This window comes from Luteimonas sp. gir (assembly GCF_037198055.1).
GTDB classification, from domain to species: domain Bacteria; phylum Pseudomonadota; class Gammaproteobacteria; order Xanthomonadales; family Xanthomonadaceae; genus Luteimonas; species Luteimonas citri_A.
Map to the genome: position 1 here is coordinate 55,596 of NZ_JBBAXQ010000010.1, position 97,051 is coordinate 152,646.

A 97,051-nucleotide genomic window follows, 5' to 3' on the forward strand; every position below is an offset into this window, starting at 1 on the left:
CCAGCGCGAACTGCTGCTGGCGCACCGCGCCCATATCCTGGCGATCGCCGATGCCGGCATCGCGATCGGCATGCAGGGGGCGCGGCTCGGTGCGGACGCCGCCAAGGGCGCCATCACCAGCGTGCTATCGGGCAAGTCCGATGCCTTCGAGGCGCGCATGGAGGCAGAAGGCGCACGCATCGAGGCCGAGGCGCGCAAGCTCTGCGATCTGCTGCCGCCGTTGCTCCAATCCCAGCAGACGCTGGCGAGCGCCCTGCCGGCGTTCCAGCCCTACGCCACGATGACCGCCGCCGACATCGACGACTGCCGCAAGGACGTCGAAGACCACCACGGCGCGGCGGTGGAGGCCGCAGCCGGCGAGACGACCCCGTAGTAGTTGTGGTTCGGGTCACCGAGCCGATCCAAGGAAGGCGCGTCCCATGCATCCCGATATCCACCACCGCCTCGATGCGATCGAGCATCGCCATCGTCTCGCCGTACTCGGGCTGGGTGCCGTCTGCCTGCTGCTGGCGAGTGCCTGCATCGCCCTCTGGCTGCGGTCATCGACAACCGAGTTTCCGGACCGCTTGCGGCTGCGCGAACTGGTGGTCGTCGATCCGACGGGCGTCGAGCGCGTGCGCGTGTCCGGCGACCTGCCCGACGCCCTGATCGACGGCAAGCGCGTCGATCGCGGTAGCGCCGCGGCCGGCGTCATGCTTTACGACCGCAGCGGCCAGGAACGCGGCGGGTATGTGACCTGGGACGACGGCGATAATGTCGGCCTGACGCTCGACGGCCGCCAACGCCAGAGCGCACTGTTCGTTGCGGGGCCCGACGGCGCCGCCGCGCTACAGATCTGGCACGACGGCCGGATGCTGGACCTGCGCGCGGATGCCGACGGCGCGCGCTTGAGCCAGTCGGTCGATGGGCGGGTGCAGTTGCAACTGCCGGAGGTCGCTGCATTGTCGGCATCGACCTGCACGCTGTTTCGCGGCGGCCTGGCCGAGGAAGTGCCCGGCGGCCTGCCGCCGGAGCAGGTGCGCGGCATTTGCGAGAGCCGTTTCAGCGAGACGGCCTGCACCGCGTGTCTGGGGCGCGACGACGCCCCCAGGTAGCGCGAACCGCCCCATTGGAAGGCGCGTCTACGACGCGGCCGTGCCCCCACCCGACGCGCTGCACGCGTCGACCTCCCCCGCGTTGCGGGGGAGGTGATCGCCTCCGCGACGGAGGCGATCGCCGCCTGCGGGCGAGTGATCGCTGACCGTGCCGGACTACCCGCCGCCGCCCGCGCCCTCGTGGATGCCGCCTCGGGTCAGCGCGGCCGGATCGAGCAAGGCCCGCAGGTCGGTGGCCGACAGCCCGCTGTCCTCCAGCGCGACATCGAGCACCGGCCGTTCTTCCCTGTAGGCGCGCTTGGCGATCGCCGCCGCTTTCTCGTAGCCGATGATCGGATTGAGCGCGGTCACCAGGATCGGGTTGCGCGCCAGCGCGGCATCGACATTGTCGCGGCGGACCTTGAGGCCGGCGATCGCCTGGTCGGCCAGCAGCCGCGACACGTTGGCCAACAACTGGATGGACTCGAGCAGGTTGGCCGCGATCAGCGGCAGCGCGACGTTGAGCTGGAAGTTGCCGGTCTGCCCGGCCACCGTGATCGCGGTGTGGTGACCCATGACCTGGGCGGCGGCCATGACCGTCGCCTCGGGGATCACCGGATTCACCTTGCCCGGCATGATCGAACTGCCCGGCTGCAGCGCCGGCAGCTCGATCTCGCCCAGGCCGCCGAGCGGGCCGGAATTCATCCAGCGCAGGTCGTTGGCGATCTTGATCAGGGCGACGGCCAGCGCATTGAGCTGACCCGACAGTTCCACCGCATCGTCCTGGGCGGCGATGCCCTCGAACTTGTCGTCGGCCGATTCGAACCGGGTCCGGGTCAGGGTCGACAGCGCGCGCGCGACCTTGCGACCGAACTGCGGATGGGCGTTGATGCCGGTGCCGATCGCGGTGCCGCCGATCGGCAGCCGACGCAACCGCTTGAGGGTGTCGTCGAGCCGCGCCTGGGCGGAGGCCAGCTGCGAGGCCCAGGCGCCGAACTCCTGGCCGAAGGTCAGCGGCATCGCATCCATCAGGTGCGTGCGCCCGGTTTTGACCACCGTCCGCAGCGACTTGGCGCGGCGCTCGATCGTGCGCCGCAGGTGCTTGAGCGCCGGCTGCAGATCTTCGACCACCGCCAGTTGCGCCGAGACCCGGATCGCGGTCGGCACCACATCATTGGAACTCTGGCCGAGGTTGACGTGGTCGTTGGGATGCACCGGACGACCGGCCCGCGAGGCCAGCGTCGCGATGACCTCATTGGCATTCATGTTCGACGAAGTGCCCGACCCGGTCTGGTAGACATCGATCGGGAAGTGCGCGTCGTGCGCCCCGTCGGCGACCTCGAGCGCGGCGGCGCGGATCGCTTTGCCCAGCCGGCCCGGCAGCAGATCCAGGCCGGTGTTGACGTCGGCGGCGGCGGCCTTGATCAAGCCCAGCGCGCGGATGAAGCCGCGCGGCATCGGCCAGCCCGAGACCGGGAAGTTCTGCACCGCGCGCTGGGTCTGGGCGCCCCACAGGGCGTCGGCGGGGACCTGCAGGTCGCCCATGCTGTCGTGTTCGATCCGGAACGCCGGGGCGTTCGCTGACGTGCTCATTCGTTCGGCTCCTTGGAGGGGAAGGGTCCGGCTGGCGTGGTCGCTGGCGGATGGGACGGTCCTGCGCAGGATACGCGAGCGCCATGCAGGCTAAAATGACGGCTCGTCCCGCCGCGCCCCCGCCCAATGACCGACTCCCGCACCGCCGACGCCGCCCTGCTCGCCCTGTCCCCGCTCGATGGCCGCTATGCCGGCAAGGTCGATGCGTTGCGGCCGATCTTCTCCGAGTACGGCCTGATCCGGGCGCGCGTGCGGGTCGAGATCGAGTGGCTGATCGCGCTGGGCGACGAGCCGGGCATCGCCGAGCTGCCGGCGTTCGACGCCGGCGCGCGCGCGACGCTGCACGCGCTGGCCGAGGACTTCTCGGTGGCCGATGCCGCACGCGTGAAGGAGATCGAGCGCACCACCAACCACGACGTCAAGGCGGTGGAGTACTTCATCAAGGAGCGGCTCAAGGACGATGCGGCGCTGGCGCCGGCACTGGAGTTCGTGCATTTCGCCTGCACCAGCGAGGACATCAACAACCTCGCCTACGCGCTGATGCTCAGCAAGGCACGTCAGCACGTGCTGCTGCCCACACTCGACCGGCTGATCGCGACGCTGCGTGACATGGCGCATGCGCACGCGGCGCTGCCGCTGCTCTCGCGCACCCACGGCCAGACCGCCTCGCCAAGCACCGTCGGCAAGGAACTGGCGAACGTCGTCGCCCGGCTGCAGCGCCAAGGCGAGCAGCTCGCGGCGGTGCCGCTGACCGGCAAGATCAACGGCGCGGTCGGCAACTACAACGCGCACGTCGCCGCCTATCCGGAAATCGACTGGCCGGCGTTCTCGCGTCGCTTCGTCGAGTCCCTGGGGCTCGAGTTCAACCCCTACACCACCCAGATCGAGCCGCACGACTGCATCGCCGAGATCGCCGACGCGAGCCGCCGCATGGGTACGATCGGCATCGACCTGTGCCGCGACGTATGGGGTTACATTTCGCTGGGCTATTTCAAGCAGGCGCTCAAGGACGGTGAGATCGGCAGCTCGACGATGCCGCACAAGGTCAACCCGATCGACTTCGAGAACGCCGAGGGCAATTTCGGCATCGCCAATGCGCTGTTCGAGCATTTTGCCGCGAAGCTGCCGATCAGCCGCTGGCAGCGCGACCTCACCGATTCGACCGTGCTGCGCGCGCTGGGCACCGCATTCGGCCACACCCAGATCGCGCTCGACGCCCTGCTGCGCGGATTGGGCAAGCTCAGCGCCAATCCCGAGCGCCTGGCGCAGGACCTGGACGCGGCGTGGGAAGTGCTGGCCGAGGCCGTGCAGACGGTCATGCGCCGTCACGGCCTGCCCAACCCCTACGAACAGCTCAAGGCGCTGACCCGCGGCCAGGGCATCACCGCCGCGTCGATGCGCGCCTTCGTCGACGGCCTCGACCTGCCCGAAGCCGACAAGGCCCGGTTGCGCGCGCTGACGCCCGGCGCCTACACCGGCCTGGCCGAGCACCTCGCCCGCGCGATCTGACCTTGCGCGCGGCGCGCGCCTGGCGGCGCGACGCCACCTGCACGCACCGCAGCGCAGGCTGCGGTCATCCAGCCCCTACCCAGGCTTTCCTATGCGCCGCTCCGTGCCCCGCCCGGCCGCCATCCTCGTCCTCCCGATCGTCGCCGCGGCCCTGGTCGCCTGTGGCGGCCCTGCCGACGAGGCGCCTTCGGGAACAGTCGAGGACGCGCCGACGGCCGCGTCGGGAACCTTGCGCAATCCGGCCAGCGGTGCCATGTGCGGCGGGCAGGACGTGCAGGTGAGCCGCGACGACTTCGAGATCGTGCTCGACGGGGCCTGCGGCAACGTCGTGGTGACTGCCTCCCGGGGCGCGATCAATGTCGACCATGCGACCTCGATCCGGGTCGAGGGCGACCATGTCACCGTGCTCAATCGCCACGTCGGCGATGTCGTGGTGACCGGCAGCGACAACACGCTCAACCTCACCGAGGCCGGCAACGTGCAGATCGGCGGCGACCGCAACACCGTACTCGCACGCAATGTCGCCTCGGTCGAATTCGAGGGCGCCGGCAATACCGTCAACCCGAGCAACACCCCCGACGTGCACGACGACGGCCAGGACAACCGCGTGCTGTAGCTGCTGCGCGCCGCGCGGGCCCAGCATCGGCACGCCGCTGTCTGCCCGAAAGTGCCCGCCGCGTCCATGCGCGCACGCAATGCGCGGCCCCGGCCGATCACGTACGCTTGCGCGCATGAAAGCCCTCCCCTTCGAGATCGATGCCGGCCGCCACGGCCCGCTCGGCATGCCCCCTGCCCGCTTCCTGCGCGACTACTGGCACAAGCGCCCGTTGCTGATCCGCAACGCCTTCCCCGGATTCGAATCCCCGCTGCAGCCCGAGGACCTGGCCGGGCTGGCCTGCGAGGAACTGGCGCTGTCGCGCCTGATCCGCCACGACCGTGCTAACGACGGCTGGCAGGTCGAGACCGGCCCGTTCGACGAGGCGATCTTCCCGGGCCTGGGCGACCGCGACTGGACGCTGCTGGTCCAGGACGTGGACAAGTGGGACGCCGATGTCGCCGCACTGCTGCCGCACTTCTCGTTTCTGCCGCGCTGGCGCATCGACGACATCATGGTCAGCTTCGCCGCGACCGGCGGCTCGGTCGGCGCGCACGTCGACCACTACGACGTGTTCCTGCTGCAGGGCCTGGGCCATCGCCGCTGGATGATCGACGCCTCGTACGCGCTTGGCCGCGGGCTGCCGTCGCAGGACTTCCGCGACGATGTCGAACTGAAGCTGCTGCGCGAGTTCACACCGACCCACGACTGGGTGCTCGGCCCCGGCGACATGCTCTACCTGCCGCCGATGGTGCCGCATCACGGCGTGGCCGAGGACGCCTGCCTGACGCTGTCGGTGGGCATGCGAGCACCGTCGGCCGCCGAACTGATGGGCGACTACATCGACACACTGGCCGCCGAGGCCGACGACGCGGTGCGCTACCACGACGAGACGCTGACGCTACCCAAGGACCCCAACGAGATCGACGCGGCGACGATGGTCCGCGTGGTCGAGGCGCTTAACGCCATCCGTATGCGCGATCCCGACCAGTTGGGCGACTGGTTCGGCCGCTTCATGACCGGCTACCGCAACGCCCACCAGGTGGTCGCTGGGCAAGCGCCGCCGCCGTCCGACGAGGTCGACGCGCTGCTTGCCGGTGGCCGGGCGGTGCTGCTGCGCAATCCGTTCTCGCGCGCCGCCTGGCGCCGTGCCGCGCGCGGTGCGCGACTGTTCGTCTCGGGCAGCGAGTTCGCGTTGCCGGTCCGTGACGCACAGCGTCTGGCCGCTGCGACCCGCCTCGATGCCGCCGGTCACGCGGCCTTGTCGCCGGCGGGACGCGCCGCGGTCTATGCCCTGCTCGAGCAGGGCCACTACACGCTGGCCCGTCCCGAGGACGTGTGAGCGTGCCGGCGTCGTTCCAGGTCTTCCCGATCGCGAACGACGCCGACAGGGCCGCCGCGCAGGCGCTACGCGAGCAGGTCTTCGTGCGGGAACAAGGTGTGCCGGCCGCGCTGGAGCGCGATGCGCTCGATGCGCAGTGCTGGCACGTGCTGGCGGTCGACCCTGATGGCACGGCGGTGGGCACTGGGCGGCTGACCCCGGACGGCCGGATCGGCCGGCTGGCGGTGCGCGCCGACCGACGCGGCCGCGGCATCGGCGATGCCCTGCTGCGGACGCTGCTGGAGATGGCGCAGGCCGAGGGGCTGACCCGCACCCATCTGCATGCCCAGTTGCACGCGATGGACCTGTACGCGCGTCATGGGTTTGTCGCCGACGGGCCGCCGGTATTCGAGGCGGGCATCGAACATCGTAAGATGCATCGGCACGCGCAGGCCGCCTTCGCGATCGAGGACCTGGCGACCGCGGTCGCCGCCAGCGTGACGGTGGTCCTGTCCGCACGTCGCGGCCTGTGGCTGCGCAGCCACGATCTCGATCCCGGCCTCTATGACCACCCCGAGGTGCTGCGCGCGCTGCAGCGGTTTGCGACCGCTGGCCGTGGCGGCATCGCGCGCATCCTGCTGCAGGATGCAGCCGCGCTGCGGACCGGTCCTCCGCCTCTGGTCGCGCTGGCGCAGCGACTGCCCAGCGCGTTCGCGATCCGCGAGGTCGACACCGCGCCGGACCGCAGCTTCGCCGGTGCCTGGCTGGTCAACGACGCCGGCGGCTTCGTCGTCCGTCCACTTGCGCACCGAATCCAGGGGGAAGCGGCGACCACGCTGCCTGGCCGCGCGCGTCGACTGGTCCAAGCATTCGAGACGGTGTGGGAGCGTTCACGTCCGGCGACCGAGTTGCGCGCGCTCGGCCTCTGATCCCGGACCCACCGCGCAGGTACGCAGCGCACGATGCCCACGCAAGGCGCGATCGCGCGTTGGCGCCCGGCGCTCGCGGCCGCGCGGGGTGCATCGCACCGGAGGACACGCGTATACTGTCGTGACCTCCCTGGCCGCCAGATTCCGGCTTTTTCCGGCATTCCGGCACGCCGCACCCCCCTCCCCAAAGAGTCCGAATCGCCAGACGTGGACAGTCTCCTGAAGCAGTTTGCGCAGTCGTCGCAGTTCGGCGCCAATGCCGCCTATATCGAAGACCTGTACGAGCAGTATCTCGTGGACCCCGACAGCGTCGGGACGGACTGGAAACGGTGGTTCGACACGTTCAAGGGCCGCGAGGCCGGCGACGTGCCGCACTCGGCGGTGCTGTCGGCCGTCGCCGACGCTGGCCGACAGGCTGCGCGCGGCGTTGTCCAGACCCAGGCCTCGGGCGCCGGTGACGAGCGCGAACGCCATGTCGGCCGGCTGATCACGGCCTATCGCTCGCGCGGCCATCTGGGCGCCCGGCTCGACCCGCTGGACATGACCCCGCCGGTCAATCCGCCGGACCTGGGGCTGCCGTTCCACCAGCTCACCGAAGCCGACCTCGACGACGAGTTCAGCACCGGTGGCGTGGGCGGCCAGCCGCGCATGAAGCTGCGCGACCTGCTGGCGCTGCTCAAGGCGACCTATGCCGGTCCGATCGGCGCCGAGTTCATGCACATCCCGGACTTCGAGCAGCGCAACTGGCTCTACACCCGGCTCGAGAACGCCGGCGGCCGGTTCGCGCGCAGCCCCGAAGAGAAGAAGCGCATCCTCGAGCGGCTGACCGCGGCCGAGGGCCTGGAACGCTATCTGCATACCAAGTACGTCGGCCAGAAGCGCTTCTCGCTCGAAGGCGGCGACGCCCTGATCCCGCTGCTCGACAACGTGATCCAGCGCGCGGGCAAGGACGGCGTCAAGGACATCGTGATCGGCATGGCCCACCGCGGCCGCCTCAACGTCCTGGTCAACACGCTCGGCAAGAACCCGCGCCGGCTGTTCGACGAATTCGAGGGCAAGTTCGAGCACCACGACGACGATCGCGCCCACACTGGCGACGTGAAGTACCACATGGGCTTCTCGGCCGACCTGGCCACGCCCGGCGGTGCCGTCCACTTGGCGCTCGCGTTCAACCCCTCGCACCTGGAAATCGTCAACCCGGTGGTCGCCGGGAGCGTGCGTTCGCGCCAGCACCGCCGCCGCGACACCGAGCGCAAGGTCGTGCTGCCGGTGCTGCTGCACGGCGATGCGGCGTTCGCCGGCCAGGGCGTGAACATGGAACTGTTCCAGATGTCGCAGGCCCGCGGTTTCGCGGTCGGCGGCACGGTGCACGTGGTCATCAACAACCAGGTCGGCTTCACCACCAGCGACCGCCAGGACGCGCGCTCCACGCTGTACTGCACCGATGTCGCCAAGATGGTCGGCGCGCCGGTGCTGCATGTGAACGCGGACGATCCCGAGGCCGTGGTGTTCTGCGCCGAGCTGGCCTACGACTTCCGCCAGACCTTCGGCAAGGACGTGGTCATCGACCTGGTGTGCTACCGCCGCCACGGCCACAACGAGGCCGACGAGCCGGCGGCGACCCAGCCGCTGATGTACCAGGTGATCCGCAAGCACAAGACGCCGCGCGAGCTCTACGCCGCGCGGCTGGTCGCCGAGGGCGTGCTCGCCGAGGCCGACGCCAAGGCGATCGTCGACCGCTATCGCGACAAGCTCGATGCCGGTGAGGTCACCGTGGAACTGGCCGATGCTAAGCCGTCGGACTACGAGCTGACGATCGATTGGGATCCCTATCTCGCCGGCCGGCTCAGCGACACGCTCGACACCCGGGTGTCGGTCGACAAGCTCAAGGCGCTGGCCAAGACGATCACCACCCTGCCCGAGTCGGTGCACCTGCACCCGCGCGTAGCCAAGATCTACGAGGACCGTCGCAAGATGGCCGCCGGCGAGCTGCCCGGCGACTGGGGCTTTGCCGAGAACCTCGCCTACGCGACCCTGCTCGATGCCGGCAACCGGCTGCGGCTGGTCGGCCAGGACAGCGGCCGCGGCACGTTCTTCCACCGCCATGCGGTGCTCCACGACCAGCAGGATGGCGAGGACTACATCCCGCTGCGCCAGCTGGTGAAGAACCCCGAGGACGCCACGATCATCGACTCGCTGCTCAGCGAGGAAGCGGTCATGGCGTTCGAGTACGGCTACGCCTCGTCCGAGCCGGGCACGCTGTGCATCTGGGAAGGCCAGTTCGGCGACTTCGCCAACGGCGCCCAGGTCGTCATCGACCAGTTCCTGTCCTCGGGCGAGGCCAAGTGGCAGCGCCTGTGCGGCCTGGCGCTGTTCCTGCCGCACGGTTACGAAGGCCAGGGCCCCGAGCACAGCTCGGCCCGCCTGGAACGCTTCCTGCAGCTGTGCGCACTCGACAACATGATGGTCTGCGTGCCGACCACGCCGGCGCAGGCGTTCCACATGATCCGCCGCCAGCTGTGCATGACCACCCGCAAGCCACTGGTGGTGATGACGCCCAAGTCGCTGCTGCGCCACAAGCTGGCGGTGTCGACCCTCGACGAGCTCGCCAACGGCGAGTTCCAGCACCTGATCCCGGACCACGACGCCGATCCGGCCAAGGTCACGCGCGTGGTCGTGTGCTCGGGCAAGGTCTATTACGACCTGCTCGAGGAAGCCCGCAAGCAGTCGCTGGACAACGTCGCACTGGTCCGCGTCGAGCAGCTCTATCCGTTCCCGCGCAAGTTGCTCACCGCCGAGCTCGAACGCTTCTCCAAGGCCACCGAGGTGGTCTGGTGCCAGGAAGAGCCGCAGAACCAGGGCGCGTGGTACCAGATCAAGCACCATCTCGAGTTCTGCTCGGGGCCCAAGCAGTCGCTGCACTACGCCGGCCGCGCACGCTCGCCCTCCCCGGCCGTCGGTCACTTCAACGACCACGTCGCCGAGCAGCAGCAGCTCATTGCCGACGCGCTGGTCAACGACCTCGCCGGCAAGGTCCTGTCCGAATAATCTCCGCTCGCATTCCCACATTCCACGCTTTTCCCAGGAAGCCACATGGCCACTGAAATCAAAGTCCCGGTCCTGCCCGAATCCGTGTCCGACGCCACCATCGCCACCTGGCACAAGAAGGCCGGCGATGCGGTCAGCCGCGACGAGAACATCGTCGACCTGGAGACCGACAAGGTCGTGCTCGAAGTGCCCTCGACGGTCGATGGCGTGATCAAGGAGATCAAGTTCGAGGAAGGCGCGACGGTCAACAGCCAGCAGGTCATCGCGATCATCGAGGAAGGCGCCGCCGCGGCCGCACCGCCGGCTGCCGAGTCGGGCAACCAGGACAAGGAAGCGCCGGCCGCCGGCGCCGAGGAAGTGCAGTCCAAGTCGCAGGCCAAGCAGGCCGACGACAAGGCGCCCTCCTCGACCAAGCCGCAGTCGGTGGCCGGCGGCAAGACCGCCGACCTGCCGCCTGGCGCGCGCTTCACCGCCGAATCCAAGGGCATCGACCCCTCGCAGGTCGAAGGCACCGGCCGTCGCGGCGCGGTGACCAAGGAAGACCTGCTCAACTACGCCGCCGGCAAGACCCCCGGCGTGTCGGGCGGCGCCCGCCCCGAAGAGCGCGTGCCGATGACCCGCATCCGCAAGCGCATCGCCGAGCGCCTGATGCAGTCCAAGGAATCGATCGCGATGCTGACCTCGTTCAACGAGGTCAACCTGGGCAAGGTGATGGCGCTGCGCAAGGAACTGGGCGAGCAGTTCCAGAAGGAACACGGCATCAAGCTCGGCTTCATGAGCTTCTTCGCCAAGGCCGTGGCCAATGCGCTGCAGCGTTACCCGATCATCAACGCCTCGGTCGATGGCGACGACATCATCTACCACGGCTACGCCGACATCTCGATTGCGGTCTCGACCGACAAGGGTCTGGTCACGCCGGTGCTGCGCAATGTCGAGCGCATGGGCTTTGCCGAGATCGAACAGGGCATCGCCGACTACGCCAAGAAGGCGCGCGACGGCAAGCTCGGCCTGGACGACCTGCAGGGCGGCACGTTCACGATCACCAACGGCGGCACCTTCGGCTCGCTGATGTCCACGCCGATCGTCAACCCGCCGCAGTCGGCGATCCTGGGCATGCACGCGATCAAGGAACGCGCGATCGTCGAGAACGGCCAGGTCGTCGCCGCCCCGATGATGTACATCGCGATCTCCTACGACCACCGCATCATCGACGGCAAGGACGCGGTGCTGTTCCTGGTCGATATCAAGAACCAGCTGGAAAATCCGCATCGCATGCTGCTCGGGCTCTAAGCCCGCGCATGCGATGCCGCGATTGGGGATGCGTGCGGCGTGATGCCGGCCGGCGGTCGTTCAAGGCCGGGGCCAGGATCACCGCACGCATCGGGCCCGCGCCTCTTCCCATCGCGAATCCCCCATCACGTGAGCGAATGAAATGAGCGAACAGCAGAAATTCGATGTGGTCGTCATCGGCGCCGGCCCGGCCGGCTACCATGCCGCCATCCGCGCCGCGCAGCTGGGCATGAAGGTCGCGTGCATCGACGCCGCGCTCGGCAAGGACGGCAAGCCGGCGCTCGGCGGCACGTGCCTGCGCGTGGGCTGCATCCCGTCGAAGGCGCTGCTCGATTCCTCGCGCCAGTTCTGGAACATGGGCCACATCTTTGGCGACCACGGCATCAGCTTCAAGGATGCCAAGATCGACGTCGGCGCGATGGTTGGTCGCAAGGACAAGATCGTCAAGCAGTTCACCGGCGGCATCGCGATGCTGTTCAAGGCCAACAAGGTCACGCCGTTCTACGGCTTTGCGACGCTGCACCCCGAGCGCGTGGTCAAGGTCAAGCAGCACGACGGCGCGGAAATCGAGCTGACCGGCACGAACGTCATCATTGCCGCAGGCTCGGATTCGATCGAACTGCCGTTCGCGAAGTTCGACGGCGACACCATCGTCGACAACGTCGGCGCACTCGACTTCACCGAGGTGCCCAAGCGCCTGGCGGTGATCGGGGCCGGCGTCATCGGCCTGGAGCTTGGCAGTGTGTGGAAGCGCCTGGGCAGCGAGGTCACGATCCTCGAAGCACTGCCCGACTTCCTCGCCGCCGCCGATGCCGAAGTCGGCAAGGCCGCACTCAAGGAGTTCAAGAAGCAAGGCCTGGACATCAAGCTCGGCGCGAAGGTCTCCAAGACCGAAGTGACCGGCAAGGGCAAGAAGAAGGAAGTCGTCGTCAGCTACGCCGACAAGGACGGCGAGCAGTCGATCACCGTCGACAAGCTGCTGGTCGCCGTCGGCCGCAAGGCCGCCAGCCAGGGCCTGCTGGCCGAAGGCACCGGCGTGAAGCTGACCGATCGCGGCCAGATCGAGGTCGACGACCATTGCCATACCGGCGTCGATGGCATCTGGGCGATCGGCGACTGCGTGCGCGGCCCGATGCTGGCGCACAAGGGCTTCGAGGAAGGCATCGCCGTGGCCGAGCTGATCGCCGGCCTGCCCGGCCACGTCAACTTCGACACGATCCCGTGGGTCATCTACACCGAGCCCGAGCTGGCCTGGGTCGGCAAGACCGAACAGCAGCTCAAGGCCGAGGGCATCCCGTACAAGGCCGGCAGCTTCCCGTTCGCCGCCAATGGCCGTGCGGTCGCGATGGTCGAGCCGGCCGGCTTCGTCAAGGTGCTCGCGCACGCCGAGACCGATCGCGTGCTGGGCATGCACCTGGTCGGTGCCAATGTCTCCGAACTCGTGCACGAAGGCGTGCTGACGATGGAGTTCAAGGGCTCGGCCGACGACCTGGCGCGGATCTGCCATGCGCATCCGTCGCTGTCGGAGGTCGTCCACGACGCCGCGATGGCCGTCGACAAGCGGGCGATCCACAAGGCGAACTGAGCGTCCTCGCCTTGACCTCAAGAAGGCTCCGCTTCGGCGGAGCCTTCTGCTTTCCGGCCCGGCCATTCGCATCCGCAGCCCGGGCGATCATCTGCAAGAGGACACCCCCCACATGAAATCGATCTGCGTCTATTGCGGCTCCAATGCCGGCAGCAAGCCCATCTACGCCGAACGCGCAATGGCGCTGGGCGACCGCATCGCCCGCGACGGGCTGCAACTGGTCTACGGCGGCGGCAATGTCGGCCTGATGGGTACTGTGGCCAATGCGGTGCTCGAGGCCGGCGGCTCGGTCACCGGCGTCATCCCCAAGCAGCTTGCCGATTGGGAAGTCGCGCACCGCGGCCTCACGCAACTGGAGATCGTCGACTCGATGCACGCGCGCAAGATGCGCATGTTCGAGCTGTCGGACGCCTTCGTCGCCCTGCCCGGCGGCTTCGGCACGATGGAGGAGATCTTCGAGATGCTGACCTGGCGGCAGTTGGGCATCGGCAACAAGCCCTGCGCGTTCCTCGATATCGACGGCTTCTACGCACCGCTGATCGGCATGATCGACCGGATGGTCGAGGAGCGGTTCCTGCATCCCGATCAGCGCGCCGACCTGTGGTACGGCGATGACATCGACGCGATGCTGGCGTGGATGCGGGGGTATACGCCGGCGCGGGCGGAGAAGTGGATCGACGAGAAGCGTCGAAGCGCTATGAAGTAAGAGCATCGCTTGACGCGGTATTGTCATGACGCGTGGCGACGCGCCAAACGGACAGGCGCCCTGAGGTTCGCCTGGCGCGGATCGATGAGAAGCGTCGGAGTGCGTTGAAGTAAAAAAAGCATCGCCTGATGCGGCAGCGTCATGGCGCGTGGCGACGCGCCAAACGGACAGGCGCCCTGAGATTGGCCTGGCGCGGATCGATGAGAAGCGTCGAAGTGCGTTGAAGTAGCTGAAGTCAAAAGGCGTCGCTTGATGCGGCGACGTCATGGCGCGTGGCGACGCGCCAAACGAACAGGCGCCCTGAGGTTCGCCTGGCGCGGTTCGCCTGGCCCGGCGCCCTCGGCGTCAGCCTGTCGCGAACGCGTCCCGCAGTGCTTCGTAGGCGGCCGTCTGCGCCGCGGTGCGCGGCGGCGGTGCCTGGATCTCGAGCTCGACGAGTTGATCGCCCGCAGGCGCGCCGCCGGCGCCCGGCAGGCCGCGGCCACGCAGCCGCAGCTTGCGGCCGGCTTCCGACCCCGCCGGGATCTTCAGCTCGACCCGCCCGCCCAGAGTCGCCACGCTCAGAGTCGCGCCGAGTGCGGCGTCCCACGGGGCGATCGGCAGCGAATGGATGATGTTGCGGCCATCGACCTCGAAGTCGGGATGGGCCGCGTACTCGATCTCCAGCAGCAGATCCCCGCCCTGCTGGCCTTGCCTGGGCAGCCGCACGACCTGCCCGGGACGGATGCCTTTGGGGATGCGCACATCGAAGGTCTTGCCGAGCACCGGTACGCGGACGCTGTCGCCGCGATAGACCGTCTCCAACGGCACCGCCAGGCGCGCGCGCGTATCGCCACGCGGCGCGGGCCCGCGGGCACCGGGACCGCCATGGCCGCCGACGCCGCCGGCACGCCGGCCGAACAGTTCTTCAAAGAAGTCGCTGAAGCCGCCGCCCGCGCCGCCACCGGCGAAGATCTCGTCGAAATCGACGCCGCCCGCACCTGCGCCGCCGAAGCCGCCGGGGGGGGGCCGGACTTCGTCGCCGGGACGATAGCCACGCGCGCGCAACTGATCGTAGGCCTTGCGCTTCTCCGGGTCGCGCAGCGCCTCATAGGCCTCGTTGATCGCCTTGAACGTCTCTTCGGCGCCGGCCTCCTTGCTGACGTCGGGATGGTACTTGCGCGCCTTGCGGCGATAGGCGGTCTTGATCTCCGCATCGCCGGCATTGGGCTCGACGCCGAGAATCTCGTAGTAATCCTTGAACTGCATGTGGGGAGTTCCGATGCGGCGCGCCACGCGCCGTGACAATGGAAATCATCGAATCCAAGGGGTGGATGCGACAGCGGCCCGCAGAATACCTGCAGGCCGCCGTCTCCGTCTTCATCGCACCACGTCTACGCGCGGTGCGATCCCAGCGCCTGCTCAGGCCTGCGTCGTCACGGCCTGGGTTCCGGTGTCCTGCGCCGCGCCGACCTGGATCCGTCGCGGCGTGGTCTCGGGACGCTTGGGAATGCTGATCTCCAGCACGCCGTTCTGTCCGCTTGCGGTGATCGCATTGGCATCGGCGCTGTCGGGCAGCGAGAAGCGGCGGTGGAACTGTCCGGTCGCTCGCTCGATGCGCGAGAACCGCAGCTCGTTCCGACCGCCTTCGCCATCCTCGGTCGGCTCGCTGCTGGCATGGGTCCGGCGCTCGCCCTTCAGGCTCAGAATGCCCTTGTCCATCCAGATCTCGACATCCTGCGGATCGATGCCCGGCAGGTCGGCCAGGATCACGAACCGGTCGCGCTCTTCGTGGATGTCCACGCGCGGGACCCATTGGCTGGTGACCACCGACGATTCGTCCTGGGCGTCGCCGCCCTGCACGAACTGGTCGAAGAACCGCCGCATTTCATCCTGGAACGTCGCACGCCCGGCGAGGGCCGGCTGGCGGGCGACAGCACGATAGGCTTCATGTCGCATGGAGTGGCTCCGTGTTGAAAAGCGGCCCCGTCGGCCGCGATGCCGGGAATTTGGGAACGGGCGTGTGGGTTTCAAGAGCGCTCGCATCGACGCCACACGCGAACGGATAGACTGCGTTCACCCTGTTGCGAGCGACTCCCCCATGACCATCCAGATCGGCGACGCCATCCCCGAAGTCACCCTCAAGCACATCCAAGACGGCGTCCGCGTCATCGACACGCCGACCGTGTTCTCCGGCAAGCGCGTGGTGCTGTTCGCCGTCCCCGGCGCGTTCACGCCGACCTGCTCCGAACGCCATCTGCCCGGCTTCGTCGAGCACTTCGAGACGTTCCGCAGCCGCGGCATCGACGTGGTCTGTATCGCCGTCAACGACCCGTTCGTGATGCAGGCCTGGGGCGACAGCGTCGGGGTGCCGGACGGGCTGCAGATGCTGTCGGACGGCAATGCCGACTTCGTGCGCGCGCTCGGCCTGGAGATGGACGCCACCGCCTACGGCATGGGCACGCGCGCCAAGCGTTTCGCGTTGTACGCCGACGACGGCGTGGTGCGGCAGCTGTTCGTCGAGGCCCCGGGCGAGTTCAAGGTGTCTTCGGCCGAGCACGTGCTCGCGCACCTGGACTGACGCACCCGATGCCGTAGCGCGCGAGTTCCGACCGGCGCTACGGCGCCACATGGAAGGCGACGCTGCGCCAGGCGCCGTCGTCGGCCAGCGCGGTCAGCTCGCGGCGGCCGGGCGTCTCGAATTCGGTGCGCAACCAGCGCGCGCCCTGGGTCTCGCCGATCCAGCGCCCGTCGAGCAGCCACTGCACGCGCGACGCGGTGCCCAGCGCGCGCACCTGCAGCCGCACGCCGTGTGTGCTGCCCGGCGGCCGGACCAGGGTCACGCCCGGCTCCAGGCCCTCGATATGCAGGGCGGCGGCCGTCTCGCGGCCGTCAGGCCGGCAGTCCTGCGCCAGCGCAGGCAATTGCGCCGCACGCCGCGTGGCCGCGGGCAACCACGGCGAGACCAGCGCCGGCCAGCGCGCGATCTCGCGCGATGCGCGCGGATGTGGGGCGTCGCAATCGGCCGATAGCCGCTGCCCGCTGCGCGGGTCGATCTCGAAGCGCACACGCCCCGCGCTCCAACGCCCCGCATCACGCTCGGCGAAGGTCGGCGGCACATTGCCATCGAGGGTCCAGGCGGTCAGCCGGCGCTGGCACAGCGGCGCGGCCTGCGCATCGGCCGCGATGCCCAGCGGCCAGCAGATATCGACCTCCCGCACATTGCGCGGCGGCGGCGCGCGCAGCGCATCGTCCCGCCCGCGCGGCAGGCTGTCGACCGTCTCGAGCAGCAGCGGCAGCGCGGTAATTGCGCCGTACTGCCCCGGCAGCGGCGTGCCATCGGGACGGCCGACCCACACCCCGACCGTGTAGCGGTGGGTACCGCCGATCGCCCAGGCATCGCGATAGCCGTAGCTGGTCCCGGTCTTCCACGACACCCGCGGCCGGTCGCCGGTGTCGAAGGTGTCGGCGCGCTCGCCCGGCCGGTCGGCCGCTTCGAGGATCTCGCGCACGATCCAGGCCGCCCCCGGCGACAGCAGTCGGCGGTCGCGCAAAGCCGCGCCCGGGGTGTAGCGCACGCGCCCGGCGATCCCGCCCCGATGCAACGCGGCATGGGTGCCGACCAGTTGCTCGAGCGTCGCGCCGGTGCCGCCCAGGATCAGCGACAGGTTCGGCACTGCGCCGCGCGGGAAGCGCAGCGTGACCCCGGCATTGTCGAGCCGCGCGGCGAAGCGCGCCGGTCCGACCCGGTCGAGCAGGTCCACCGCCGGCACGTTCAACGACAGGCGCAGCGCATCGGCGGCTGCGACCGGCCCGTTGAACGCCGCATCGAAATTGCCCGGGCGATAGCCGCCGAACGACTGCGGGGCATCGACCAGCAGGCTGGCCGAGTGGATCAGCCCATCGTCGAGCGCCATGCCGTAGAGAAACGGCTTGAGCGTCGAGCCGGGCGAGCGCCAGGCGCGCACCATGTCGACGTGGCCCAGCCGCGCACGATCGCCGAAGGCGACCGAACCCACATAGGCCAAGGCCTCCAGGTTGCGATTGTCGACCACCAGCAGCGCCGCCGAGGTGCGCTCGGGCAACTGCGAGAAGTAGCTGGCGACCCGCTGCTCGAGCATGCGCTGCAGGCCGATTTCGATCGTCGAGACGATCCGCGCCTGCCCCGGATTGGCCGCCCGCAGGCGCTGGGCGAGCAGCGCGGCATGCAACGGCGGCCGCAGACTGCGCGCCACGACCGGCTCGATCTTCGCATCGTCGACCTCCGCGCGCGTCCACACGTCCAGCGCGACCATGCGCTCGAGCACTTTGTCGCGCGCCGCACGCGCCGCCTCGGGCGCGCGATCGGGGCGCAACCGGCTCGGCGCCTGCGGCAACACCGCCAGCAGCGCCGCCTCCGCCCGCGACAGCCGGGCCGCCGGCTTGCCCAGGTACGCCCAGCTCGCCGCCTCGACGCCCTCGATGGTGCCGCCGAACGGCGCGCGCGTGAGGTACAGGGTCAGGATCTCGTCCTTGGACAGATGCGCCTCGAGCTGCAGCGCCCGCAGCAGTTGCACCAGCTTGCCGCCCAGCGTGCGCCCGCGCGCAGGCTGCGGGTCGAGAATGCGCGCGACCTGCATCGTCAGCGTCGAGCCACCCGACACGATCCGCCCGCCCCGCGCCCACTGCCAGGCCGCACGCGCCATCGCCAGTGGATTGACGCCCGGATGGTGCCGGAACCAGCGATCCTCGTAGCCAAGCAGCGCCTGCAGGTAGTACGGCGACACGCTCGCCGGCGTGGCCGGGTGCCGCCAGACACCATCGGCATCGGCGAACGCGCGCAACGGCGTGCCGTCGCGCGCGACCACCAGCACGCTGGTGTCATCGCGCGTGGGCAACTGCGGCGGGAACGCGAGATCGAGCGCGAGCAGCGACAGCAGCAGCGCGACCGTCCCCCAGCTCAGGGCGGGCAACAGCCGACGCAACCGACGCAGCCGACATCGTCGATGCTCAGACACAGACATCACGGCGGGACACCCGGACAATCCCGCTTCCGCGTCGAATCGCTGCCCAGGTGCTCGACGCCGGCCCGTCCGCCCCGGCCCCCGGCGCATGCGCCGCACACGCCCTGGCCATCCGGAATCGAGCCGGCAGGAAGCAGGAGGCGAGATCTGCGATGGGCATGGCGCATAGTTTAGTCGGGCGCGTGCGGCCGCGACCCGTCGCGCGCCCGATCCCGCAGCCATGCAGCGAGGAAGTCCGCCAGCACCCGCACCCGCAACGGCATGTGGCGATTGCTCGGGTGGATCAGCGAGAACGGCCGCGAGGCGCCGCCGTAGGCCTGCATCACTTCGACCAGTCCGCCGCGTGCGAGCGCCTGCTCCACGGTGAAACGATAGACCTGCGCCAGTCCCGCGCCCGCTTGGGCCAGCGTGACCACGCCCAGGATGTCGTCGGTACAGGTGCATCCCCCGGTGGTGGCCACGTCCCGCTCGACACCGCCGACACGCAGCCGCCATGGCACACGCTGCCCGGAGCTGGGCAGGATGAACTGGATACAGTCGTGCCGCTGCAGATCGTCCACCGTCTCCGGTTCGCCATGCCGGCGGAGGTAGTCGGGCGTGGCGACGATCACCAGTTCCGCGTCCAGCAGCCGGCGGGCGATAAGGCCCGAATCCGCCTGCTCGCGGCCGCGCACGGCCAGATCGAAGCCATCGGCGGTGAAGTCGATATTGCGATTGCTCAACTGCACATCCACGCGGACCTGCGGGTAACGCGCGCGGAACGCCGGCAGCGCGGGCAACAGGCAATGGTGGCCGAACGTGGTGGGTGCACTGATGCGCACCAGACCCGCGGGCTCGACCTGATGGCCGGAGAGTTGCCGTTCCGCTTCGGCCAGTTGGCCCAGCGCCTGCTGGCACTGCACGTGATACGCACGACCTGCCTCGGTGAGTCGGACGCGCCGTGTGGTGCGCACGAACAAGCGCACCTGCAGCCGGTCTTCAAGACGGCCGATCGCGCGACTGACGGCCGCCGGCGTGAGTGCCGCCTGGTGCGCGGCTGCGGTGAAGCTCTCCAACTCGGCCGCCAGACAGAACAGTTCGAGGCTCGCCAGGGACACATCCTGGAAATCGCGCGGCATTGATGACTCGAGCTCACTGGTGATGTTCCAGATTATCCGTTTATCAACCCATTGGCGCCTCATAGCATTCCGGCACCCCGTCCCCTACCCCGAGGCACCGCATGTCCCCCCGTACGAGCATCGTCTTCCACAGCAGCCACGGTCACACCCGCCGCCTGGCACTGGCCATTGCGGCCGCATCGGACACCGCCCTCGTCGAGATCGACGCGCAAGGCCAACTCTCGGCCGAGGACTGGGCGCGCCTGGATGCGTCCGACGTCCTGATCTTCGGGTCACCGACCTGCATGGGCAATGTGAGTTGGCAGTTCAAGCGCTTCCAGGACGCCACCGCCACGCTGTGGACGGCGCAGCGCTGGCGCGACAAGCTGGCCGCGGGATTCACCCACTCGGCGGGCATCAATGGCGACAAGCTCGCGACCCTGGGGGCGCTGTTCACCTTCTCCCAGCAGCACGGCATGGTCTGGACCGGCACCGGCCTGATGCCGGCAAACGTCCGCAGCTCCGGACGCGACGATGTGAACTATCTCGCAGCGTTCAGCGGCCTGATGGCGGCCACGCCCGCGGACGTGTCGCACGAGGGCATGACGGCAGGCGACCTGGAGACCGCACGGCTGTTCGGCGAGCGCGTGCGCGCGGTCGCGCGGCGTCGGCACTGACAGGAGTCCATCATGCCCTACGTCCACATCCGGATCACCCGCGAAGGCACCACTGCCCCCCAGAAGGCGGCATTGATCGCAGGCGTGACCGAACTGCTGCAGCGCGTGCTGGCCAAGGACCCCGCCCTCACCCACGTGATCATCGACGAGGTCGAGCTCGACAATTGGGGCGTGCATGGCCGGCCGGTCACGGCCCTTCGTGCGGAGCGCCGGACATGAGCGCCGGCATCGCGTTCGCACGCGAAGCGGAGGCCGTCGCCGACGCCCTGGCGCGCTACTTCGACGGCCTGCACCACAGCGACGTGTCGCTGCTCGCGCAGGTGTTCCACCCCCAGGCGCACTACTTCAGCGCCAGCGACGGCCACCTGCTACACCTGGACATGACGCAGTACTTTCCCATCGTCGCCGCGCGCCCCTCGCCTGCCAGCCAGGGCCATGCACGCACCGACCGCATCGTCTCGCTGGAACTGGCCGGCCCGGTGACGGCATTGGCCAAGGTGACGTGCTCGATACCGCCGAAGGCCTTCATCGATCTCCTCACCCTGGTGAAACTCGACGGGCAGTGGCGGATCGTGAGCAAGGTGTTCCACCATCAGCCGATGGGCGCGACATGATGCTGGCCCCGCGCCGCGATGCCATCGCGGCGCGGGCAAGGATCACGGCTCGATCACCGTGATCTGCTCGGGGACCGATCGACCGACGCCGCGCAGCTGCGGCCGGTACATGTCCTCGACCAGCGGCGGCGGCACGGTGTAGGTGCCGGGGCTGACCGCGCGGACCAGGTAGAACACCCGCGCGGTACGGCCGCTGTCGAGCTTGAGCGCGGCGACGAAGCGGTCGTCGCGGTACTCCTCGTGCTGCACCGTCGCCTGGCTGCCGCGTTCGGTGATCCGGATGCCGTCGACCACGACATCGGCCCACTGCTTGCCATCGCCCAGGTTGAAGTTTTCCACCTCCAGGCCCGCCGGCAGCAGGTCGGTCAATAGCGCATCGGGCATGTCGCGGTCGGCGACCACCGACACCGCGACGATCAGCGCTTCGCCCTCGGCCAGCGGACGCGGCGTCCACGGCTGGCCGTCGGTGCCGTAGAGCTTGCGCTCGACCTTGAGCGCACTGGCATCGGCGGCCGGCGCCTGCAGCGGCACACCGGCGACGTCGATGCTGGCGTACATCGGTGGTTCGCCCTTGGGCACCAATCGCACCCCGCGACGCAGCCCGGCCTCGTCGAAGGCACGTCCGATGATCGCCGCCGGGGCGATCGCCTCTTCGACCTCGCCCTCTTGCAGCGTGCCCGACACCCGACGGCTCTGGTCGGCCATCAGGGCCCGGCCCAGGCGCGCGATCGCAATCTGCTCCTGGGTACTCAGGTACATCCAACTGCGCTGCCGACGGGCGTCGATCTCACGACCGATGTCGACCGCACGGGCGTCGTACGTGGCCTTGGCCACGTCGCGCTCATGGGTCAGCGCGATCATCAGCGAGGCATCGCGCAACGGCGAGCCGTAGTCCCACAGATAACTCGGCCGGTCACCCTTGAACGCGAACCCGGCCTCGATCGCACGCTCGCCGCGGGCCTTATCGCCCTGCAGCGACAGCGCCAGGCCCAGATGCACCAGCGGCAGGCCGGTCCGTGCCTTCGCGCGCTCGTTGTCATAGAGCCCGCGCAGCGTGCCCAGCGGCGCACGGTTGACCCGCGCGAGCACGTAGCCGGCGTAGGCCTGATAGGCGAAACGCAGGTGGTCACGCTCGTTCTTGCCGTAGAAGCCGTCGCCGCCCGACAACAGGTCCTCGGACAAGCGCTCGAGCGCCTTCTGCAGCACGCCTTCCGGCACCGCGAAACCGGCGTCACGCGCATCGAGCAGGAACTCGACGATGTACGGCGTGAGCATCGGATTGACGTCGCCGTCGCCGCCCCACATCGAGAAGTGCCCGTTGCCGACCTGCATCGCCGCCAGCCGGCCGAACGCGGCCTCGACCACCCGGCGCCGCTTGCCGGCGTCGATGTCGCGGATGCCCAGCATCGAGACGGTCGCATCGTCGAGTTGCAGCGCCGCGTAACCGCGACTGGTGGTCTGCTCGGCGCAGCCATAGGGATAGTGCAACGCACCGTCGATCGCGGCGGCGAATGGAATCGGCGGCAGCGCGCTGACCGAGACCCGCGCCGTGACCGAGCCGGGCATCAGCCCGGACATGGCGCCGGTGTCGAGGGTCAGTGGCGTGGTGCCGTCGAGCACCCGCGTGCTCGAGTGCAACACCGCCGGCCACGCCGGCCGCACCGGCAGGTCGTAGCTGCGATCGACGCGGTGGCCGTTGCCGTCGACGCGCACGCGGACCTTGGCGACGGTATAGCCGGACTGCGCGGTCAGCGGGAAGCGCAGCGTGGTCTTGTCGCCAGCGGCCAGCGACACCCGGCGACTGCCCTCGCCGATCGCCAGCGGCCCGACGCCGTCGACGCGGACGTCGAACTCGCCTGCCCGCCCACTGAAATTGGTCAGGTCCAGGGTCACCGTGCTGCGGTCGCCAGGCGCGAGCACCCGCGGCATGCTGGCCTCGGCAACGACCGGCGCGCGCACCAGGGTCTCGACATCGCGACTGCCGTAGCGGTCGGCCGAGAACACCAGCGCCGAGACCCGCAGCGTGCCGTTGAAGTCGGGCAGTTGCAGCGGCACGCGCGCATTGCCGCGAGCGTCGAGCTTCACCGGGCCTGCGAACAGATCGGCGGTCTGCACGCGTGCGGTGGGGCGACGCGCCTGCGGCAGCGAGGCCAGTGGCGCGTCGCCGCCGAAGCGCAGCTTCGCCGTGCCGCCCTCGTAGCTTTCGATGATCCGCCCATAGAGATCGTAGGCATCGACGCCGAACCGGCGCTGCGCGAAGAAATGTCGCCAGGCATCGGGCACCGGGAAACGGGTGATGTTGAGGATGCCCACATCGACCGCCGAGACCGTGACCCAGGCCGACTGGCCGGCCAGTTGCGGTGCGCTCACGGTGACCTGCATCGGGCCCTCGGGGCGGACCTGCTCCGGCGCCCGCAGCCCGACCGCGACCCGGCGATCGCGCCGCTGCATCGGCACATGCGCGATGCCGACCGCACGCGCCGGCGTGACCGCACTCGCGGCACTGCCACCGCGAAACACCAGCGCGGTGACGTAGACGTCGTGACGTTCCCACTCCTCGGTGACCGGGATCTCGAACGTGCTGCCCGGCTTGGCATCGATCTCGTGCAGATAGAGCATGCGGTCGCTTTCGACCATCAGCAGGCCCTTGCCCGGATGCGGCGGCGTGACCGTGACGCGCATCGTGTCGCCGGCGCGATAGCCGGTCTTGTCCAGCGCGACCTTGACCTTGTCGGGCCGCGCGTCGAGCCCGCGGTTGTCGTCGTCCCAGCCCCAGCCGGCACGGAAGGGATAGCGCGAGACCAGCTTGGTCTGCGGGTCCTCGACATCGATGCGGTACTCGCCCCACTCCACCGGCACATCGAAGCGTGCGGCGGCAGTGCCGGCATCGACGCTGCGCGTGTCCACCGTCTCGAAGCGCTGCGTGTACTCGTAGCGCCAGCCATCGTTGTCGTTGCGCCAGTGGTAGTCGCGATGCTCGCGCACCAGCGACACCTTCAGGCCCTGCAGCGGCCGCGGCTTGCCGTCCTGACCCACACGCACCAGCTCGAAGCGTGCCGTGCCATTGGCATCGGCGCCGTCGTCGGGGTCGAACAGCGGGCGCACCCCGACCAGGGCGTCGGCTGGCCACAGCACCCGCTTGAGTGTGCGATTGACGCTGCGCCCGCCGGTTTCGAACAGGCTGCCGGAGACGATCGCCGCGATCGGCGTGACCGGTCTGGCCTCGTCGGGCAGCGCGATATCGGCCTGCAGGCGACCCTGCGCATCGAGCGCCTCATCGACGACATCCTTGGCCTCGCGCGGCAGATCCACAGTCGGGTCGCCGAAGACGAAGCCCGGCAGCCCCTCGACCGGTGTGCGCTCGACGGCCACCGCGAGGCGCGCGGTGAAGCGATTGCCCGCCGCCGGCGCACCATAAAGATAGGCCCCGGTCGCCTGCAGCCGCAGCGGCTGCCCCGGGCGCAGCGTCGCCTGCGCGGCGTCGAGGTCGAGCTTCATCCGCTCGGGCAGGAACTCCTCGATCCGCAAGGTCATGCCCTGCACCGCCTCGCGGCTCGCCGGATCGGTGCGGAACTCCACGCGCCAGCTGCCGGTCGGCGCGTCGACCGGGATCTCCTGCTCGAACCGGACGTAGCCGCCCTCGCCCGGCTCGATGCGGCGTTCGAGGAAGGTCTTGCCGTCGGGCTGGCGCAGGCGCGCAAACAACGTCTGCGCACGGCCGTCCTTCGCCTGCACCGGACGTCCATCCTGGTCGCGCAGCAGCGCCGAAACGCGGACTGTCTCTCCGGGGCGGTAAAGATCGCGTCCCGACCAGGCGAACACATCGAACCAGGCCTGCTCGCGGCCGCCGACCGCGAACTCCGATAGGTCCAGCGCCGGCTGGTTGAACGGCAGCATCGACACATCGCCGCCCCGCGTGGCGACCAGCACGTGCGCCGCATCGAGCGTGTAGTCGAGCATCGCATTGCCGCGCGCGTCGGTCTTGGCGCGGAAGACCGTCTCGCCCTTGCCGTCGAGCACCTTGAGCTCGGCATTGCCGATCGGCGCGCCGTCCTGCAGCGACGCCGTATGCACGAACATCCGCTCGCGGTAGGCGCGCGCGTGCAGGCCGATGTCGCTGACGGTGAAGAACGCGGTCTCGAACTGGTCGGTGAACGCGCCGGTGCGCTTCATCACCGCAAAGTACAGCCCGGGCTGCTGCAGTTCCTTGATGCCCTGCAGCGGCAGATAGGTCAGCACGCGCTCGTTGCGCGCGCCGTCGATCGAAAACCGGTTGACGTACACCGGCTTGGCCAATTGCGACAGCGGCATGCGGCCGCTGTAGCCGTAGTGGTCGTCGAGATCCCAGCTGCCGCGCCGGCCGCCGCGCTGGTACTGAGTGAAGAACGCAGGCAACGAGGCGTCGTCAACGCGCAGGAACTCTACATCGACTTCGTCGACATTGATCGAGACGATCGGCAGGCCGCGCGATTCCTTCGCCGGCAGCACGCTGCCCTGCGAGGCGAAGCCGACAACCGGATCGAGCTCGCCGGTGAACACCTTGCGCTCGAGATCCTGGCCCAGCGTGTCGCCGTCGGCTGCGGTCAGCTTGCCGGAAATGCGCACCGTGTAGTCGCGGTTGGCCTCGACATGCGGGAAACGCAGCACCTTGCCGTCGTCGTCGAGCGTCCAGCTGCCGTCACGACCGGCATTGTCGGCCAGGGTCACCAGCGCATCGAAATCCTGCGTGCCGACCAGCGGCTGCGAGAACTCGAGGGCCAGCGACAGCGCACCATCATGCTGGTCGGGAAATGCCCGTACCAGGCCGAAGCCCTCGACCTGCGCGCGCTCGGTGCGGATCGCCTCGCCGCCCGCGGTGGGCACCTGACCGCCGGCATCACGCCGGCAGCCGGCCACGAACATGACCGCCAGTACGAGCACCAGCACCGCGCCGCAACGGGCTCCAACGCGCCCCCACCCTCTGATCGACATCCCAATTCCCCGCCTGGCAACCGGCGCAGTATAGGAACGCCAAGCCCTCAACGCGCACTTTTCAAAACCGGGGTCAGAGTGCATTTCCCCAATGCGGCAGGAATGCGAAAGGTCAGAATCGAAGTGACGGCGCCCAAAAGCGACGGGGCCAACAGGCAAGGCGCCCAAAAAGCGAAGGGGTCAGAGTGTCTTTTCCTTGGAAAAGGCACTCTGACCCCGGTTTTGGATCCGGATTTTAAGCGGCGTCAGGCATCGGGGCTCGGGACATCCACGGCGCTGGCCGGGGCGTCGCCCGCCGGCGGCGGTGCGATCGGGTCGACGGTTTCGTCTTCGATCGCGCCGTCGACGCGCTCGATGCCCTGCAGGCGCTCGTCCTTGGACAGGCGCATCAGGGTCACGCCCTGGGTGTTGCGGCCGACCCGGGCGATCTCCGAGGCGCGGGTCCGCACCAGGGTGCCGCCGTTGGAGATCAGCAGCACCTCGTCGGCATTGCGCAGCAGCACCGCGCCGACCAGGCGACCATTGCGCTCGGTGGTCTGGATGCCGATCACGCCGCGCGTGCCGCGGCCCTTGCACGGGTACTCCGACAGCGGCGTGCGCTTGCCGTAGCCGTTCTCGGTCGCGGTGAGGATGTAGCCGATGTCCTCGCCCGCGCCGGTTTCGACCACCACGGCCTCGCCGTTGCTCTCAGCGCTCGCCTCGGGCGCCGCGTCCTCGACCGTCTCCTCGAAGGTCTCGTCCTCGATCCCGCCCGCGCTCTCGGCGACGATCAGACTCACGACGTGCTCGCCGGCATCGAGTCGAATACCGCGCACGCCACCGGCGGTCCGGCCCATCGAACGCACACGGTTCTCGCTGAAGCGCACCGTCTTGCCATTAGAGGCGAACAGCAGCACATCGCGGTCGCCATCGGTCAGCGCGACACCGATCAGCGCATCGCCCTCGTCGAGACGGATCGCGATCTTGCCGCGCGCCAGCCGATAGGCGAACTCGGTCAGCGGGGTCTTCTTGACCGTGCCGCTGCGGGTGGCGAAGAACACATACTGGCCCTCGACGTACTCGCGCACCGGCACCACGGCCTGCACCTTTTCGTCGGCCTCGAGCGGAATCCAGTTGATGATCGGACGGCCGCGCGCATTCGGGCCGGCGTCGGGCAGCTGGTGCACCGGCAGCCAGAACACGCGGCCGGCACTGGTGAAGGTCAGCAGTGTGTCGTGGGTGTTGACCAGCCACAGCTGTTCGATGAAATCCTCGTCCTTGGTCGACGCCGCGTTGCGGCCGCGGCCGCCGCGCTTCTGCGCGCGATAGGCGCTGACCGGCTGGCGCTTGGCGTAGCCGGCATGCGACAGCGTGACCACCACGTCCTCGGGTGCGATCAGGTCGAGGATGTCCAGATCCTCTTCGCTGGCGCGGATCTCGCTGCGGCGTTCGTCGCCGAACTCGGCCTTGACGTTGCGCAGTTCGGTGCGGATCACTTCCAGCAGCACGTCGGGATCTTCGAGGATCTCGATCAGGCCGCGGATGGTCTCCAGCAGTTGCTTGTACTCGTCGGTCAGGCGGTCCTGCTCCAGCCCGGTCAGGCGGTGCAGGCGCATCTCCAGGATCTGCTGCGCCTGGGCCTCGGTCAGCTGGTAGCTGCCGTCGATCAGGCCCACGCCGTCGGGCAGATCCTCGGGGCGCGAGGCCTCGGCACCACTGGCGGCCAGCAGTGCGCCGACCAGCCCGGCGTCCCAGCGCCTGCCGAGCATCCGCTCGCGGGCGACGTTGGGATTCTCCGAGGTCTTGATCAGCTCGATCATCTCGTCGATGTTGGCCAGCGCGACCGTCAGGCCTTCGAGGATGTGCGCGCGGTTGCGGGCGCGACGCAGCTCGAAGATCGTCCGGCGGGTGACCACCTCGCGGCGGTGGCGGACGAACGCCTCGAGGATCTGGCGCAGGTTCAGCAGCTGCGGGCGGCCGTCGACCAGCGCCACCATGTTGATGCCGAACACCGATTCCATCTGCGTCTGCGAGTAGAGGTTGTTGAGCACGACCTCGGCCGACTCGCCGCGCTTGACCTCGATGTAGATGCGCATGCCGTCCTTGTCGGACTCATCGCGCAGTTCGCTGATGCCTTCGAGCTTCTTTTCCTTGACCAGCTCGGCGATCTTCTCGATCAGCCGCGCCTTGTTCACCTGGTAGGGAATCTCGGTGACGATGATCGACTCGCGGCCGTTGTCGGCCACTTCGACCTCCGCCTTGGCGCGCATGCGCACGCGGCCGCGACCTGTGCGGTAGGCCAGGTGGATGCCGCCCACGCCGTTGATGATGCCCGCGGTCGGGAAATCGGGACCGGGGATGTATTCCATCAACCCGTCGATGTCGATCTCGGGGTTGTCGATCAACGCGATCAGCGCGTCGACGACCTCACCCAGGTTGTGCGGCGGGATATTGGTCGCCATGCCGACCGCGATACCGGCCGAGCCGTTGACCAGCAGGTTCGGGAAGCGCGTCGGCATCACCGACGGCTCGAGTTCCTTCTCGTCGTAGTTGGGCTGGAAATCGACCGTTTCCTTGTCGATGTCGGCCATCAGCTCGTGCGTCAGGCGCGACATGCGCGCCTCGGTGTAACGCATCGCCGCCGCCGAGTCGCCGTCGACCGAACCGAAGTTGCCCTGCCCGTCGACCAGCAGGTAGCGCAGCGAGAACGGCTGGGCCATGCGCACCAGCGTGTCGTAGACCGACTGGTCGCCGTGCGGGTGGTACTTACCGATGACGTCACCGACGATACGCGCCGACTTGTAGTAGGGCTTGTTGCTATGCGCGCCAAGCTCGTTCATCGCGAACAGCACGCGGCGGTGAACCGGCTTGAGGCCGTCGCGGACGTCGGGGAGCGCGCGGCCCACGATCACGCTCATCGCGTAATCGAGGTAACTGCGGCGCATCTCGTCTTCGAGATTGACGGGAATGATTTCTTTCGCGGAATCGACCATCTAGAGGGCTTGCATCCTGTCTGCGCGGCCCGGTTTTTTCGGCATCGGCGCAAGGCGCCGACACTGCGCGTACCGGCCGCCGGCGACGCGATCAAAACGACAGGAAATCATAGCACAAACGTCATGCCCGCCCCAGGGTTTCCGACGTAAAAACAAGCACTTGGCGCGATACGATGCGGCATTTCCGGGCCCTGCCCCGCTTTCCGGCCAGCCGGCCGCACGATCGGGCACCATCACCTCCGATCTCGCAGGCGGGCCGACCTCAGCCAAACAGGGCGCGCATCGCCTCGGTCGTGGGGCGTTCGACCACGCCGCGCTCGGTCACGATCGCGTCGATCAGCGCGCCTGGCGTCACATCGAACACCGGATTCCAGGCCTGGATGCCGTCAGCGACCGTGCGACTGCCGCCCACACCGAACAGCTCGCCCGGATCGCGCTGCTCGATCTCGATCATCTCGCCCGACGGCGTGTCCATGTCGACGGTCGAGGACGGCGCGACGACCATGAACTTCACGCCGTGGTGGCGGGCGGCGATCGCCAGCTGGTAGGTGCCGATCTTGTTGGCGGTGTCGCCGTTGGCGCAGATGCGATCGGCACCGACGACCACCCATTGCACGAAGCCGCCCTTCATCAGGTGCGACGCAGCCGAGTCGGCGATCAGGGTCGCGTCGATGCCATCCTGCTGCAGTTCCCACACCGTCAGCCGTGCGCCCTGCAGCCAGGGCCGTGTTTCCCCGGCGAAGACCTTGGCGATGCGGCCCTGCGCCATGCCGGCGCGAATCACGCCCAGCGCGGTGCCGAAGCCGGCGGTCGCCAGCGAGCCGGTGTTGCAATGGGTCAGCACCCCGCTGCCTGGTGCGATCAGCGCCGCGCCGAGCGCGCCCATGTGCCGGTTCGCGGCGAGATCCTCGTCGGCGATCGCCTGCGCCTCGCGCGCCAGCACCTCGCGCCAGTCGCGGCCCGCGGTCGCCAGCACCCGGCGCATGCGCGCCAAGGCCCAGGCCAGGTTCACCGCGGTCGGACGCGCGGCATTCAGGCGCTGGAGCGCCGGCTCGAGCTTGGCCAATGCAGCCGTGCCATCGTCGGCTTCGATATCGCGTGTGCCCAGCACTGCGCCCCAGGCCGCAGCGATCCCGATCGCCGGCGCGCCGCGCACGGTCAGCGCATGGATCGCCTGGGCGACCTCGTCGCTGGTCGTGCAGGTCGCATGCTCGACCACGAACGGCAATTTGCGCTGGTCGAGCAGTTCGAGCGTGTCGCCGGTCCACAGGATCGGGCGGATGTGGTCGTAGCGGTCGAAATCGAGGGGGGATGCGTTCATGGCGCCATTGTAGTTCGAGGGTGTTGGATTGCCGTTGGGCAGGCTCGGGGAGCGGTTCGCTTGCCCCTGCCCGCCTCGCCAGACGTCAGCGCTCTGGTTCGGCTCTGGCTCTGGCTCTGGCTCTGGCTCTGGCTTTGGCTTTGGCTTTGAGCTTTTGATGTATCGAGCCGTAAAGCGAGCCGAGCATCGCAGGACGACGGGGTCGAAGAGCAGCCCTTGTCTGAGCGCAGCGAGTTTGGGCTGCGTGCCCCGTCGTCCGAGAAGCACAGGGGACCGCCGCGGCTGTATCGCGGCGGATCGCGTCCGGCGAAAGGACCTTTTGGTTTCTTTTGGGTCCCTCCAAAAGAAACTCGCCCGCGCAGCGGGCGAAAGCCGTGCACCTGCCTTGGCATTGACTTGAGCTTCGCCTATTTCAGAAAAGGCAGGAAGCAAGATCAAGTCCACAGCTTCCGCGCGCGACGCGCGCGGCTTACTTTTGTCTTGGCAAAAGTAAGCAAAACCGCCGTCGCCGGACGCGATCCGCCGCATGAAGCCGCGGCGGTGCCCTTCGCGCCTCGCCTGGCGCGGCACGCAGCCCAAACTCGCTGCGCTCAGACAAGGGCTGCTCTTCGGCCGCGCCAGGCTCCGGTGCTCGGCTCGCTTTACGGCTCGATGGAAAAGCCACAGCAAAGGCAACAGCAGAGCACCGGCAAAGCGAAGGGCTACGCCCTCGCAAAATCGAACGCGATCACCTCCGCGATCCGCGACGTCTCCAGCATCGCCATCATCAACCGATCCACACCCAACGCGACCCCGGCGCAGTCGGGGAAACCGGCATCAAGCGCATCGAGTAGCGCCTCGTCGATCGCCGGCAGTGCCGCGCCGCGTGCGGTGCGCACCGCGTGGTCGCGCTCGAAGCGTGCCCGCTGCTCGGCGCCGTCGGCCAGTTCGTGATAGCCATTGGCCAGCTCCAGCGGCCCCAGGTACAGCTCGAAACGCTCGGCCACCGGCACACCGTCACGCGAGGCAATCCGCGCGAGCATGCATTGCGAGGCCGGATAGTCGTGCACGACGAGGATGCGGTCGGCGGGGTTGGCCGGTTGCAGACGATGGGTCATCAGCAGGTCGAGCCAGTCGTCGCGACCCAGGCCGTCTGGATCGATCCGCACATCGCCCAGCGCGGCCCGCAGCGCCGCCTCGGGCGCCGTCATCGGGTCGATGCCCAACTGCTCGTAGTACAGCGTGCGGTAGTCGGTCTCCACGACGTCCACCCGACGCCCGACCAATGCCAGCGCGGCCTGCACCAGCGCGACGGTCTCGGCGGCGAGGCGACGATGGTCCCAGCCGACGCGGTACCACTCGAGCATCGTGAACTCGGGGTTGTGGCGCCCGCCCGCCTCGCCGTCGCGGAACACCCGGCCCAGTTCGTAGCAGTCCCCAAACCCCGCCGCGAGCAGCCGCTTGAGCGGGAACTCCGGCGATGTGCGCATCCAGCGCAGCGGCGGCCCGGCATCGATGTGGCCGCCGAAGCGTGTGGCGAAGCTGGCGACGTTGGGATCGGTATTGCCGGCGCGCGAGAGCACCGGCGTCTCGACCTCGACCACGTCGCGCTCGGCGAAGAAGCCGCGCAACACGGCATTGAGCCGCGCGCGCAGGCGCAGCGCCGCGAAGGATGCACTCGGCCCGCTCGGCACGCTCACGCCTGCGCCTCGAGGAAGGCCAGCAGCGCGGCCTCGTCCCAGATCTCCACGCCCAGTGCCTGGGCCTTGTCGAGCTTGGAGCCTGCGGCTTCGCCGGCCACCACCAGCGACGTCTTCTTTGACACGCTGCCGACGATCTTCGCGCCCAGCGCTTCGAGCTTCTCGCCGGCCTCATCGCGGGTCATCGACGCCAGCGTGCCCGTCAGCACCACGCTCTTGCCGTCGAGCGGGCCGCTGCTGCGCACAGCACGTGCGGGGGCTGCGGCGAGCAGGCGTTGCATGGCCGCGTCGGCGTCGATGAGCGCTTGGCGCGCACGGTCGTCGGCCAGGTACGCCGCGAGATTCGCCGCGCCCGCGCTAGACGCGCCAGCGCCGACCCAGCCGCTCTCGTTCGCACGCAGCAAGGCCGCGAGCGTGCCGTAGGTCTGCGCCAGGCGCTCGGCGCTCTTGCCGCCGAGCTTGTCGACCGGCAACGTCGTCAGCAGATGCGTCAGATCCAGCCGATCGCGCAGCTCGGCCGACGGCGCCGTCTCATCGGAGAAGCGCACCCCGGCCGCGAGCAGCGCATCGACCACTGCGACATTGCCGGGTTGCTCGAAGAACGTCGCGATCGAGCGCGCCACCTCGCCACCGATATCCGGCAGCGCCTGCAGCAGCACCGCGGGCGTGCTGCGGATGAACTCGAGCGTGCCCAGCCATTGCGCCAACGACTTGGCCGTCGTTTCGCCCAGGTGCGGGATGCCGAGCGCGAACAGGAAGCGCGCCAGTGTGGTGTGGCGGCTGGCGTCGATGCCCGCAACGAGGTTCTCGGCCCACTTGGTGGCGAGTTTGCCGCCGGTCTCGACGGTCAGGTGCGCGCGCAGGAACGCGGCGTCCTTCCAGACCGGCGCCTCCTCCGCCAGAACGGCCGCACCTTCGGCATCGAGCACCAGCCCCCCCTTGCTGTCGGCGATCGCCTGCTGGACGTCGGCGGCGGTCGCGGCGTCGAGGGCGGTCTTCATCCGCACCAGGTCGGCGACGGTCAGCGCGTACAGATCGGCCGGCGAATGCACGAAACCGAACTCGACCAGGGCTTCGGCCTGCTTGTCGCCCAGGCCCTCGATGTCGAGCGCGCGACGCGAAGCGAAGTGCCGCACGGCCTCCTTGCGCTGCGCCGGACACGTGAGCCCGCCGCTGCAACGCCAGGCGATCGCGCCCTCCTCGCGCACCAGGTCGGAGCCGCAGACCGGACACGCGGCCGGCATCGTCCAGGGCAGCGCATCGGCGGGGCGCCGGTCTTCGATCACGCGCACGATCTCGGGGATCACGTCGCCGGCGCGGCGCACGATCACCGTGTCGCCCTCGCGCGCGTCGAGCCGCGCGATCTGGTCGGCGTTGTGCAGCGTGGCGTTGGTCACCGTGACCCCGGCGACCTGGACCGGCTCGAGTCGTGCGACCGGCGTGACCGCACCGGTCCGGCCGATCTGCACCTCGATCGCGCGCAGCACCGTCGACTGCTCCTGGGCCGGGAACTTGTGCGCCAGCGCCCAGCGCGGCGAGCGCGACACGAACCCCATCGCGCGTTGCTGGTCGTAGTCGTCGAGCTTGTAGACCACCCCGTCGATGTCGTACGGCAGCGCGTCGCGCTGTGCCCCGATGCGGCGGAAATAGCCGATCAGGCCTTCGAAGCCGGTGGCGGTGTCGACCTCGGGCGCGACCGGAAATCCGAATCCGCGCAGCAACGCCAGGGTCTGCGAATGGGTCTCAGGCAGTTCCATGCCGCGGACCTCGCCGACCGAATAGGCGAAGAACGCCAGCGGCCGGCGACGTGTGACCGCCGGGTCGAGCTGGCGCAGCGAGCCGGCCGCGCCGTTGCGGGGATTGGCCAGCAGCTTCTCGTTGTTGTCCAGCGCCTTCGCATTCCAGTCGGCGAACGCCTTGCGCGGCATGTAGATCTCGCCGCGCACCTCCAGCACCGCCGGCGCAGGCGCGCCGTCGAGGCGGAGCCGGAGCGGCACCGCGCGCACCTGGCGCAGGTTCGCGGTGACGTTCTCGCCCGTGGTGCCGTCGCCGCGCGTCGCGCCCTGCACGAACACGCCGTTCTCGTAGCGCAGGCTGATTGCCAGGCCGTCGAGCTTGGGCTCGACCGAGAACATGGGGGCTGCGATGTCGAGCTTCTGCTCGATCCGACGCTCGAAGTCGGCAACCTCGGAAAACCGCGTGCGGTCGTCGGCGTCGTCGGGCACGCCTGCGGTCTCGAACGCGTTGGCCAGCGACAGCATCGGGATCGCGTGCTGGACCTCGGGAAAGCCGCCATCGGGGCGCGCACCGACCGTGCGCGTGGGCGAATCCTCGCTGGCGAGCTCGGGGTGCGCCGTCTCAAGCGCCTCGAGCTCGCGCATCAACGCGTCGTAATCGGCGTCCGGGATCGACGGATCGTCGAGCACGTAGTAGCGGTGGTTGGCATCTTCGATGCGTGCACGCAGCTCGGCGACGCGCTCGGCGGGAGAGGACTTGGGCATGCCCCGAATTGTAGGACGACCGGGTTAGCGCGCGCGTCGCGATCGACCCCGCTGAACGGAAAAGCCTTCCCCCGTGAACGGCGGAAGGCGCTGGTCTGCGCGCCGTCGAATCGATGGATCACCGCCCCGTCAGGGCGTCGGCTCGGACGCCAGCCGATACGTGCTTAGCCGCGCATCCAGTGCCCCCTGTGTGCAACTCGACGAGATGATGGTCGACGTCGTAGACATACCGCGCCGAAGCTCGCCATCCGCGCGCGGTTACCAGCGCGGGCTGCGGGTCACCGGCGGCGCGTCGCGTTCGCGGTCCCAGGCGCGCAGTTCGTCGCGCAGACCCGCAATGCGCTGCCGGCCCAGCGCGTTGCGTTGCTCGTCGAGCAACACGCCGTCGAGCAGTTCGGCCATGCGCTCGGCGGTCGGCAGCATCGTATCCCAGGCATCGAGCGCACGGACCGGCGCCGGCAGGGTCAGGAAGAAGGCGATCGCCGGCGTTTCCAGGGTCTGGATCTCGGCCATCTCGAAACTGCCGGGGCTGCGGATGTTGGCGACGCTGAAGATCGGGCCGCGCTCGGGGTGACCGTCGACGAGGCGGTGGAACACGTTCATGTGGCCGTAGGTCAAGCCGGTCTTCTCGGCCGCGACCACGATGTCCGGCCCGCGCAGCACATTGCCCGCACGCGCGGCGATGTACAGCGTAACGATCTTGTCGAAGTCGTCGGTGTTGCGCTTACCCAGCTCGCTGTTGGGCGAGACCGTGCCGACGGTGCGGTCGAGCAGATCCATCTCCGCCTGCACCGCGTCGCCGTCGCCCGGCGCCTGCGCCGGTTCGCCCTCGCCCAGTTCGCGTTCGAGCTGCGCGCCGAGCGTCGGCTCGCGTCGTGCGTCCTCGGCAGGCGCGATGCGCCGTCCCTGTCCGCCACGCGGGCGCGTCCCGAAGTACCAGATCGCCGCCATCAGCAGCGCGCCGGCGACGATGATTCCGATACGCAGCATCCACTCATCGGTCATTGGCGGTGTTCTCCTAGGCGGCGCCGGCCAGTCGCGTGGCTTCGGCAAGATCGACAGACACCAGGCGGCTGACGCCCGGCTCGCGCATGGTAACGCCACTGAGTTGGGATGCGGCTTCCATCGTCGCCTTGTTGTGGCTGACAAACAGGAACTGCACCTGCTCGCTCATCTCGCGCACCATCGCGGTGAAGCGGCCGACATTGGCCTCGTCGAGCGGCGCGTCGACCTCGTCGAGCAAGCAGAACGGCGCCGGATTGAGCTGGAAGATCGAGAACACCAGGGCCACGGCGGTCATCGCCTTCTCGCCGCCCGACAACAGCGAGATGTTGGACACGCGCTTGCCGGGCGGTCGGGCCATGATCGCCACGCCGGTGTCGAGCAGGTCGTCGCCGGTCAGCTCCAGGTAAGCGTGACCACCGCCGAACAGGCGCGGATACAGCGCCTGCACGCCGGCATTGACCCGGTCGAAGGTGTCCTTGAAGCGGCCGCGGGTTTCGCGGTCGATCTTGCGAATCGCCTCCTCCAGCGTTTCGAGCGCGGCGGTGAGGTCGGCGTCCTGGGCGTCGAGGTATTCCTTGCGCTGCGCGGCCTCGGCATGCTCGGCGATCGCCGCCAGGTTGACCGGCTCCAGGCGCCGCAGGCGCGCATCGAAGTCGGCGACCATCTTTTCCCAGTCCTTGGCGTTGGCCGCATCGTCGAGGCCGTTGAGCAGGTCGTCGACGACGAAGCCCGCCTCCACGACCTGGGCGGCGAGTTGGTCGGCAGCGATGACCAGCGCCTGCTGGTCGAGCCGGCGCTGGCCGATCGCCTCACGCTGAGTCAGCGCCTGCGCATCGCGCTGCTGGCGGACTTGCTCGTAGGTGCGCAGTTCGTTGTCGATGCCTTCGACCGCCGAGCGCGCCTGCGCCAGTGCCTGCTCGGTGCGCACGCGTTCCTCCAGCGCGACCTGGCGCTGGTCCTCAAGCGCCTCGACCGGCGAGTCGCCGCCGGCCAGCTGCGCCGACAGTTCGCCCAGGCGGTTGTCGAGCTGGCCGCGCTGGCCGCCCATGCGCGCCAGCGCCTGGGTCAGCGAGGCGACCTGCGCGCGCTGCGACTCGAGCGTCAGCGCGAGCGCATGCGCGGTATCGCGGGATTCGCGCGCCGCCGCGCGGGCGGCGTCGCGGGCATCGGTCAGGCTGCGACGCTCGGCTTCGAGCGCGGCGCGCACGGTCTCCAGATCGCCCATGCTGCCGACCGCATCCTCGAGCCGGGCGCGGGCCTCGCGCGCCTGCTGCGCGGCCTGGGCCAGGGTCTCGTCGAGCTGCGCGAGCTCGGCATCGATGCGGGCGATGCGGGTACGCGCGGCCTCGACCCGGCCCTGCTGGCTCTGCACCTGGCCGGCGAGTTCGGACACGCCACGGTGGGCCAGGTACAGCGCGCGCTGCGCCTCCTCGCGCTGCTGCTCGGCGGCGAGCAGGCGGTCGCGGCCGCTGGCAATCCCGCGCTCCAGCTCGTGTTCCTGGTCCTGCAGCGCGGCGATCTCCTCACGCAGCGCTTGGATCTCGCGCTCACGCAGCAGCGCGCCCTGCTTGGCCGCGCCCGAGCGCGACACCCGCACCCAGCCCGCGCCCAAACGCTCGCCGCTGCGGGTGATGACCGAATCGTGCTCGCCCAGCCCGGCCTGCAGCGCGCGTGCCTGGTCCAGGGTGTCGGCGACATGCAGACGCGCGAGCAGCCGCCGGATCGCCAGCGGGCCCTGCACCCGGGCCGCGAGCGAGGTCGGCGCGAACTGCGCCGACGCCTCGTCGGCAGCAACCAGCGCCAGCCGGCTCTCGCCCAGTTCGCCGAGCGCGTCGACCAGTTCGGCGGGCACGCCGTCGCCATCGACCAGCACGCCCTCGATCAGCTGGCCCAGCGCGCTCTCGACCGCGAACTCCCAGCCGGCCTCCACGCGCAGCCGCTCGCCCACGCGCGCGGCCGAATCGAGCCCGCGCTGGCGCAGCCACTCGACCGCCGCGCCCTGCTCCTGGCCGAGCGCCGCATGCTGCAGCGTTTCCAGCGACGCCAGTCGGCCGCGGGCTTCCTGCGCGCGCTTGCGCACGCCCGACAGTTCCTCCTGCGCGACGCGCTGGGCGTCCTGCAGTTCGACCGCCGCCTCCTTGCGCGCCTCCAGCGACTCGCCCAGCGCGTCGAGGGCGGCCTTCTGGTCTTCGTGGCGGAGCTGGATGTCCTCGAAAGCCTCATTCAGCGCATCGAGGTCGAGGCCGTCGCGCTCGGCCTGCAATTGCTCGCGCCGGCGCCCGGCTTCCAGCGCCTGGCGGTCGAGATAGTCGACACGCGTGCGTTCCACATCGCCGGCACGCGCGGCCTCGCCCTGCTCGCGGTTGTGCGCCTCCCAACGGGCCTGCCAGTCGGCGAGTGCGGTCTCGGCATCGCGCAGCGCGTCCTGCCGGATTGCGTCCTCGTCCTGCAGTTGCGCCAGCTGCGGCTCGGCCTCGGCGATGTGCTCGTGCAGGGTGTCGAGCCGCAACTGGTCTTGATCGATATGCGCGCCGATCTCGGCCAACTGCGCTTGGGCCTCGTCGCGGGCCTTGAGCAGGCGCGCCGACAGTTCGCGCTGGTGCTGGATCTGCTGTTCGATCCGCGCGAGCGCGCCGCTGACTTCGTAGCTCTCGGCCTGGGCGCGGTTGAGCGCCTCGGCCGCCTCGTGGCGCCGCTCGCGCCCGGTCTCGAGCTCGCGCTCGGCTTCGCGCTGCTCGGCGATCAATTGCTCGAGCCGGGTTTCCTCCTGCGCCAGGCCCTCGCGCAACGCGCGCAGGCGCGAATCGAGCGTGCGCCATTCCAGCGCCTTCCACTCGGCATCACGGATCCTGCGCTCGGCCTGGATCGCGGTGTATTGCTCGGCCTGGCGGGCCTGACGGGCCAGGTGCTGCAACTGCTTGCCGACCTCCTCGCGCAGGTCGCCCAGCCGCTCGAGGTTCTCGCGGGTATGCCGGATCCGGGTCTCGGTCTCCTTGCGGCGCTCCTTGTACTTGGAGATACCGGCCGCTTCCTCGAGATAGATGCGCAGGTCCTCGGGCTTGGCGTCGATGACCTGGCTGATCATGCCCTGCTCGATGATCGAGTAACTGCGCGGGCCCAGGCCCGTGCCCAGGAACAGATCGGTGATGTCGCGGCGGCGGCACTTGGTGCCGTTGAGGTAGTAGCCGCTCTGGCCGTCGCGGCTGACGGTGCGCTTGACCGAGATCTCGTTGAACGCGGCGAACTCGCCGCTGATGGTGTGGTCGCTGTTGTCGAAGATCAGCTCGACCATCGCCTGGGACACCGGCTTGCGCGCGGTCGACCCGGCAAAGATCACATCGGTCAGCGAGTCGCCACGCAGGCGGCTGGCCGAGGACTCGCCCATGACCCAGCGCACCGCGTCGATGATGTTGGACTTGCCGCACCCGTTCGGCCCGACGACGCCGGTCATGTTCGTCGGCAGGTGCAGCGTGGTCGGGTCGACGAAGGACTTGAAACCGGCGAGCTTGATCGTGGACAGGCGCATGCGGGCGTCGGGGGCCTCGTGGCGCCGGCGGGCCGGCGCCGGGTCATGGAACGGCGGGGACGCACGCGACACGCAGGCCCGGCGATGCTGACGCACGGCGGGCCGCGCGCCGCGCGCGCACAAGCAGCCAGTATAGCCAGCGCCCCGGGATCGCGCCGCCGACCCGGCGCCGCGCTTGGGGCCCCGTTGGGCCGCGGGGCGCCGCGCTAGGGCACCAGGCGGGCGCCGGTCTCCACGTCGAAGGCGTGCACGCGCCCGGCCGGGATCGCCAGCGGCAGGGTCTCGCCCGGCACGGGCACCCGGTCGGGCGGCAGCCGAGCGATCAGCGGGCGGTCGCCCAGGCGCAGGTTCACGAAGACCTCGCTGCCCACCGCCTCGACCACCTCCACCACCGGCGCCAAGCCGGCCTGGGCGGCGTCGGCCGGCACCAGATGCTCGGGTCGGATGCCCAGATCGACCTCGCGGCCGGCCCAGGCCGGCGGCAACCCGGCCGCGCCCAGCGCCAGCACCGTGCCGTCGCCCAGCGCCAGCCTCCAGCCGGCCTCGCCGTGCTGCAAATGGCCGCGCAGCACATTCATCGCCGGACTGCCGAGGAAGGTCGCCACGAACAGGTTGGCGGGCTTTTCGTACAGGGCCATCGGGGTGTCGATCTGTTGGATCTGCCCGTCCTTGAGCACCACGATGCGTTGGCCCAGCGTCATCGCCTCGATCTGGTCGTGGGTGACGTAGATCATGGTGGTGCCCAGCGCGCGGTGCAGCCGCGCGATCTCCACGCGCATGCCGGCACGCAGCTTGGCGTCGAGGTTGGACAACGGCTCGTCGAGCAGGAATACCTGTGGCTGGCGCACCAGCGCCCGGCCCAGCGCGACGCGCTGGCGCTGGCCGCCCGACAGTTGCCCCGGCTTGCGATCGAGCACCTTGTCGAGCTCCAGCACACGCGCGGCCTCGGCCACGCGCGCGGCGATGTCGGCCTTGTCCTGGCCGCGCAGCTTCAGCCCGAAGGCGAGGTTCTCGGCCACGCTCATATGCGGGTACAGGGCGTAGCTCTGGAACACCATCGCGATGTCGCGATCCTTGGGTGCGATGTCGTTGACCACCCGATCGCCGATGGTCAGCGTGCCGCTGCTGATCGCCTCCAGGCCGGCGACCATCCGCAGCAAGGTGGACTTGCCGCAGCCAGACGGGCCCACCAGCACCAGCAGCTCGCCGTCGGCGACCTCGAAACTGGCGCCCGCCACACCCACGTACCCGTTGGGATAGACCTTGCGTACCGCGTCGAACCGCACCTTCGCCATGGCGTCTCCCACTGTCGGATGGATCGTGATTGGAAGCGCGTGAACGATGCCCCGGCCGGGCCGTGCATCGAGGACGCAATACGCTATTCTGGCATGTAATCGTTTACACGCCAGCCGGCGATCGCCGCAGCAACCGCGATCGCCGCCGCGCGCCCCGGCCGGTCCGTCGCTGCGCGGCGCGCTTGGCGGAGGCATTGCGGTTGCGGGCGATTGCACGACACACTTCACGATTCCCCTTTCCGTGAACACGAGGCGAACCAGGCGTCCATGCACGACACTCTGCTGCTGTTTGGCGCCACCGGCGATCTGGCGCAACGTTACCTGTTCCCGTCCCTGCTGCACCTGCTGCGCGACCGGCTGCTGCCGGCCGACTTCCGGGTCGTGGCGATCGCGCGCAGCGAACACGACGACGAGAGCTTCCGCGGCTGGCTGCGCGAACGTCTGGGCGACGACTACGAGGCCGCCACGCTGGACGAGCTGCTGCGCCGGGTGCGTTACGTGCCGGCCGACCTGTCCGATCCCGAGGCGATGGCGCAGGCGCTCTCGCCGTTCGCCGACCGTCCGGCCGTCAGCTACCTCTCCACGCCGCCCAACCTGTTCGCCTCCGCCTGCCGCGGCCTGAAGGCCGCCGGGCTGCTCGAGCCGCCGTCGCGGCTGGTGCTCGAAAAGCCGATCGGTCACGACCTGGCCAGTGCGCGCGAGATCGACGCCACGCTCAAGGCCGCGCTCGACGAGTCGCGGATCTTCCGTATCGACCATTACCTGGGCAAGGCGCCGGTGCAGAATCTGCTGGCGCTGCGGCTGGGCAATACGCTGTTCGAAGCGGTCTGGGAACGGCGCTGGATCGAGTCGGTCGACATCATCGTCGCCGAGACCGCCGGCGTCGATGGCCGCGAGGGCTACTACGCCGACTACGGCGCGCTGCGCGACATGGTGCAGAACCACATGCTGCAGCTGCTCGCGCTGATCGCGATGGAGCCGCCGGCGGCGATGGACCCCGACGCGATCCGCGACGAGAAGCGCAAGGTGCTGCGCGCGCTGCGGCCCATGTCACCGTCGGCCGCCAACGCCGACAGCATCCGCGGCCGCTACCGCGACGGCGTGGTCGACGGCCGCGCGGTCAAGGGCTTCAGCCACCGGGACGATGTCGAGACCTTCGTCGGCCTGCGCGCCTGGATCGACAACTGGCGCTGGGCCGGCGTGCCGTTCCGGCTGGTGACCGGCAAGCGCATGCCCTCGCGCACCACCGAGGTCGTGGTCACCTTCAAGCCGGTCACCCACTGGCTGTTCGGGGCCGACGAGCGCAAGCGCGCCCGCGCCAACCAGCTGCGCGTGCGGCTGCAGCCCGAGGAGACCATCGAGCTCGGCCTGATGGGCAGCCTGGCGGCGTCGGAATGGAGCGCCAACGAGCTGCAGCCGATGTCGCTGGACCTCGCGATGCTGCCGCCCAAGCGCCGCATTGCCTACGAGCGGCTGATGATCGACGCGCTCAAGGGCGATCAGACCCTGTTCGTGCGCGACGACGAAGTCGAGGCCCAGTGGCGCTGGATCGACAGCGTCAGCGAGGCCTGGCGCCAGGCCGGCACGCCGGTCCACGACTATCCGGCCGGGTCCTGGGGACCGGCGGAGGCCGTGCCGTTCCTGCCGCGCACCCTCACCACGCACAACGGACGCAAGTCGTGACCGACGCTTCGCTCGCCCTGCTCGCCGACATCGGCGGCACCAATGCGCGCTTCGCGCTGGCCGACACCGCCAGCGCAACGCCGCTGCAACTCGACACCGTGCAGGGCTTTGCGGTCGCCGATTTCCCATCGCTGGCCGACGCCGCCCAGCATTATCTGCAGGCCATCGGCCATGTCGGCGATGCGCGGATCCGCTGCGGCGTGTTCGCCGTGGCCGGACGCGTTGACGGCGACGAGGCGCGCATCACCAACCACCCCTGGGTGATCTCGCGCCGGCGCACCCGCGAACGCCTGGGGCTGGACGATGTCGAACTGGTCAATGACTTCGCCGCGCAGGCGATGGCGATCCCGCTGCTGCAGCCCGGCGACTACACCGCGATCGGCGGCGTGCAGTGGGCGGTGCCCGAGCGCGCCGACACGCCGTGCACCTACGCGGTGATTGGCCCGGGCACCGGGCTGGGCGTGGGGGCACTGGTGGTCCGCGACGGCCGCTACTACCCGCTCGAGACCGAGGGCGGCCACGTCAGCTTCCCGCCGGGCACGCCGGAAGAAACCCGCATCCTCGAGCGGCTCAGCGCGCAGTTCGGGCGGGTGTCCAACGAGCGACTGATCTGCGGACCGGGCCTGGTCAACATCCACCACGCGCTGTGCGAGATCGCCGGGGTCGACCCGGGTCCGCTGCAGCCCTCCGACGTGACCACCCGCGCGCAGGCCGGCGACCCGCTGTGCGCACGCGCAGTGGACATTTTCTGCGCCGTGTTCGGCGCGATCGCCGGCGACCTGGTGCTGACCCTCGGCGCCTGGGACGGCGTGTTCCTGACCGGCGGACTGGTGCCCAAGATGCTCGAGTCGATCCGCCACTCGGGGTTCCGCCAGCGCTTCGAGCACAAGGGCCGCTTCTCGCCGAACATGGGCCGCGTCCCGAGCCTGGCGGTGCTGCACCCGCACGCCGGCCTGCTCGGCGCGGCGGCGATCGCCGTGCGCAGGGCCGCGCCGTGACCGCCGAGCACGCCGACGGCTTTGGCAACACGGCCCGAATCGGTCACGATGGCCGCATGCACCTGCACGCTTACGACTCGGCCACCCAGTGGACCTGGGGGGCCGCGATCGCGATTTCCTCGGCGATCGCACGCGACCTGCGCGAGCGGCCGCGTGCGCGCCTGCTGCTGTCGGGCGGCAAGACGCCAGGCCCGGTCTACGCCGCGCTGTCGAAGTCGCCGTTGCCTTGGGAGAACGTCGATGTCGCGCTGGTCGACGAACGCTGGCTGCTGCCCGAGGACCCGGACAGCAATGCGCGCCTGGTGCGCGAGACGCTGATCCAGAACAAGGCGCAACAGGCGCGGCTGGAGACGATCACGCGCGCCGGCCGTCCGTTCGACGAGGCGCTGGCGACCGCCAACCTGCATGCGCGCCAGCCGGCCGGCGTCGTGGTGCTGGGCATGGGCGACGACGGCCACACCGCGTCGCTGTTCCCCGGCATGCAGGATCTCGACGCCGCTCTGGCCGCGCCCACGCCGTACGTCGGCGTCGATGCGACCGGCTGCCCGGGCGCGCAGCGCTGGGCCCGCCGCATCAGCCTGACGCCGGCGGGCCTGGCGCCGGCGCACACGCGGATCTTGCTGATCCGCGGCGAACGCAAGCGCGCGCTGCTCGAGCAACTGTTGCGCAGCGACGACGTCCACGAGTACCCGGCACGCATCGCCTTGACCGTGCCCGGCGCAGACTTGCACGTGCACTGGTGCCCGTGATCGACGGCATCCGCGCGCCGCGTCCGCGCATCCGGGCGCCCCTTCCCTCCTTTTCGTCTCATCGCCGCCGCCAATGAGCCTGCATCCCGTTCTGCATTCCGTCACCGAGCGCATCCGCAAGCGCAGCGCCGCGTCGCGTCGCGCGTATCTGGACGGCATCGCGCGCATGCGCGACGACGGTCCGCTGCGCGGTCGCCTGAGCTGCGCCAACCTCGCCCACGGCTTTGCAGGGTGCGGACCGACCGACAAGCTGCGCCTGCGCAACGAGCCGACGCCGAACCTGGGCATCATCACCGCCTACAACGACATGCTCTCGGCGCATCAGCCCTACGAGCCGTATCCGGAGTTCATCCGCCAGACCGCGCGCGCGCTCGGCGCGACCGCGCAGGTCGCCGGCGGCGTGCCGGCGATGTGCGACGGTGTGACCCAGGGCCGCGCCGGCATGGAACTGTCGCTGTTCTCGCGCGACGTGATCGCCCAAGCGACCGCGATCGGCCTGTCGCACGACATGTTCGACGCCAGCCTGTACTTAGGCATCTGCGACAAGATCGTGCCGGGCCTGCTGATCGGCGCCCTCGCCTACGGGCACCTGCCCGCGGTGTTCGTGCCCGGCGGGCCGATGACGCCCGGCGTGCCGAACAAGACCAAGGCCGAGGTGCGCGAGCGCTACGCGGCCGGAGAGGCCACGCGCGCCGAGCTGCTGGAGGTCGAGGCGCAGTCCTACCACTCGCCCGGCACCTGCACCTTCTACGGCACCGCGAACTCCAACCAGACCCTGCTCGAGGCGATGGGCGTGCAGTTGCCGAGCGCGGCCTTCATCAACCCGGGCACGCCACTGCGCGAAGCGTTCACCCGCGAAGCGGTCGCACGTGCGCTGGCGATCACCGCGCTGGGCGAGGACTACCGACCGCTGGGCGAACTGATCGACGAGCGCGCCATCGTCAACGCGATCGCGATGCTGATGGCCACCGGCGGCTCGACCAACCACACGATCCACTGGATCGCGGTCGCGCGCGCGGCCGGCATCGTGCTGACCTGGGACGACATGGACGCGCTCTCGCAGGTGGTGCCGCTGCTGGCGCGGGTCTATCCCAACGGCGAGGCGGACGTGAACCGCTACCACGCCGCCGGCGGCAACGCCTTCGTGTTCCGCGAACTGCTCGACGCCGGGCTGATGCACGACGACATCCCGACCGTCGTTGCCGGCGGTATGCGCGCCTACTGCGACGACCCCAAGGTCGACGGTGACCGCGTGGTGTACACGCCGGGCATCGCCACCAGCGCGGACGATGCGGTGCTGCGCCCGGTCTCGGCGCCATTCGAGGCCCAGGGCGGGCTGCGGCTGCTGCGCGGCAACCTCGGGCGCGCGCTGATCAAGCTCTCGGCGGTCAAGCCGGAGTTCCGCACGATCGAGGCGCCGGCCGTCGTCGTCGATGCCCCGCAGGCGCTCAACCGCCTGCATGCGGCCGGCGCGCTGCCGCGCGATTTCGTTGCGGTCGTGCGCTACCAGGGGCCGAAGGCCAACGGCATGCCCGAACTGCATTCGCTCGCACCGCTGCTGGGGATGCTGCAGAACCAGGGCCGCCGGGTGGCGCTGGTCACCGACGGCCGCCTGTCGGGCGCGTCGGGCAAGATTCCCGCGGCGATCCACGTCACCCCCGAAGCCGCGCGGGGCGGCCCGCTGGCCTACCTGCGCGAGGGCGACATCGTGCGCCTGGACGGCGAGGCCGGCATTCTCGAAGCGCTGGTCGATGCCGACGAGTGGCAGCGCCGCGAGGCCGCACCCGACACCGCACCCGCGCCGACCGACTTCGGTCGCAACCTGTTCGCCTTCAACCGCGCCAACGTCTCCCCGGCCGACCAGGGCGCCCTGTCGATCTCCTGCGGACCGCCGACGATCCAGGGCGCGGTGTGGGACTACGACGCCGAGTACGATCTGGGCGCCGACGGTGCCGCCGCCGATGCGCCGCATGCCGAAAAGGACAACTGACCTCATGCCTCACGCTTCCCCGATGTCCGACCGCCAGCAGCGTGCCGCCGAGCTGCTGCGGGCTGCCGGCGTGCTGCCGGTGATCACCGTCGATACGCTCGACCAGGCCCGCGCACTCGCCGACGCCCTGCTCGAAGGCGGCCTGACCACGTTGGAACTGACCCTGCGCACGCCGATCGCGATCGACGCCCTGGCCATGCTCAAGCGCGAGCGTCCGGAGATCGTCATCGGCGCCGGTACCGTGCTCAACGCCGAGAACATCCGCGCCTCGATCGATGCCGGCGCCGATTTCCTCGTCACCCCGGGCACGACCCCGCGCCTGGCCGAGGCCCTGGCGCAGGCCGCAGTGCCGGCGGTGCCGGGTGCCGCCACCCCGACCGAGTTTCTCGCCCTGCGCGACCTGGGTTTCCGCAACTGCAAACTGTTCCCGGCCAACGCCGTCGGCGGCCTGGCGATGCTCAAGGGCCTCGCAGGCCCGGTGCAGGACATGCGCTTCTGCCCGACCGGCGGTATTTCCGCTGCCAACGCCGCCGAGTTCCTGGCGCAGCCGAACGTGCTGTGCGTGGGCGGCTCGTGGATGCTCGACAAGGCCTGGCTGGCCGCCGGCGACTACGCGCGCGTGCGTGAGGCCTCTGCGCAGGCCGCGGCGATCGTGCGTGAGGCGCGTACCGCCTGAGTGGCGTTGGATGACGGTGGCGCCCTAACAGGGCCCATCGTCGATCTCGGCCATCCGGACCGGCTGGGCCGTCGGCGCCGTCAGTTGCAACCGCGCAGCGAGCGCGGGCGACAGGTGCAGACGACCGTCGTGGTCCTGCACCGCGATACAGCGCAGCCCCATGTCGTGCGCCACACGCACCATGCGTTCGGGACCGGCCACCATCAACGCCGTCGCCGCGATGTCCGCCATGACCGGGTCGCGCGCGAGCACGCTGGCTGCTGCGCTGGCGCGCTGCGGGCGGCCGTCGCGCGGATCGACGATGTGCCCCTGCGCCGTGCCATCGCGATGGCGCTCGTAATCGCCCGACGACGCCAGGGCCTCGCCGTCTTGTAACGCCAGCGTGCCGAGCATGCCGTCCGCCGCCCGAATGCCGACCGGCCACGGCTTGCCGTCGTCGTCTCCGACGGCAAGCACGAAGCCGCCGATGTAGACCAGCGCATCGTCGATGCCATGGCGCGCCAGGATCCGCTGCACCTGCAACGCGGCATAGCCCTCGGCCATCGCGTTGAGATCGAGGGCCACTGCAGGATTTCGGCTGCGCACGCGCCCCGTGTCGGTCACCTCGATATCGGCCATGCTCGGCCGCTGGGCCAGCAGCGCCTGGAGCTGCGCGGCATCGGGCGCTGCGGTGCGTACCGGGTAGTCGCTGGTGTGGAATCCCCAGGCCCCGATCAAGCGGCCGGCGGCCGGATCGAACAGGCCGCCGCTGCGCGTATAGCCAACCAGGGCCAGCCGGATCATCTCCAGCAGATCCGGCTCGGGCCGCACGCTGCGGCCCGCAGCAAGCGCTTGGTTGAGTTGCGTGAGCGCGCTCGGCTCCCAGGCGTGCCAGCGCCGATGGTCCTCGGCAAGCACCCCGCCGATCTCCGCGAGTGCCGCCTCGGCCCGTTCGCGGTCGGCGGCAACCACATCGACCCGGGCGCGCGAGCCGAACACCAGGTACTCGGCCTGCATGCGCACCGCAGGGCGCAACCCCAGCACCGCAGCGCCTGCGAGCACGGTCAGCAGCACCAGTGCGAGGGCCGCACGCCACCGGTCGGGTTGGACGCGCGTCGTTGCCGGATCACGCATCGGCCGCTACCGCAGCGCGTCGCGCGCAAGCGCATCGAGCACGGTCTGCAGCACGACCGCTGCATTGTCGGTCTCGAGCGCCAATGGATCGGCCACCACGGTGCCATCGGGGCGATGCAGGTGCGCGCGCGTGGCGACATCGGGATGCGCGACCGGCGCGGTATCGAGCCGCCAGCTGCGCCCATCCAGATGCCACTCCACTGCCCAGTCGTGGGCCCAAGCGATGCGCGCCACGACGTTCAGGCCGCCGGGCCCGACGAACGACACGCCGTCGGGATGCACCTGGACCGACGCGAACGCTTCGGGCACCGACACTTCGGCGAGCAAGGCCGACAAACCACTGTCGTCGTCCGCGCCGCTCGGCGCTTCGGCGCGCGGATGGCGACATCGCCAATCGATGCGCGTGCGCAGCGCCACCTCCGCACGCTCGAGCACGATGACCGACAGCCAGCTGTCGTAGGCCGGATGCTCGGGTAGCCGTCCCGCCCGCAGCGCGGCCAGCAACGCATCGGCGTCGGCCTCGCCGGTGCTGGCAAGCAGGCCCTTGCGGGTCTCGCGCAGTGCGTACATGCGCCGGGACAGCTCGGCCAGTTCCAGTGCAGTGTCCGGTGCCATACCGGTGAAGAACGGGTCCATCGCGTCAGGCCTCACATGCCATGGTCCAGGTGCATGCCGCCATCGAGCCGCACCAGGTCGGGGGTGATCTCGGCGAACGCCAGTACCCGGCCGCCATGCGCGCGGGCAAAGACCTCGGCGGCCTCGCGCTGAGCGAAGCTGGCCAGGGTGGGCCCCATGCTGCCGGTCAGATCGGCGCCGGCGACGAACCAGGCGCTGTCCAGCGCGATCCAATGCCCTTTGGGCGCGTCCCAGTCAGCGGCACCCATGTCCTGGGTGTAGGCACCGGCGACTGCGCGCACCTGCTCGGGCGCCAGGTATAGCGACAGCAGTTCGATCGTGTCGCAGAACCAGGCAACGCCGCCATCGGCATAGCGGATCTGCCCCTTCGGGCCGGGATAATCGGCAAGCAGCATGCCGTCGAGCTCGCAGGACGCATCGGCCGTCGGATCGCTTGCGCCGCCGACGGTTGCCGGCGCACATGCGGCCAGGGTCAGGCCCAGCGCGAGCAGCGCGGGGGTCCAGTACGAACGAAGGGTCATCGGAATCTCCACAGAGCAAGGCCGAGCGGCGCGAGGATCCAGGCCAGCATCGCGCCGCACAGCAGGATGGGGTCGTTCCAGTGCTGCGGCAGCAGCGTGCCGAGCCCGAAGGCGCCACGCAGCGCGTCGTTGCCGTAGAGGTTGAGCACGCGGAACACGTCGGCGGGGTTGAGCAACAAAACGTAAGGCGCCCAGGCCGAGGCACCGCGGCCCGCGGTCGCGACCAGCACACCGAGCAGTGCGAGATCGAACACCAGCACAAAGCCGAACCAGGTCGCGATCGCCGCGCCCGATGCCCGCGCGCGTTCGCGCGCCAGCGTCGAGATCAAGACCGCCAGGCTCAGGAATGCGAGACCCAGCAACGCTGTGCTGCCGACAAAGCCCAGATACATCCGCACGCCCGCGCCATCGAGGCGGCCCAGCAGTGGCAGCAGCGCGGCGCCGAAACCGCCCAGCGTGGCCAGCGACAGCGCGCCGGCCAGGCCCAGGTATTTACCGACCAGGATCTCGGCACGGGTGAGCGGCATCGACAGCATCAGATCGAGCGTGCCGCGCTCGCGCTCGCCCACGATTGCGTCGAATCCCAGCAGCAGCGCGATCAGCGGCACCAGATAGATCGCAAGACTGGTGAGGCTGGCCACCGTCACCGCGATGCCGCGAAAGCCCACCTCCCCGCCCTGCGCGCCGCCGAAGTACGCAATCAGCAGCGCGAACGCCGCGAACACCACCGCGACGGCAACCACCCAGCGGTTACGGACCCGATCGCGGAATTCCTTGCCCGCCACTGCAAGCGTGGGGCGCCATTGCCAATCCAGTCTCATGCCGCCTCCGCGTCGCGCTGATGGCGCAAGTAGATGTCCTCGAGCGTCGGCTCCTGCAGCGCAAAGCCGGCCAGCAGCTCGCCCTGCCCGGCCAATGCGGCGAGCAGCGCCGGCTTGCGTGCCTGCGCGACGGCACAATGCAGACTGCCGTCTTTGTCCGGGCGCGCATCGAAGCCTGCGGCGGCAAGCACGGCGACCATGGGGGCGTGATCGCCGCGAACCTCGATGTGCGCCTGCGCGGGCAACTGCGCGGCAGCAGACAGTCTCGCAACGGTGCCCTCGGCCACCAAGCGCCCGTTGGCGAGAATCGCCAGGCCGTCGAGCCGCGACTCGATCTCGGCCAGCAGGTGCGAATTGATCAGCACGGTCGCGCCGTCGGCGCGCAGCTGCATCAAGGTGTCGTAGAAGCCGTGGATGGCCACCGGATCCAGTCCATTGGTGGGCTCATCGAGAAACAGCAATCGCGGCGCGCCGAGCAACGCCTGGGCAAAACCCAGACGTTGGCGCATTCCCTTGGAGTAGCCGCGCACACTGCGATCGGCAGCCGCGCCCAGCCCGACCCGCTCGAGCAGCGGTGCGCACTGCGCCGGATCGGTCGACTTGAGCCGGGCGAAGAAGCGCAATGTCTCCAGTCCGCTGAGGTTGTCGTACAACGCCACGTTCTCGGGCAGATAGCCGATCGTGCGACGCAGCGCGCGGAACCCGGCCCCGCTGACGTCGCGGCCATCGATGCGCAGACGACCGGCGCTGGGCGCGACGATCCCCAGCATCATCTTCATCAACGTGCTCTTGCCTGCGCCGTTGTGGCCGACCAGACCGTAGATCCGGCCGGCGCCGATCTGCAGGTCCACTCGATCCACCGCCAGAACCGCGCCATAGCGCCGGCTTACCGCTTCGATTTCGATCATGGTGCCTCTCCGCGCGTGCGCGCATCGCGTTCGAGCCAGCGCCGCCACTCGGGATGGTGGGGCCGGATGGCCGGGCGCGCGTCGACGATGGTCGGTGTGCGCAGCACCGGAAACTGGCGCGAAACGAGCTTGAGCGTGCGCAGCGCCGGACTGCTGTCGAGCAGCCGTACAAAGGGATAGCGCGAGACCAGCCGATCGACCGCGTCGCTCGCCTCGAAGGCGGTGTCGCCGTAGCCATCGCCGCCCTGATCCCAGCCCAGGTAGTCGCTCCAGTAATTGCCCTCGCCCTGGCCCCACTGCACATCGCGCGATGCGACATAGCGCACCTGTTCGCCATTGCCGATGAAGTCGTTGCCATCGACCTCGTTGCGGTAGGACCCCGCCCACAGGTGCACCCCGACTTGGTTGCCGAGGACGAGGTTGCCGCGCAGCACGTTGTACTCGGCGTCGTAGACGAACAGGCCACGGCCGTTACCGGCCATGACATTGCCTTCCACGCGCGAGTCCTGAATCGTCCGCAGCATGATGCCGTGATCGGCATTGTCCCAAGTGCGGTTGCCGCGCACTTCCAGCTCGCGCACCTCCATCAGCGCCAACCCGCCCTGGTTGCGATAGCTGTCGTTGTCGCGCCAGAGGTTGCGGTAGGAATTCATGTAGTGGCTGCCGTAACGCAGGTTGTGCAGCCGGTTGCCGATGAACTGGGCATCGTGCGAGACGTCGACGTAGATGCCGTCGCGCGCGAACGCAATGCGATTGCGCAGGATCTGCGCATGCTGGCTGTTGTAGAGCTGGATGCCATTGCCGCGCTGCGACGACAGCTTGTGGCGCATGCCGGTGATGCGGTTGCCCTCGATCACCACCCGATCGGCCTTCTCGATCCACAGACCGAACAGCACATTGGCGAAATCGCAGTCCCGCACAACCGCGTCGTGCGCGCCAGGCTGCAGGTAGACGCCGGCATGTTGCGCGCCCAGATCGTCGCCGCTGTCGCGCACGATCAGCCCTTCGATGCGCACGCCCGGCGATACCACCCGGATCACGTCGCCCTGGCCACCACCGCTGATCGACGGCCGGCCAAGGCCGCGCAGCGTCAGCGGCCGATCGATCCGCAACGTCTCGTGGTAGCGGCCGCGCGCGATCTCGATCGTGTCGCCGGGCTGCGCGGCCGCGATGGCATCGGCGATACGCTCGCCCGGGACCACGCGCAGCGTCGCCGCTTGCAAGGACGCCGCGCCCAACAGCAACCACGGCAGCAGCGCCAATGCCGGTCTCATTCGATCACCTCGATCGGAATGAAATGACCGTCGCGGCCGATCGGCGTCAGCGGCAGCCCGGCACGCTCGCGGCGCTTGCGCTCCTTGGCCAGCGGCGGACAGGCATGGTCGTCGTGGTAGAGCACCATGCAATCCAGGCACTGCATGCATTCGCTCGGGTCGATCCGCCCCTGCGGATCGATCGCCTGCGAACCGCAGCCCACTGCGCAGGCCTTGCAGGTGGTGCAGTCGGACTTGCGCCGCAGGCCGATCATGCGCCACCGCGACGGAATCGCCAACGCCGCTCCCAGCGGGCACAGATACTTGCAGAACGGGCGCTCGATGAACATCGAAGCGACCAGCAGCACGACCCAGAACAGCAGGAACGGCCAACTGCGGGTCCAGGCATAGACCAGGAACGTGCTCTTGAACGGCTCGACCTCGGCCAGTCGCTCGGCCAGCGCCATCGAGTGGAACGAAGCGGCCACCAGCACCGCCAGCACGACGTACTTGAGCCAGCGCAGTCGGTGGTGCCAGCGTGCGGGCAGCGCGAACTGCCAACGCCGCAGTCCCAGTCGACCGGCCGTCTTGTGCAGCAGCTCGCTCAGCGAGCCATACGGGCACAGCCAGCCACAGAACACGCCGCGTCCCCAGATCACGATGGTGATGGCGATGAAGATCCAGAACAGGAAGATCAGCGGATCGCTGAGGAACAGATCCCAGCGCCAGCCCTCGACCACGGTGTGGATCAGCGTCAGTACCTGGACCACCGAGGGCTGCGCCATCTGCCCGAATCCCACGAACAGCAGCGCGGCCAGCCAGACCGCGATATGCGGCCACAGGACCCAGCGCTTGTCGGTGCGACGCGCGCGTGCAGCCCAGACCCGATGGGTGGCGTAGAACGCGGACGTGAACAGCAGCAGCGCGACGAATGCGGCGATCTCCCACCGCTTCGCACGCCAGATCTTTTTCCAGGCGGGCTCCGGTGTGTCGATCGTCGGCCGTCCGCCTTCCAGGTAGCGCCCCGGCAACCAGTACTCGGCATCGAAGTTGGCAAACGCGTCGCTGCCGTCGAGCTTGGCCAGGAACGTCAACTGCCAGGGATAGGCAGCCGAAAAGCCGCCACCATGCAGCACGAAGATGCCCGACTCGCGGTACGCCGGCGCGCCGGCAGCCTGGACCGCGTAGAGATTGCGATAGTCGCTGTCGCGGAATGTGTACAGATCGGGGGACTGCGACACCTGGATGCGGTCGTAGATGCCGCCGCGCACGAACGCCGAGCCCTTGAACGAACTGGCACCGTTGCCGATCACGAAGATCGCATGGTCGTCCGGACCCAGCTCGTCCATCAGCCGGCGCCATCCCGTCTCGCCGAGCACGCTGATGCCCACCGCGGGCGCATTGAGGTAGCCGAACCACAGGTCGATGAACGGCTCGCCGCGATCGTCGGCGCCGACCTGCGCCGGCGTGACGACCAGGTGCTGCACGCTGCCTTCGGCGACCAGGCTTACCCAGTCGCGCGGCGCCGTGTCCTCGATGAAGCGTGCCCGTGGACGTGCCACCGCCTCGATCAATCCGACCTGGCGGGCGACCGCGTAGCTGCCACGGCTGATCATCTGGTTTTCGGCGATGACCGTGACCGTCGCACCGCTGATCGCCTTCATCGCGATATGGTCGCCCTCGGCGCGACCGAGCTCGTAGCGTGCGCCCGGTGGGGTGCCGGTGTACTGGGCGATGTAGCTGTCCAGTCGCGACTCGGGGATGCCGGCCAGGAGGATCGGCTCGCTGTGCTTGAGGATGCGCGCACCGGCAATACGGCCTTCGGCGTCCATGCCCACCAGGGTCACGATCGGCTTGCCGGAGTACCCGACCACATCCGGTGCCACATCGGTGGACAAGAACACATAGCCGACGGTCCGTTCGCCGTCGGCCTCGTCGCGCACGCCGCGGACGAAGGCCGGATTGCCCTCGCGCAACGAGAACCGCTGCGCGTCGGGCAACACGCTCGCGCACGGCGCGTGCCGGCACAGATCGGGATCAACGAACAGCGCCTGGGCCAGCTCGGCCTCGTAGGACGAGCCCGCGTGTGCGACACCGGCGACGACCACCCACAGCCCCAGTACGAGCCAGGCCAATCGCCTGGCGCAGGCATGCCGCCTGCGTTGCGTCGCCATCGCGTCGCCCTCCTTCAGTCTGCCGCGCTACTGCGCCTTCGACACCATGTGGTCGACCGCAGACTTGACCTCTTCGTCCGACAGCGCCGGATTGCCGCCGCGCGCAGGCATCGCACCGCTCTCGCCGACAAAGCCCTCGAGTGCGTGCTGATACAGCGTATCGGTGCCCTTGGCGATGCGCGGCGCCCAGTCCTCCTGGTTGCCGACCACGGGCGCGCCCATGCCAGGGGTGGCGTGACAGAGCGCGCAGGCCTTCTGGAACACCTCTGCGCCCGGACCATCGGCAGCAGGCGCCGCAGCCGGCGCAGCCGCAACGTCGGGCGAGGCCGGTGCGGGTGCAGGGGATGCCTCAGCATTGGCCGGTGCAGGCGCCGCCGAGTCGGTGGTTGCAGTCCGATCGCCGCCGCAGGCGGCCAACGCGAAGCCTAGGATGGCGCAGACAGTGAGGCGTGACGACGACAGACGCATTGCTTTCTCCAGAAACGATTGGGCGATGTACGCGCCACATCGGGGCTGCGGACATCGAGCAAGAGATTGGCGTCCTCACACCCGATTCACCTTGATCTGGATCAGGGAAAAGTGAATAGGCCGTTCATAGACTCCGTCGCGCATATCCCCGATGCCCACAGGAGGCGTCATGACAAGCAGCGAAGACGTAATGAACAGTCCCGGGAGACGTAAGTTTCTCGGCACCACAGCGCTGGCCGGGCTCGCAGGCACCGGCCTGAGCTTGATCGGCTGCGCAAAGGACGGCGCACCGGCCGCCGGTACCGCGACGTCGGGCACAGCCGCTTCGGCCGACAGTCCCCACGGCCGGTACGAAGTTCCTCCCGGCAAGCTGGACGAGTACTACGTGCTCTCGTCGGGCGGCCATTCGGGCGAGATGCGCATCTACGGGTGCCCGTCCGGGCGTACGCTCAAGCGCATTCCGGTGTTCAACATCGACCCCATGGTCGGCTGGGGCATCACCAACGAATCGCGCGCGATCATGGGAACGCGACCCGATGGCCAGCTCAAGTACTGGACCGGCGATACGCACCACGTGCACGGGTCGTACGCCGACGGGACCTACGACGGCAAGTACTTCTGGGTCAACGACAAGCTGCACAGCCGCATTGCCCGCATCCGCGGCGATACCTTCGAGGTCGACCGCATCACCGAACTGCCGAATGTGCAGGGCCACCACGGCATCTTCACCGACAAGCGCGATCCGGTGGACGCTTCGGTCAATCACACCACCCGGGTGTTCGCCGGTGCCGAGTTCCACATCCCGCTGCCCAACGACGGCCGCGACATGGATGCCCCCGACAAGTACGGCTGCCTGTTCTCGTGTGTCGATGCCGAGACGATGGACGTGCGCTGGCAGTGCCGGGTCGACGGCAACATGGATCTGGTGGCCACGTCCTACGACGGCAAGTATGCCGCGTCGAACCAGTACAACACTGAAGGCGGGATCCACTACGAGGACATGATGTCCGCCGAACACGACGCCTGCGTGTTCTTCGACGTCGCACGGATCGAGGCGGCGGTCGCCGAAGGTCGCTTCACCACCATCGGCGAATCCAAGGTGCCCGTGGTCGATGGGCGCAAGGCGGCCAATGCGGACCCGAAGACGGCACTGACCTGCTACGTCCCGGTCCCGAAGAACCCGCACGGCGTGAACGCAAGCCCGGACGGCAAGTACTTCGTGTGCTCGGGCAAGCTCTCGCCGACCTGCTCGGTGATCGACCTGTCGAAGGTCGAACAGTGGTTCGCCGGCAGCCTGGCCAACGCGCGCGATGCGGTGATCGCCGAGCCCAACGTCGGCCTCGGTCCGCTGCACACCGCTTTCGACGGCCGCGGCAACGCCTACACCACGCTGTTTCTCGACAGCAAGATCGTCAAGTGGAATGTCGATGCGGCCATTGCCCAGTTCGCAGGCGATACCAACGCCAAGGTGATCGTCGACAGCGTCGATGTGCACTATCAGCCGGGCCACGGCTACACCTCGATGGGCGAAACGAAGAACGCCGACGGCAAGTACTTCAACTCCGGCAACAAGTTCTCCAAGGACCGCTTCCTGCCGGTCGGGCCGCTGCATGTGGAAACCGAACAGCTGATCGACATCTCGGGCGACAAGATGGTGCTGATCCACGACCACACCGCCTACCCCGAGCCGCACGATGCGCTGCTGGTCCATGCCTCGGTGATCAAGACGCGGCAGATCTACGACATCGATGATTTCCCCAACGCGGTGAAGACCGAAGCCGATGTCGGCATCGAACGCAACGGCAACAAGGTGCATGTGCGGATGAATTCGCGTGCACCGGCCTTCGCGCTGCGCGAGTTCACGGTCAAAAAAGGCGACGAGGTCACGCTCACCCTGACCAACCTCGACAAGGTGGAAGACCTGACCCACGGCTTTGGCATCCCGCGCTACAACATCAACTTCATCGTCAATCCGCAGGAAACCAAATCGGTGACGTTCATCGCCGACAAGCCCGGCGTGTACTGGTGTTACTGCACGCACTTCTGCCATGCGCTGCACTTGGAAATGCGTTCGCGCATGATCGTCGAGGGCTGATCACCCGCCGGGCGAGCCCGACGCCCCCGCCCTGGCGGGGGCGTTTTGCGTGGTGGCCCGGAAAAACAATGCACGCGCACCTCAACGATTGCGCCGCGCAATGCCGCTGCGTTGACCAAGATCATGGCGACACGCATCACCGAGGCAGAAGGTGCGCATACCCCACACGAAGATACTGACATGACGCCTCGCACACTCCATCGCCGCGCACTGCCGCTGCTGCTCGCCACCCTGCCCCTGGCCGCCGTCGCCGCCGACGCGCCTGGCCCGTCCCTTGACCTGCGCTATCGCTACGAGCACGTCGAACAGGACGGCCTGGCGCGCGATGCCGATGCGCACACGTTGCGCGCGCGCGTGGGCTATCTGACACCGCAATGGCACGGCTGGTCGGCGCTCGGCGAAATCGATGGCGTCGCCCACCTGGGATCGGACCGCTTCAACGACACCCGCAACGGCGAGCGCGCGTACCCCGTGGTCGCCGATCCCGATGGCGCCGCGGTCAACCAGGCCCTCGTGCGCTGGGCCTTCGGCGGCGGCAGTGCCACCTTCGGCCGGCAGCGCATCAACCTGGGCAACCAGCGCTTTGTCGGCGGCGTCGGCTGGCGCCAGAACGAGCAGACCTACGACGCCGTCCGGCTGCAGCTCGCGCCCCTCGACCGGCTCACATTCGACTACACGGTCATCGGCCGCATCCACACCGTGTTCGGCCCCGATGACGGCCGCTTTGCCACGCGCGCCAACCCCGCGAAGATCGGCGGCCGCAGCCATCTGCTGCAGGCGGGCCTGCGCATCGCGCCGGCGCTGTCGGCGACGGCCTACCACTACCGCCTCGATCTGGACGGCATCGCAGTGTCGGCGACCGCGCCGCTCGACACCCTGTCCAGCCACACCACCGGCCTGCGTCTGGAAGGCGCGTCCGGCGCCTGGCGCTACGCGGCCGAAGTCGCGCGCCAGCGCGATCTGGGCGACAACCCCTGGGACCTCGACAGCCGCTATGCACTCGGCGAGCTGGGCTACCAATGGCGCGGCACGATGTTCAAGGCCGGCTACGAATCGCTCGGCGGCGGCGACGGCAGCGGCAACCGCGCCTTCCAGACCCCGCTGGCGACCAAGCATGCCTTCCAGGGCTGGGCGGATGTATTCCTGACCACACCCGCCGCCGGCGTGGTCGACCGCTACGTCGGCGCGACCGTCCCGCTGGGCGGCGGCAGCCTGCAGGCCTGGTACCACGACTTCTCGCCCGAACGCGGCGGTGGCGACTACGGCAACGAGGTCGATCTGTCCTACGCGCACGCGATTCCCGGCGTGAAGGGCCTCAACGGCCTGCTCAAGCTGGCGCGCTATCGCAGCGACGATGCCACGCGGACCGCCGATACCGACAAGCTGTGGGTGCAGGTGCAGTACACGTACTGAGGCGTTGAGGCCCGTGCGCGGCGGTAGGACCGCCGCGCAGGCAGTGGCATCAACCCAGCGTTGTCTTGAGCGAGTCGGCGGTCGCGCGGTCGATCACGCCGGCCGCCACGGCATCGTCGATCGCCGAGGCTGCCGCCTCGGCCCATTTGCCGCCGTACCCGGCAAGGTGGTCGACCCACATCTCCAGACGTCCATCGCGCGCGAGCAGACCGATCATCTCGGCACGATACGCCGGGTCGTCGTTGCGGATGAGGTTGTTGGCCAGCGCCAGTTCGAAACTCGGGCTGGCGCCGTCGCGCTCGTAATCGGCCCGTGCGTTCTCGCGCTGTTGCGCAGCGTCGCCGAACAGCTCCGGCGACGCCGCCTTCGCCAGTTCGAAGGCCTGCGGGTAGTTGGCTTCGAGATAATCGCGCAGCATCGCGTCGCGGTCAGAGGGCGAGGTGGGCAAAGCCGACTGGATGCCGAACAGATCCCAGGCGAAGTTGGGATTGCTTCGCGCCAGGGCGTCGGCGAAGCCCTGCACCTGATCGGAGGGAATCCCCGCCGCGGTCGCGAGGTCTGCGAAGGCGGCAAGATGGCCCGGCGATTCCGCGATCTCGGGATGCGCAGCGATCAACGCCTGGAATTCTTTCGCATCGAGGCCGAGGTCGGCGGCCACTTCGTGGGCCTTCTCGCCGGCGAACAGCATCTGCTCGATCACGTCGGGCGCGACACCGGCAGCCTCCAGGTAACCGCGCAGCTCCTCGCGTGTCTGGTGCTTGTCGATGGCATCGCCGATGAAGCCGCCAAGGGTCGAGATCACGGTGCCGATCGCGTTGACCAGCACACCGGGCACTTGCCCGCCTGGAAATGCGGACACCGCACTGCCCATCACACTGAACGCATCGCCGATCGCGGCGATCGCAAAGCCGACATTGTGGTTTTCACCGGCCTTCTGCGCGTTGAGCACCATCGAGGTCGCGCTGGCGACCACGCCCAGCGCGGGCGCCAAGCGTGTGGCGAAGGCCGCAAAGCGTGCCGCGTCATCGCCGTACTGCGCCAACCGGCCCGCGTCAGCAAAGTGCTTGGTCGCGCCGGCCAACAGGTTGAGACCGCTCTCGCCTGCCGATGCGAAGCCCTGCACCGCTTCGAGGTATTGGCCGTCCGATCCGTTCTCGGCAGCCTTGACTGCGCCGATGACCACACCCGCTGCCGACAATGCGCGCTGGAACGGCGAGGCGTCTGCGAAGCCATCGGCCAGCTTCTTGAGCGCGTCGAAGTTGCCGTCGCCGGCCTGCTCGAGCAGGCGGAAGCCCTCGACGAAGCTGTCGACGCCCCCCTTGAGGTTCTTGAACAGCGAGTGCGCGTCCTTGAACGGCTCGAACAGCGCCTTGAGTTCGGCAATCGCGGCGTCGAGGTCGCCTTCGTGCTTGCCGACGATCTCGACTGCGGCGGCGCTCGAGATCCGCTCGAACAACTCGCCCTGCAAGGTCTCGGCGTGCGCGGCGAACGCCTCTCCCAGCGCCGATGTCGGCGCAGCCCCGATCTCGCTCAGCAGTTCGAGTGCCATCTCGCCATGGCCCGAATCGGCCAGCCGGCCGAGCATGTCGACCACCTGCTGGGCGACCGCGGGATCGCGGATCGCGCTATCGAGCAACGCGTCGCGATGCTGCTCCACGTACTGCGCCAGTGCGTTGCCCGCCTCGATCTCGGCCGCGTAGACCTCGGCATGGCCCTCGGCGCTACGGAACGCCTCGATGAAATCGGCCTGCTGCTCCGGCGTCAGTGGCCCGGCTCGTAGCAGGAACGTGTTGAGTTCCTCATCGAGCTTGTCGACCGCCTTTTTGGCGTCGTCGTAATCCTTGCCCAGCGACTCGAGCGTCGTCGCCGCGTCGCTGCTCGCCTGGGTACGCCCGACGTTGTCGATGCCCAGCCTGCCCGCGACATCCGCCCAGCCGGCGTTGTCGGCAGCAGCATGCCGAATGCCGCCCTCGCTGAGCACACCACGTTCGACCGCGACGCCGAGCGCATGCGTCATGGCCTCGCGCGCGGCATCGCCATCGGCACCGCCGAATGCGTACGCGCCACCGGCATCGCGGCTGTAGAGCCCGTGCAGGGGCGCAACGACCGACGCGAGCAGATCGGCATCGTCCGCCAGCCGGACCAGTTCGGCGAGGTAGGCAGGCTCGGTCGCGTGCGTGCGGGCCAGCTCCGATAGCTGATAGGGCCCGCTGATCGCACCGGTGTCGAGACCGGCCGCCGCGAAATCATCCTGCGCCCGCTGGCGCTGCTGCGCCTCGATCCGCGCGATGTCCATCGGCGGCAACGCGGGGCCCGCGGTGGACGCCGCGGACGTCGTCCCGCCCGACGTCGCCTGGTACGCCTCGCGAACATCAGCCGGCGCGCGCATGTCGACGGCCGACGCCACCGCGTCCTGTCCGAAGACATCGTGCAGGCGCGTCAGATTGCCGGCATCGAGCCGGGTCACCAGTTCGTTCAGCAGCCCCTGCCGCTCACTGGCCGGCAGCGCCTGTACGTCGCTGCGCAGCGTATCGATCGCGGCGGCGTCCATGCCGGCGACAGCGGCATTGGCGGCGTCGCGGGACGCGCCCTGCAGTGTATCGACAGCTGGCGGCGGATCGAAGGGACGGTGGGCCGAGACCTGGGCATTCATGGCGAACTCCGCGAGACGGACGCCCGGGTCTGGAGCGAATGCCGGGCCTGGAACCCGGACGGTAGCAACCGTGGGCCCGCCGCTCCACTGGGGACGACCCTAGCAGCTCGTTTGGGCAGGCCCGTGCCCCCACCCGGCGCCGGAGGCGCCGACCTCCCCCGCCCTGCGGGGGAGGTAGCGGCTCGGTAGCACTGCCCCCTCCCCCGCACCGCGGGGGAGGGCTGGGGTGGGGGCGCTGTTCGTCACGTCACTCAGTCCAGCGTGCGTTCCGGCAGTCCAATGTCGCTGCGCCCTCCCCCGCATCGCGGGGAGGGCTGGGGTGGGGGCGCTGTTCGCCGCATCGCTCAGTCCAACGTGCGTTCCGGCAGGTCCAGCGTCACTGCCCCCTCCCCCGCACCGCGGGGGAGGGCTGGGGTGGGGGCGCTGTTCGCCGCGTCGCTCAGTCCAACGTGCGTTCCGGCAGGTCCAGCGTCGCTGCGCCCTCCCCCGCATCGCGGGGGAGGGCTGGGGTGGGGGCGCAGTTCGCCGCGTCGCTCAGTCCAGCGTGCGTTCCGGCAGGTCCAGCGTCGCCGTCTCGGCGATGTCTGCCGCCGACTGCCCGAGCGCCACGCGGTAGCGGCCGGCGGGAATGCGCCAGTTCCGCGTGGCCGGGTCGTAGTCGGCGAACAGGCGCGGCGCCAGCGCCACCTCGATGCGGCGCGACTCGCCTGGCTGCAGCTCGAGCTTGTCCCAGCCGGCCAGTCGCAGCGGCGTCGCATGGCCTTCGGGCAGGTGCACATACAACTGCGGCACCGCCGCACCGGCGCGCGCGCCGGTGTTGCGGACCTCGAAGCGCGCGGTCAGACGATCGCCGTCGGCATGCACGGTCAAGGCCGACAGCGCGAACTGGGTATACGACAGGCCGTAGCCGAACGCGTAGCGCGGCGTCAGATCCTTGGCCGCGAACCAGCGGTAGCCGACGTTCGCACCTTCGATGTCGTAATCGATCGTGTCTTCGGGCTTCTGCGGCGGATTGAACCCCAGCCCGGGCACGTGCGGCCGTGGCAGTTGCGCGACATCGACCGGCCAGGTGACCGGCAGGCGCCCGGACGGATTGGCCGCGCCGGTCAGCAGGCGCGCGATCGCCTCGCCGCCGCGGATGCCGGGGTACCACGCCTGCAGGATCGCCGGCACGCGCTCAGCCCATGGCAGCTCGACCGGGCCATTGGTCTGCAGCACCACCACCGTCCGCGGATTGGCTGCAGCAACGGCCTCGACCAGCGCGTCCTGGCCATCGGGCAGGTGCATGTCCGGCAGGTCCACCGACTCGGCCGACCACTGGGTCGCGAACACGATCGCCACATCGGCCTCGCGCGCCAGCCGCGCCGCGGCGGCGCGGTCGCTGCCGTCGGCGTAGTCGACGCGCGCCTGCGGTGCCGCCTCGCGCAAGGCCGACAACGGCGAGGACGGCTGGAACATCACCGGCCCGGGCCAGGTGGTCGGCTTCACGCCCGGCACCGCGTTGGGCCCGCGCGAAGTCCAGCCGACCATCGACGAGCCTCCGCCGGCGATCACGCCGCGGTCGGCATGGCCGCCGATCACCGCGATCCGGCGCACATCGGCGCCGAGCGGCAGCAGCTCGCCCACATTGCGCAGCAACACGGCGCCCTCTTCGGCGGTGCGCTGCGCGACCGCAAAGCCCGCCGCGTCGAGTTCGGCGTCGGGCGGCTGGCGCTGCGGCGGATGGTCGAACGCGCCGACCGCGATCAGGCTGCGCAGGATGCGATGGGCCATGTCATCGACCCGCGCCTGCGGCACAACCCCGGCATCGACGGCCATGCGCAGCGGGCGGTCGAAGTACACCGCCTTATCGAACACCTCGCCCGCCGACTGCTGGTCCAGCCCGGCGAGCGCCGCCTTCGACGCGCTGTGCACGCCGCCCCAGTCCGACATCACATAGCCGGGGTACTTCCAGTCGCGCTTGAGCACGTTGTTGAGCAGTTCGTCGTGCTCGCAGCCATAGACGCCATTGATGCGGTTGTAGCTGCACATCACCGAGCCCGGCTCGCCGATCTCCAGCGCGATGCGGAACGCGAGCAGGTCGGATTCGTGCATCGCGCGATCGCCGATCTGCGCACTGTGGAAGTTGCGATGCGTCTCCATGTCGTTGAGTGCGTAGTGCTTCATCGTCGAGAGGACGTGCTGCGACTGCACGCCGCGGATCGACTCGCCGACCAGTGTGCCGGCCAGCAGCGGATCCTCGCCCGCGTACTCGAAGTTGCGCCCGTTGCGTGGATCGCGCTGCAGGTTGACGCTGCCGGCCAGCAGCACATTGAAGCCCTGCCGCCACGCTTCGCGGCCCATCGTCTGGCCACCCAGGAATGCGACCTCGCGGCTCCAGGTCGATGCGGTCGCCGGGCCCGACGGCATCGCAGTGGCATGGTCGCCTTCGCGCGCACCACCCGGGTTGGTGACGCCCAGGCCCGCATCGACGAGCCCCTGGGACGGGATGCCCAGGCGCGGAATCGGGGCCACATAGCCGGCTGCGGTCAGCGCCTCGGCCGGCTTGTGCTCGCCGATCGCGAAGCGGCTGCGCAGCAACTGGAACTTCTCGTCCTGGGTCATCGCCGCAACCAGCAGCGCGGCGCGCGCATCCGGCGACTTGTCCGGATCCATCCATGGCATCGCGGCCGTTGCGTCTTGCGCGGTCAGCGCCGGGCCGGGAACGGCAATGGCCAGCGCGCACAGCAACGCGCGGCCGAGTCTGGTGGTGGTCATCCCGCCGATGTCTCCTCGTGTGATGTCAGCGATCCCCGCGATGCGTCGCGCAGCGCGGGGGATGATGCAGGGTGCGGTCGTGGCTCAGGGCGATGCGGGGATCTGCACACGCACCCGCGCACCCGCGCGCGCGATGCGCAGTTCGTTGCCCTGCCATTGCGCCGCCTGGCCGTCGATGGTCGTCGCCCCGGGCACGTTCGGATACGGCCACTGCAGCACCAGGCCGCCGGGCGGCAGGCCGGCATCGGCATCGACGTCGAGTGCCAGCACGTCGTTCTCGCGCCGCAACCGGTAGCCGAGCTTGCCCTGCGGCGTGCGCATGCCGTGCAGCCGCACCCCAATACCGTCGAACCAGTCGGCCGGCACGCCTGCCGCCAGCACGATACTGTCGTCGACCTCGCGCACGTAGGCGAACATGTCCAACGCCGAACGCACGAAGTCCGACCCGACCCAGGCGTGCGGCAGGTCGCCGAGGAAGAACGGCGTGCGCGGCGTCGGCGTGACGACCTCGCCCCACTGGTTCCACGCCAGCGGCGCGCGATGGCCGAAGAACCACTCGCGCACTTCGTTGGCGCGCTCGCGCCAGCCCAGCCGCACGAACGCCGCGACGTTGCGCCACTCGTAGGGCGTGTAGTCCTTCCACGGCTTGCGGCCATCGCGGCGATCGGCGAACAGCGTCCAGTAGCGCTCGAAGGTGTTGACCAGCAGGTCCTCGGGCAGCCGCCCCTGCTCGCCGCCGGGCGCCAATGCGATCGTGGTCGAGGTCGGGTCGAAATCGCCGAGCTCGGCCGCGCCGGGGAGATAGTCGATCCCATGCAACCTGGCCGCGGCGCGCAGCGAGGCGTCGAGGTCGGCGCGGAACTCGTCGCGCGCGGCGGTCATCCGGGCCACGTCCTCGGTCTTGCCCAGCGCCTGTGCGATCTCGACCGCGTCCTTGTAGCCGCGCAGTGCCCAGAAGTTGTCCCAATACGAGTGCATCGGCTTGGCCGAGTAGCCCTCGTGGCTGATCGAGACCGGCATCATGCCGTAGAAGGCCTCGTTGACCTTGCGGTTCGCCTCGGTGCGCTCGCTGGCGCGCAGCGTCTCCATGTAGTCGAATGCGCCGAGCACGTGCGGCCACATGCGCGTCAGGAAGGCGTCGTCATGGGTGTAGCGCCAGTACTCGGCGATGTTGAAGATCAGCTCGCCGTGGCTGTCGTTCTCGGGCACCGGATCGCTGCCGCGGTCGTCCACGCAGCACGGCACCATGCCGTTGTCGAACTGGTACGGGGTGTACCACTCGACGTAGTCCTTCACGACTTCCGGCCGCCCCATCCGCAGCAGGCCTTCGGAGATCATCGCGCCGTCGCGGATCCAGCTGCGCGCATATGAGCGCGTGCCCGGCTGCAGCCGCGGACCGATGCGCGAAATCAGCATGTGCGCCAGCGAGGTGCGCAGCGTGTTGGCCAGATCGCGCCCGGCCTCGGGCACCTCGATGCCGACCTCGCCGAGCTTGCCGTGCCAGGTGCGCGCCATCTCGTCCTGCCAGGCCTGCGGCTGCCACTGGCCGCCGGCGAGCGAGGGCGCGGCGCCGGTCATCGGGATCAGTAGGTCGAACTCGCGCGCCTGGCCCGGTTCGAGCCGCACCGTGTAGACCAGCGCGCCGGAGGCCAGCCCCTGTGCGTCCTCGACTTCGGTCGTCGCCGGCAGTGCACCGGCGGCAAGATGCTCGATGTCCATGCCGCTGTCGAAGGTCGTCGCGAACACCTGCTGCGCCGGCTCGCGTGCGAACACACGCGGCACGCCGTCGACGCTGACCCGGTCGGGCGCGACGGCCAGCCTGTGCAGCGGGCTCACACCGCCCTTGATGTTGAGAAACTGCGTCGGCGGGTTGACCTGCATCGGCCGCACCGCCAGCGCGAACTGGAAATCGCGCGGCTGGCGGCCCGAGTTGGTCAACCGGTAGCGGGCGACCAACTGCGATGCCTCGGGTGTACCGCGGGCAAAGCCGGTCACGCGCAGCGACACCGCGTCGTGGACCCAGTCCACGCTCGGAATCGGCAGATAGCCATCCTGCAACGACTGGGTGATCCGGGCATCGGCCCACGTCACCAGACCGTCGCCGGCACGGATGAAGGGCTCGATCGAGAAGCCACCGGCCGCAACCTCGATCGCACCGTCCTCACCGATCAGGCCCTGCTCGGTGCCGCCGTCCAGACCCAGGATCGTCCAGTACGGCTGTTCACCGCTGAAGCCACGCGGGAACTGGCCCTTGGGTCGCTCGGCCGCGACCGCCTTGAGGAAATCGTTGGGATGGTTGGACACCGCGACCGGTTGCAGCGCCGCCTCGGCAAGCGCGAAGCCCTGCCCCGGACCGGCCTGCAGGTCCAGACCGACATAGCGGGCCTCCGACTCGGGCAACGACAACCAGTCCACGCCGCCATTGCCGCCGGCGACCTCACGCACCTGCGTCCACTGCTCGCCGTCGGTCGACAATGACACCGTGTAGTCGGCCGCATGGCGCCCGTCGAGCCACTGCAGGCGCAGCGCACCGAACTCACGCACCTTGCCCAGATCCAGCACCAGCTTCTGTGGCGCGGCGCCGGCCTCCCACGCGGTGCCGGCATTGCCGTCGACCGCCTTGCCGGTGCCATCGGGCGTGGTCGTCGAGGCCGCGCTGGCGGTCAGCGGCGAGTCGTCGTCGGCCGGCAGCGGCTCGAAAGTCAGCGTATCGAAGCACACGCTGCCCTTGCCGCCGGCGTTGTTGTAGATCGTGAACTCGACCTTGTGGCTCGCGCGCAAGGTCTTGTCCGGATCCGGCCCCCAGGCCTTGTCGATATGGCGCTTGCGGTACTGGACCTGCGTCCACTCGGTCGGAAAATCGTACCTGGGCCGGTTGACCCACCACACGTTGTCGCCGCTGGCGTCGATCAGCTTGAACTGCAGATCGTTGGCCGGCGACTCGCCGCGCAGCCGGAAGCCGAAGCGGTAGTTGTCCGGATACTCGAGCGGCAGCTCGCGCTGGATGCCCACATGGCCGGACACGCCGTTGTAGTCGTAGTCCAGGCACAGCGCGCCGCCGTCCTCGCCGTCGACCCTGCGCAGCGTGCCGGTGACCTGGTTGGAGGTGACCACCGTCCAGGCGGACGGGTCCTCGAAATCGTCCAGCACACGGGCACCCGCGTCGCCCGTCGCGCCGGTCTCGCTGCCCGGCGACGGTGCCACGGAACAGGCCGCCAGCGCCGCGGCCAGGGCTGCAATGGCGGCAGCGCGGAGCGGCAGGAAGGCGCGGGTCCGGCCATCCACTACAGAGTGATCGCCGGCAGGCGTCATGTCGGTGTCGGCAGGCGCGCGGTCGGCGCGGGTGTCGAGGATCTTCATGCGGGGCGGTGACTCCGTGGTTCGCGTGTTGCGGTGATCGGATCAGACGCGCGTGCGCGCGTGTCGCAGCGGCATCCGCATTGCAGATGCGAGGCGGGCGTTCGGGCGCATGCGAAGCAGTGCTTCGCAAGCGCTCCCACACCCCAGATTGTTCGTTCGCCATCCGTGGCGCGACAGGGTCGGCTCCAGAGAGCCCGGCCGCGCCATCCCTGGCGCGGCGTTCGGGCGCATGCGAAGCAGTGCTTCGCAAGCATGCGCCCTCACCCCTTCACGCTGCCGAGCAGCAGGCCTTGGATGTAGTAGCGCTGCAGCGCGATGAACAGTACGAGCACCGGAATCACGGTCACGACCGCACCGGCCATCATCATTTCGACGTCCTGGATGTGCTCGCGCGACAGCGCCGCCAGCGCCACCGGCAACGTGTAATTGCTCTGGTCGGTCAGCACGATCAGCGGCCACATGAAATCGTTCCAGGCGGCCATGAAGGTGAAGATCGTCAGCGTCACCAGCACGGGCTTGAGCATCGGCAGCACGATCTGGAAGAAGATCCGCAGCTCGCCGGCCCCGTCGATGCGCGCAGCCTCGAGCAGTTCGTCGGGGATCGAGCGCGCGTATTGGCGCACCAGGAAGATGCCGAACACCGTCGCCAGGCCCGGGATGATCACCGCACCGAAGCTGTTGACCAGGCCCATGCCCTTCATCATCAGAAACAGCGGCAGCATCGCGACCTGCGCCGGAATCACCAGCGCGGCCAGCAGCAACTGGAACAGCCGCTCGCGCCCGGCGAAGCGCAGCTTGGCGAACGCGTAGCCGGCCATGGTGTTGATCAGCAACGCGCCGAGCGTGATCGCGCCCGAGACCAGCAGGCTGTTGGTGAAGTAGCCCACCATGCCTCCGCGCAGCAACAACTGCTCGTAGTTGGCCGTGGTCAGCGATGAAGGCAGCAACGGCGGCGGAAAGCTGCTGGCCTCGCCGGTGGGCATGAACGAAACCGACAGCATCCACAGCAGCGGCGCCAATGCGATCAGCGCCAACACGACCAGGCCACCATTGACCAGCCAGCCCGACCAGCGCGACGCGCCGACTTCGCGTTGCACCGCGCTCATACCATCTCCTTGCGCCGGCCGGCGCGCAGCAGCAGCGTGGTCACGCCCAGGATGATCAGAAACAGCATGAAGGCCACTGCCGAGGCACGGCCCAGGTTCCACCACATGAAGCCTTCTTCGTACATGAAGTACAGCACGCTGACCGTGCTCTGCAGCGGATCGCCGCGCGTCATCACGTAGGGCTCTGCGAACAGCTGGAAATAACCCGAGACCGTGATCACCGCCACCACCAGCAACACCGGCCCCAGCATCGGCAGCGTGACGTGGACGAACTGCTTCCAGCGCGATGCGCCGTCGATGCGCGCGGCCTCGTACAGGTCTTCGGGAATCGCCGCCAACCCCGCGACGAAGATCACCATGTTGTAGCCGAAGTTCTTCCACACCGCGAACAGGATGATCGTCGGCATCGCCCAGGTCGGATCGCCCAGCCAGTCGATCGGCGCGATGCCGACATGGCCCAGCGCCCAGTTCACCAGGCCGTAGCTGGTGTGGAACAGATAGCGCCAGATCACCGCGACCGCGACCAGCGTGGTCACCACCGGCGCGAACAGCGCGGTGCGAAACAGTCCCTTGAACCGCGCCACCTTGGCATTGAGCAGCAGCGCCGCGCCCAGCGACACCGCGATCGACAGCGGCACGCCGATGACGACGAAGTACGCCGTGTTGCCCAGCGACTTCCAGAACAGCGGGGTCTGCAGCAGATCCAGATAATTGCCCAGCGCGACGAAGCGCAGGTTCGAAGTATCCGACAGCGCATAGAGATCGAAGTCGGTCAGGCTCAGCAGCAGCGCCGACGCCACCGGGATCCCGAAGAACACCCCGAGCAGGATCAGCGCCGGCCCGGCAAACACCCAGCCTGCGGTACTAGCGCGCATGGGCGGCCTCCGCGCTCGGGTGTGCCGCGCCTTCCGCTGCCGCCTGCGCGCGCACCCAACGCCGCTTCTCGAGCAGCGTGTCCACGCGCGCGTCCAGCCCCTGCAACGCCTGGTCCTGCGGCATGCCGCCGCGGATCACGCGCTCACTGGCCAACCGCATCTCCTGCACGATCCGCTCCCATTCGAGGACCTTCGGCGTGGGCCGCACGTGTTCGAGCTGCTCGCGGAACGCCAGCGCCTCATCTCCATACTGCATCTCGCCCGAGGCCCAGGTACTGCGCCGCGGCGGCAGGTTGCCGATCATCTGGTAGAACCGCGCCTGGATATCGGGCCGCGACAGGAACTCGACCAGCTGCCAGGTGGCTTCCTTGTTGGGCGAATCGCGGAACATCACCAGCGACGTGCCACCGGCGATCCCCACACCCGGACCGTCGGGACCGGGCAGCGGCGCGGTCGCCCACTTGTCCTGCAGCTCGGCCGGCAACCGCGTGCGGAACTCGCGGATGTTCCAGGGGCCCGACACGTAGAAGGTGAAAAAGCCGCGGCCGAACTCGTCCCAGACATTAGAGATCTGCGTCTCCGACATCCGTGGCGCCCAGCCCTGCTCGAACATGTTGGCGTAGAAGCCCAGCGCGCGGCGAAAGCCCGGGCTCTGGAAGTTGCCGCGGCCGTCGTCGTCGCGCAGCAGCGGATCGTTCTGCTGCAAACCGAATGACAGCAACTGTTCGAACTCGTTGAGCGGCAGCATCACCGCATAGCGCGAAGGCCCGACGTGGCGCTTGACCGCGGCCATCGCGTCTTCCCACTCGGCCCAGGTCTGCGGGACGCGCGTCACGCCGGCCGCCTCGAGCAGATCACGGCGATAGAACACCAGGCGCGTATCGACGTACCAGGGCACGCCGAGCAGCGTGCCGTCGACGACATTGGTATCCCAGATGCCCGGGAAGTAGTCCGCCTGATCGATCGTCGCCGAGGCATCGACCCGCGACTGCAGCGGTTCGAGCGCGCCGAGCACCGCGAACTCCGGCACCCAGGTGTTGCCGAGTTGGCACAGGTCAGGCAGCGCGTCCGCGGCATAGGCGGTGAGCAGCTTCTCGTGCGCCGAGGTCCACGGGATCTGCTGGATCTGCACCCGGATGCCCGGATGCTGATCCTCGAACTCGCGCACCAGTTCGGCGACGACCTCGGCCTCGCGGCCCATCGCCCAGAACCGGATCACGGTCTCGTCGGACCGCCGCGCGCAACCGGCCAGAACCAGCAGCAGTGCGCACAACAGCCAGGCACGGCGGATCACGGACGTCATGCCCGCCCTGCCCGTGCGCGCCACGCGCGGCGTCCGACGCGACTCACTCGACCGGCACCGGATCGGACGCGCGCGCAGGCGCGGGCGCCGGCGCCGGCGCATCGCGCGGCGGCGTCTGGTTGGCACCGCGCGACTCGGCGATGCCGACCGCACGCGCGGTCGCCGCATCGGCGTCCGGCGGCCCCGAATCCTTGGGCTCATCCTCGCCGGCGAGCCAGCCACCGGTGAACCCTGCCCGCTCCAGCCCGGCGCGGATGTAGGGGTTCTTCTTCATCACGTTCCAGACGAAATCGTTGCGGTAGTTGGCGATCATCGCCAGGATCGGCCCCTGGTCGATGGCGATGTAATCGCTGGCCACCCAGCCCTTGCCCGGCACGATGCGGCCCGTCTTCAGCGGCACGTCCTCATAGGTGAAGCTCGGGTTGAACGCGTCCAGGAAGCCGTAGCTCGAGTACAGGAAGTCGCCGTAGCGACGGTGCATTTCCTCGGTCGCCGGGATCACGATCTCCGGCGCGAACGCGATCGAAGCGATCGCTGCGGTCGGCGCGATCGTGCCGTCGTCGAACGCGCCGTCCAGGCCTGCACCGCGTGCGCTGTAGTGGCGGAACTCGCGCTGCTCACCGTTGTAATCCTGGTCGGTGCGCTGCGGCCCGTCGCTGGCGGTCAGGCCCCAAACATTCTCGCCATAGTCCTTCCAGGCCATCGGGTTGTCGATCGCATACTGACGCTGCGCATACGTCGCGCGGCGACTGTTCTCGAAATAGTCGATGCCGCGGCGGCGCATGTAGTCGTCGCGAATGCCGCGGAAATCGACCCAGACATGGCTGTATTGATGGCCGAAATGCGGCGCGAAGCTCAGATACTCCTGGCCGCGGAACACGCCCCACAGCCGGTCATAGGTGCGCGTCCACACCTCCCACGCCTCCGGACCGACTGGATGCGTAGGCGAGCCGAGCGCGAGGATGTAGACCAGCATCGCCTCGTCGTAACCGGTCCAGTCATGCTCGATGAAGCCGCTCTCGGGGTACCAGCCCATCGAGATCAGCGGCTTGCGCTGCTGCAGGAATGGCCAGCGCACATTGCGGTAGAGCTGATCGGCGAGCTTGCGGATCTCGGCTTCGCGCGGATCGTCACGGTCGTAGTACGACTGCGCGAACAGCACGCCCATCATCATCAAACCGGTGTCCACGCTCGACAGTTCCACCCACGGCTCGACCCGGTGGCCCTTGTCCATGTCGATGAAGTGATAGAAGAAGCCCTGGTGACCACCAGTGCCCGTGGCCTGCGGCCCCATCTTCACGTCGCGGAAGAATCGCAGCGTGGTCAGCGTGCGGTCGACCGCCTGCGTGCGGCTCACCCAGCCACGCTCGATGCCGATCGGATAGGCGGTCAGCGCATAGCCCACAGCCGCGACGCTGGAGAACGGCCGCGACGGGAAGCGGTCAGGCGTCAGGCCGTTGACCTCGTTGGTGGTGTCCCAGAAGTACTGGAACGTCCGGCGCTCGATATCGGCGAACAGCGGCGGCAACTCCGGCGGCCCCTTTTCTTCGGGTTCGGGCTCGGGCTCGGGCACCTGCGCGATGGGTCCCGGCTTGGGCGGCGGCACCGCCGGTTCGGCAGGCTCCTGTTTGCCGCAGGCGGCCAGGAACAAGGCCGCGATTGCGACGAGCATCAGGAGTTGGAACGCACGGAGACGGGATCGCATCGTGAAGGAAACCTCGCGGTGAAATCGTTTTCAGGGTGAAGTATAAAACTGCCGGTCTCCCGAGGGGGACCGGCAGCGGGGGTGACTTACCAGTCGATGCCGAACGACAGCTTGAAGGTGCGTGGCGGCAGCCGGATCGCCAATTGGTGCTGACCGAACTCCGCGCTCTCTGCGTTGTCGTTGTACGACTCCCAGTTGTAGCGGTTGGTCACGTTCAGCACATCAGCGCGAACCCGGAAGCTGATGTCGTCGGACACCTGCCAAACCTTCTGCGCAGCGAGATCGAGCTGCAGGTGCCCGAACGTGCCCTCAGGCTTGTAGGAGGTGATGAAGCACCCATCGACGCAGTTGACATAGACGCGGTCGCGCTGACTCTCGAGCGTGAGCTTGCTCGAGAAGGTGACGCCGCCAGGCCCATCCCAGATCCCGGTTCCAACGAAACGGTGCTTCGGGATCTGACTAACGGGGAAGAAACCGAAGTAGCCGGCGTAAGGCCAATCGAACACGCCCGCCCCGTCCTCATTGGAGTTGCGCTCGGCATCGGTGTACGTGTAAGCCAGCGTCACCCCCCAGCCCGAAGCATTCGTGTAGGGCTTATCGAGCTTTGCCAGCAGCGAGTTGGTTTTGGTTTCAAGGCCATTGTCCACGAGCACGATACGACCAAGCGGCGACGCATCGTCCCAAGGTGCACCCCAGTCTTGGCCGGGCGGGAAGAAGCCGCCATCTTCCCGGCGATTGCCGAGGCGTACAGCAAGTCCGTCGCGGCTGCGGATATGCGCGACGGTGAGCTCGCTGTTCCAAGTCGTCTGGCCGAACTCCAAGGCATTGCGGACACCCAGACTGAACTGATCGGAGTAAGGCGTCTTCAGGTCATTGTTGATCAGGTAGTACTCGCGGCGCACGACCCCCGATGCGACCAGCTGATCCAGACCTGCATCAGTCAGATACACCGGATCCCAGGCCACACAACCATCTCTGTTGCGGCAGAGGCCATCCGCGTCAACGAAACGAACTTCATACGGTGCAGCATAAGAGACTGTCTGCTGTTCCTTCTGCAGGTTGGTGAACAGGTTCCGGTCGTACGACCGGCCTGCGCCGCCGAAGATCACATGACGCTGGTCGCCCCCGATATCGTAGGAGAAGCCCAGACGCGGCTGCCACGCGCCCTTGTCGGCGCGCCGGTTGTTGCCGTTGCTGATGTAGTTCTCAATATTGATGTCGGAAATCTGCAGATTCGGCCACTCACGCAGCGTCGTCGCGACCACTTCGGGCGTGACGAAGTCTTCGTAGGCGGGCGTTGTCTCATAGTCCCAACGCAGACCGAGGTTCAGCGTCAGGTGCTCATTGACCTCCCAGTCGTCCTGAATGTAGATGCCGAACTGCTTGTTTTCGGAGGTCGTAAAACCACCCGACGTGCCCGGGATACCGCGTCCGAACTCCACGCGATACGGCTGGGCCGTGCTTATCCCGATGTCGTAGTAGTACTGCGGGTTGCTGAAGTTGCGCTCGGTCGAATTCAGATCGACCTGCTTGTACTTCACGCCCATCTTCATGGTGTGCGCGTCCCACCCGCTGAAGGTCAGATCGTTCTGGAACGACCAGCCTTTCTGACCCTTGTCCTGATTGCCCGCGCCGGGACCCGCCGACAGGATGTTGTCGGTCCGGTCGCGGTAGTCGGTGTCTTGGTTGTATCGCGCGATCTGCAGGATGTACCCGTTGCCGCCGACGAGAGGACGCTGGGCCCAGGACGTATCCTCATAGCTCAGATGCATGTCGTTGAGCCAGCGATCGCCGCTGAACTGCCAGCGCAGGTCATAGCGACTGACGTCGTTGTCGATGAGGCTGGCGCGATCGATCGTGAACGCACCATTGTTGCGGATGGTTTCTTCTTCGCGACGGATCTGCGCGGACAGCTCGATCAAGTTGTAGTCATCGACCGACCAGCTCAATTTACCGAAGTACATGTCCTGCTTGAACGGCGAGTTTGCTGGACCGATACCGGCAAGGAGATCGGCCGGCACATCATCGACGTCGTAACGTCCCTGCTCACCGAGCTCGAGTGTCTTGGGCGTGTTGTACTCCTTCGCCTCGTAGGCGACGAAGAAATGCAGCCGATCCTGCAGGATCGGACCGCCAAAGGATGCGCCGTACTGCTCTTCCTTCGAATCGATCTTGGTGCCGCTGTCGATCTCGGCCGGCGTACGCGCGCGCCACTCGGTAGCGGTCCGATCCCAGAAGAAGCTGCTGTCGAACTCATTGGTGCCGCTGCGGGTTGCGGCGACGATCGCGGCGCTGCTGATCTGGTCGAACTCGGCCTTGTAGTTCGAGGTGATGACTTTGTACTCACCAATCGCCGACTGCGGGAACGGGTTACCGCGGCTCGAATCCTGGCCAGGCACGCCGCCGGGCATCGTGTAGCTCTTCTGGCCGACGCCATCGATGAAGACATTGATGCTGTTGGCCGACTGGCCGCCCGAACGCAACTTGGTGTTCCCGTTGCCATCCTGCTGGAACACCATGCCGGGCACGGTATCGGCGAACGCGAGGAAGTTGCGGGTCGCCTGCGGCAGCGACTCGATCTGCTTCTGCGACACATAGGTCGCCACTTCCGAAGTCTTCGTCTCCACCAATGCTTCCGCGGTCACTCGGACCGCGTCCAGGTTGGTCGCCTCACCCGCAGTCGCCGTCTCGGCGACGCCGCCCACGCCCAGATTCAGGGTCGCGGTCTGGCCGACGGCCACCGTCACGTTCTGCGAACTGCTCTGCCCGTTCGCCTCGACCTGCAGGCGATAGGTGCCCGGCGGCAGGCCGGCGAGGTTGTAGCTGCCGTTGGCGCCGACCGCGACACTGCGGGTCAGGCCGGTCGCGGTGTTGATCGCGGTCACGCGCGCATCGCCTGCCGGCGCCGAATCGACCGTCACCTGGCCGCGGATGGTGGCCGCCGTGGACTGCGCAAGCACGGCCGGCGCAGCCATCGACAGGCAACCTGTCAGTGCGATGCTGAGGAGGGAACGCGAGATCAGACGCGAGCGTTGGCGAAGGGGTTTCATCTGGGATTCTCTAAAGAAGGATCGGGGATTCGGCTGAAGGGCACAGAAGGCAGGGCCGCGCGCACGGCCTCACCCGGACAGGAAATGGCCGGGCAGGTCTTGTGGGGACATGCGGATCGTCATCGGCGCCCCTCCCAAGGTGCCTTGCATCGCACGGCGGTCATTGCGGCGACCGGCTGCCGCACGAATCGCGGACCACCAGCACCGGGCGCAGCAGCGCGTCGTCGCCGGGCGGCGCGCCCTCGACATGCGCTTCCAGGGCCACGAGCGCCTTGAGCGCGCGCGCGCCGAGTTCAGCGATGTCGACGCGCATCGTCGTTAGCGCCGGGTGAACGTAGCGTGCAAGCGGGATATCGTCGAAGCCAACAATTGCGACCTCGTCCGGCGTGCGGACCCCACCCCGCCCCAGCGCATACAGGCAGCCGATCGCCATCATGTCGTTGGCCGCAAACACCGCATCGGGGCGCTCGTCCATCGCCAGCAAGGCCTCGCCGGCCCGGTGCCCGGAATCCTCGTCGAACTGCCCCTTCAGTTCCCACGGGGCGTGGCCGACGTCGGCCGCAGCCAGGCCATCGCGATAGCCGCGCAGGCGCTCGCGCGCATCGTCGTTGTCCTCCGGGCCGGTGATGAAGGCGATGCGGCGGTGCCCGGCGGCCACCAGGTGGCGGACCATCTCGCGCGCGCCGCCGTAGTTGTCGATGCCGATCGAGCGGTAGGCGCTCTCGCCCGCCGCATTCATCAGCACCAGCGGCAGGCTGATGTCGACGTTGCGCTCCAGGAAATCCGCGTCGTGGACATAGGGCGACATCAGCAGCAGCCCGTCGACCCGGCCGCGCATCGCCCGCAGCGCCGCGCCCTGCGCTTCCGGATTGCCGTGATAGCTCGAGACCAGCAGATGCAGCCCCCGCGTGCGTGCGACCTGGTCGACGCCGCGCATCAGTTCGGAGAAGAACTCGCCATGCAGGTCGGGCAGCACCACGCCGACGGTCTGCGTGCGCCGGCTGCTCAGGCTGCGCGCCGCGTGGTGCGGGCTGTAGCGCAACTGGGCCGCCGCCTCGGCCACGCGCCGACGCACCGCATCGGCCACGTTCTGATGGCCGTTGAGGGCGCGCGACACCGTGGCTACCGACACGTTGGCGGCCTTCGCGACGTCCTTGATGGTGACGCTCATCCCCACTCCGCTATACGCGATTGCCGCGGAATGTAAGCGTTTTCATCCACTCGTGTAATGCTGCGGCGCAACAGATGCAGGGCGCGCGGCGGACGCGTGACGACCTGCAGCCTGCCTCTTGTTCGCACGCTCCGTTATCTCCGCGCCGGATCATCTCGGGCCAGTGCGTGTGCCATGAGACATGGGACGCTGGACACGGCCGGGGCGCTGCGCGTACCCTGTGCCCAGCAACCCCGGCCCCGTTCCGCCGCGGCGGCGCGTCGCTCCAGACGCCAGTCCGCCCGCGGTCGTCGCACCGGTCCGGGTCCGACGCCTTCCGATCTCCGCGCCTGTCGCCTGCAGACGCGCTTCGCGCTTGGCGTACGGTCCGAAGACGTCCTCGCAGCACCGTAGTCCCTCGCGCCGGCCGATGCCGCGCACCCGATCGGACCCGCGCCGCAGTGGCCGCCGTCCTGTCGCCACGCCCTGCCAATGATGCCTCGCCAGTGATCCCGCTCCCGAGCGACCCGATGGGGCCGCGCCCCGAATGAGCCAGCCCGAGACCGCGCCCGCGGCCCCCGGCCCCTCGCCCCAGCAGCAGGAAATGCCGCTGGCGCTGGTGCACGGCCAGCCGGTGCTGCAGATCCCGCAGGACCTGTACATCCCGCCGGACGCGCTCGAGGTGATCCTGGAGGCCTTCGAAGGGCCGCTCGACCTGCTGCTGTACCTGATCCGCCGCCAGAACCTCGACATCCTCGACATCCCGGTGGCCGAGATCACCCAGCAATATGTCGATTACATCGGCGTGATGCAGGAACTGCGCTTCGAACTGGCCGCCGAGTACCTGGTCATGGCCGCGATCCTGGCCGAGATCAAATCGCGGATGCTGTTGCCGCGGCCGGCGATCGAGGAAGGCGACGAGGGCGACCCGCGCGCCGAACTGGTCCGGCGGCTGCAGGAGTACGAACGCTTCAAGCAGGCGGCCGAAGACATCGACCGCCTGCCGAGACAGGACCGCGACACCACGCCGGCGCAGGCCGCCCTGCCCGAGCGCCCGGTCAACCGCGAGCCGCCGCAGGTGGAACTGCGCGAAATGCTGCTGGCCCTGCACGACGTGCTCAAGCGCGCCGAGTTGTTCACCGGGCATGCGATCCGACGCGAGGCGCTGAGCGTGCGCCAGCGCATGGGCGAGGTGCTGACCCGGCTGGCCGGCGGCGCGTTCCACCGCTTCGAGTCGTTGTTCGAACCCGAGGAGGGCCGGCTGGGCGTCGTGGTGACGTTCCTGTCGATCCTCGAGCTCACCAAGGAACGCCTGCTCGACATCGTGCAGGAAGCGCCGCTGGCGCCGATCTACATCAAGTCGCTGGCCAGTGCCGACGGCGAGGCACCGCCGACGCGCTTTTCCAGCGAGTTCGACGACGACGTCCCCGACGCGCCGCAGTCCTGACCCCTTCTTTTTCTGGATCTTCCGACCGCCCGATGGACCAGACCCTGATCAACCGCATCGTCGAGGCCGCCTTGCTGGCCTCCACGCAGCCGCTGACTGTCGCCCAGCTCGGTGCGCTGTTCACGCTCGACGAGGCGCCGCCCGACGAGCGCCTGAAGCAGGCCCTGGCCGAGCTGCAGGCGGCTTGCGCCGAGCGCGGCGTCGAACTGGTGGAGCTGGCCTCGGGCTGGCGCTACCAGGTCAAGAGCGACGTCCACGGCTGGGTGGCGCGGCTGTGGAGCGAGCGCCAGACCAAGTACACCCGCGCCACGCTCGAAACGCTGGCGCTGATTGCCTACCGCCAGCCGATCACCCGCGGCGAGATCGAACAGGTCCGCGGCGTGGCGACCAACAGCAACATCATCAAGGCCCTCGAAGAGCGCGAGTGGATCCGCGTCGTCGGCCACCGCGACATGCCCGGACGCCCCGAACTGCTGGGCACCACCAAGGCCTTTCTCGATTACTTCGGCCTCAAGCGGCTCGACGAACTGCCGCCGCTGTCCGAGCTCAAGGATTTCGCCGAGCTCGACCCGCAGCTGCGCCTGGCCGGCGCCGAGGGCGACCGCGACGAGGGCGCGCGGGGCATCGGCGGCATCGCCGGGCACGACGACGCTGCCGATCCCGCCTCCACCGACGATGCCGACAGCGCCCCAGCGCCCGAGGCCTCGGACGCCGCCGCCCCCGACCCATCGGACGAGGCCTCGGCCTCGTCGCAGGACGCACCGCAAGACCTTCCGCCGGACGCCCCGTCCGACACCGCACCTTCCACGAACACTGACGAAGACCCCGCCCTCGCCGCCGACGGCGACAGCGACCGGAGCCCCACATGACGCAGCAACGCAACACCGAAAAACCCGCACGCACCCTGTCGCTCAAGCGCGGCGAGACGCCTGACGCCGAGGCCGCGCCGCGCCTGGAAGAACGCCTGCACAAGGTGCTCGCGCAGGCCGGGCTGGGCTCGCGCCGCGCGCTCGAGCAGCGCATCGCCGACGGCCTGGTCAAGGTCAACGGCGAAGTCGCACAGACCGGCATGTCGATCAAGGGCGGCGACCGCATCGAGCTCGACGGCAAGGTCTTCGTCGCCAGCGCGCTGACCGAGCCGGCGCGCGTGCTGATCTACAACAAGCCCGAGGGCGAAGTCACCACGCGCGAAGACCCCGAAGGCCGGCCGACGATCTTCGACGCCCTGCCCGCGCTCAAGGGCGCGCGCTGGATCGCCATCGGCCGCCTGGACATCAACACCACCGGCCTGCTGCTGCTCACCACCGACGGCGAACTCGCCAACGCGATGATGCACCCCTCCTACGAGGTCGAGCGCGAGTACGTGTGCCGCGTACGCGCCCCCGAGGGCGAGGACACGGTGTCGGAGAAGATCGTCGACCGGCTGCGCCGCGGCGTCGCGCTCGAGGACGGGCCGGCGAAGTTCGACGAGATCGAGCGCATCGGCGGCACCGAGTCGCACGACTGGTTCCAGGTGCTGCTCAAGGAAGGCCGCAACCGCGAGGTCCGCCGGCTGTGGGAATCGCAGGGTTGCCAGGTCAGCCGGCTCAAGCGCGTGCGCTACGGCCAGGTCGTGCTGCCGCAGCCGCTGCTGCGTGGCCAGTCGCAGGAACTGCCCGACGCGCAGGTCGAGGCGCTGCGCAAGGAGCTCAAGCTCGAGGAAGGCCCGCCGCCGGCACTGACGCTGCAGCCGGTGATCGGCCAGCGCAAGGCTGCCAAGTCGACGGTGCACCTGGGCAAGGGCGGCGCCGGCAAGGCCTATGTCAACGGCCACACCAGCGGCGCCGACGAAGGGCGCGAGCTGCGTCGCTTCGACCACGTGCGCGAGGATCGCGGTCGTGGCCGTGGCGCCCCGCGCAAGCCCCATGGCGGCCTGACCGTCAGCGGCGACGCCGCCGCCAAGCAGTCGCACAAGCCGTTCAAGCAACGCGCAGACAAGGGCGCACGCGCCCTGCCCGAGGGCAACCCGGCCGCCTTCCGCACCTGGTACGTGCCTGATGGCGTGGAGACCGGCCCCAGCGGTCATCGCAACGCCGACGGCCGCGGCCCCAAGAAGCCCTACGGCGGTGCCGGCGCGAAGAAGCGCGGCCCCGGCGGTCCGGGCGGACAAGGTCCGCGCGGCGGCGGCCAGGGCCCCTGGTCCTCGAAGCCGGCCGGCGCAGGTCGTCCGCGCGCGCCGTATGGCCATCCCGACAGCGCCCCGACGTTCCCGTCCGATCACGCCAACCCCGGCAGCTTCAACCCCAACGCCGGCCCGCGCGGCCCGCGTCCGGGCGGCAACCGCGGCCCGAAGGGCGCGGGCGCCCGGGGTCCGGGTGGCGGCAATCGCGGACCGGGTGGCCCGGGCGGCGGCCGCGGCCCCGGCGGTCGTCCGCCCGGCGGCGGCAACCGCGGTCCGCGCGGCGGCGGTCGCTGAGGCAGCGACTAGTCATGCATCAAACACGGGGCCTTCGGGCCCCGTGTCGTGCTCCCTCCCCCGCGTGCGGGGGAGGGTTGGGGTGGGGGCGCCTTTCCCAGGAAAGCCCATGCCCCCACCCGGCGCGCGTTGCGCGCCGGCCTCCCCCGCAGGCGGGGGAGGCGAAGAGCGTTGTGCATCGCCTTCTCTATCGGCGATCAAAGCCTCCCCATGCACAAGGGGCAGGCGGCATCACCCACCAACGCGCCAGGAGCGCGCCTGTCGCCCTCCCCCGCTTGCGGGGGAGGGTTGGGGTGGGGGCACCTTTCCCAGGAAAGCCCATGCCCCCACCCGACGCGTGTTGCGCGCCGGCCTCCCCCGCAGGCGGGGGAGGCGAAGAGCGCGTACGTCTCCCGCATGCGATCGAGGCCCTACCCATACGCGACCGACACCCTCCCTGCGCGCGATCGAAGCCCTCCTCCGCTTGCGGGGGAGGGTTGGGTGGGGGGCGCCTTTCCTGGGAAAGCCCGCGCCCCCTCCCGACGCGCGTTGCGCGCCGGCCTCCCCGCAGGCGGGGGAGGCGAAGAGCGCGCCCGTCTCCCGCGTGCGATCGAGGCCCTACCCCACGCGATCGACACCCTCCCTGCGCGCGATCAAAGCCCTCCTCCGCTTGCGGGGCATTGCGCCCTTCACGGGGGGAGGGTTGGGTGGGGGCGCTGTCGGGAAGGGCCGTGCCACCACCCAGCACGCGGAAGCGGCTTGCTAGGCGTCGAGAATCTCGAAGCGGTCGGCGTCGAGCATCGCGGGGAACCGTTCGCGGTGTGCGGCCAGTTCCGATGCCAGCAGCGTCGTGGTCGAGACGACTTCGGCGTCCGTGCACTCACTCAGCGGGGTGCCGAGGAAATCGAGCACGGCACTGTTGCCGCTGTAGTCCAGGCCGTTGCCATCGCGGCCGACGCGGTTGACGCCGATCACGTAGCACAGGTTCTCGATCGCGCGGGCGCGCAGCAGTGTCTTCCACGCGTACGCGCGTGCCGCCGGCCAGTTCGCCACGAACAGCTGCAGGTCGAAATCCAGTTGCCCCGGGCGTTCGACATCGAAGCGGTTGCGGCAGAACACTGGAAAACGCAGGTCGTAGCAGACCTGCGGATTGATCCGCCAACCCTTGAGCTCGACCGTCAGCCGCGCCCGCCCCGGCGCATAGCGCTTGTGCTCGCCGGCGTAGCGAAACAGGTGCCGCTTGTCGTACCACTGCAGCGCGCCATCGGGCGTGGCCCAGAGCATGCGGTTGTAGACGCCGTCGCCGTCGCGCAGTTGCACGCTGCCGGTCACGGCCGCATCGAGCGCGGCGGCCTGCGCGCGGATCCAGGCCACGGTGGGTCCGTCCATGTCCTCGGCGCGGTCGATGGCGTCATTGCTGAAGCCGCTGGTGAACGTCTCGGGCAGCACCACCAGATCGCTGAGGCCGCGCAGCGGCGCGATCAGGCCGCCGTAGTACTCGCGATTGGCCTCCGGGTCGTGCCAGATCGTGGCGCCCTGGACGATGGAAACGCGGAGGTTGTGCATGGTGCGGCCCTGTCGACGACCGCGACGCGGCCGGACTCCCGATTCTCGTCCGCGCCGCCTGCCGACTCAAGCCAGCAGGCAGCAGCGGCGCCTGCGATCACTCAGGCGCGGCAACGCGTAGCGGCTGCTCGGCCCAGCGCTCGACCGAGCCGTCGCGGCCGACGATCTCCAGCCCCAGCCAGTACAGGCCCGGCGGCCGATCGCGCAGATCGAGCGTCGCGGTGAAGGCGATGTCCGGCTGCCCGGGATCGCGCGAGCGTCCCTGCAGGAAGCCGCCGACGAACGTGTTGCGCAGCCCATAGTGGGTGGTGGCAACAGGCGCGCCGTCCAACGTCACCACGACCGACTCGACACCGGCCACGTCCTTGATCGCCCAGCCACTCACGTCGACCTGCCCGGCCACGCGGGCGCCCGGCGCCGGCGCATCGATATGGGCCACGGCAGGCGTGATGCAATCAGCGGCCGGCGCAGCGTCGCGATCGAAGCGCAGCAACACGAAACGCTGTCCCCCGCGATCGACGTTGACCACACGCGTCACCGGCAGGCTGCCCAGCGTTGCGCACAACTGCTGATAGCGCTCGAGCAGCGCGCTGAACTTCACGTCGGTCGCGCCGACCACCACCAGCGCCGGGCGACCATGCAACTGCGCGCGGTCATCGAGTTGCAGCCCCCACAGTTGGAGCTGCGGCGCGCGACCGTGATGGCGGTTGAGCGGGTGATCGAGCACGCGGATGTCCGGATCGCCCAGCGCGAAGCCGAGCTCCGCGCCGATCTTGAAGTTGTCGGCGACCAGCACCGTGTCGTCGGGCATCTGCGCCCGCGTCTCGCGCACCGCATCGGCCAGTTGGTCCCAGCCGGCGAAGTTCGACGGGTACCACTTCAGCGCCGTGGCGCGCTCGCGCACATGCGGCGAGGACACCGCGACGTAGTAGCCGTTGACCAGCAAAAAGCCGGCCACCAGCGACGCCCAGGTCAGCGCCTGCAACCAGCGCGGCCAGCCGACCAGCACGAAGCCGGCCAGCGGCAACAACGCCAGATAGCCCGGCAGCGGCCAATGGAAGCTGACGCGCTCGGTATCGGCGACAAAGCCCAGCGCGAAGAACCCGACGACAATCAACGCGCCGCACAGCGCGAGGAAGCGCGCGGCGTCGTCGGGCATGCGGCGCATGCGCCAGGCCGCGAGCGCGAGCACCGCGAATACCAGCGGCGTCACCAACCCCGCCTGGATCACCAGGAATTGCCAGCCGTCGAGGTGGAACGCCCACGGGTGACGGTCGACCATCTGGAAGCGCAGCCCGGCCTCGGCGTTGGCCAGATTCCAGGCCAGCAGCGGCCCCCAGGCCGCGGCGCCGAACGCGATCGCGATCCACACCCGCGGGTCGCGCAAGGCCAAACGCCCGGACGGCAGCCACGCCAGCGCGACGATGCCCACGGCGATCACCGCGATGAAGCGGTAATGGCTCAACGCGCCCAACGCCAGGCCAAGTGCGAGCAACAGTGACGCGCCGTAGGTCACCCCGCGCAGCAAGCGCGTGCCGGCGTCCAGGCACAGCACCGTCGCCAGCGCCAGCACCGCATCGGGCAATGCCATCACGCCGAGCGAGCCCAGCAGCGGCAGCAACAGCGCCAGGCAACCGGTGGTCCACGCCGCATCGGCGTCGAACTCACGCGCGGTCAGACGCACCAGCAACCACGGCACCAGCGCCGAGATCGCGACGAACGGCAAGCGCACCGCCAGCAGCCCATCACCGAACAGCTCGGTGCCCAGCCGGATCAACCAGGCGGTCAGCCCCGGCAGATCCGAGTACGCCCAGGCCAGCCGCTGCCCCTCGAGCCAATAGAAGGCCTCGTCGACGAACAGCGGCAAGCGCATCGCGATCGCCAGCTTCAGCGCGACGACCAGCACCCACAGCGCAACGAACACCGTGCGCATTTCGATCCGCCGCATTGCACCCGACCTCGCTACACTCGGAGAAGAACGTCGCAGGGAAGACCGCGCATGCCCGATCCGTCCACGACCCGCGCCATGCTAACCGACGCACAGCGCAACGCTCTGTCGTCGGCGCGCGCCCAGGTCAATCGCCTGGTGCTCGGCAAGGAGACCGCGGTCACCATGACCTTCGTCGCGCTGCTCGCCGACGGCCACCTGCTGATCGAGGACCTGCCGGGCCTGGGCAAGACCACGCTCGCGCATGCGATCGCCGCGACCGTCGGGCTGGGATTCCAGCGCGTGCAGTTCACCTCCGATCTGTTGCCGTCCGATGTCGTCGGCGTCTCGGTCTACGACGGCGCCGCGCGGCGCTTCGAGTTCCACGGCGGCCCGGTGTTCACGAACGTGCTGCTGGCCGATGAGATCAACCGCGCGCCACCGCGCACGCAGAGCGCGCTGCTCGAGGCGATGGCCGAGCACCAGGTCACCGTCGATGGCACCACGCACGCCCTCCCCGACCCGTTCTTCGTCATCGCCACGCAGAATCCGGTGGACCTGTCGGGCACCTATCCGCTGCCCGACTCGCAACTCGACCGCTTCCTGATGCGGCTCAACCTCGGCTATCCCGACCGCGACGCCGAGCGTGCGCTGCTCGCCGGCGAGGACCGGCGCATCCTGATCGCCGGCACGCTGCCGCAACTGGGCGAAGCCGACTTGCATCAGATGCGCGCCGCCGCCACCGCCGTCCACGCCAGCCCTGCGCTGATCGACTACGTGCAGGCGCTGCTCGCGCGCAGCCGCCACCATCCCGGCGTCCGCGTCGGCCTGTCGCCGCGCGCGGGCCTGGCGCTGCTGCGCGCCGCACGCGCGCTGGCCTTGCTCGAGGACCGCGCGCACGCGCTGCCCGACGATGTGCAGCGGCTGTTTCCATTGATCGCCGCGCACCGGCTGGTCGCCGACGATGCCGGCGACGGCGACGCGCTGGCCACCGGCATCCTGCAGGCCGTGCCGGTCGACTGACGCGATGGCTGCCACCGGCCTGCGCCGCCGCCTCGAACGCTGGATGCGCCCGCGCCACGCCGAGGCGCTGCCGGTGCGCATCGACCGCCAGCGTATCTACGTGCTGCCCACGCCATTCGGCGGTTTCGTCATCGCGCTGCTGGCGACGATGGCGGCCGGGGCGCTGAACTACAACAACAACCCGGCGCTGCTGCTGTGTCTGCTGCTGGGCGGCGCGACGCTGGCCAGCCTGCTGTGGACGCAACTGCAACTCAGCGGCCTGGAGGTGCGCACCGTGCGCGGCGAGCCGGTCCCGGCCGGTCGGCCGATGTTGCTGCACGTGCACGTGGACGCCGCGCCAGGGCGCGAGCGCCGCGGCCTGCGGGTCGATTGCGAGGACGCCGTCGCCGCGCCGCTGTCGCTGGACGAGACCGGCGGCGAGGCCACGCTGGCACTGCCGACGCAGCGCCGCGGCTGGATGGCCGCGCCGCGCCTCCGCATCTCCAGTACCCGCCCGCTGGGTCTGGCCCGCGCCTGGGCCTGGGTGCGCCCGGATGTCCCGCTGCTAGTGCATCCCACACCCGAGCCGCACGGTCCGCCGCTGCCGCTAGGCGCCGGCGAGGATGCACAGGCGCGCCTGCACCCGGCCGGCGATGACCTGCACCACCTGCGCGACTGGCGCCAGGGCGATGCGCGGCGCGCGATCGCATGGAAATCCTCGGCCCGACGCGACGCCCTGGTCGTGCGCGAGTTCGAGCGGCCGCAGGGGACCGACGTCGTGCTCGACTGGGCGACGCTGGGTGGCCTCGCTCACGAGGCACGCATCGGCCGGCTCGCGCGCTGGGTCGACGCCGCCGAGCGCGACGGCGTGCGCTGGCTGCTGCGCGTGCCCGGCCATCCGCCGCTCGGCCCCGACCGCGGCGCGCACCACCGCCAGGCCTGCCTGCGCGTACTCGCGCTAATGCCCGACCGCCCATGACACGCACTACGGGCCAGCTGCTGGACGACCGCGGACGCCACCGCACGCTGCTGGCCGCGGCGGTGTGCCTGCTGCCGTTGCTGCTGCAGCTTGCGTTGCCGGTGGCGATCGTCGTCGCCGCGGTCGGCGTGCTGGTCACGTCGGTCTCCGGCCGCCGCCAGCTGCCGGCCTGGCTGCGCGGCGCCGCCGCCCTCGCTCTGCTCGGCTGGGTGCTCGCCCAGGCCGGCGGCACGGTCGGACGCGAGACCGGATGCGCCCTGCTCGCGGCGATGCTGGCGGTCAAGCCGTCCGAGCTGCGCACGCTGCGCGATGCCCGCAGCCTGCTCGGCTTCGCGCTGTTCGCGCCGTTCGCCACCTTCCTGCTGGATCAGGGCCCGCTGTCGCTGCTGCTGGGCCTGGCCGGCACGCTGCTGGTGGTGGTCGCCCTGCTCGCGCTGTCGGATGCGGAATCGGGCCTGGCGCCGGACAGCGACCGCCGCCGATGGGGCACCGCGCTGCGCCTGATCGCGCTCGGCCTGCCGCTGGCGCTGGCGGTGTTCTGGTTGTTCCCGCGGCTGTCCACGCCGCTGTGGGGCGTGCCGGACCGCGCCTCGGCCACGCCGGGGCTGTCGGACGAGATGGGCGCAGGCCAATGGCTCGACCTGCTGGCCGACGACTCACCGGCCCTGCGCGCGGCGTTCACCGGCCCCGAGCCGGCGGTCTCGCAGATGTACTGGCGCGGGCCGACGCTCACCGACTACGACGGCCGGACCTGGACGCGCTCACGCCGGCAGCCGCCGCCCACGCCGGACCTGGTCGCCCACGGCACGCCAACCTGGGATTACGAGGTCGTGATCGAACCGACCGGCCGCGACCTGCTGGTCGCGCTGGATCTGCCCACGGCATTGCCCGACGGCGTGCGGGGTACGCGCGACTACACCCTGCGCAGCCCGCGCCGCCTCGACAGCGTCAGCCGCTGGCGTCTGCGCTCGGCGCCGCCGCGGCAGTTCGAGCCCGAACTGCCCGCGCTCGCCCGCGCCGAGGCCCTGCGCGTGCCGGCCGGCCTGAACCCGCGCACCCGCGCGCTCGCCCGGCAATGGCGCGCGCAGACCCGCGACGACGCCGCACTGGTCGCACGCGCGCTGGCCTGGATCGAGCGCGACTTCGCCTACACCCTGGACACGCCGCTGCCCGGCCGCAATGCGATCGACGACTTCCTGTTCGACCAGCAGGCCGGCTTCTGCGAACACTTCAGCTCGGCCTTCACCGTGCTGATGCGCGAGGCCGGGATTCCCGCGCGCGTGGTCACCGGCTACGTCGGCGGCCGCCGCAACGCCTACGGCAACTACTGGCTGGTGCGGCGCATGGACGCGCACGCCTGGAACGAGGTGTGGCTCGAAGGCCGCGGCTGGGTCCGCGTCGACCCGACCGCCGCAGTCGCGCCCGAGCGCATTTACGACACACTCGAAGACCGGCTGGCAGCCGGGCGCGTGGGCGGCGCGCGCTTCGCGCCGATCTTCGACCTCGGCGACTGGGCCCGGCGCGGCTGGAACGATTTCGTACTCGGCTTCGATGCCGACCGCCAGCAGACGATGCTGCAACGGCTCGGCCTCGGCGCCCTGGGCGCGAGCGGCCTGGTCGTGCTGTTGACGGTCGTCGCGCTGCTGGCGCTCGGCGCGATGGGCTGGCTGATCGCGCGCAGCGAACGCGAACGCGACCCCGTGCTCCGCGCCTGGCACCAGCTCGGCCGGCGCTATGCCCGCCGGGGCCTTGGCCGCCTGCCGCACGAGCCCGCCTCGGCCTGGGCGGCGCGCATTGCGCCGGCCACCGGCGACGCCGTCGAATTGGCTGCACTCACCCGCCGTTTCGTCGCCGCACGCTACGCTGCCGCCCCGGCCGACCCCACGCTGGCGCGCGACCTGCGCGCGCATCGCCCCACCGCAACGCCCGCTGCGAAGGAGACTTCCCGATGAGCCCCGCCCGTCTGTTGCCCATCAGCGCCCTGGCCCTGCTGCTGGGCGCCTGCGCCTCGCAGCCCAAGCCGCTGCAGGGCGGCTTCGCCGAATCGCCCACGCCGCATGCCGCCGTGCAGGGCGACTACACCGGCACCGCGGTGCGCTGGGGCGGACGCATCGTCCAGGTCGAACCGCGACCCGACGCCACGTGTTTCGAGATGATTGCCACCCGGCTCACCGCGACCGGCCGCCCGTACTGGGCCAGCGACGACACCAACGGCCGCTTCATCGCCTGCCGCGCCGGCTTCTACGACCCGGCGGTGTTCGAGAAGAACCGCGAAGTCACCTTCACCGGCCGCATCGCCGGCTACGACACCCGCAGGATCGGCGAGTACGACTACCGCTTCCCGCGCCTCGACGCCGACGTGGTCTACCTGTGGCCGGTACGCGAAACGGTCGACGTACTGACCCGCCCCGCGCCTTGGCCGTGGTGGGGCTACTGGTAAGCCCGCGCCCGCGCGCTTACGCGGGCGTGCCGAAGCGCCCAAGCGGCGCGCCGGCGAGCAGGTGCAGATGGATCTGGTACACCGTCTGCCCGCCGTGCTCGTTGCAGTTCATGACGATGCGATAGCCGTCCTTGTCGAAGCCCTGCGCCTTGGCATAGCGCGCAGCGGCAAGCGCGAGCCGGCCGATGACCTCCGGCGCGTCCTCGGGCACATCATTGAGCGTCGCGTAGTCCTGCTTGGGCACGAACAGCACATGCACCGGCGCCTGCGGGCCGATGTCGCGGAACGCGATCAGGTGCTCGTCCTCATAGACGATGTCGGCCGGGATCTCGCGGCGGATGATCTTGTGGAAGATGGTCATGGAGCCGTCACTCGTGATTCGCGATGGCCCAGAGCATACCGCTGCGGCCGGGCGCGCGGTCGCGCCGTCGACTCGCCACGCAAGCTGCCACCGCGCGTCAACGCGCCGCGATCACGAATCGCCGATTTCGCTGCGGCTGCCGAACGCGTGCGAGAGCGTGCCGCGATCGACGAACTCCAGTTCGCCGCCCAGCGGAAGGCCATGCGCAGGACGGCTGGGCCGCACGCCGTGCTGGCGCGCGATCTGCGCCAGGTAATGTGCAGTCGCCTCGCCCTCGACCGTGGGATTGGTGGCGATGATCAGCTCGCGCACCTCGCCCTCGGCCAGCCGCGCGGCCAGCAAGTCCAGGCCCAGCTCGCGCGGGCCGATGCCATCGAGCGGGCTCAGCCGGCCCTGCAGCACGAAGTAGAACCCGCGGTAGCCGGTGGCCTGTTCGATCGCCAGCCGGTCAGCCGGCGTCTCGACCGCACACAACGTCTGCGCATCGCGCGACGCGCTGGCGCAGGTCGGGCACACCGGCGTCTCGCTGAAGTCGCGGCACCGCGCGCAGTGGCCGATCTTCTCGACCGCCTCGGCCAACGCCGCGGCCAGCCGCGCGCCGCCCTCGCGCCCGCGTTCGAGCACGTGATAGGCCATGCGCTGCGCCGACTTCTGCCCGACCCCGGGCAGCACGCGCAACGCATCGATCAGTTGTTCCAGCAATGCGGACATGCGCGATGGACGCTAGAAGGAAGGGCCACGATGCGCACGCCGCACGGAGCCGCGGGCCACATCGACGAACGGGGCGCACCCAGGCGCCCCGCCCTGGAGACCGCGGGGCTTAGAACGGCAGCTTCATGCCCGGCGGCAGCGGCATGCCGGCAGTGGCCCCGGCCATGCGCGCCTTCGATTCCTCGTCGACCTTGTTCGACGCGTCGTTGAACGCCGCCGCGATCAGGTCTTCGGCCATCTCCGGGTCCGACAGCACCGACGGATCGATGCGCACCTTGCGGCAGGCCTTGGCGCCGGTCAGCGTAACGCTGACCATGCCGCCGCCGGCGCTGCCCTCGACCTCGAGGTTGGCCAGCTCTTCCTGCACGCGCTGCATGTTTTCCTGCATCTTCTGGGCCTGCTGCATCAGCTGGCCGATGTTTCCACGCATCATCAAAGTCCTTGTTCGTCGTAGGGGCGAATGGAATCCGGCACCACGCGCGCGCCCTGCTGCGACATCAGGCGCTGCACGTCCGGATCGGAGAGGAAATTCTGCTCGGCCGCCGCCTGCAGCGCATCGCGCTGCTGCGCATTGCGCTCGTGCAGCGTCGGCGCGGTGCGCGCGGCCGCGGTCTCGAAGCGGATCTGCGGCGTCGCGCCCAGCGGCCCGGCGAGCGCAGACGCCAACTGGTGGACCATGATCGGCGCCTTCAGGTGCTCGTCGGATTCGGGCAACGCCAGCTTGAGCACATCGCCGTCGAGCGCGACGAAGGCCGCACTGGCCGCCAACTCACGCACCGGGCCGCGCAACGGCAGATCGGCCACGAGGTCCAGCCAGCCGTCGGCATCGAGCGTCATCGACGGCTTGGCCGCCTGCGGCGCCGGTTCGGCGCGCGGCGCGGGAGCCGCAGGCGGCTCGGCACGCGGCGCAGGGCTAGGTTCGGGGACAGGTGCAGCCGGAGCGGCCGGCGGCGCCTTGCGCGGCATGTCGATGCCCTGGCCGGCAGCCGCCATCGGCACCGCATCGACCGGCGCACGCGGCACCGGACGCGCCAACGTCGCGGCCTCCGGCGCCGGTGCGGCCGCCCGCGGCGCCGCCGCGGACGCATCGCCCAGCGCGGCCCGCGCCGCAGCCGGCCCGGATACCCGGCCCTGCCCGGCCCCGCCGCCCGCCGGGGCACCGGCGTTGCCGCCTTCAGCCGGGCGGAACGCGAACATCCGCAGCACCGTCATCTCGAAGCCCGCACGCGGACTCGGCGCCAGGCCCAGATCACGGCGGCCATTGAGCGCCATCTGGTACCACAGCTGCACGACCTCCGGCCGCACCGACGACGCCAACGCATCGAGATCCAGGCCGTCGGCCTCAATGCCGACCTCGGGCACCAACTGGCGGACCTGGATGCGGTGCAACGCTTCGGACAGCGCATCGAGCACGCCCGACCAGTCCGGCGAGAACTCGGCCAGCGCCGCAACCTCGGCCATCAACCGCGCGCCATCGGCCTGCGCCAGTGCGGACAACAGGTTGCCCACCCGCGTGCGGTCGACACTGCCGAGCATCGTCGCCACCGCCGCATCGGCGAGCGCACCGCCCTCGCCGCCCGCACCGGTGTAGGCGATCGCCTGGTCGAGCAGCGACAGCCCGTCGCGCAGGCTGCCATCGGCCGCCTTGGAGAGCTGCCGGATCGCCGCCGCATCCGCCGCGATGCCCTCCGCCTCGAGGATCCGCGTCATCTGGCCTTGGATCTGCTCCTCGTCCAACCGCTTGAGGTTGAACTGCAGGCAGCGCGAGAGCACGGTGACCGGCAGCTTCTGCGGGTCGGTCGTCGCCAGCAGGAACTTCACATGCCCCGGCGGCTCCTCGAGCGTCTTGAGCAGCGCATTGAACGCAGACTTCGACAGCATGTGCACTTCGTCGATCAGGTAGACCTTCACCCGACCGCGCGAGGGCATGTACTGCGCGTTGTCGATGAGCTCGCGCACATCGTCGACACCGGTGTTGCTGGCCGCGTCGATCTCCAGCAGGTCGATGTAGCGCCCCGCGTCGATCGCCAGGCAGGTCTCGCACTCCCCGCACGGGTCGGACGAGGTGCCCCGCTCGCAGTTCAGGCTCTTGGCGAAGATGCGCGCGATCGTCGTCTTGCCGACGCCGCGGGTGCCGGTGAACAGGAAGGCGTGATGGACGCGGCCGGTCTCCAGCGCGTTGGTCAGCGCACGCACGACGTGCTCCTGCCCGACCAGCTCGGCAAACCGCTTCGGACGCCACTTCCGGGCGAGGACGAGATAGGACATGCCGCTATTCTGCCACGGCCGTCCCCCTTCCTTGTGACCGGGCCCCGGCCCAGCTAGAATGGCCGGCCCGCGGCGGTCCAGCCGTCGCAGCGTGCCGCCCCGCGGCCCGCGCGGGACAGATCCGGAGAGGTGTCCGAGTGGTTGAAGGAGCACGCCTGGAAAGTGTGTAAGCGTCTAAACCGCGCTTCGGGGGTTCGAATCCCCCTCTCTCCGCCAGTTATCCAATAGGTAGTGGCTCCGGCCAAGCAGTTCCGAAGCTACCCTACTAAAAGACCTACTACGCCTGATGTGCTGGGCTATGTAAGCGAGAAGGCCACCCGAAGGGGTGGCCTTTTTGTTGTGCGCCTACCACCACGAGCATGCCTACAATCGTGTTGCCAGTATCGGCGCCAACGGGGAAGGCCAATGCTTAGCTCTCAGTATCCGAACAACGAATTGCTCGCCAATCTTGCTTCCGGAACGCTCGTGCGAGCGTTTAAGGGCGCCGGGCATCCTCTATCGCTGGCGCTTGTCGTGGAAGTAGTCGGCGGCGGTCAAAAGCTCTTGTGTGTATTGGAAGGAAATCCGATTCCGGCAGTCAGCGCTATTGGCGTTCAGAGCTTGGGCGCCGTGCTCTCCGGGGATTACGTTATCGAGCCATCCAATGTAGCGTCCACCGCCATCTACAAGCCGGGTCAACTGCTTGTGAATGAACAAGGGGCATACCTGATCGGATACAACACGCTCGCCAACCAAGAATGCGCCATTGAACTTCCGAGCGCTGCCTTTCGCAGCGCGCCGGTCAATTCAGCCCGGCCCATCTATTTCGACCAGTGGGCACTGTACGCAGTCGATGCTTCCGGCAACAAGCATGCCGTTTTCAACTATCAGCGTCCGCAACCCTAAGCGGGCAGCGGCACAAAAAGGCCGCCCCGAAGGGCGGCCTTTTTGTTACCGGACCATCCGCTTGTCAGGCGGATCAGACTCGCGGCGCTGCCGCCACGTCTGCGAACTCCGACTCCACACCACGTCGTCAGGCGTCAGCTTGCGGAACTCCTCAAGGATGCCCTTGTTGATTCCCCAGTTACGCTGGCGGTTCTTGTAGACGTGATGCTCGCCGAAGGTCATGCGTATGCCGCGCGCAGCGGACGATTGCACCAAGCGATTCTGCCGCTGGTACTGCTCATGCATCCAAAGCGCCACGGCCTTCTCATCTTCCGAAGAAGCCATATCACCTCCAATGGCCTGTAGAAGTGTCCTCGCCCAAGAGGGACGGGAGGGCGCCACGACGGACGCCTCCCGGGTGCTGCGCTTAGCCCGGAGGGCTGCGCCAATGCTGGCAGACGTACTCCAGACGGCCCTTACGGACCCGGGTATACGCGCACACATGCACCGTCTTGGCGTGGGACATAAGTCCTCCTGCAAGCCGGGTTTGTGAGGGCGATATCGGAATTCCGGGTCCCAGGGCGCTATACTCTCTGTGTTGTACGGGCCGCGGAATCGGCAGAGGGACACCCTCAACTGCCATGCCGTGATGCCGGTACGGAGGTTCGGAACATCGTTGTAGGCACCCTTGCCGGGGTGTTTCCAACTCCGAACCAACCGCACCAGCGTTTTGCCTACCTAGCGCCTCAACTCAAGCCTGTTTCGCGACGGGGAACTTGAGTTGGGGCGTTGCTTTGTCTGGGCCACCCGCGGCGGTAGTCAGCGAGCGGCCATGCTCTCTCCTCATGACGGTTCATCCTTCTCTGCGTCAGCGGCCTCGGCCTCCTCATCGGCCATCGTCTCCCTGTAATTGTTGATGATGAACTCGATCATCTTGACGACGGAGGTCCACTGCCTGTCAGTCATGCCCTTGGGCAAGATGATCGCGCCGTCCTTCCCTGCGATAGGGATGGGGATGCTGATCATCGAGTCATCGTGCGTCTTCGCCGTGTGCTTCCTGTCGTGGTGGGTTTGGTCCGGCGCAGCGGGGATGGTCGGTGTCGCAAGACTCGGTTTGGCCTTCCGCTTTGTCGTCGGTGAGACAGTCGGCGCCTTAACGTGAGGGCTGACTTGAATCCCCGCGTCCCGCGAAGCCGCCAGAAAGAAGCTGATGCACTTCCCGAGCGTAGAACCAGAGATTTCGTACTCGCGGAACTTGTCCGTCATCTGCTGAGTCGTCGCCGACTTCAGATTGAACGTGCCGTTCGTCAAAGCCGAGTAGCTTTCCTCAATCATCGCTTTGAGCATCGATTTCGACTGCGCTTCATCAGCGGCGATGTACTCATCGAGCAGCTTGGTGCGCGCACCGTCGTTGTCGATGAATTTGAACCACTTCAGCGTGGCGATGAGGGCGGCTTGCTCCGATCCCGACCGCTTCCGGAGCAGCCCAAGACTGCGGTCGATCACGTCCGGAAGCACATCATGGGAACGAAGCTCCGCGATGAGCGACTCGAAGCTCTTGTAGGAGGTGTAGGGGGGCTTGATTGCCTTGTCGTTCACGAGCGCCTCCGCAGGTGCGGTTGGATTTTGGCGCAGACTACACCTTCATGAAACTTCGTGCAACACCTGCCGCGAAACTCGGTCTAGACCGTCTTATGCTGAAAGTTAACGTAACTACTGCGTTGCAAGTGCATGATTCATAAGTAATTCATAGACTTATCCACAGTTTGTTGCATTGTTTCGTCTCAAATCATGAGCCTCAAACTGCGTCGGGAAAAGTGCTTGTCAAAGCCCTGCCTATTGATCCCTTCGCTGGAAGCGGTGGCTTCGTCATCTATGCCACGTGTGATGCGCTGCTGTATGCGATGCCGGTATGCGCTCTGCTACGTCCCCTGCAACGCCTATGCGCTACGGAAATACCCATTTCGGCGCTTCGCCCAGCAGCGACCGCGGCGCGAGCCGCCAGCCCCTAGAGGTCTGGATGCGCCCGGCCACGAGGCCGTCCAGCGAATCGGGCCGCAGGCCCTACTCCGCGCGCATTTCAGCCTTGGTCCGGGAGACGATCCGCCCGGACGAGACGTGCTGCCAGCGGTAGGTGCGTTCGTCGAGGTGGAAGCCCCAGGCTCGCTCCCGGTAGGCCGGGTCTGCCCACCTGGTCTTCATCTGCGCGGATATGCGCGCGCGGTAGTTTGGGTCGGCCCATAGGCGGGCCATCGTTTCCCGCGTAGCGGTCACCTGTCGCGAGGCAGCTTCCCCCGGCGCGGTCGCCCCGTCACCGTCGTTCCCGTCCGCGCCGGGGGTCGCTGGTTGGTCAGGGTGCCCCGGCGGCACGAGGCGGGCTCGATACGTCACCGCCGGGACACCCCGATTCGATCAGCGACCGCGGCGAGTGGTCGCCGCGCGCTTCTTCATCTTGTTGGCCGTGGCGTTGCGCTCGGCCTGCTTCTTTTCGTGGATGCGACGTCCCCCCGCAATTGAGTAGCAGGCTGCTTTGGAGTCCAATCCCCAACGAGAAGGAGATTGGACGTGAAGAAGCGTTTCAGCGAAGAGCAGATCATCGGCTTCCTGCGTGAGGCCGAGGCCGGTCTACCGGTCAAGGAGCTGTGCCGCCGGCATGGCTTCAGCGAGGCGTCGTACTACCTGTGGCGCAGCAAGTTCGGCGGCATGAACGTGTCCGAGGCCAAGCGCCTGAAGGAACTGGAGACCGAGAACGCGCGGTTGAAGAAGCTGCTGGCCGAGCAGGTCCTCGAGAACGAAGTGATCAAGGACGTGCTGCGAAAAAAATGGTGAGCGCACCGGCCCGACGCGAGCAGGTGCGCTACATGGCAGGCAAAGGGCTCAGCGAGCGGCGTGCTCTGCGCGTGGTCGGCATGAGTGCCAGCGCACTGCGCTACACGCCTCGTCCGGATCGCAATGTAGAACTGCGGACGCAGATCCAAGCCTTGGCGCATCGGCACAAGCGCTACGGCGTGGGCATGATCTACCTCAAGCTGCGGCAAGGCGGCCAGGTCGTGAACTACAAGCGCGTCGAGCGACTGTATCAGCAGGCGAAACTGCAGGTGCGGCGACGCAAGCGCAAGAAGGTGCCGATGGGCAAGCGGCAGCCGCTGATCCGTCCGGTGATGGCCAACGAGGTGTGGTCGATGGACTTTATCTTCGATCGCACCGCCGACGGCCGTGTCATCAAGAGCCTGGTGATCGTGGATGACGCCAGCCACGAGGCGGTGACAATCGAGGTCGAGCGTGCGATTTCGGGCCACGGCGTCAGCCGTGTGCTGGACCGCCTGGCACTCAGGCGTGGCCTGCCGAAGGTGATCCGGACCGACAACGGCAAGGAATTCTGCGGCAGGGCGATGGTGGCTTGGGCGCATGAGCGTGGCGTGGCGTAGCGCCTGATCCAGCCGGGCAAACCGAACCAGAACGCCTACGTCGAATCGTTCAACGGGCGCCTGCGCGACGAATGCCTCAATGAGCACTGGTTCCCGACACTGCTGCACGCACGGACCGAGATTGAGCGTTGGCGGCGGGAGTACAACGAAGAGCGGCCGAAGAAATCGCTCGGCGGGCTCACGCCTGCCGCCTATGCCCAACAGCTGGCGGTGAAACCGCTACGATAGAGCCGGACTCCAAACAGCTCCGCTACTGAAAGCGGGGGGACGTCGCTGGCGAAAGCTGCGCCAGCGTGTGGCACATGGAGAGGAACCCCGCTGAACGGGGTCCCTTGAGCAAGAAGCGCTCGGATAGCCTCAAGTGAGGAAGCTGCGAGATCACACCAGCATGCAAACGCCGCCGTTTCCGGGGCAAATTTCCATTAAGAACCAATCTCCGTCAAAGCACTGCCAGACCTCGTAGGCTCCGCCAAATCCGCGCGGCACGATGGCCTGCTGTCCATTGACAGAACAAGTAATCGTGGGCTCGGCGCCCGCGCTACCTGCGGCGATAGCTGCCACTGCGAACAGTGCGCCCGTCAGGGTACGGCGTAGTCCTTGCTTCATCGCGTCCTCTCCAATTGAAAGTTGGAATGCCAAGGACCGCCAAATGGCCCCTTGGCGCAGTCGAGACTAGTTGGCGACCCACATGTCCGCAAGCGGAAAGATTGCTCCACCGAAGCCCCCTCGCAATTGAGTGGCAGGGTGCTTCGGAATCCAAAATTGCCGAGCTTGCGCGGCTACGTCAGCTCCGTGCCTCGGCTTGAGCGCTGGAATCGTTGGCTCACCGCCCAGACTTCTTCGTCGATGCTCCATACGGCTTGACAACCGCGCAATTCGCTAGCAATCTCAACCACGGAGCTTCGAAACTCCTCAGGTAGCGGTACCCACCTCCGAAAAACCGGTGGTTTTTTTGTGTCCGGCATTTTACGGGCGCAACCGACGTGATATCTGCGTCGGGAGGGCGGCTAATACAACACCCTTCGGGGAAATACGCCCGCCGGCTACCTGCGGTTTCGAACCTCCCGACTTCCCGTCCGCCATTCGGTGGGCGGGTCACTTCGATGGAATGAAGGAGGCAACATCATGTCGAACCGCGAATCGAACCACGACGACGACACCCAACGGGCTGGCTATTTTCTGCCGGAAGACGACAGGACGCGGCTGACGAAGCTGCGCGACCACATGGAATTCCTGTCCCGCCTGGCAGAGCCGCGCACGTACGATGAGGAGCAGGACGATCCGCCCGAAGTCAGCCATGGCGAACTGGCTACGTGCCTGGCCATGCTGGCCGAACAAGCCGAGCTGGTGCTGGAGGCGATGGCATGGAGGCCGTCGCCGAGCGCGCGGCCTGAGAGGCGGACAGCCACCGAAGCAGATGACCCGGCCATTGACCCCGACGAGACGCAACACGCGAGGCAGGAGGCAGCGGCCGCACATCCGACGCCGGCAGCCAGCGTGCCGGAGGGCTACGTCTTCGGCGTCACAATGGATCAGGCAGACGCGCTTGACCGGCTGGTGCAGATGCTGATGGCGCACGGCGACGTCATCGCATCAGGGCATGAAGACGACCTTGCGGATGACACCGTGCCGGCACTGGGGCTAGCGATCTCGGAAGGTGCGGATGCGGTGCGGGAAATCCTGGATCAAGTGCAGGAACAGTTGATCCAACCTGCAACGACATCGCGTTGCAGCGTGCGTGAGGAACGGGCGGCGTATGGCCCGCTACCGAAGCAAGCAACGCGTCTTTCGCTGCACTAGCTGAGTAAAGGGTGGCGGGGGGGGGGGGGGGGGGGGGGGGGGGGGGGGGGGGGGGGGGGGGGGGTGGGGGGGGGGGGG

The 97,051-nt window shown here is 68.8% G+C and carries 68 protein-coding genes, 1 tRNA gene and 2 pseudogenes (1 of these 71 running past the window's edge); 32 read left to right on the top strand and 39 right to left on the bottom strand.

Annotated elements, in window-relative coordinates:
- Positions 1 to 373, top strand: the 3' portion of a protein-coding gene (locus WAF18_RS12950) for a hypothetical protein (RefSeq protein ID WP_337245479.1). It extends 362 nt beyond the left edge of the window; 373 of the gene's 735 nt are visible here — the last part of the coding sequence; its start codon lies off the left edge, out of view; the stop codon is at positions 371 to 373.
- A gap of 46 nt (positions 374 to 419) precedes the next feature.
- Positions 420 to 1,094 carry a hypothetical protein gene (locus WAF18_RS12955; protein ID WP_337245480.1) on the top strand — a complete coding sequence of 225 codons (675 nt, stop codon included), beginning with the start codon at positions 420 to 422 and terminating at the stop codon, positions 1,092 to 1,094.
- 156 nt (positions 1,095 to 1,250) lie between these two features.
- On the opposite strand, the gene WAF18_RS12960 is transcribed toward WAF18_RS12955, so the two are convergent.
- Positions 1,251 to 2,666, bottom strand: coding sequence for a class II fumarate hydratase (locus WAF18_RS12960; RefSeq protein WP_337245481.1), 1,416 nt, complete (start codon positions 2,664 to 2,666; stop codon positions 1,251 to 1,253).
- Between the two features lie 126 nt (positions 2,667 to 2,792).
- On the opposite strand from WAF18_RS12960, the gene purB reads away from it, so the two are divergent.
- The 8 genes from purB to WAF18_RS13000 all read left to right on the top strand — a co-directional run bounded on the left by purB (position 2,793) and on the right by WAF18_RS13000 (position 13,649).
- On the top strand, positions 2,793 to 4,175 hold the full coding sequence (gene purB / locus WAF18_RS12965) for an adenylosuccinate lyase (RefSeq protein WP_337245482.1): 1,383 nt from the start codon (positions 2,793 to 2,795) through the stop codon (positions 4,173 to 4,175).
- A 91-nt stretch (positions 4,176 to 4,266) separates the two neighbouring features.
- Positions 4,267 to 4,791: a DUF3060 domain-containing protein gene (locus WAF18_RS12970; protein WP_337245483.1), complete on the top strand. Its 525-nt coding sequence runs from the start codon at positions 4,267 to 4,269 to the stop codon at positions 4,789 to 4,791.
- Between the two features lie 115 nt (positions 4,792 to 4,906).
- Positions 4,907 to 6,112 (top strand): cupin domain-containing protein, encoded by a 1,206-nt coding sequence (locus tag WAF18_RS12975; RefSeq protein WP_337245484.1) that lies wholly within the window; start codon positions 4,907 to 4,909, stop codon positions 6,110 to 6,112.
- Positions 6,113 to 6,114: 2 nt separating this feature from the next.
- On the top strand, positions 6,115 to 7,020 hold the full coding sequence (locus WAF18_RS12980) for a GNAT family N-acetyltransferase (protein ID WP_337245485.1): 906 nt from the start codon (positions 6,115 to 6,117) through the stop codon (positions 7,018 to 7,020).
- Positions 7,021 to 7,227: 207 nt separating this feature from the next.
- Positions 7,228 to 10,068, top strand: a complete 2,841-nt coding sequence (locus WAF18_RS12985) for a 2-oxoglutarate dehydrogenase E1 component (protein WP_337245486.1) — start codon at positions 7,228 to 7,230, stop codon at positions 10,066 to 10,068.
- Positions 10,069 to 10,113: 45 nt separating this feature from the next.
- Entirely contained in the window at positions 10,114 to 11,358 is a 1,245-nt protein-coding gene (sucB, locus tag WAF18_RS12990) for a dihydrolipoyllysine-residue succinyltransferase (RefSeq protein WP_183426382.1), read from the top strand.
- Positions 11,359 to 11,500: 142 nt separating this feature from the next.
- Positions 11,501 to 12,943 carry a dihydrolipoyl dehydrogenase gene (gene lpdA, locus WAF18_RS12995; RefSeq protein WP_183426383.1) on the top strand — a complete coding sequence of 481 codons (1,443 nt, stop codon included), beginning with the start codon at positions 11,501 to 11,503 and terminating at the stop codon, positions 12,941 to 12,943.
- A gap of 112 nt (positions 12,944 to 13,055) precedes the next feature.
- Positions 13,056 to 13,649, top strand: coding sequence for a TIGR00730 family Rossman fold protein (locus tag WAF18_RS13000; protein WP_337245487.1), 594 nt, complete (start codon positions 13,056 to 13,058; stop codon positions 13,647 to 13,649).
- Between the two features lie 345 nt (positions 13,650 to 13,994).
- Here WAF18_RS13000 and WAF18_RS13005 read toward each other — a convergent pair whose 3' ends face one another.
- Together WAF18_RS13005 and WAF18_RS13010 are read right to left on the bottom strand one after the other, a co-directional pair.
- Entirely contained in the window at positions 13,995 to 14,897 is a 903-nt protein-coding gene (locus WAF18_RS13005; protein WP_337245488.1) for a DnaJ C-terminal domain-containing protein, read from the bottom strand.
- 153 nt (positions 14,898 to 15,050) lie between these two features.
- A complete protein-coding gene (locus tag WAF18_RS13010) occupies positions 15,051 to 15,515 on the bottom strand; it encodes an Hsp20/alpha crystallin family protein (protein WP_255492900.1) in 465 nt (154 codons plus the stop codon).
- A 214-nt stretch (positions 15,516 to 15,729) separates the two neighbouring features.
- Between WAF18_RS13010 and WAF18_RS13015 the strand changes: the two genes are divergently transcribed.
- The gene (locus tag WAF18_RS13015) at positions 15,730 to 16,209 is read left to right on the top strand and encodes a peroxiredoxin (protein ID WP_337245489.1); all 480 of its coding nucleotides are present in this window, start codon (positions 15,730 to 15,732) and stop codon (positions 16,207 to 16,209) included.
- Between the two features lie 37 nt (positions 16,210 to 16,246).
- Here the strand turns inward: WAF18_RS13015 and pbpC are convergent, their stop codons facing one another.
- Positions 16,247 to 18,631: a penicillin-binding protein 1C gene (pbpC, locus tag WAF18_RS13020; protein ID WP_337245490.1), complete on the bottom strand. Its 2,385-nt coding sequence runs from the start codon at positions 18,629 to 18,631 to the stop codon at positions 16,247 to 16,249.
- A gap of 170 nt (positions 18,632 to 18,801) precedes the next feature.
- Positions 18,802 to 19,749, bottom strand: coding sequence for a LysR family transcriptional regulator (locus WAF18_RS13025; RefSeq protein ID WP_337245491.1), 948 nt, complete (start codon positions 19,747 to 19,749; stop codon positions 18,802 to 18,804).
- Positions 19,750 to 19,850: 101 nt separating this feature from the next.
- Between WAF18_RS13025 and WAF18_RS13030 the strand changes: the two genes are divergently transcribed.
- Genes WAF18_RS13030 through WAF18_RS13040 form a run of 3 tightly spaced genes read left to right on the top strand, consistent with a single transcriptional unit; the run spans position 19,851 to position 21,019 of the window.
- Complete coding sequence (locus WAF18_RS13030; protein ID WP_337245492.1) at positions 19,851 to 20,405, top strand: flavodoxin family protein; 555 nt, start codon at positions 19,851 to 19,853, stop codon at positions 20,403 to 20,405.
- A 12-nt stretch (positions 20,406 to 20,417) separates the two neighbouring features.
- Positions 20,418 to 20,624, top strand: coding sequence for a 4-oxalocrotonate tautomerase family protein (locus tag WAF18_RS13035; RefSeq protein WP_337245493.1), 207 nt, complete (start codon positions 20,418 to 20,420; stop codon positions 20,622 to 20,624).
- Positions 20,621 to 21,019 carry a nuclear transport factor 2 family protein gene (locus WAF18_RS13040; protein WP_337245494.1) on the top strand — a complete coding sequence of 133 codons (399 nt, stop codon included), beginning with the start codon at positions 20,621 to 20,623 and terminating at the stop codon, positions 21,017 to 21,019. Before WAF18_RS13035 ends, WAF18_RS13040 begins: the two co-directional genes overlap by 4 nt.
- Positions 21,020 to 21,061: 42 nt before the next feature.
- Here WAF18_RS13040 and WAF18_RS13045 read toward each other — a convergent pair whose 3' ends face one another.
- From WAF18_RS13045 to ugpC, 8 genes are all read right to left on the bottom strand, one after another.
- Positions 21,062 to 25,921 (bottom strand): alpha-2-macroglobulin, encoded by a 4,860-nt coding sequence (locus WAF18_RS13045; protein ID WP_337245535.1) that lies wholly within the window; start codon positions 25,919 to 25,921, stop codon positions 21,062 to 21,064.
- 314 nt (positions 25,922 to 26,235) lie between these two features.
- Complete coding sequence (gene gyrA, locus WAF18_RS13050) at positions 26,236 to 28,962, bottom strand: DNA gyrase subunit A (RefSeq protein ID WP_337245495.1); 2,727 nt, start codon at positions 28,960 to 28,962, stop codon at positions 26,236 to 26,238.
- 262 nt (positions 28,963 to 29,224) lie between these two features.
- Positions 29,225 to 30,283, bottom strand: coding sequence for an S-methyl-5-thioribose-1-phosphate isomerase (gene mtnA / locus WAF18_RS13055; protein WP_337245496.1), 1,059 nt, complete (start codon positions 30,281 to 30,283; stop codon positions 29,225 to 29,227).
- Between the two features lie 701 nt (positions 30,284 to 30,984).
- On the bottom strand, positions 30,985 to 31,956 hold the full coding sequence (gene epmA, locus WAF18_RS13060) for an EF-P lysine aminoacylase EpmA (RefSeq protein WP_337245536.1): 972 nt from the start codon (positions 31,954 to 31,956) through the stop codon (positions 30,985 to 30,987).
- Positions 31,957 to 31,958: 2 nt separating this feature from the next.
- A complete protein-coding gene (ligA, locus tag WAF18_RS13065; protein ID WP_337245497.1) occupies positions 31,959 to 34,463 on the bottom strand; it encodes an NAD-dependent DNA ligase LigA in 2,505 nt (834 codons plus the stop codon).
- A 258-nt stretch (positions 34,464 to 34,721) separates the two neighbouring features.
- Positions 34,722 to 35,468, bottom strand: coding sequence for a cell division protein ZipA (gene zipA, locus WAF18_RS13070; protein ID WP_337245498.1), 747 nt, complete (start codon positions 35,466 to 35,468; stop codon positions 34,722 to 34,724).
- A 13-nt stretch (positions 35,469 to 35,481) separates the two neighbouring features.
- Positions 35,482 to 38,994, bottom strand: a complete 3,513-nt coding sequence (smc, locus tag WAF18_RS13075; protein WP_337245499.1) for a chromosome segregation protein SMC — start codon at positions 38,992 to 38,994, stop codon at positions 35,482 to 35,484.
- Positions 38,995 to 39,200: 206 nt separating this feature from the next.
- Entirely contained in the window at positions 39,201 to 40,289 is a 1,089-nt protein-coding gene (gene ugpC, locus WAF18_RS13080; protein WP_337245500.1) for a sn-glycerol-3-phosphate ABC transporter ATP-binding protein UgpC, read from the bottom strand.
- Between the two features lie 267 nt (positions 40,290 to 40,556).
- Between ugpC and zwf the strand changes: the two genes are divergently transcribed.
- From zwf to eda, 5 genes are all read left to right on the top strand, one after another.
- The gene (zwf, locus tag WAF18_RS13085) at positions 40,557 to 41,972 is read left to right on the top strand and encodes a glucose-6-phosphate dehydrogenase (protein WP_337245501.1); all 1,416 of its coding nucleotides are present in this window, start codon (positions 40,557 to 40,559) and stop codon (positions 41,970 to 41,972) included.
- A complete protein-coding gene (glk, locus tag WAF18_RS13090; protein WP_337245502.1) occupies positions 41,969 to 42,970 on the top strand; it encodes a glucokinase in 1,002 nt (333 codons plus the stop codon). Before zwf ends, glk begins: the two co-directional genes overlap by 4 nt.
- 56 nt (positions 42,971 to 43,026) lie before the next feature.
- On the top strand, positions 43,027 to 43,719 hold the full coding sequence (gene pgl / locus WAF18_RS13095) for a 6-phosphogluconolactonase (protein ID WP_255492902.1): 693 nt from the start codon (positions 43,027 to 43,029) through the stop codon (positions 43,717 to 43,719).
- A 73-nt stretch (positions 43,720 to 43,792) separates the two neighbouring features.
- Positions 43,793 to 45,709 carry a phosphogluconate dehydratase gene (gene edd, locus WAF18_RS13100; protein ID WP_337245503.1) on the top strand — a complete coding sequence of 639 codons (1,917 nt, stop codon included), beginning with the start codon at positions 43,793 to 43,795 and terminating at the stop codon, positions 45,707 to 45,709.
- Between the two features lie 22 nt (positions 45,710 to 45,731).
- A complete protein-coding gene (eda, locus tag WAF18_RS13105) occupies positions 45,732 to 46,385 on the top strand; it encodes a bifunctional 4-hydroxy-2-oxoglutarate aldolase/2-dehydro-3-deoxy-phosphogluconate aldolase (RefSeq protein ID WP_337245537.1) in 654 nt (217 codons plus the stop codon).
- Between the two features lie 24 nt (positions 46,386 to 46,409).
- Here the strand turns inward: eda and WAF18_RS13110 are convergent, their stop codons facing one another.
- Genes WAF18_RS13110 through WAF18_RS13145 form a run of 8 tightly spaced genes read right to left on the bottom strand, consistent with a single transcriptional unit; the run spans position 46,410 to position 54,279 of the window.
- Complete coding sequence (locus WAF18_RS13110) at positions 46,410 to 47,498, bottom strand: FAD:protein FMN transferase (RefSeq protein ID WP_337245504.1); 1,089 nt, start codon at positions 47,496 to 47,498, stop codon at positions 46,410 to 46,412.
- A gap of 6 nt (positions 47,499 to 47,504) precedes the next feature.
- A complete protein-coding gene (locus tag WAF18_RS13115; RefSeq protein ID WP_337245505.1) occupies positions 47,505 to 48,134 on the bottom strand; it encodes a hypothetical protein in 630 nt (209 codons plus the stop codon).
- Positions 48,135 to 48,145: 11 nt separating this feature from the next.
- A complete protein-coding gene (locus WAF18_RS13120; RefSeq protein ID WP_337245506.1) occupies positions 48,146 to 48,655 on the bottom strand; it encodes a nitrous oxide reductase accessory protein NosL in 510 nt (169 codons plus the stop codon).
- Complete coding sequence (locus WAF18_RS13125) at positions 48,652 to 49,476, bottom strand: ABC transporter permease subunit (RefSeq protein WP_337245507.1); 825 nt, start codon at positions 49,474 to 49,476, stop codon at positions 48,652 to 48,654. Before WAF18_RS13125 ends, WAF18_RS13120 begins: the two co-directional genes overlap by 4 nt.
- A complete protein-coding gene (locus WAF18_RS13130; RefSeq protein WP_337245508.1) occupies positions 49,473 to 50,384 on the bottom strand; it encodes an ABC transporter ATP-binding protein in 912 nt (303 codons plus the stop codon). Before WAF18_RS13130 ends, WAF18_RS13125 begins: the two co-directional genes overlap by 4 nt.
- Entirely contained in the window at positions 50,381 to 51,658 is a 1,278-nt protein-coding gene (locus tag WAF18_RS13135) for a nitrous oxide reductase family maturation protein NosD (protein WP_337245509.1), read from the bottom strand. Before WAF18_RS13135 ends, WAF18_RS13130 begins: the two co-directional genes overlap by 4 nt.
- Entirely contained in the window at positions 51,655 to 53,811 is a 2,157-nt protein-coding gene (locus WAF18_RS13140) for a 4Fe-4S binding protein (protein ID WP_337245510.1), read from the bottom strand. Before WAF18_RS13140 ends, WAF18_RS13135 begins: the two co-directional genes overlap by 4 nt.
- 27 nt (positions 53,812 to 53,838) lie before the next feature.
- Entirely contained in the window at positions 53,839 to 54,279 is a 441-nt protein-coding gene (locus WAF18_RS13145) for a c-type cytochrome (protein WP_337245511.1), read from the bottom strand.
- A gap of 169 nt (positions 54,280 to 54,448) precedes the next feature.
- Between WAF18_RS13145 and nosZ the strand changes: the two genes are divergently transcribed.
- Positions 54,449 to 56,374: a TAT-dependent nitrous-oxide reductase gene (gene nosZ / locus WAF18_RS13150; protein ID WP_337245512.1), complete on the top strand. Its 1,926-nt coding sequence runs from the start codon at positions 54,449 to 54,451 to the stop codon at positions 56,372 to 56,374.
- A 180-nt stretch (positions 56,375 to 56,554) separates the two neighbouring features.
- The gene (locus WAF18_RS13155) at positions 56,555 to 57,787 is read left to right on the top strand and encodes a hypothetical protein (protein ID WP_337245513.1); all 1,233 of its coding nucleotides are present in this window, start codon (positions 56,555 to 56,557) and stop codon (positions 57,785 to 57,787) included.
- Positions 57,788 to 57,836: 49 nt separating this feature from the next.
- Here WAF18_RS13155 and WAF18_RS13160 read toward each other — a convergent pair whose 3' ends face one another.
- The 9 genes from WAF18_RS13160 to WAF18_RS13200 form a co-directional block, all read right to left on the bottom strand.
- A complete protein-coding gene (locus WAF18_RS13160; RefSeq protein ID WP_337245514.1) occupies positions 57,837 to 60,440 on the bottom strand; it encodes a hypothetical protein in 2,604 nt (867 codons plus the stop codon).
- A 534-nt stretch (positions 60,441 to 60,974) separates the two neighbouring features.
- A complete protein-coding gene (locus WAF18_RS13165) occupies positions 60,975 to 63,104 on the bottom strand; it encodes a glycoside hydrolase family 3 C-terminal domain-containing protein (RefSeq protein WP_337245538.1) in 2,130 nt (709 codons plus the stop codon).
- 177 nt (positions 63,105 to 63,281) lie between these two features.
- Complete coding sequence (locus WAF18_RS13170; RefSeq protein WP_337245539.1) at positions 63,282 to 66,509, bottom strand: discoidin domain-containing protein; 3,228 nt, start codon at positions 66,507 to 66,509, stop codon at positions 63,282 to 63,284.
- A 308-nt stretch (positions 66,510 to 66,817) separates the two neighbouring features.
- Positions 66,818 to 67,654, bottom strand: a complete 837-nt coding sequence (locus tag WAF18_RS13175; protein ID WP_337245540.1) for a carbohydrate ABC transporter permease — start codon at positions 67,652 to 67,654, stop codon at positions 66,818 to 66,820.
- A gap of 5 nt (positions 67,655 to 67,659) precedes the next feature.
- Positions 67,660 to 68,538: a sugar ABC transporter permease gene (locus WAF18_RS13180; RefSeq protein ID WP_183426405.1), complete on the bottom strand. Its 879-nt coding sequence runs from the start codon at positions 68,536 to 68,538 to the stop codon at positions 67,660 to 67,662.
- Complete coding sequence (locus WAF18_RS13185) at positions 68,528 to 69,841, bottom strand: sugar ABC transporter substrate-binding protein (protein ID WP_337245515.1); 1,314 nt, start codon at positions 69,839 to 69,841, stop codon at positions 68,528 to 68,530. The genes WAF18_RS13180 and WAF18_RS13185 overlap by 11 nt, the downstream gene beginning before the upstream one ends.
- A gap of 43 nt (positions 69,842 to 69,884) precedes the next feature.
- On the bottom strand, positions 69,885 to 71,546 hold the full coding sequence (locus WAF18_RS13190) for a glucoamylase family protein (RefSeq protein ID WP_337245516.1): 1,662 nt from the start codon (positions 71,544 to 71,546) through the stop codon (positions 69,885 to 69,887).
- Between the two features lie 86 nt (positions 71,547 to 71,632).
- Positions 71,633 to 74,596 carry a TonB-dependent receptor gene (locus WAF18_RS13195; protein ID WP_337245517.1) on the bottom strand — a complete coding sequence of 988 codons (2,964 nt, stop codon included), beginning with the start codon at positions 74,594 to 74,596 and terminating at the stop codon, positions 71,633 to 71,635.
- Positions 74,597 to 74,756: 160 nt separating this feature from the next.
- Entirely contained in the window at positions 74,757 to 75,767 is a 1,011-nt protein-coding gene (locus tag WAF18_RS13200; RefSeq protein ID WP_337245518.1) for a LacI family DNA-binding transcriptional regulator, read from the bottom strand.
- Positions 75,768 to 76,293: 526 nt separating this feature from the next.
- Here WAF18_RS13200 and WAF18_RS13205 point away from each other — a divergent pair.
- The 3 genes and pseudogenes from WAF18_RS13205 (at position 76,294) to WAF18_RS13215 (ending at position 79,648) form a co-directional block, all read left to right on the top strand.
- A complete protein-coding gene (locus WAF18_RS13205; RefSeq protein ID WP_337245519.1) occupies positions 76,294 to 77,193 on the top strand; it encodes a ScpA family protein in 900 nt (299 codons plus the stop codon).
- 32 nt (positions 77,194 to 77,225) lie between these two features.
- Positions 77,226 to 77,918, top strand: a pseudogene (scpB, locus tag WAF18_RS13210) (SMC-Scp complex subunit ScpB); the annotation flags it as partial.
- A 140-nt stretch (positions 77,919 to 78,058) separates the two neighbouring features.
- Positions 78,059 to 79,648 carry a pseudouridine synthase gene (locus tag WAF18_RS13215; RefSeq protein ID WP_337245520.1) on the top strand — a complete coding sequence of 530 codons (1,590 nt, stop codon included), beginning with the start codon at positions 78,059 to 78,061 and terminating at the stop codon, positions 79,646 to 79,648.
- Positions 79,649 to 80,389: 741 nt separating this feature from the next.
- On the opposite strand, the gene WAF18_RS13220 is transcribed toward WAF18_RS13215, so the two are convergent.
- The gene (locus WAF18_RS13220; protein WP_337245521.1) at positions 80,390 to 81,193 is read right to left on the bottom strand and encodes an amidohydrolase; all 804 of its coding nucleotides are present in this window, start codon (positions 81,191 to 81,193) and stop codon (positions 80,390 to 80,392) included.
- 97 nt (positions 81,194 to 81,290) lie between these two features.
- Positions 81,291 to 83,141, bottom strand: a complete 1,851-nt coding sequence (locus tag WAF18_RS13225) for a glycosyltransferase family 39 protein (RefSeq protein ID WP_337245522.1) — start codon at positions 83,139 to 83,141, stop codon at positions 81,291 to 81,293.
- Positions 83,142 to 83,192: 51 nt separating this feature from the next.
- Between WAF18_RS13225 and WAF18_RS13230 the strand changes: the two genes are divergently transcribed.
- The 4 genes from WAF18_RS13230 to WAF18_RS13245 are packed head-to-tail and all read left to right on the top strand — an operon-like array spanning position 83,193 to position 87,541.
- The gene (locus WAF18_RS13230; RefSeq protein ID WP_337245523.1) at positions 83,193 to 84,143 is read left to right on the top strand and encodes an AAA family ATPase; all 951 of its coding nucleotides are present in this window, start codon (positions 83,193 to 83,195) and stop codon (positions 84,141 to 84,143) included.
- A 4-nt stretch (positions 84,144 to 84,147) separates the two neighbouring features.
- Positions 84,148 to 85,101, top strand: a complete 954-nt coding sequence (locus WAF18_RS13235) for a DUF58 domain-containing protein (RefSeq protein ID WP_337245524.1) — start codon at positions 84,148 to 84,150, stop codon at positions 85,099 to 85,101.
- Entirely contained in the window at positions 85,098 to 87,053 is a 1,956-nt protein-coding gene (locus WAF18_RS13240; RefSeq protein WP_337245525.1) for a DUF3488 and transglutaminase-like domain-containing protein, read from the top strand. Before WAF18_RS13235 ends, WAF18_RS13240 begins: the two co-directional genes overlap by 4 nt.
- On the top strand, positions 87,050 to 87,541 hold the full coding sequence (locus tag WAF18_RS13245) for a Slp family lipoprotein (protein ID WP_183426417.1): 492 nt from the start codon (positions 87,050 to 87,052) through the stop codon (positions 87,539 to 87,541). Before WAF18_RS13240 ends, WAF18_RS13245 begins: the two co-directional genes overlap by 4 nt.
- 16 nt (positions 87,542 to 87,557) lie before the next feature.
- Here WAF18_RS13245 and WAF18_RS13250 read toward each other — a convergent pair whose 3' ends face one another.
- From WAF18_RS13250 to dnaX, 4 genes are all read right to left on the bottom strand, one after another.
- Positions 87,558 to 87,902, bottom strand: a complete 345-nt coding sequence (locus tag WAF18_RS13250; RefSeq protein ID WP_337245526.1) for a histidine triad nucleotide-binding protein — start codon at positions 87,900 to 87,902, stop codon at positions 87,558 to 87,560.
- 111 nt (positions 87,903 to 88,013) lie between these two features.
- Entirely contained in the window at positions 88,014 to 88,613 is a 600-nt protein-coding gene (gene recR / locus WAF18_RS13255; protein ID WP_337245527.1) for a recombination mediator RecR, read from the bottom strand.
- A gap of 109 nt (positions 88,614 to 88,722) precedes the next feature.
- A complete protein-coding gene (locus WAF18_RS13260; protein ID WP_047136330.1) occupies positions 88,723 to 89,043 on the bottom strand; it encodes a YbaB/EbfC family nucleoid-associated protein in 321 nt (106 codons plus the stop codon).
- Positions 89,044 to 89,045: 2 nt separating this feature from the next.
- Positions 89,046 to 90,881: a DNA polymerase III subunit gamma/tau gene (dnaX, locus tag WAF18_RS13265; protein ID WP_337245528.1), complete on the bottom strand. Its 1,836-nt coding sequence runs from the start codon at positions 90,879 to 90,881 to the stop codon at positions 89,046 to 89,048.
- Between the two features lie 123 nt (positions 90,882 to 91,004).
- Here dnaX and WAF18_RS13270 point away from each other — a divergent pair.
- Positions 91,005 to 91,097, top strand: a tRNA-Ser gene (locus tag WAF18_RS13270).
- A gap of 189 nt (positions 91,098 to 91,286) precedes the next feature.
- Positions 91,287 to 91,766, top strand: coding sequence for a hypothetical protein (locus tag WAF18_RS13275; RefSeq protein ID WP_337245529.1), 480 nt, complete (start codon positions 91,287 to 91,289; stop codon positions 91,764 to 91,766).
- A gap of 45 nt (positions 91,767 to 91,811) precedes the next feature.
- Here the strand turns inward: WAF18_RS13275 and WAF18_RS13280 are convergent, their stop codons facing one another.
- Both WAF18_RS13280 and WAF18_RS13285 read right to left on the bottom strand, forming a co-directional pair.
- The gene (locus WAF18_RS13280) at positions 91,812 to 92,090 is read right to left on the bottom strand and encodes a hypothetical protein (RefSeq protein WP_337245530.1); all 279 of its coding nucleotides are present in this window, start codon (positions 92,088 to 92,090) and stop codon (positions 91,812 to 91,814) included.
- 498 nt (positions 92,091 to 92,588) lie between these two features.
- Positions 92,589 to 93,344 (bottom strand): DUF5343 domain-containing protein, encoded by a 756-nt coding sequence (locus tag WAF18_RS13285; protein WP_337245531.1) that lies wholly within the window; start codon positions 93,342 to 93,344, stop codon positions 92,589 to 92,591.
- 966 nt (positions 93,345 to 94,310) lie between these two features.
- Here WAF18_RS13285 and WAF18_RS13290 point away from each other — a divergent pair.
- Positions 94,311 to 95,401, top strand: a pseudogene (locus tag WAF18_RS13290) (IS3 family transposase).
- 150 nt (positions 95,402 to 95,551) lie between these two features.
- On the opposite strand, the gene WAF18_RS13295 reads toward WAF18_RS13290, so the two are convergent.
- Positions 95,552 to 95,779, bottom strand: coding sequence for a hypothetical protein (locus WAF18_RS13295; protein WP_337245532.1), 228 nt, complete (start codon positions 95,777 to 95,779; stop codon positions 95,552 to 95,554).
- Positions 95,780 to 96,298: 519 nt separating this feature from the next.
- Here WAF18_RS13295 and WAF18_RS13300 point away from each other — a divergent pair.
- On the top strand, positions 96,299 to 96,973 hold the full coding sequence (locus tag WAF18_RS13300; protein WP_337245533.1) for a hypothetical protein: 675 nt from the start codon (positions 96,299 to 96,301) through the stop codon (positions 96,971 to 96,973).
- Positions 96,974 to 97,051 lie beyond the last annotated feature (78 nt).

What these genes read in the sequence shown, in the direction of transcription:
- WAF18_RS12955 (WP_337245480.1), top strand. Translation starts at nt 420, where the DNA reads ATGCATCCCGATATCCACCACCGCCTCGATGCGATCGAGCATCGCCAT.
- WAF18_RS12960 (WP_337245481.1), bottom strand. Translation starts at nt 2,666, where the DNA reads ATGAGCACGTCAGCGAACGCCCCGGCGTTCCGGATCGAACACGACAGC.
- purB (WP_337245482.1), top strand. Translation starts at nt 2,793, where the DNA reads ATGACCGACTCCCGCACCGCCGACGCCGCCCTGCTCGCCCTGTCCCCG.
- WAF18_RS12970 (WP_337245483.1), top strand. Translation starts at nt 4,267, where the DNA reads ATGCGCCGCTCCGTGCCCCGCCCGGCCGCCATCCTCGTCCTCCCGATC.
- WAF18_RS12975 (WP_337245484.1), top strand. Translation starts at nt 4,907, where the DNA reads ATGAAAGCCCTCCCCTTCGAGATCGATGCCGGCCGCCACGGCCCGCTC.
- sucB (WP_183426382.1), top strand. Translation starts at nt 10,114, where the DNA reads ATGGCCACTGAAATCAAAGTCCCGGTCCTGCCCGAATCCGTGTCCGAC.
- lpdA (WP_183426383.1), top strand. Translation starts at nt 11,501, where the DNA reads ATGAGCGAACAGCAGAAATTCGATGTGGTCGTCATCGGCGCCGGCCCG.
- WAF18_RS13000 (WP_337245487.1), top strand. Translation starts at nt 13,056, where the DNA reads ATGAAATCGATCTGCGTCTATTGCGGCTCCAATGCCGGCAGCAAGCCC.
- WAF18_RS13005 (WP_337245488.1), bottom strand. Translation starts at nt 14,897, where the DNA reads ATGCAGTTCAAGGATTACTACGAGATTCTCGGCGTCGAGCCCAATGCC.
- WAF18_RS13010 (WP_255492900.1), bottom strand. Translation starts at nt 15,515, where the DNA reads ATGCGGCGGTTCTTCGACCAGTTCGTGCAGGGCGGCGACGCCCAGGAC.
- WAF18_RS13015 (WP_337245489.1), top strand. Translation starts at nt 15,730, where the DNA reads ATGACCATCCAGATCGGCGACGCCATCCCCGAAGTCACCCTCAAGCAC.
- pbpC (WP_337245490.1), bottom strand. Translation starts at nt 18,631, where the DNA reads ATGTCTGTGTCTGAGCATCGACGATGTCGGCTGCGTCGGTTGCGTCGG.
- WAF18_RS13025 (WP_337245491.1), bottom strand. Translation starts at nt 19,749, where the DNA reads ATGCCGCGCGATTTCCAGGATGTGTCCCTGGCGAGCCTCGAACTGTTC.
- WAF18_RS13030 (WP_337245492.1), top strand. Translation starts at nt 19,851, where the DNA reads ATGTCCCCCCGTACGAGCATCGTCTTCCACAGCAGCCACGGTCACACC.
- WAF18_RS13035 (WP_337245493.1), top strand. Translation starts at nt 20,418, where the DNA reads ATGCCCTACGTCCACATCCGGATCACCCGCGAAGGCACCACTGCCCCC.
- WAF18_RS13040 (WP_337245494.1), top strand. Translation starts at nt 20,621, where the DNA reads ATGAGCGCCGGCATCGCGTTCGCACGCGAAGCGGAGGCCGTCGCCGAC.
- WAF18_RS13045 (WP_337245535.1), bottom strand. Translation starts at nt 25,921, where the DNA reads ATGTTCGTGGCCGGCTGCCGGCGTGATGCCGGCGGTCAGGTGCCCACC.
- gyrA (WP_337245495.1), bottom strand. Translation starts at nt 28,962, where the DNA reads ATGGTCGATTCCGCGAAAGAAATCATTCCCGTCAATCTCGAAGACGAG.
- mtnA (WP_337245496.1), bottom strand. Translation starts at nt 30,283, where the DNA reads ATGAACGCATCCCCCCTCGATTTCGACCGCTACGACCACATCCGCCCG.
- ligA (WP_337245497.1), bottom strand. Translation starts at nt 34,463, where the DNA reads ATGCCCAAGTCCTCTCCCGCCGAGCGCGTCGCCGAGCTGCGTGCACGC.
- zipA (WP_337245498.1), bottom strand. Translation starts at nt 35,468, where the DNA reads ATGACCGATGAGTGGATGCTGCGTATCGGAATCATCGTCGCCGGCGCG.
- smc (WP_337245499.1), bottom strand. Translation starts at nt 38,994, where the DNA reads ATGCGCCTGTCCACGATCAAGCTCGCCGGTTTCAAGTCCTTCGTCGAC.
- ugpC (WP_337245500.1), bottom strand. Translation starts at nt 40,289, where the DNA reads ATGGCGAAGGTGCGGTTCGACGCGGTACGCAAGGTCTATCCCAACGGG.
- zwf (WP_337245501.1), top strand. Translation starts at nt 40,557, where the DNA reads ATGCACGACACTCTGCTGCTGTTTGGCGCCACCGGCGATCTGGCGCAA.
- pgl (WP_255492902.1), top strand. Translation starts at nt 43,027, where the DNA reads ATGCACCTGCACGCTTACGACTCGGCCACCCAGTGGACCTGGGGGGCC.
- edd (WP_337245503.1), top strand. Translation starts at nt 43,793, where the DNA reads ATGAGCCTGCATCCCGTTCTGCATTCCGTCACCGAGCGCATCCGCAAG.
- eda (WP_337245537.1), top strand. Translation starts at nt 45,732, where the DNA reads ATGTCCGACCGCCAGCAGCGTGCCGCCGAGCTGCTGCGGGCTGCCGGC.
- WAF18_RS13110 (WP_337245504.1), bottom strand. Translation starts at nt 47,498, where the DNA reads ATGCGTGATCCGGCAACGACGCGCGTCCAACCCGACCGGTGGCGTGCG.
- WAF18_RS13115 (WP_337245505.1), bottom strand. Translation starts at nt 48,134, where the DNA reads ATGGACCCGTTCTTCACCGGTATGGCACCGGACACTGCACTGGAACTG.
- WAF18_RS13120 (WP_337245506.1), bottom strand. Translation starts at nt 48,655, where the DNA reads ATGACCCTTCGTTCGTACTGGACCCCCGCGCTGCTCGCGCTGGGCCTG.
- WAF18_RS13125 (WP_337245507.1), bottom strand. Translation starts at nt 49,476, where the DNA reads ATGAGACTGGATTGGCAATGGCGCCCCACGCTTGCAGTGGCGGGCAAG.
- WAF18_RS13130 (WP_337245508.1), bottom strand. Translation starts at nt 50,384, where the DNA reads ATGATCGAAATCGAAGCGGTAAGCCGGCGCTATGGCGCGGTTCTGGCG.
- WAF18_RS13135 (WP_337245509.1), bottom strand. Translation starts at nt 51,658, where the DNA reads ATGAGACCGGCATTGGCGCTGCTGCCGTGGTTGCTGTTGGGCGCGGCG.
- WAF18_RS13140 (WP_337245510.1), bottom strand. Translation starts at nt 53,811, where the DNA reads ATGGCGACGCAACGCAGGCGGCATGCCTGCGCCAGGCGATTGGCCTGG.
- WAF18_RS13145 (WP_337245511.1), bottom strand. Translation starts at nt 54,279, where the DNA reads ATGCGTCTGTCGTCGTCACGCCTCACTGTCTGCGCCATCCTAGGCTTC.
- nosZ (WP_337245512.1), top strand. Translation starts at nt 54,449, where the DNA reads ATGACAAGCAGCGAAGACGTAATGAACAGTCCCGGGAGACGTAAGTTT.
- WAF18_RS13155 (WP_337245513.1), top strand. Translation starts at nt 56,555, where the DNA reads ATGACGCCTCGCACACTCCATCGCCGCGCACTGCCGCTGCTGCTCGCC.
- WAF18_RS13160 (WP_337245514.1), bottom strand. Translation starts at nt 60,440, where the DNA reads ATGAATGCCCAGGTCTCGGCCCACCGTCCCTTCGATCCGCCGCCAGCT.
- WAF18_RS13165 (WP_337245538.1), bottom strand. Translation starts at nt 63,104, where the DNA reads ATGCCATGGATGGATCCGGACAAGTCGCCGGATGCGCGCGCCGCGCTG.
- WAF18_RS13170 (WP_337245539.1), bottom strand. Translation starts at nt 66,509, where the DNA reads ATGACGCCTGCCGGCGATCACTCTGTAGTGGATGGCCGGACCCGCGCC.
- WAF18_RS13180 (WP_183426405.1), bottom strand. Translation starts at nt 68,538, where the DNA reads ATGCGCGCTAGTACCGCAGGCTGGGTGTTTGCCGGGCCGGCGCTGATC.
- WAF18_RS13185 (WP_337245515.1), bottom strand. Translation starts at nt 69,841, where the DNA reads ATGACGTCCGTGATCCGCCGTGCCTGGCTGTTGTGCGCACTGCTGCTG.
- WAF18_RS13190 (WP_337245516.1), bottom strand. Translation starts at nt 71,546, where the DNA reads ATGCGATCCCGTCTCCGTGCGTTCCAACTCCTGATGCTCGTCGCAATC.
- WAF18_RS13195 (WP_337245517.1), bottom strand. Translation starts at nt 74,596, where the DNA reads ATGAAACCCCTTCGCCAACGCTCGCGTCTGATCTCGCGTTCCCTCCTC.
- WAF18_RS13200 (WP_337245518.1), bottom strand. Translation starts at nt 75,767, where the DNA reads ATGAGCGTCACCATCAAGGACGTCGCGAAGGCCGCCAACGTGTCGGTA.
- WAF18_RS13205 (WP_337245519.1), top strand. Translation starts at nt 76,294, where the DNA reads ATGAGCCAGCCCGAGACCGCGCCCGCGGCCCCCGGCCCCTCGCCCCAG.
- WAF18_RS13215 (WP_337245520.1), top strand. Translation starts at nt 78,059, where the DNA reads ATGACGCAGCAACGCAACACCGAAAAACCCGCACGCACCCTGTCGCTC.
- WAF18_RS13220 (WP_337245521.1), bottom strand. Translation starts at nt 81,193, where the DNA reads ATGCACAACCTCCGCGTTTCCATCGTCCAGGGCGCCACGATCTGGCAC.
- WAF18_RS13225 (WP_337245522.1), bottom strand. Translation starts at nt 83,141, where the DNA reads ATGCGGCGGATCGAAATGCGCACGGTGTTCGTTGCGCTGTGGGTGCTG.
- WAF18_RS13230 (WP_337245523.1), top strand. Translation starts at nt 83,193, where the DNA reads ATGCCCGATCCGTCCACGACCCGCGCCATGCTAACCGACGCACAGCGC.
- WAF18_RS13235 (WP_337245524.1), top strand. Translation starts at nt 84,148, where the DNA reads ATGGCTGCCACCGGCCTGCGCCGCCGCCTCGAACGCTGGATGCGCCCG.
- WAF18_RS13240 (WP_337245525.1), top strand. Translation starts at nt 85,098, where the DNA reads ATGACACGCACTACGGGCCAGCTGCTGGACGACCGCGGACGCCACCGC.
- WAF18_RS13245 (WP_183426417.1), top strand. Translation starts at nt 87,050, where the DNA reads ATGAGCCCCGCCCGTCTGTTGCCCATCAGCGCCCTGGCCCTGCTGCTG.
- WAF18_RS13250 (WP_337245526.1), bottom strand. Translation starts at nt 87,902, where the DNA reads ATGACCATCTTCCACAAGATCATCCGCCGCGAGATCCCGGCCGACATC.
- recR (WP_337245527.1), bottom strand. Translation starts at nt 88,613, where the DNA reads ATGTCCGCATTGCTGGAACAACTGATCGATGCGTTGCGCGTGCTGCCC.
- WAF18_RS13260 (WP_047136330.1), bottom strand. Translation starts at nt 89,043, where the DNA reads ATGCGTGGAAACATCGGCCAGCTGATGCAGCAGGCCCAGAAGATGCAG.
- dnaX (WP_337245528.1), bottom strand. Translation starts at nt 90,881, where the DNA reads ATGTCCTATCTCGTCCTCGCCCGGAAGTGGCGTCCGAAGCGGTTTGCC.
- WAF18_RS13275 (WP_337245529.1), top strand. Translation starts at nt 91,287, where the DNA reads ATGCTTAGCTCTCAGTATCCGAACAACGAATTGCTCGCCAATCTTGCT.
- WAF18_RS13280 (WP_337245530.1), bottom strand. Translation starts at nt 92,090, where the DNA reads ATGGCTTCTTCGGAAGATGAGAAGGCCGTGGCGCTTTGGATGCATGAG.
- WAF18_RS13295 (WP_337245532.1), bottom strand. Translation starts at nt 95,779, where the DNA reads ATGAAGCAAGGACTACGCCGTACCCTGACGGGCGCACTGTTCGCAGTG.
- WAF18_RS13300 (WP_337245533.1), top strand. Translation starts at nt 96,299, where the DNA reads ATGTCGAACCGCGAATCGAACCACGACGACGACACCCAACGGGCTGGC.